Annotated in this window: 111 protein-coding genes and 1 tRNA gene (2 of these 112 cut by a window edge); 56 read left to right on the top strand and 56 right to left on the bottom strand. The window is 56.8% G+C overall.

Translation table 11 applies throughout. The features are described from left to right. The 3 genes from AC2FJF_RS01730 to dctP all read right to left on the bottom strand — a co-directional run. Positions 1–967: the 5' portion of a TRAP transporter large permease gene (locus AC2FJF_RS01730; RefSeq protein ID WP_058273820.1), read on the bottom strand. 437 nt of this gene lie to the left of the window's left edge; only the first 967 of its 1,404 coding nucleotides appear in the window; the start codon lies at positions 965–967; its stop codon lies beyond the left edge, outside the window. A 3-nt stretch (positions 968–970) separates the two neighbouring features. After that, complete coding sequence (locus tag AC2FJF_RS01725) at positions 971–1,600, bottom strand: TRAP transporter small permease (protein WP_058273821.1); 630 nt, start codon at positions 1,598–1,600, stop codon at positions 971–973. Between the two features lie 63 nt (positions 1,601–1,663). Beyond that, positions 1,664–2,680, bottom strand: a complete 1,017-nt coding sequence (dctP, locus tag AC2FJF_RS01720) for a TRAP transporter substrate-binding protein DctP (protein ID WP_058273822.1) — start codon at positions 2,678–2,680, stop codon at positions 1,664–1,666. Between the two features lie 427 nt (positions 2,681–3,107). On the opposite strand from dctP, the gene acs reads away from it, so the two are divergent. From acs to AC2FJF_RS01680, 8 genes are all read left to right on the top strand, one after another. Continuing rightward, positions 3,108–5,072, top strand: coding sequence for an acetate--CoA ligase (gene acs / locus AC2FJF_RS01715; RefSeq protein WP_496722379.1), 1,965 nt, complete (start codon positions 3,108–3,110; stop codon positions 5,070–5,072). 7 nt (positions 5,073–5,079) lie between these two features. Continuing rightward, the gene (locus AC2FJF_RS01710) at positions 5,080–5,763 is read left to right on the top strand and encodes an adenylate kinase (protein ID WP_496722377.1); all 684 of its coding nucleotides are present in this window, start codon (positions 5,080–5,082) and stop codon (positions 5,761–5,763) included. A 185-nt stretch (positions 5,764–5,948) separates the two neighbouring features. Further along, positions 5,949–6,233: a DUF4212 domain-containing protein gene (locus AC2FJF_RS01705; RefSeq protein WP_496722375.1), complete on the top strand. Its 285-nt coding sequence runs from the start codon at positions 5,949–5,951 to the stop codon at positions 6,231–6,233. A 5-nt stretch (positions 6,234–6,238) separates the two neighbouring features. Continuing rightward, positions 6,239–8,023: a sodium:solute symporter family protein gene (locus tag AC2FJF_RS01700; RefSeq protein WP_058273825.1), complete on the top strand. Its 1,785-nt coding sequence runs from the start codon at positions 6,239–6,241 to the stop codon at positions 8,021–8,023. Between the two features lie 109 nt (positions 8,024–8,132). After that, positions 8,133–9,956 carry a DUF294 nucleotidyltransferase-like domain-containing protein gene (locus tag AC2FJF_RS01695; protein WP_496722373.1) on the top strand — a complete coding sequence of 608 codons (1,824 nt, stop codon included), beginning with the start codon at positions 8,133–8,135 and terminating at the stop codon, positions 9,954–9,956. A 46-nt stretch (positions 9,957–10,002) separates the two neighbouring features. Next, positions 10,003–10,521: a hypothetical protein gene (locus tag AC2FJF_RS01690; RefSeq protein ID WP_496722370.1), complete on the top strand. Its 519-nt coding sequence runs from the start codon at positions 10,003–10,005 to the stop codon at positions 10,519–10,521. A 1-nt stretch (position 10,522) separates the two neighbouring features. Then, complete coding sequence (locus AC2FJF_RS01685) at positions 10,523–11,935, top strand: 3'-5' exonuclease (protein WP_496722368.1); 1,413 nt, start codon at positions 10,523–10,525, stop codon at positions 11,933–11,935. Positions 11,936–12,024: 89 nt separating this feature from the next. Continuing rightward, the gene (locus AC2FJF_RS01680) at positions 12,025–12,525 is read left to right on the top strand and encodes a flavin reductase family protein (protein WP_496722365.1); all 501 of its coding nucleotides are present in this window, start codon (positions 12,025–12,027) and stop codon (positions 12,523–12,525) included. Positions 12,526–12,528: 3 nt separating this feature from the next. Here the strand turns inward: AC2FJF_RS01680 and AC2FJF_RS01675 are convergent, their stop codons facing one another. From AC2FJF_RS01675 to AC2FJF_RS01665, 3 genes are read right to left on the bottom strand one after another with little or no spacing between them, the layout of a single operon-like run. Then, a complete protein-coding gene (locus AC2FJF_RS01675; RefSeq protein WP_496722363.1) occupies positions 12,529–13,008 on the bottom strand; it encodes a DUF6505 family protein in 480 nt (159 codons plus the stop codon). Beyond that, entirely contained in the window at positions 13,008–13,703 is a 696-nt protein-coding gene (locus AC2FJF_RS01670; protein WP_496722361.1) for a biotin/lipoate--protein ligase family protein, read from the bottom strand. The genes AC2FJF_RS01675 and AC2FJF_RS01670 overlap by 1 nt, the downstream gene beginning before the upstream one ends. Continuing rightward, a complete protein-coding gene (locus tag AC2FJF_RS01665; protein WP_496722359.1) occupies positions 13,700–14,761 on the bottom strand; it encodes an Mrp/NBP35 family ATP-binding protein in 1,062 nt (353 codons plus the stop codon). The genes AC2FJF_RS01670 and AC2FJF_RS01665 overlap by 4 nt, the downstream gene beginning before the upstream one ends. Before the next feature lie 132 nt (positions 14,762–14,893). Here AC2FJF_RS01665 and AC2FJF_RS01660 point away from each other — a divergent pair, with 132 nt between their 5' ends. Beyond that, positions 14,894–15,622 carry a c-type cytochrome gene (locus AC2FJF_RS01660; protein WP_058273830.1) on the top strand — a complete coding sequence of 243 codons (729 nt, stop codon included), beginning with the start codon at positions 14,894–14,896 and terminating at the stop codon, positions 15,620–15,622. Here the strand turns inward: AC2FJF_RS01660 and AC2FJF_RS01655 are convergent. Then, on the bottom strand, positions 15,616–17,568 hold the full coding sequence (locus AC2FJF_RS01655; protein ID WP_496722356.1) for a 4Fe-4S binding protein: 1,953 nt from the start codon (positions 17,566–17,568) through the stop codon (positions 15,616–15,618). The genes AC2FJF_RS01660 and AC2FJF_RS01655 overlap by 7 nt on opposite strands. A gap of 263 nt (positions 17,569–17,831) precedes the next feature. Here AC2FJF_RS01655 and AC2FJF_RS01650 point away from each other — a divergent pair, with 263 nt between their 5' ends. The 11 genes from AC2FJF_RS01650 (at position 17,832) to AC2FJF_RS01600 (ending at position 27,426) form a co-directional block, all read left to right on the top strand. Continuing rightward, on the top strand, positions 17,832–18,386 hold the full coding sequence (locus tag AC2FJF_RS01650; RefSeq protein ID WP_496722354.1) for a DUF3305 domain-containing protein: 555 nt from the start codon (positions 17,832–17,834) through the stop codon (positions 18,384–18,386). Further along, entirely contained in the window at positions 18,383–18,967 is a 585-nt protein-coding gene (locus AC2FJF_RS01645) for a DUF3306 domain-containing protein (RefSeq protein WP_496722352.1), read from the top strand. The genes AC2FJF_RS01650 and AC2FJF_RS01645 overlap by 4 nt, the downstream gene beginning before the upstream one ends. Before the next feature lie 4 nt (positions 18,968–18,971). After that, positions 18,972–19,583, top strand: a complete 612-nt coding sequence (locus AC2FJF_RS01640; RefSeq protein WP_496722350.1) for a TorD/DmsD family molecular chaperone — start codon at positions 18,972–18,974, stop codon at positions 19,581–19,583. Between the two features lie 61 nt (positions 19,584–19,644). Continuing rightward, on the top strand, positions 19,645–19,833 hold the full coding sequence (locus AC2FJF_RS01635) for a ubiquinol-cytochrome c reductase iron-sulfur subunit N-terminal domain-containing protein (RefSeq protein WP_496722348.1): 189 nt from the start codon (positions 19,645–19,647) through the stop codon (positions 19,831–19,833). 128 nt (positions 19,834–19,961) lie between these two features. Next, positions 19,962–22,856 carry a formate dehydrogenase subunit alpha gene (locus AC2FJF_RS01630; RefSeq protein WP_496722346.1) on the top strand — a complete coding sequence of 965 codons (2,895 nt, stop codon included), beginning with the start codon at positions 19,962–19,964 and terminating at the stop codon, positions 22,854–22,856. An 11-nt stretch (positions 22,857–22,867) separates the two neighbouring features. After that, a complete protein-coding gene (gene fdh3B, locus AC2FJF_RS01625) occupies positions 22,868–23,461 on the top strand; it encodes a formate dehydrogenase FDH3 subunit beta (protein ID WP_058273836.1) in 594 nt (197 codons plus the stop codon). A gap of 111 nt (positions 23,462–23,572) precedes the next feature. Then, positions 23,573–23,923 carry a putative quinol monooxygenase gene (locus AC2FJF_RS01620; RefSeq protein WP_496720032.1) on the top strand — a complete coding sequence of 117 codons (351 nt, stop codon included), beginning with the start codon at positions 23,573–23,575 and terminating at the stop codon, positions 23,921–23,923. A 27-nt stretch (positions 23,924–23,950) separates the two neighbouring features. Next, on the top strand, positions 23,951–25,150 hold the full coding sequence (locus tag AC2FJF_RS01615) for a formate dehydrogenase subunit gamma (protein ID WP_496722344.1): 1,200 nt from the start codon (positions 23,951–23,953) through the stop codon (positions 25,148–25,150). Continuing rightward, complete coding sequence (locus AC2FJF_RS01610) at positions 25,151–26,413, top strand: c-type cytochrome (RefSeq protein ID WP_496722342.1); 1,263 nt, start codon at positions 25,151–25,153, stop codon at positions 26,411–26,413. It abuts the gene before it with no gap. A gap of 14 nt (positions 26,414–26,427) precedes the next feature. After that, positions 26,428–26,553 (top strand): hypothetical protein, encoded by a 126-nt coding sequence (locus AC2FJF_RS01605; protein ID WP_496722340.1) that lies wholly within the window; start codon positions 26,428–26,430, stop codon positions 26,551–26,553. Then, entirely contained in the window at positions 26,554–27,426 is an 873-nt protein-coding gene (locus AC2FJF_RS01600; RefSeq protein WP_496722338.1) for a substrate-binding domain-containing protein, read from the top strand. A gap of 4 nt (positions 27,427–27,430) precedes the next feature. Here AC2FJF_RS01600 and AC2FJF_RS01595 read toward each other — a convergent pair whose 3' ends face one another. From AC2FJF_RS01595 to AC2FJF_RS01555, 9 genes are all read right to left on the bottom strand, one after another. Next, positions 27,431–28,246: an ABC transporter substrate-binding protein gene (locus AC2FJF_RS01595; protein ID WP_496722336.1), complete on the bottom strand. Its 816-nt coding sequence runs from the start codon at positions 28,244–28,246 to the stop codon at positions 27,431–27,433. A 20-nt stretch (positions 28,247–28,266) separates the two neighbouring features. Beyond that, positions 28,267–29,001: an ATP-binding cassette domain-containing protein gene (locus AC2FJF_RS01590; protein WP_496722334.1), complete on the bottom strand. Its 735-nt coding sequence runs from the start codon at positions 28,999–29,001 to the stop codon at positions 28,267–28,269. Further along, the gene (locus AC2FJF_RS01585; RefSeq protein ID WP_496722332.1) at positions 28,994–29,707 is read right to left on the bottom strand and encodes an ABC transporter permease; all 714 of its coding nucleotides are present in this window, start codon (positions 29,705–29,707) and stop codon (positions 28,994–28,996) included. Before AC2FJF_RS01585 ends, AC2FJF_RS01590 begins: the two co-directional genes overlap by 8 nt. A 153-nt stretch (positions 29,708–29,860) precedes the next feature. Then, positions 29,861–30,850 (bottom strand): ABC transporter substrate-binding protein, encoded by a 990-nt coding sequence (locus tag AC2FJF_RS01580; RefSeq protein WP_496722330.1) that lies wholly within the window; start codon positions 30,848–30,850, stop codon positions 29,861–29,863. A 56-nt stretch (positions 30,851–30,906) separates the two neighbouring features. Continuing rightward, positions 30,907–31,752: an ABC transporter permease gene (locus tag AC2FJF_RS01575; RefSeq protein ID WP_109312097.1), complete on the bottom strand. Its 846-nt coding sequence runs from the start codon at positions 31,750–31,752 to the stop codon at positions 30,907–30,909. Beyond that, the gene (locus tag AC2FJF_RS01570; RefSeq protein ID WP_058277687.1) at positions 31,749–32,678 is read right to left on the bottom strand and encodes an ABC transporter permease; all 930 of its coding nucleotides are present in this window, start codon (positions 32,676–32,678) and stop codon (positions 31,749–31,751) included. Before AC2FJF_RS01570 ends, AC2FJF_RS01575 begins: the two co-directional genes overlap by 4 nt. Further along, complete coding sequence (locus AC2FJF_RS01565) at positions 32,671–33,468, bottom strand: ABC transporter ATP-binding protein (protein WP_496722327.1); 798 nt, start codon at positions 33,466–33,468, stop codon at positions 32,671–32,673. Before AC2FJF_RS01565 ends, AC2FJF_RS01570 begins: the two co-directional genes overlap by 8 nt. Before the next feature lie 55 nt (positions 33,469–33,523). Then, positions 33,524–34,978: a dihydropyrimidinase gene (gene hydA / locus AC2FJF_RS01560; RefSeq protein ID WP_496722325.1), complete on the bottom strand. Its 1,455-nt coding sequence runs from the start codon at positions 34,976–34,978 to the stop codon at positions 33,524–33,526. A 73-nt stretch (positions 34,979–35,051) separates the two neighbouring features. Beyond that, positions 35,052–36,302, bottom strand: a complete 1,251-nt coding sequence (locus AC2FJF_RS01555) for a Zn-dependent hydrolase (protein ID WP_496722323.1) — start codon at positions 36,300–36,302, stop codon at positions 35,052–35,054. Positions 36,303–36,473: 171 nt separating this feature from the next. On the opposite strand from AC2FJF_RS01555, the gene AC2FJF_RS01550 reads away from it, so the two are divergent. Further along, the gene (locus tag AC2FJF_RS01550; protein WP_496722321.1) at positions 36,474–37,082 is read left to right on the top strand and encodes a TetR family transcriptional regulator C-terminal domain-containing protein; all 609 of its coding nucleotides are present in this window, start codon (positions 36,474–36,476) and stop codon (positions 37,080–37,082) included. A gap of 30 nt (positions 37,083–37,112) precedes the next feature. On the opposite strand, the gene AC2FJF_RS01545 is transcribed toward AC2FJF_RS01550, so the two are convergent. The 3 genes from AC2FJF_RS01545 to AC2FJF_RS01535 all read right to left on the bottom strand — a co-directional run bounded on the left by AC2FJF_RS01545 (position 37,113) and on the right by AC2FJF_RS01535 (position 40,367). Beyond that, entirely contained in the window at positions 37,113–38,543 is a 1,431-nt protein-coding gene (locus tag AC2FJF_RS01545) for an NAD-dependent succinate-semialdehyde dehydrogenase (RefSeq protein WP_496722319.1), read from the bottom strand. A gap of 103 nt (positions 38,544–38,646) precedes the next feature. Continuing rightward, the gene (locus tag AC2FJF_RS01540) at positions 38,647–39,591 is read right to left on the bottom strand and encodes a LysR substrate-binding domain-containing protein (protein ID WP_496722317.1); all 945 of its coding nucleotides are present in this window, start codon (positions 39,589–39,591) and stop codon (positions 38,647–38,649) included. Between the two features lie 2 nt (positions 39,592–39,593). Next, positions 39,594–40,367, bottom strand: a complete 774-nt coding sequence (locus AC2FJF_RS01535) for an aspartate dehydrogenase (protein ID WP_496722315.1) — start codon at positions 40,365–40,367, stop codon at positions 39,594–39,596. 145 nt (positions 40,368–40,512) lie between these two features. Here AC2FJF_RS01535 and AC2FJF_RS01530 point away from each other — a divergent pair, with 145 nt between their 5' ends. From AC2FJF_RS01530 to AC2FJF_RS01510, 5 genes are all read left to right on the top strand, one after another. Then, positions 40,513–41,466 (top strand): dihydrodipicolinate synthase family protein, encoded by a 954-nt coding sequence (locus AC2FJF_RS01530; RefSeq protein WP_496722313.1) that lies wholly within the window; start codon positions 40,513–40,515, stop codon positions 41,464–41,466. Positions 41,467–41,561: 95 nt separating this feature from the next. Continuing rightward, positions 41,562–42,104 (top strand): 3-hydroxyanthranilate 3,4-dioxygenase, encoded by a 543-nt coding sequence (locus tag AC2FJF_RS01525; RefSeq protein ID WP_496722311.1) that lies wholly within the window; start codon positions 41,562–41,564, stop codon positions 42,102–42,104. 24 nt (positions 42,105–42,128) lie between these two features. Next, the gene (locus tag AC2FJF_RS01520; protein WP_496722309.1) at positions 42,129–43,103 is read left to right on the top strand and encodes a TRAP transporter substrate-binding protein; all 975 of its coding nucleotides are present in this window, start codon (positions 42,129–42,131) and stop codon (positions 43,101–43,103) included. A 63-nt stretch (positions 43,104–43,166) separates the two neighbouring features. After that, positions 43,167–43,700 carry a TRAP transporter small permease gene (locus AC2FJF_RS01515; RefSeq protein WP_496722307.1) on the top strand — a complete coding sequence of 178 codons (534 nt, stop codon included), beginning with the start codon at positions 43,167–43,169 and terminating at the stop codon, positions 43,698–43,700. Continuing rightward, entirely contained in the window at positions 43,697–44,956 is a 1,260-nt protein-coding gene (locus AC2FJF_RS01510) for a TRAP transporter large permease (protein ID WP_170557840.1), read from the top strand. Before AC2FJF_RS01515 ends, AC2FJF_RS01510 begins: the two co-directional genes overlap by 4 nt. A 131-nt stretch (positions 44,957–45,087) precedes the next feature. Here AC2FJF_RS01510 and preA read toward each other — a convergent pair whose 3' ends face one another. The 4 genes from preA to AC2FJF_RS01490 all read right to left on the bottom strand — a co-directional run bounded on the left by preA (position 45,088) and on the right by AC2FJF_RS01490 (position 49,420). Beyond that, entirely contained in the window at positions 45,088–46,392 is a 1,305-nt protein-coding gene (gene preA, locus AC2FJF_RS01505; protein ID WP_496722305.1) for an NAD-dependent dihydropyrimidine dehydrogenase subunit PreA, read from the bottom strand. 18 nt (positions 46,393–46,410) lie between these two features. Further along, positions 46,411–47,247 (bottom strand): methyltransferase domain-containing protein, encoded by an 837-nt coding sequence (locus AC2FJF_RS01500; protein ID WP_496722303.1) that lies wholly within the window; start codon positions 47,245–47,247, stop codon positions 46,411–46,413. A gap of 46 nt (positions 47,248–47,293) precedes the next feature. Continuing rightward, positions 47,294–48,628 carry an NAD(P)-dependent oxidoreductase gene (locus AC2FJF_RS01495; RefSeq protein ID WP_496722301.1) on the bottom strand — a complete coding sequence of 445 codons (1,335 nt, stop codon included), beginning with the start codon at positions 48,626–48,628 and terminating at the stop codon, positions 47,294–47,296. 159 nt (positions 48,629–48,787) lie between these two features. Next, entirely contained in the window at positions 48,788–49,420 is a 633-nt protein-coding gene (locus AC2FJF_RS01490) for a cupin domain-containing protein (RefSeq protein ID WP_496722299.1), read from the bottom strand. Positions 49,421–49,587: 167 nt separating this feature from the next. Here AC2FJF_RS01490 and AC2FJF_RS01485 point away from each other — a divergent pair, with 167 nt between their 5' ends. The 3 genes from AC2FJF_RS01485 (at position 49,588) to AC2FJF_RS01475 (ending at position 52,662) form a co-directional block, all read left to right on the top strand. Continuing rightward, complete coding sequence (locus tag AC2FJF_RS01485) at positions 49,588–50,583, top strand: GT-B fold glycosyltransferase domain-containing protein (protein ID WP_496722297.1); 996 nt, start codon at positions 49,588–49,590, stop codon at positions 50,581–50,583. A gap of 72 nt (positions 50,584–50,655) precedes the next feature. Beyond that, complete coding sequence (locus tag AC2FJF_RS01480) at positions 50,656–51,948, top strand: O-acetylhomoserine aminocarboxypropyltransferase/cysteine synthase family protein (RefSeq protein WP_282150981.1); 1,293 nt, start codon at positions 50,656–50,658, stop codon at positions 51,946–51,948. A 3-nt stretch (positions 51,949–51,951) separates the two neighbouring features. After that, positions 51,952–52,662 carry a GNAT family N-acetyltransferase gene (locus AC2FJF_RS01475; RefSeq protein WP_496722296.1) on the top strand — a complete coding sequence of 237 codons (711 nt, stop codon included), beginning with the start codon at positions 51,952–51,954 and terminating at the stop codon, positions 52,660–52,662. Positions 52,663–52,664: 2 nt separating this feature from the next. On the opposite strand, the gene AC2FJF_RS01470 is transcribed toward AC2FJF_RS01475, so the two are convergent. Continuing rightward, complete coding sequence (locus AC2FJF_RS01470) at positions 52,665–53,360, bottom strand: SIMPL domain-containing protein (RefSeq protein ID WP_496719988.1); 696 nt, start codon at positions 53,358–53,360, stop codon at positions 52,665–52,667. Between the two features lie 164 nt (positions 53,361–53,524). Here AC2FJF_RS01470 and AC2FJF_RS01465 point away from each other — a divergent pair, with 164 nt between their 5' ends. Then, positions 53,525–55,681 carry a hypothetical protein gene (locus tag AC2FJF_RS01465; protein ID WP_496722294.1) on the top strand — a complete coding sequence of 719 codons (2,157 nt, stop codon included), beginning with the start codon at positions 53,525–53,527 and terminating at the stop codon, positions 55,679–55,681. 59 nt (positions 55,682–55,740) lie between these two features. Here the strand turns inward: AC2FJF_RS01465 and hppD are convergent, their stop codons facing one another. Next, the gene (hppD, locus tag AC2FJF_RS01460) at positions 55,741–56,838 is read right to left on the bottom strand and encodes a 4-hydroxyphenylpyruvate dioxygenase (protein WP_496722292.1); all 1,098 of its coding nucleotides are present in this window, start codon (positions 56,836–56,838) and stop codon (positions 55,741–55,743) included. Between the two features lie 146 nt (positions 56,839–56,984). Between hppD and AC2FJF_RS01455 the strand changes: the two genes are divergently transcribed. Then, positions 56,985–57,440, top strand: coding sequence for an Lrp/AsnC family transcriptional regulator (locus AC2FJF_RS01455; protein ID WP_496722290.1), 456 nt, complete (start codon positions 56,985–56,987; stop codon positions 57,438–57,440). Between the two features lie 19 nt (positions 57,441–57,459). Continuing rightward, the gene (locus AC2FJF_RS01450) at positions 57,460–59,340 is read left to right on the top strand and encodes a monovalent cation:proton antiporter-2 (CPA2) family protein (RefSeq protein WP_496722288.1); all 1,881 of its coding nucleotides are present in this window, start codon (positions 57,460–57,462) and stop codon (positions 59,338–59,340) included. A 28-nt stretch (positions 59,341–59,368) separates the two neighbouring features. Here the strand turns inward: AC2FJF_RS01450 and cobT are convergent, their stop codons facing one another. Beyond that, entirely contained in the window at positions 59,369–60,382 is a 1,014-nt protein-coding gene (gene cobT / locus AC2FJF_RS01445; RefSeq protein WP_496722286.1) for a nicotinate-nucleotide--dimethylbenzimidazole phosphoribosyltransferase, read from the bottom strand. Between the two features lie 79 nt (positions 60,383–60,461). Between cobT and cobS the strand changes: the two genes are divergently transcribed. After that, on the top strand, positions 60,462–61,226 hold the full coding sequence (gene cobS, locus AC2FJF_RS01440) for an adenosylcobinamide-GDP ribazoletransferase (protein WP_496722284.1): 765 nt from the start codon (positions 60,462–60,464) through the stop codon (positions 61,224–61,226). On the opposite strand, the gene AC2FJF_RS01435 is transcribed toward cobS, so the two are convergent. The 6 genes from AC2FJF_RS01435 to AC2FJF_RS01410 all read right to left on the bottom strand — a co-directional run bounded on the left by AC2FJF_RS01435 (position 61,223) and on the right by AC2FJF_RS01410 (position 67,111). Beyond that, positions 61,223–61,990 carry a potassium channel family protein gene (locus AC2FJF_RS01435; protein WP_496722282.1) on the bottom strand — a complete coding sequence of 256 codons (768 nt, stop codon included), beginning with the start codon at positions 61,988–61,990 and terminating at the stop codon, positions 61,223–61,225. The genes cobS and AC2FJF_RS01435 overlap by 4 nt on opposite strands. Positions 61,991–62,106: 116 nt before the next feature. Then, positions 62,107–62,625 carry a CarD family transcriptional regulator gene (locus AC2FJF_RS01430; protein ID WP_496722279.1) on the bottom strand — a complete coding sequence of 173 codons (519 nt, stop codon included), beginning with the start codon at positions 62,623–62,625 and terminating at the stop codon, positions 62,107–62,109. 285 nt (positions 62,626–62,910) lie between these two features. After that, on the bottom strand, positions 62,911–63,249 hold the full coding sequence (gene fdxA / locus AC2FJF_RS01425; protein WP_058273871.1) for a ferredoxin FdxA: 339 nt from the start codon (positions 63,247–63,249) through the stop codon (positions 62,911–62,913). A gap of 66 nt (positions 63,250–63,315) precedes the next feature. Then, a complete protein-coding gene (locus tag AC2FJF_RS01420; protein ID WP_496722277.1) occupies positions 63,316–63,681 on the bottom strand; it encodes an RNA-binding S4 domain-containing protein in 366 nt (121 codons plus the stop codon). A gap of 6 nt (positions 63,682–63,687) precedes the next feature. Further along, positions 63,688–66,519: a helicase-related protein gene (locus tag AC2FJF_RS01415; protein WP_496722275.1), complete on the bottom strand. Its 2,832-nt coding sequence runs from the start codon at positions 66,517–66,519 to the stop codon at positions 63,688–63,690. 22 nt (positions 66,520–66,541) lie between these two features. After that, positions 66,542–67,111 carry a tetratricopeptide repeat protein gene (locus AC2FJF_RS01410; protein ID WP_233494683.1) on the bottom strand — a complete coding sequence of 190 codons (570 nt, stop codon included), beginning with the start codon at positions 67,109–67,111 and terminating at the stop codon, positions 66,542–66,544. A 69-nt stretch (positions 67,112–67,180) separates the two neighbouring features. Between AC2FJF_RS01410 and AC2FJF_RS01405 the strand changes: the two genes are divergently transcribed. From AC2FJF_RS01405 to AC2FJF_RS01395, 3 genes are all read left to right on the top strand, one after another. Beyond that, positions 67,181–67,471, top strand: coding sequence for an SCP2 sterol-binding domain-containing protein (locus AC2FJF_RS01405; RefSeq protein ID WP_058273875.1), 291 nt, complete (start codon positions 67,181–67,183; stop codon positions 67,469–67,471). After that, positions 67,471–68,448 carry an alpha/beta fold hydrolase gene (locus AC2FJF_RS01400; RefSeq protein ID WP_496722273.1) on the top strand — a complete coding sequence of 326 codons (978 nt, stop codon included), beginning with the start codon at positions 67,471–67,473 and terminating at the stop codon, positions 68,446–68,448. Before AC2FJF_RS01405 ends, AC2FJF_RS01400 begins: the two co-directional genes overlap by 1 nt. A 74-nt stretch (positions 68,449–68,522) precedes the next feature. Further along, entirely contained in the window at positions 68,523–70,343 is a 1,821-nt protein-coding gene (locus tag AC2FJF_RS01395) for a M3 family oligoendopeptidase (protein WP_496722271.1), read from the top strand. Here AC2FJF_RS01395 and AC2FJF_RS01390 read toward each other — a convergent pair whose 3' ends face one another. From AC2FJF_RS01390 to AC2FJF_RS01380, 3 genes are read right to left on the bottom strand one after another with little or no spacing between them, the layout of a single operon-like run. Beyond that, entirely contained in the window at positions 70,344–71,231 is an 888-nt protein-coding gene (locus AC2FJF_RS01390; protein WP_496722269.1) for a DMT family transporter, read from the bottom strand. A gap of 13 nt (positions 71,232–71,244) precedes the next feature. Next, a complete protein-coding gene (locus AC2FJF_RS01385) occupies positions 71,245–71,514 on the bottom strand; it encodes a DksA/TraR family C4-type zinc finger protein (RefSeq protein ID WP_472723549.1) in 270 nt (89 codons plus the stop codon). A gap of 58 nt (positions 71,515–71,572) precedes the next feature. Continuing rightward, a complete protein-coding gene (locus AC2FJF_RS01380; protein WP_496722267.1) occupies positions 71,573–72,547 on the bottom strand; it encodes a Gfo/Idh/MocA family protein in 975 nt (324 codons plus the stop codon). A gap of 224 nt (positions 72,548–72,771) precedes the next feature. On the opposite strand from AC2FJF_RS01380, the gene AC2FJF_RS01375 reads away from it, so the two are divergent. Continuing rightward, positions 72,772–73,842, top strand: coding sequence for a fasciclin domain-containing protein (locus AC2FJF_RS01375; protein ID WP_496722265.1), 1,071 nt, complete (start codon positions 72,772–72,774; stop codon positions 73,840–73,842). 41 nt (positions 73,843–73,883) lie between these two features. Here the strand turns inward: AC2FJF_RS01375 and rpoH are convergent, their stop codons facing one another. Both rpoH and AC2FJF_RS01365 read right to left on the bottom strand, forming a co-directional pair. Continuing rightward, on the bottom strand, positions 73,884–74,780 hold the full coding sequence (gene rpoH / locus AC2FJF_RS01370; RefSeq protein WP_496722263.1) for an RNA polymerase sigma factor RpoH: 897 nt from the start codon (positions 74,778–74,780) through the stop codon (positions 73,884–73,886). Positions 74,781–74,926: 146 nt separating this feature from the next. Continuing rightward, positions 74,927–75,961 carry an RluA family pseudouridine synthase gene (locus tag AC2FJF_RS01365; RefSeq protein ID WP_496722260.1) on the bottom strand — a complete coding sequence of 345 codons (1,035 nt, stop codon included), beginning with the start codon at positions 75,959–75,961 and terminating at the stop codon, positions 74,927–74,929. Between AC2FJF_RS01365 and AC2FJF_RS01360 the strand changes: the two genes are divergently transcribed. Beyond that, positions 75,960–76,265 carry a DUF6476 family protein gene (locus AC2FJF_RS01360; protein WP_496722258.1) on the top strand — a complete coding sequence of 102 codons (306 nt, stop codon included), beginning with the start codon at positions 75,960–75,962 and terminating at the stop codon, positions 76,263–76,265. The two genes, AC2FJF_RS01365 and AC2FJF_RS01360, sit on opposite strands and share 2 nt — an antisense overlap. 3 nt (positions 76,266–76,268) lie before the next feature. Here AC2FJF_RS01360 and AC2FJF_RS01355 read toward each other — a convergent pair whose 3' ends face one another. The 7 genes from AC2FJF_RS01355 to AC2FJF_RS01325 all read right to left on the bottom strand — a co-directional run bounded on the left by AC2FJF_RS01355 (position 76,269) and on the right by AC2FJF_RS01325 (position 84,598). After that, positions 76,269–77,252, bottom strand: a complete 984-nt coding sequence (locus tag AC2FJF_RS01355; protein ID WP_496722255.1) for a hypothetical protein — start codon at positions 77,250–77,252, stop codon at positions 76,269–76,271. 31 nt (positions 77,253–77,283) lie between these two features. After that, on the bottom strand, positions 77,284–78,282 hold the full coding sequence (locus tag AC2FJF_RS01350; protein WP_496722253.1) for a glycosyltransferase family 2 protein: 999 nt from the start codon (positions 78,280–78,282) through the stop codon (positions 77,284–77,286). Between the two features lie 109 nt (positions 78,283–78,391). After that, positions 78,392–80,407: a hypothetical protein gene (locus AC2FJF_RS01345; RefSeq protein ID WP_496722251.1), complete on the bottom strand. Its 2,016-nt coding sequence runs from the start codon at positions 80,405–80,407 to the stop codon at positions 78,392–78,394. Beyond that, the gene (locus AC2FJF_RS01340; RefSeq protein ID WP_496722249.1) at positions 80,404–81,348 is read right to left on the bottom strand and encodes a hypothetical protein; all 945 of its coding nucleotides are present in this window, start codon (positions 81,346–81,348) and stop codon (positions 80,404–80,406) included. Before AC2FJF_RS01340 ends, AC2FJF_RS01345 begins: the two co-directional genes overlap by 4 nt. 5 nt (positions 81,349–81,353) lie before the next feature. Further along, entirely contained in the window at positions 81,354–82,337 is a 984-nt protein-coding gene (locus AC2FJF_RS01335; protein WP_496722247.1) for a glycosyltransferase family 2 protein, read from the bottom strand. A 392-nt stretch (positions 82,338–82,729) separates the two neighbouring features. Further along, positions 82,730–83,152: a hypothetical protein gene (locus tag AC2FJF_RS01330; RefSeq protein WP_496722245.1), complete on the bottom strand. Its 423-nt coding sequence runs from the start codon at positions 83,150–83,152 to the stop codon at positions 82,730–82,732. A 504-nt stretch (positions 83,153–83,656) separates the two neighbouring features. Further along, positions 83,657–84,598, bottom strand: coding sequence for a response regulator (locus tag AC2FJF_RS01325; RefSeq protein ID WP_496722243.1), 942 nt, complete (start codon positions 84,596–84,598; stop codon positions 83,657–83,659). A 558-nt stretch (positions 84,599–85,156) separates the two neighbouring features. Between AC2FJF_RS01325 and AC2FJF_RS01320 the strand changes: the two genes are divergently transcribed. Continuing rightward, complete coding sequence (locus tag AC2FJF_RS01320) at positions 85,157–85,897, top strand: acyl-homoserine-lactone synthase (protein WP_496722241.1); 741 nt, start codon at positions 85,157–85,159, stop codon at positions 85,895–85,897. A gap of 401 nt (positions 85,898–86,298) precedes the next feature. After that, positions 86,299–87,432 (top strand): response regulator, encoded by a 1,134-nt coding sequence (locus AC2FJF_RS01315; protein WP_496722239.1) that lies wholly within the window; start codon positions 86,299–86,301, stop codon positions 87,430–87,432. 66 nt (positions 87,433–87,498) lie between these two features. Here AC2FJF_RS01315 and AC2FJF_RS01310 read toward each other — a convergent pair whose 3' ends face one another. Next, positions 87,499–88,749 (bottom strand): cytochrome P450, encoded by a 1,251-nt coding sequence (locus AC2FJF_RS01310; protein ID WP_496722237.1) that lies wholly within the window; start codon positions 88,747–88,749, stop codon positions 87,499–87,501. 382 nt (positions 88,750–89,131) lie between these two features. Between AC2FJF_RS01310 and AC2FJF_RS01305 the strand changes: the two genes are divergently transcribed. Continuing rightward, entirely contained in the window at positions 89,132–90,565 is a 1,434-nt protein-coding gene (locus tag AC2FJF_RS01305) for a sensor histidine kinase (RefSeq protein WP_496722235.1), read from the top strand. Between the two features lie 485 nt (positions 90,566–91,050). Here the strand turns inward: AC2FJF_RS01305 and AC2FJF_RS01300 are convergent, their stop codons facing one another. After that, complete coding sequence (locus AC2FJF_RS01300; protein ID WP_496722233.1) at positions 91,051–91,212, bottom strand: hypothetical protein; 162 nt, start codon at positions 91,210–91,212, stop codon at positions 91,051–91,053. A 221-nt stretch (positions 91,213–91,433) separates the two neighbouring features. After that, positions 91,434–91,520 (bottom strand) — tRNA-Leu (locus AC2FJF_RS01295). A gap of 144 nt (positions 91,521–91,664) precedes the next feature. Between AC2FJF_RS01295 and AC2FJF_RS01290 the strand changes: the two genes are divergently transcribed. Further along, the gene (locus tag AC2FJF_RS01290) at positions 91,665–92,324 is read left to right on the top strand and encodes a DsbA family oxidoreductase (RefSeq protein ID WP_496722231.1); all 660 of its coding nucleotides are present in this window, start codon (positions 91,665–91,667) and stop codon (positions 92,322–92,324) included. A gap of 39 nt (positions 92,325–92,363) precedes the next feature. Beyond that, positions 92,364–93,020 (top strand): lipoyl(octanoyl) transferase LipB, encoded by a 657-nt coding sequence (gene lipB / locus AC2FJF_RS01285; RefSeq protein ID WP_496722229.1) that lies wholly within the window; start codon positions 92,364–92,366, stop codon positions 93,018–93,020. A 298-nt stretch (positions 93,021–93,318) separates the two neighbouring features. Here lipB and AC2FJF_RS01280 read toward each other — a convergent pair whose 3' ends face one another. Next, positions 93,319–94,266, bottom strand: a complete 948-nt coding sequence (locus AC2FJF_RS01280) for a cation diffusion facilitator family transporter (protein ID WP_496722227.1) — start codon at positions 94,264–94,266, stop codon at positions 93,319–93,321. A gap of 84 nt (positions 94,267–94,350) precedes the next feature. Here AC2FJF_RS01280 and AC2FJF_RS01275 point away from each other — a divergent pair, with 84 nt between their 5' ends. Beyond that, positions 94,351–94,776 carry a MerR family transcriptional regulator gene (locus tag AC2FJF_RS01275; RefSeq protein WP_496722225.1) on the top strand — a complete coding sequence of 142 codons (426 nt, stop codon included), beginning with the start codon at positions 94,351–94,353 and terminating at the stop codon, positions 94,774–94,776. Positions 94,777–94,787: 11 nt separating this feature from the next. On the opposite strand, the gene AC2FJF_RS01270 is transcribed toward AC2FJF_RS01275, so the two are convergent. Continuing rightward, entirely contained in the window at positions 94,788–95,207 is a 420-nt protein-coding gene (locus tag AC2FJF_RS01270; protein ID WP_282118720.1) for an HIT family protein, read from the bottom strand. Between the two features lie 289 nt (positions 95,208–95,496). Between AC2FJF_RS01270 and ctaD the strand changes: the two genes are divergently transcribed. The 4 genes from ctaD (at position 95,497) to AC2FJF_RS01250 (ending at position 99,591) form a co-directional block, all read left to right on the top strand. Then, positions 95,497–97,170 carry a cytochrome c oxidase subunit I gene (ctaD, locus tag AC2FJF_RS01265; protein ID WP_496722223.1) on the top strand — a complete coding sequence of 558 codons (1,674 nt, stop codon included), beginning with the start codon at positions 95,497–95,499 and terminating at the stop codon, positions 97,168–97,170. 148 nt (positions 97,171–97,318) lie between these two features. Beyond that, positions 97,319–98,347 (top strand): bestrophin family protein, encoded by a 1,029-nt coding sequence (locus tag AC2FJF_RS01260; RefSeq protein ID WP_496722221.1) that lies wholly within the window; start codon positions 97,319–97,321, stop codon positions 98,345–98,347. 105 nt (positions 98,348–98,452) lie between these two features. Further along, positions 98,453–99,052, top strand: a complete 600-nt coding sequence (locus tag AC2FJF_RS01255; RefSeq protein WP_058273903.1) for a 2-hydroxychromene-2-carboxylate isomerase — start codon at positions 98,453–98,455, stop codon at positions 99,050–99,052. A 44-nt stretch (positions 99,053–99,096) separates the two neighbouring features. Beyond that, on the top strand, positions 99,097–99,591 hold the full coding sequence (locus tag AC2FJF_RS01250) for a DUF2244 domain-containing protein (protein WP_496722219.1): 495 nt from the start codon (positions 99,097–99,099) through the stop codon (positions 99,589–99,591). Positions 99,592–99,612: 21 nt separating this feature from the next. Here AC2FJF_RS01250 and AC2FJF_RS01245 read toward each other — a convergent pair whose 3' ends face one another. Further along, positions 99,613–100,098 (bottom strand): GatB/YqeY domain-containing protein, encoded by a 486-nt coding sequence (locus AC2FJF_RS01245; RefSeq protein ID WP_496722217.1) that lies wholly within the window; start codon positions 100,096–100,098, stop codon positions 99,613–99,615. 183 nt (positions 100,099–100,281) lie between these two features. On the opposite strand from AC2FJF_RS01245, the gene carA reads away from it, so the two are divergent. Both carA and AC2FJF_RS01235 read left to right on the top strand, forming a co-directional pair. Continuing rightward, positions 100,282–101,448 (top strand): glutamine-hydrolyzing carbamoyl-phosphate synthase small subunit, encoded by a 1,167-nt coding sequence (gene carA, locus AC2FJF_RS01240; RefSeq protein ID WP_113789064.1) that lies wholly within the window; start codon positions 100,282–100,284, stop codon positions 101,446–101,448. An 80-nt stretch (positions 101,449–101,528) separates the two neighbouring features. Beyond that, positions 101,529–103,397, top strand: a complete 1,869-nt coding sequence (locus AC2FJF_RS01235; RefSeq protein WP_496722215.1) for a glycosyltransferase — start codon at positions 101,529–101,531, stop codon at positions 103,395–103,397. Positions 103,398–103,400: 3 nt separating this feature from the next. On the opposite strand, the gene AC2FJF_RS01230 is transcribed toward AC2FJF_RS01235, so the two are convergent. After that, a complete protein-coding gene (locus AC2FJF_RS01230) occupies positions 103,401–104,048 on the bottom strand; it encodes a GntR family transcriptional regulator (protein WP_058273905.1) in 648 nt (215 codons plus the stop codon). A gap of 100 nt (positions 104,049–104,148) precedes the next feature. Here AC2FJF_RS01230 and AC2FJF_RS01225 point away from each other — a divergent pair, with 100 nt between their 5' ends. The 3 genes from AC2FJF_RS01225 (at position 104,149) to AC2FJF_RS01215 (ending at position 106,401) form a co-directional block, all read left to right on the top strand. Then, positions 104,149–104,793, top strand: coding sequence for a pyrimidine 5'-nucleotidase (locus tag AC2FJF_RS01225; protein WP_496722213.1), 645 nt, complete (start codon positions 104,149–104,151; stop codon positions 104,791–104,793). 86 nt (positions 104,794–104,879) lie between these two features. Further along, positions 104,880–105,128, top strand: coding sequence for a hypothetical protein (locus AC2FJF_RS01220; RefSeq protein WP_496722211.1), 249 nt, complete (start codon positions 104,880–104,882; stop codon positions 105,126–105,128). A 76-nt stretch (positions 105,129–105,204) separates the two neighbouring features. Further along, entirely contained in the window at positions 105,205–106,401 is a 1,197-nt protein-coding gene (locus tag AC2FJF_RS01215; RefSeq protein ID WP_496722209.1) for a UbiH/UbiF family hydroxylase, read from the top strand. A 13-nt stretch (positions 106,402–106,414) separates the two neighbouring features. Here the strand turns inward: AC2FJF_RS01215 and AC2FJF_RS01210 are convergent, their stop codons facing one another. Beyond that, positions 106,415–107,542 (bottom strand): aminotransferase class V-fold PLP-dependent enzyme, encoded by a 1,128-nt coding sequence (locus tag AC2FJF_RS01210; protein ID WP_496722207.1) that lies wholly within the window; start codon positions 107,540–107,542, stop codon positions 106,415–106,417. Between the two features lie 230 nt (positions 107,543–107,772). Between AC2FJF_RS01210 and hutC the strand changes: the two genes are divergently transcribed. Further along, entirely contained in the window at positions 107,773–108,474 is a 702-nt protein-coding gene (gene hutC / locus AC2FJF_RS01205; protein ID WP_496722205.1) for a histidine utilization transcriptional repressor HutC, read from the top strand. 6 nt (positions 108,475–108,480) lie between these two features. On the opposite strand, the gene AC2FJF_RS01200 is transcribed toward hutC, so the two are convergent. Further along, on the bottom strand, positions 108,481–108,939 hold the full coding sequence (locus AC2FJF_RS01200; RefSeq protein WP_496722203.1) for an Lrp/AsnC family transcriptional regulator: 459 nt from the start codon (positions 108,937–108,939) through the stop codon (positions 108,481–108,483). Further along, positions 108,936–109,391, bottom strand: a complete 456-nt coding sequence (locus AC2FJF_RS01195; protein ID WP_496722201.1) for an Lrp/AsnC family transcriptional regulator — start codon at positions 109,389–109,391, stop codon at positions 108,936–108,938. Before AC2FJF_RS01195 ends, AC2FJF_RS01200 begins: the two co-directional genes overlap by 4 nt. Before the next feature lie 132 nt (positions 109,392–109,523). On the opposite strand from AC2FJF_RS01195, the gene ilvC reads away from it, so the two are divergent. Next, positions 109,524–110,546 (top strand): ketol-acid reductoisomerase, encoded by a 1,023-nt coding sequence (gene ilvC, locus AC2FJF_RS01190; protein WP_108858914.1) that lies wholly within the window; start codon positions 109,524–109,526, stop codon positions 110,544–110,546. A 73-nt stretch (positions 110,547–110,619) separates the two neighbouring features. After that, a complete protein-coding gene (locus AC2FJF_RS01185; RefSeq protein WP_496722199.1) occupies positions 110,620–111,522 on the top strand; it encodes a DMT family transporter in 903 nt (300 codons plus the stop codon). Here the strand turns inward: AC2FJF_RS01185 and glmM are convergent. Next, positions 111,519–112,862, bottom strand: coding sequence for a phosphoglucosamine mutase (gene glmM, locus AC2FJF_RS01180; RefSeq protein WP_496722197.1), 1,344 nt, complete (start codon positions 112,860–112,862; stop codon positions 111,519–111,521). The two genes, AC2FJF_RS01185 and glmM, sit on opposite strands and share 4 nt — an antisense overlap. 34 nt (positions 112,863–112,896) lie before the next feature. Beyond that, a protein-coding gene (gene folP / locus AC2FJF_RS01175; RefSeq protein ID WP_496722195.1) for a dihydropteroate synthase crosses the window boundary here: on the bottom strand, positions 112,897–113,241 show its 3' portion. It continues 654 nt past the right edge of the window; 345 of the gene's 999 nt are visible here — the last part of the coding sequence; its start codon lies beyond the right edge, outside the window; the stop codon is at positions 112,897–112,899.

The raw sequence follows: 113,241 nt of genomic DNA, 5'->3' as shown, positions 1-113,241 counted from the left end.
CTGGAAGATCCGCGAACCCCAGAAACCGTACGTAGATCAGCACCCCCCAGATGATCGTGAAGATCATCGCGGTTAGTTTGGCGGTTTCCAGCAGCGCCGACTTCAGTTCGGGCCACCGCATTCCGTGGAAAAGGGCGAAACAGAAGACGATGAAGGCACCGATTGCTCCGCCTTCGGTTGGAGTGCCCCAAGCCTTTTCTCCAAACGGGTTATAGACAAAGCAAATGATGATCAGGATTACGGCGACAATCGGAAACGCGCCCGGCAGCGACGCAAAACGCTGCTTCCAGGTGAAACCTGTTACCGGTGGACCAACGTTTTTGAATACAACCGCGATGCCGACGATAAGCAGACCGTACACAACGGCCGAAAATGCACCGGGGATAAACCCGGCAAGCAGCAGTTTGCCCACATCCTGTTCCACGATGATGGCATAGATCACAAGGATCGCGGATGGCGGGATAAGGGATGCAAGTGTACCGCCCGCTGCGACCACTCCGGCTGCGAATTGCTTGTTGTAACCGACTTTCAACATCTCGGGGATAGCAATCCGAGCGAACACGGCAGACGTTGCCACCGAAGCACCGGAAACGGCCGCGAACCCGGCTGTGGCGAACACAGTCGATACCGCGAGCCCTCCGGGCACCCACGCAACCCAACGTTTAGCAGCCTCGAACAACGCGCGCGTCAGGCCAGCATAATAGGCCAGATAACCGATCAGGATAAAGGTGGGGATCAGGCTGAGTGTATGGGCTGCAACCTTGGAATGGGGCACCTGCCCCGCCGTCTTGACCGCGACGGTTAGTGCTTTGCCGAAACGATCAGGATCGTATCCAAACTTGGCCCAGAAAATCCAAACCAACCCGACCAGCCCCGCAAGAGCCGCCGCGAAGGCCACGCGCATTCCGGTCACAACCAGAACCAGCAGGCCACCCGTGACCCACAGGCCAATCTCTATCGAGTCCATGCGTTAGTCCTGCCCTTCGAATTGTTCGGCTTCGGCAGCGGCCTGAGCAGCCGCATCCTGTATCAGTGGAACGGCTACGGGGCTTTCGGCCCCTACGATCAGCGCGCGACCATATCCCCAAACCTGAAGCAGCAGCCGTAGGCAAAGCACCGAGAACGCCACAGGTGCCAGCAGTTTGGCCGGCCAAAGCGGGATACCGATGTCGATTGAACTGTCCCGGCTCCACATCGGCGCGCCAAAGTCGAACGAGCGGTCAAAATGGGACCAACTGCCCCAGACCAAGGCCAGCATCAGCACCAGGATCAGAAGAACCGAAATAAGCTCGAACAGCCACAGCGCCCGGCCGTGCAGGCGTGAGATGACAATGTCCATCCGTATATGACCGCCATCGCGCTGAACATATGAAATGCCCAGAAATGCAATCAGCGGCATCGCCTGTTCGATCCAGTCGACATATCCTGGCAAAGGTGCGTTAATCGCATTGCGTCCGCTGACCGAGACAACCGCCAGAACCATAAGACTGAACACGGCAAGGCCGCTGATCAGAGCCAGAAACCGCTCTAACCTCAACAACTTACGGTCCAAAGAACTCAGGAGGCTGTTGTCTTCAAGCACCGTGGCCTGTCCTGCCATTGCGGTGTTCCCCTGTATTTTTATCGGTGTCCGGATGCCCCGATGGGCACCCGGATTTTGCGTTTAGTTACCGCTGCGCTGCTGTTCCAGCGTGGACTGGACCAGATCATACAGGTCCTGCGCAGGGATACCCTGAGCGGACATATCCTCAATCCACTGTGCCCGGATGGGATCGGCAGCTTTGGTGCGGAACTCTGCGATTACCGCATCATCGATCTGTACCTTTGCGACGCCCTTTTCGTCCAAAACACTGTCCCACTGGTCCAGCAGCGACCCATAATTGGCCAGATAGTGATCAATCGCTTCGTCGATCGAACTGTCCAGCGCCTCGCGATGCTCAGCCGGCAGTGCCTCATAGGCATCGATATTGACCACAACCGGGCAATTCACAGTGCCGGGGTTCAGGTTGGCCGTCCACCAATCTGCTTCGTTGATCGTGCCAAAAGACAGGTGCGCGTGCTGAGCAAAGGCAACCGTGTCAACGACACCGGACTCCATTGCGTTAAAGGCTTCGGTTGCAGGAACCGAAGTCGGCACACCACCAACCGCCTCGAATGCCTTGCCCAGACCACCTGTGGCGCGGACACGCATGCCTTCGAACTCGGCAAGTTCGTCACGCGGGTCGCCGGTTCCGACGATGTTGTACTGCGGCATGGGCGAGGTCATGATGATACGCGCATTCCACTGCGCCATCTCATCCTTAACGGCAGGGTGATCGTAGACCGCGTGGCTGACGGCAACTTCCTCATCCAGGTTGTTCACGCCTAGGAACGGCAGTTCCAGAACGGTGATCGCGCGGTTTTTGTCGCGATGATATCCGGCACAGAACTGAGCCATCTCAAACGCACCAATTTCGATTCCATCCAGGTTTTCGCGCGGCTTGGACAGGCCGCCATAGCTGACATTAATGGTGAAATCGCCGTTTGTCTTTTCGCTGACCAATTCAGACAGTTTCTCAACATGCTCGGTGAACGCACGACGTTTGCCCCAGACCGAAGCATTCCATTCAGTTGCGGCTGCCTCGGACACGAACGCAACACACAAGGCGGCCACAGCAGAGCCGCTCAAAATCTTTTTCATACTGATTTCTCCCTTTGCTGCACCCCCTTACCGAGGCGCTTGCGGTCAAAGCTAGCGCCAACATCGGAATGTGCCAACCCCCGGTCGGCATTCATGGCCAGCAAGGAATGGCACCGTTGAGCGCTAACAACCGAAAGGTGAGTCTCAGATGCAATTTAGTTGTAATCGGGTGGCTTATTTCCCCACAAATTTTCATTACAGCCAAAGCTATGTAAAAAAACCACTATTTCCAAAGATGACCTCTTTCTTTACAAATTCCCTCCAGGTTAAAAAAATAATTTACAAACTAATCGTGAGAAATCGGTAATTTATTTCCTTGTTTTCAGCTCTCCGTATTATTGCGCACAAGGAGGAAACAGATCGACATCGCCAGTTCAGCAGGCAAAATCGGTCTGATTCAATATGATCCAGAGGGAGGAGCCTCAGAATGACAACCGCTGCCCAGGCAGAAGCCAATACCTTTCCGCCGTCCGCCGAAACCGTGGCCCGCACGCATGTTAACGCTGAAAAATACACTGAGATGTATGCGGCTTCGATCAACGATCCCGTCGCGTTCTGGGACGAACAAGGCAAGCGGATCGACTGGATCAAGCCCTACACACAAGTCAAAGATGTAAACTATGATTTCGGCTCGGTCGGAATCAACTGGTACGCAGACGGAACGCTGAACGTTTCGGCCAACTGCCTGGACCGCCATCTGAAAACCCGCGGCGATCAAACTGCGATCATCTGGGAACCGGATGATCCAAAAGACGAAGCGCAGCACATCACCTATGCTGAGTTGCACCGCCGGACCTGCCGGATGGCAAACATTCTGGAATCGCTGGGCGTGCGTAAGGGCGACCGCGTCGTGATCTATATGCCGATGATCCCCGAGGCCGCCTATGCCATGCTGGCCTGCGCGCGCATTGGCGCGATCCATTCGATCGTCTTTGCGGGTTTTTCACCAGACGCTCTGGCGGCGCGCGTCAATGGCTGCGACGCAAAGGTTGTCATCACTGCCGACGAGGCCCCGCGAGGCGGCCGCAAGACTGCGCTGAAATCCAATGCGGACGCCGCCCTGTTGCACTGCAAAGACACGGTGAAATGCCTGGTGGTCAAACGCACTGGTGGTCAGACCACATGGATCGACGGCCGCGACTATGATTACAACGAATTGGCGCTTGAGGCCGATGACTACTGCGCGCCTGCTGAGATGAGCGCCGAAGACCCGCTTTTCATCCTCTACACCTCCGGCTCGACCGGACAACCCAAGGGTGTGGTACATACCACTGGCGGCTATCTGGTTTTCGCATCGCTGACCCATGAGATCACTTTCGATTACCACGAGGGCGATGTGTATTGGTGCACTGCTGACGTGGGCTGGGTCACAGGCCACAGCTATATCGTCTATGGCCCGCTGGCCAACGGCGCGACTACTCTGATGTTCGAAGGTGTCCCTACCTACCCCGACGCGGGCCGGTTCTGGGAGGTATGCGCCAAGCACAAGGTCAACCAGTTCTATACCGCACCAACCGCGATCCGCGCGTTGATGGGGCAAGGCAACGAGTGGGTCGAGAAGCATGATCTGAGCGACCTGAAACTACTGGGCACCGTGGGCGAACCGATCAACCCCGAAGCCTGGAACTGGTACAATGAGGTAGTCGGCAAAGGCAATTGCCCCATCGTGGATACATGGTGGCAGACCGAGACCGGTGGTCATCTGATGACCCCCCTGCCCGGCGCTCACGCGATGAAGCCGGGCGCTGCGATGAAACCATTCTTCGGCATTCAGCCGGTCGTGCTGGACCCGCAATCAGGCATCGAGATCAACGGCAACGGCGTCGAAGGTGTTCTGTGTATCAAGGACAGCTGGCCCGGCCAAATGCGCACCGTCTGGGGTGATCATGAACGGTTCGAAAAGACCTATTTCTCGGACTACAAAGGTTACTACTTCACCGGTGACGGCTGCCGTCGTGACGAGGATGGTGATTACTGGATCACCGGTCGCGTTGACGATGTGATCAACGTCTCGGGCCACCGTATGGGGACCGCCGAAGTTGAAAGCGCGCTTGTAGCGCATGCCGCCGTGGCCGAGGCCGCCGTGGTCGGATACCCCCATGAGATCAAAGGGCAAGGCATCTATTGCTATGTCACTCTGATGAATGACCGCGAGCCGTCGGATGAGCTGCTGAAAGAGCTGCGCACCTGGGTCCGGACCGAGATCGGCCCGATTGCGTCGCCCGACGTGATCCAGTGGGCACCCGGTCTGCCCAAGACCCGTTCCGGCAAGATCATGCGCCGTATCCTGCGCAAAATTGCCGAGAACGACTTTGGCGCATTGGGCGATACTTCGACACTTGCCGATCCATCGGTGGTCGAAGACCTGATCGAAAATCGTGCAAACAAGTGAGGATGTGATGGACGCTGCCACGATCACCACACCCGCTGTTCTGATCCTTCTCGGCCCTCCGGGTGCCGGGAAGGGAACACAGGCCCGTATGCTCGAGGACAAATTCGGGCTGGTTCAACTCAGCACCGGCGACCTGCTGCGCGCCGCAGTCGCGGCAGAAACCGATGCAGGCAAAGCCGCAAAGGCCGTGATGGAAGCTGGTGATCTGGTCAGCGACGACATCGTCATTGCCATCCTTCGTGATCGCCTAGCTGAACCGGATTGCGCCAAGGGCGTCATTCTGGACGGCTTTCCACGCACCACGGTTCAGGCCGAGGCGCTGGACGGGTTGCTGTCGGAAACTGGGCAGAAGATCAACGCCGCCATCAGCCTTGAAGTCGAAGATGGTGAAATGGTGATCCGTATCTCGGGCCGCTACACCTGCGCCGGATGTGGCGAAGGGTTCCATGACACGTTCAAGATCCCTGCCATTAAAGGCAAATGCGACAAATGCGGCAGCACGGAATTCAAGCGCCGCGCTGATGATAATGCCGAAACCGTCGCCTCACGTCTGGCGGCCTATCATGCGCAAACCGCGCCGCTGATTACCTATTACCAAGACCACGGTGTTCTGAAAGGTCTGAACGCCATGGGAAATATCGAAGACATCGCTGGCAATCTGGAAAGGATAGTCAGCGACGCCATGAACTAAGGGAAGACGGCCCGCCCTGAATAAGGGTCCAATTCCTAAAGGAAAACTTCAAAGTACCCGCCTTGGCGGATCGGAGAAGTCGTGCCTGATGCCACCCTGGCATTCGGCATTTCGAAAAGCGGCCCCGCGCGTTGGAGGTTTAGGACAACGGGTCGCCTATGGAAGAAGCGAAGGAGGAACCCGCAATGGCGGATCAATCAACACACTCCGCGCAGACTGCCGAAGCCGACAAGGGCTATTGGCAGGCGAACCTGCGTCTCATCTACATCAGCCTCGTGATCTGGGCGCTGGTGTCTTTTGGATTCGGCATTCTGCTGCGTCCGCTGCTGTCTGGCATCGCCGTTGGCGGCACCGATCTGGGCTTTTGGTTCGCTCAGCAGGGATCGATCCTGGTCTTTCTGGTGCTGATTTTCAACTACGCCTGGCGCATGAACAAGCTGGACGCCGAATACGGCGTGGATGAGGAGTAAGCGGAATGGACCAGTTTACCATTAACCTGCTCTTTGTCGGCGCGTCTTTTGCGCTGTACATCGGCATCGCGATTTGGGCCCGTGCGGGTTCCACATCGGAATTCTACGCCGCCGGTCGCGGCATTCACCCGGTCACCAACGGCATGGCAACAGCGGCAGACTGGATGTCTGCGGCCTCGTTCATTTCGATGGCGGGCCTGATCGCCTTTACCGGCTATGACAATTCGACCTTCCTGATGGGTTGGACCGGCGGTTACGTGCTGCTGGCACTGCTGCTTGCGCCCTATCTGCGTAAGTTTGGCAAATACACTGTCTCGGAATTCATCGGCGACCGTTTCTACAGCCAGACCGCGCGTATCGTTGCAGTGATCTGTCTGATCGTTGCATCGGTGACTTACGTGATTGGTCAGATGACCGGTGTGGGCGTGGCCTTTGGCCGCTTCCTCGAAGTATCGAACACCTCTGGTCTGCTGATCGGTGCTTGTGTCGTGTTTGCTTACGCAGTGTTCGGTGGGATGAAAGGCGTGACCTACACTCAGGTCGCACAGTACTGCGTACTGATCACTGCCTACACAATCCCGGCGATCTTCATCTCGCTGCAGCTGACCGGCACGCCGGTTCCGGCGCTGGGTCTGTTCAGCGATACTGCCAGTGGTGAGCCTTTGCTGACCAAGCTTGACGCGATCGTGACCGAGCTGGGCTTTAACGAATACACTGCCCACCACTCGAACACACTGAACATGGTTCTGTTCACACTGTCGCTGATGATCGGCACCGCCGGTCTGCCGCACGTGATCATGCGCTTCTTCACCGTACCGAAAGTGTCGGATGCCCGCTGGTCCGCTGGCTGGACGCTGGTCTTCATCGCTCTGCTGTATCTGACCGCCCCTGCGGTTGGCGCAATGGCGCGTCTGAACATCACCGACATGATGTGGCCCAATGGTGGCATCGAAGGTGGCGCTGTCTCGGTCGAGGATATCGACAATGATCCGCGCTATGACTGGATGCAGACGTGGCAGAAAACCGGTCTGTTGGACTGGGAAGACAAGAACGGCGACGGCAAGATCCAGTACTACAACGACAAGAACGCCGACATGCAGGCACTTGCCGAAGAAAAAGGCTGGGTCGGAAACGAGCTGACCAAGTTCAACCGCGACATTCTGGTTCTGGCCAACCCCGAGATTGCCAACCTGCCGGGTTGGGTGATCGGTCTGGTCGCTGCCGGTGGTCTTGCGGCTGCTCTGTCGACCGCTGCGGGTCTGTTGCTGGCGATCTCGTCGGCGGTATCCCACGACCTTGTCAAAGGTGCGATCAACCCGCAAATCTCTGAAAAAGGAGAACTGCTGGCTGCTCGTATCGCCATGGCCGTGGCCATCGTTGTCGCAACCTATCTGGGTCTGAACCCACCGGGCTTTGCGGCGCAAACCGTGGCCCTGGCGTTTGGTCTGGCGGCTGCCTCGATCTTCCCGGCGCTGATGATGGGGATCTTCTCGACCCGTATCAACAACACCGGTGCTGTCGCAGGTATGCTGGCTGGTCTGACCGTAACCCTGGTCTACATCTTCCTGCACAAGGGCTGGCTGTTCATTCCGGGCACCAACTCGTTCACTGATGCTGATCCGCTCCTGGGTCCGATCAAGTCGACCTCGTTCGGCGCCATCGGTGCAATGATCAACTTCGGCGTCGCTTACGTCGTCGCCGGAATGACCAAAGAGACTCCGCCGGAGATCGTTGAATTGGTCGAAAGCGTCCGCATTCCCCGTGGCGCTGGCGCAGCTCAGAACAAGTGAGCATGATGCGGCATAAGGTTAACTTTCCTGTGCCGCGTCTTTCGATCAACTTTTCCCGTCCGGCACTCCACCGGGCGGGATTTTTAAACCAGAAACCAAGGAGTGATTGATGCCTCTGTCCCATGACCAGATCACCCGGTTTCTAAAGTCCGTACATCCCTATGATGCCCTGCCCCCGGAAACGTTGGATCAGGTCGCAAAGCAGATCGAGGTATGGGAGGTCGACGAGGACTTTCCCGTATACGAATTGGGGCACACCCTGCCCGGCGTCTTTGTGATCTACGAGGGGCAAGTTGAGATTACCGATGAGAACGACGCTGTCGTGTCCCATCTTGGTCTGCGAAACTCGTTCGGAGAGCGCGGCCTGCTAAAGGACGGCAAGGCCGCGACTAAAGCGCGGGCGCATACGCCATCCGTGTTGCTGGTTTTGCCCCCCGACCTGGTGCGTCAACTTATAGATGGCCACGACGTCGTTTCGAAATTCTTCAACCGGACCCGTTCGAACCGGTCCGGCCCGCAAAGCCTGGCCACCAGCGCGATTGACGTTCTTATGGCGCATAACCCTGCAACCTGCCCACCGGACACATCAGTTCAAGAAGCCGCCCGGATCATGCGTGACAAGCACATTTCATCCTTGTGCGTCACCGAAACGGATAGCCTGCTGGGTATCGCCACCTTGCGCGATATCTCGGGCAAATACGTAGCCAATGGCATGCCTGCAGACACACCGGTTTCAGCGATCATGACAGCCAACCCAATCACCCTGTCGCCATCTGACATTGGATCGGACGTTCTGCACGTGATGATGGAACGCGGGATCGGTCATATCCCAATTAGCGAAGGTGGACGTTTGGTCGGCATCGTAACGCAAACGGACCTAACCCATTATCAGGCCGTGAATTCGGCAGAGCTTGTCCGCCGGATCGCTCAAGCGGACTCAGCGGATCAAATGGCGGTGGTAACGGCTGAAATCCCGCAACTTCTGGTGCAACTGGTGGCTGCCGGAAACCGGCACGAGATCGTGACGCGGCTGATAACGGACATTGCAGACACGGCAACCCGCCGGTTGTTGGCCTTGGCCGAGGACAAGCTGGGCCCAGCACCCGTTCCCTATCTGTGGTTGGCCTGTGGGTCGCAAGGGCGGCAAGAACAAACCGGAGTATCCGATCAGGACAACTGTCTGATGCTGGACAACAGCGTGACCGATGCCGATATGAAGTACTTCGCCGAGCTTGCCACGTACGTCTCGGATGGCCTGGACACCTGCGGATATTTCTATTGCCCGGGCGACATGATGGCGACCAACCCACGATGGTGTCAGCCTGTCCGCGTTTGGCGCGACTACTTCAACGGATGGATCGCCAAACCGAACCCCGAGGCGCAGATGCTGGCCTCAGTCATGTTCGACCTGCGCCCTATCGGCGGGGCCTTTCACCTGTTCGACGATCTGCAGGCCGAGACACTGGCAGCGGCCAACGCAAACTCGATCTTTGTGGCGCACATGATTTCAAATTCGCTAAAGCACACGCCTCCGTTGGGTCTGTTACGCGGGTTTGCGACCATCCGGTCTGGTGAACATCGCAATACGCTGGATCTCAAACATAATGGCGTGGTCCCCGTCGTTGACCTTGCGCGGATCTACAGCCTTCAAGGGCAACTGACCGAAGCCAATACCAGAGCACGCCTGAACGCTGCCGCATCAAGCGGTATCCTCAGTACCTCCGGGGCGCGGGATTTGCTGGATGCCTATGATCTGATTGCAGAAACCCGGCTTGAGCATCAGGTCAGGCTTGTGAAGAGCGATCGGAAACCCGACAATTTCCTTCCGCCCTCGGACCTGTCGGATTTTGAGCGAAGTCATCTTCGGGATGCGTTCGTTGTGGTAAAAACCATGCAATCGGCAGTAGGTCACGGCAAGGGAATGCTGGGCTAAAGCAGCGAAAACTATTGGCGACTACGCCAGACATACGGAGAGTCACATGTTTCTGGAACTGATCGGCACAATATTTGCAGGCTTTGCTTTTGCGGGCATCGTAATGGTTCTGAACAAAGTGACGGGTGGCCGCCTGCCCCGTTGGATGACGCCCGTTGCCGCTGGTCTGGGTATGATCGGCATGACGATTACCAGTGAATATTCCTGGTACGACCGCACACGCGATACCCTTCCCGAAGGCATGACCGTCATTCAAGAAGTTGAAAGTCGCGCCTTCTATCGCCCCTGGACCTATGCCGTGCCCTTCGTAGACCGCTTTGCCGCCATTGATGCCGGTTCCGTGCGCACCAATGAACAGGTTCCCGAACAACGTTTGGTGGAACTGTATCTTTTTGGTCGCTGGGCGCCGGTCTCAAAACTGCCGGTCGTGGTCAACTGCAAAGAGTACAGCCGCGCTAATCTTGCAGATGGGGCAGAATTCGCGGATGACGGCCGGTTGCTGAACGCCGACTGGATTGACGTCACCGCCAATGACCCGATCGTCGAGGCAACCTGCGGAGTGTGACATGCTGAACCGGTTAAGCCTGCGTCTGCGCATTTTCCTGTTCTTCTGCCTGATGGCCTTTGGCGCTCTGACTGTCAGTTCTCTGGCACTGTGGATCAGCTATCGACGCGTTGCTGATCCTGATCTGCTTGATTCATTCATCTTTGCCGAAATCCTGATGGGTTTTGGCTTTCTGGCTTTGACTGCGGCGGTTTGGTTATTATTCGACGACAATGTCGCCAAGCCAATCGAACGGATATCCGCCCAACTTAGGGCCCGCGCGCATGCCGGAGTTAGCACCGAATTGGACACACAGGCCGCGCGATATCTGGGTGATCTGGCACCAGCCGCGGCCGGACTGGCCGACCAATTGTCCGGTAAAACCATGGACGTCGCGCAGGCCGTGGCCGAAGAGACGGCACATCTGGCGGCAGAAAAGCAACGTCTGACGGCCTTATTGACCGAAATCCCGGTTGCAATGCTGTTGGCGAGCCCAACGCACAAGATCGTTTTGTACGATGGTCAGGCGGCCGAGGTTCTGGCACAGGTTGCGCATCCCCGGCTGAATGCCTCGTTGTTTGAATACCTGCAATCTAATCCGCTGGAGGAGGCTCATGCCAAACTGGTGAAGACCGGGCTTGAGGTCGCCTGCACGCTAACCAGCGTCGATGGTACGCAGAGTTACCGCGCGCGCATGAAGCCCCTTGGCGGCGCACCCGGATACATGCTGATCTTCGAGGACAGTGCCGTGAACATCGCACCCGAAGCCGCACGGCCTTTGGTGTATGACTTCGACTTGTTGAACACGTCGACGGATGAGACCTTCGAAAACCTTGCTCTGCAGGATTTGTGTTTCGTCGTGTTTGACACCGAAACCACCGGACTGCTGCCACACAAGGACGAAATCGTTCAGATCGGAGCTGTACGGGTTGTCAACGGCCGCATCGTGGACGGAGAGCAATTGGACACATTGGTTGATCCCGGCATTCCGATCCCGCCAGCCTCGACTAAGGTGCACAAGATCAGCGATCGCATGGTTCAGGGCGAACCGGACATTGCCGAGGCCGGGCGCGCGCTGCATCAGTTTGCCCGCGACGCAGTGATCGTAGCCCATAACGCGCCATTCGACATGGCCTTTTTGCGGCGACATGCAAAACGCATGGATGTCAATTGGGATCACCCCATTCTGGATACGGTTCTGTTGTCTGCCGTGCTGTTCGGGGCAAGTGACAAACACACGCTGGATGCTCTGTGCGAACGGTTGGAGATCACCATCCCCGAACATCTTCGCCATACCGCCCTGGGTGATGCGGTTGCTACCGCCGAAGCGCTGGTCAGAATGTTACCGATGCTTCAGGCGCGCGGCATGACAACCTTTGGCCTGGTCATTGAGGCAACGCGCCAACATGGTCGTCTGTTGGAAGACCTGAACTAGTTCGGAAAACACGCATACCGGACGCAGCTTTTCATGGACAAACCCCGCGCGTCGTGGCACCTGAGGCACGGCCACGGGATCAGCGCGCAATGACGGAAAAACAATTCACTCCAACCCCGGATCAAAGCACCGCTTTTCGCGAAGCGTTAGGGTGTTTCGGAACCGGGGTGACGGTGATCACCACGAACACCGATCAGGGCCCTCGGGCCATCACGGTCAACTCATTCGCGTCGGTATCGCTGGACCCGCCCCTCGTCTTGTGGTGCTTGGCCAAAAACTCCAACCGGTTCGACGATTTCAACGCCAGCCGACACTATTCGATCCACGTGATGGGGCAGGATCAGCAAGAACAGGCCCTGCGCTTTGCCCGCGACGGCAAGGATTTTTCGCACGCGGAATGGGCCCACGACCCTGCGCGCCGACCGCAATTATCCGGCTGTCTGGCCCGGTTCGATTGTCAGGTGCACGCCCAGCATGATGCGGGGGATCACCTGATCATTGTTGGTGAGGTTCAAAAGGTCATGTACCGCACCGGCAAAGGATTGATCTTTAAGCGCGGTCAATTTGGCGGCTTTGCGGATCTGATCTGACGGTTATTCGTCCAATGACCCATGTACGGCCAGAGCCTCTAGCTGAGTTTCTTGCGGCGTGATCACACGGAAAGCCTCACGCACTCCGGCGTCTGACAGCTCACGCGAGACGGTCAGCAGCGTGTTTGGGTTATGCTCATCACACAGCTCGGACATGTGGGCGATCTCGGCCTGTGCGACGTCCATGGCGGCCTCGACCGACGGTGCCCCGTAAAGCTGCACAAAGTGTTCAGCAAGGCTCTGCGCGATCTGATCCAGTTCGGCCTGTTCCACTTGCGTGACCGCGACGAATGTCACCCGCCCAAAGGTTTCCACACCCAACCAGCCATTCGCAAAAGCCTGACGCGCTTTGCCTTCAAGATCGCCTTCGCCCCAATTTGAGAACTCGAATCCGCCCGAAATGCACCATTCCCCGGTTCGCGCCGGGGAGTGGAACACATTCATGTCGCTTTCGTCGAAATGGATTGCGCGCGCTAGTTTCATCATCCGTTCTCCAACAATTCCGTCAGCGGGCGAAGCTGTGTATCTGAACCATGCCGGATCAGCATGCCGAACCGTTCATCCGTTCCCAGAAACACGCCCGCTTCACCGAAGGGCTCTCCCACTCCGCGCAGCAGGCCTATCCATTCTCCGTGCACAGGCGCGTTGCCGTCCTCTTGCCAGCGGTTCAGCCATGTCATCATGTGCCGCGACCAGCTTTCGACAAGCTGCGTTGCCGAGACATCCGCGCATCCTTCGTCGTAAAGTGCGGTGACATCCGGGTTTTCGCCCGGAGCCTGACTGGTTTGCAGCAGCGCCAAATCCCAACCGACGATCAGCCAATCCGGTTCTGCTTCTGGATCTGCATCCGAAGCTGCCACACGGAACATTCCGCATTTGGCCCCATTCACACAGATCAGCCCGTCCCAGCCCAGATGAACCGCGACCTCAGGCGGGGCCAGCGCGCCCAGCGCGTTCTGAAACCCAACAGCGCAAAGCGGCACCATTGCCATCGCATCGCGCAAGACAACCTCGGGGGCAAAAACGATGGCCACACGCAGACGATCGGCCTGAATGTTATAAACCACGGTACCGCCATCACAGCCCAGCGCGGCCATTGCCTGCGCGCGCTCGAACGGGTCTTCCCCACCCTGCACCGGGTGGCCCGTCAGCAAAGGGGGAAAGACCGGCTCGTTCATGCGTTGCCCTTGGCAATCATGCCGCGCGCAATTTGGCGGAACGCTTCGGCTTGCGGACTGTCGGGCTTGCTGACCACGATCGGTGCACCGCCATCAGCGGCAACGCGGATATCCAGATGCAGCGGGATTTCACCCAGCAAAGGAACGCCCAGCGCCTCGGCCTCGGACTTCACACCGCCATGGCCGAACACATGCTCTTCATGGCCGCAGTTCGAACAGATATGCGTCGACATATTCTCGATCATCCCAAGGATTGGCGTCTTGAGCTGGTTGAACATGTCGATCCCCTTGCGGGCATCGATCAGAGCCACGTCCTGAGGAGTCGAGACAACAATGGCGCCGTCCACGTTGAACTTCTGGCTAAGCGTCAGCTGCACGTCACCTGTGCCGGGCGGCAGGTCGACGATTAGAACATCCAGCGCGCCCCATTGCACCTGACCCATCATCTGTTGCAGCGCGCCCATCAGCATCGGGCCACGCCAGACAACGGCCTGACCTTCATTGGTCATCAGACCCATCGACATCATGGTGACGCCGTGGTTGCGCAATGGCAGGATCGTTTTGCCGTCAGGGCTGGCCGGGCGGCCAGAAACACCCAGCATCCGGGGCTGCGACGGGCCATAAACATCCGCATCCAGCAGACCCACGCGTCGCCCTTCGGCTGCCAATGCACAAGCGAGGTTGGCGGAAACGGTGGACTTGCCAACGCCACCCTTACCCGAAGCCACAGCAATAATTCTGTCCACACCCGGCACGGCCTGCGGTCCGGTCTGCGAAGGTTTCGGCTTGGGCTTCAGATCCGGCGGTGCTTTTTCAGAATGTGCGGTCAGCATCGCGGAAACTGTCGAAACACCATCGACCAGTTTCGCGGCCTGTTCGGCAGCGGCGCGGACGGGCTCCATACGCTCAGCCTGCTTGGGGTCGATCTCCAGCACAAAGCGCACTGTATCCCCTTCAACGTTCAGCGCGCGGACGACACCGGCGCTGACGATGTCCTGTCCAGAAACCGGATCGATGATCTTTCTCAGGTTTGCAAGAACTGCGTCACGAACACTCATGCGTCATTCTCCTTTTGGAACCCGGTGGTCAGGGCTCTGCGTATCGACAAGCTGTGGTTGCCGTTCATTGCACGTGTCTCCGTCTCATTCAGTTCATTTGACGCATTTGGTGCCGTGCCGTTAGGCTGAGGCATGCGCTTTGTCCTCTTGTGCCTGAGCCTGACGCTCTCTGCCACCCCCTCTTGGTCGCAAGAGGCGATTGGTCTTGCCGCGCCGGACGAGGTTGCTGACTCAGGTCTGCTGCAACATATCCTTCCTCGCTTTTCTCTCAAGACCGGGATCCGGGTTATTGCAGATGATGCCGGCGTTTTGGTGCTTGAAACCGCGCCTCCGGGTGATCCTGTGTTTGCGCGCGACGGCGTGATCTATCACCTTCGGATCGAAGAGGACGCCAAACATGAGCGGTTCCGCGACTGGCTGCTGTCCGATATCGGAAAACGGACGGTTGAAAGCTATGCGCCAGAGCAAGGCACGCCCTTCTCGGCCAGCTTCGACATCGCAGCCGTGGAAACCGAAACAGTGATCGACGGCGATACGCTGCGCGGCGAGGAACTGTCGATGACCCATTGCGGTCGGTGCCATGTGATCGGACCAAAAAACCGGATGAATGGTCTGGGATCGACGCCCTCTTTCGCGGTGCTGCGCGCCATGCCGGACTGGTCGGAACGGTTCGAGGCGTTCTTCGCCCTCAACCCGCACCCCTCGTTCACACAAATCGACGGGCTGACACCTCCGTTTGATCCACAGCGTCCATCGCCCATCTATCCCGTCGAGATGACGCTGGATGATCTGGAAGCCATCCTTGCCTTTGTCTCGGTCATAACTGCAGCGGACTTGGGTGCGCCCTTACAGCTTCAGTGATCCTTTCGTTTTGAGAAATAATCCTCGGTCGTAACGACACGAGGCTTCGGGTTAGACTGGAACGGGTTGTCCTCTTGCTGGAACTGTGCGTTCACGCGGCAATTGTCACACATCTGGATCATCCGCGCCTTGTCCGAGGAGGCAAACATCGGATGTGTACCCGCAAGCTTTTCCATGATCCGTTCCACGGTGGACTTAACTCCGAACAGTGCCCCACATTCTACACAAGCAAACGGCTCCTCTTCATTCAGCACCTGCTGAGACAGGGCTGCATCGCTCAGGTCAAGCTGCGGGACAAGAGCAATCGCGTCTTCCGGGCAGATGCCTTTGCACAACCCGCACTGCAGACAAGCATCCTGCTGGAAGTTCAATTGCGGCTTGTCCGGGTTATCGATCAAAGCACCCGACGGGCACAGCGACACACAGCTGAGGCACAGAGTACAGGCATCCGTGTTGACAGCGATCGCCCCATAGGGCGCGTTTTCCGGCAAGGCCAGCGGCTTTTCAGCTTTGGGGTTCAGCGCCTGCGCGGCCAAACGGGCGATCTGGCGGCGGTTGCCCAATGGCAGCACCGGGTCGGCCAAAGGCTGAGGGACATCTTGCGCATAAAGGACATCAGACAGCGCATCCGGGTCGGCCTCATCCACCAACCCCAAGGCATTCGGCCCCGCAATTGCCAGCGCCAAGGCCAGTTCACGGTCCAACGCATCGCGCTCGGTAGTTGGGGATAGCAAAACGTCCACTCGCGCGAAACCATGCACCAAAGCAGCCAGCATCTCGGCATGGCCAAAGCCTGAAATCACACTCAGCTCCAGCGGAATCACATCGGCAGGCAACCCACGTCCAAAACGGGCGGCCAGTCGGATCATCTCGGCCCCGTGGGCATTATGCACCAACAAGCGCGGCGCGGTTCCACCGGCCCGCCGATAGGTGCGCGCCAGGATGTGCATCCGCGACAGCAACGCCGAAACCGGCGGATCTTCGTAGGTGATCGCAGTTGACGGACAAACCGCCGCGCATTCACCGCATCCGGCGCAGATCATTGGATCGATTTCAACATGCTCGCCCGCAGGTGTGATCGCCCCTGTCGGACAGATATCCAGACAGTTCGTGCAAGCAACCTGTTCAGCCCGAGAATGTGCACAAAGCGTTTCTTCCATCCGCACATAAAGTGGCTTTTCGAAGGTGCCGACCAATTGGGCCGCCTCAAACGCCAGCCGTTCGACGGACAATGGATCTTTGGGATCAGCCCGCAGATAGCCTTCGCGCTTGCCCGGCGCCTGAACCAAGGGTGTGTCGCCGGTCAGGTCCAGAACGATGTCACAGCCCGATTGTGCCCTGTCACGTGCCTCTGTCCAGGCAAAGGCTCCGCGTCCGCCGGGTTCAAGCTGCTGAAATGCGTCGAGCCGCATAGTAAATCCGCCCAACGCCCCATCGAGCGATTTGATGCGCCCACGCACCACGTCGAACGCGCGCGAAAAGGGCGCGGCCTCATCTGTAACAAGCACCGTAACTGCAAGCGTAACGGCCAGTTTTTCAGCAAGTGCAAATGCAACGTCGCCGGGACCGATGATCAGGCATGTGCCTTCGCTATAGACGTCTACGCTGGGCGTCACCGGCTGCGGCAACAAGGCTTCGGCGGCCAGGGCAGCCATCTTGGGGGCCGCATCCGCGCCCTCATCAGACCACCCGGCCCTGTCACGAAGATCAACAAAGCCCGGGGCGTCCACATTCAGTTCTTCGGCCAGGGCCTGAAACACTTCCTGCTCTTGTCCGCAGGCAATGATGGTGTCCCCCTGTTGTATCTCCGCGGCCGCCGCTTCCAACTCTCGCGTGCAAAGCGCTGTGAAAACCTTGGAACATTCCATCTCGCAGGCCGAACCGATCTTGTCGGAATTCAGAGGTTGAGACCCGGCGCAATCGCATAACAGTAGTTTGGTGCCCATGATCCTCCCCCGGATACTTCTCCACCTCTTCGCATCTCAGGCTGTATCCCCGTTGCTGGAATGTAAACCCTTTGGGCCAGCGGGCCATTTGGCCACGGAAACCCCATTCTTTACAATAAACAAAGGTGTCCGCTTGCGAGGATCACTATTTTGCTACCAGCCATTACGACTAAGGTCGTACGAAGCGGGCTTGGCACCTGAGCGCTTTGTGTACCATAGTGGACCTCAGGGAAGGCATGGGAGAGCCTTCCGGGGAGGAGCCAGTGGCCAAGGCCGCAAGCCAGATTGAAATGCCAATCGGCGTCGTCGTGCGCAAAACACCCGGTGTAACCCGCTGGGCGAAATGGAATTGGCGCGCCATTGCCGTGTTGCCCGGTGCCGGACCTGCGGACTGGCACGAAATGCGACGTGAAGGCGAGGCCATTGAGTACCACGCAGCGACCCTGCCCCTGACGCTTTGGGCGGACGAAACCGAGGCCTATATGGTGAACCTGTCGGACGGCCAGCCGTCGATCTACCTTGTCCTTCGTGATGCGCTGGATGGCGAAAGGCCGATGGATGCAGTGCTGGTAACGGCGTCACCCTTCGAAGGTCAGGACTATGCCGATACCGGTGAAGAGATCGTTGAGAAAATTCCGATGACCGATGGGTTGATCGCCTGGGTGCGCGACTTCGCTCTGGAACGTCATAACGACGAAGTCTTTGTGAAACGCCGTCGGGACAAAAAACGGATCGATTTGGTCGAGGACGGCAAGGGCGACGCACGCATCCGGCAAGAGTCAGACGTGTACCGCGCCCCGCGGAGGATCGTGCAGTGACCCAAGCCCGCGATTTCTGGTCCCGCCGCAAAGCGGCAGTACAGGCGGAAGCCGAGGCCGAGGTCATCGCGATTGAAGAACAGGCCATTGCCGCCCAACACGCCGAACTGGAAGAAAAATCCGATGCGGAGATTCTAAATGAACTCAACTTGCCCGACCCTGACGAATTGCAGGCGGGCGATGACGTCTCGGGCTTTATGGCCAAGGCGGTGCCTGACCGTCTGCGCCGTCGTGCCTTGCGACGGCTGTGGCGACTAAACCCGGTTCTGGCCAATGTCGATGGCCTTGTGGACTACGGCGAGGATTATACCGACGCCGCCTGCGTGATCGAAAACATTCAGACCGCATATCAGGTTGGAAAAGGTATGCTTGCACATGTCGAGGCGCTGGCGGCTGAGGCCGAAGACAGCGAAGCGGACGAGGCATTTGAATTGGATGAACCGCAGGAAGAACCCGTGGCGCCCTCAGAACCCGCGCCAGAGCCCGTTGTGATAGTTAAGGCTGAAAATACACCGGACGCGTCGGAGGATGCAGAAATCACCCCTGCCCCACGCCGCATGAAATTTGAATTCGAAGGATAACCTGATGACCGCAAGTGAAGCGCAACAGATGAATGTCTCGACAGAGGATCGTATGCGCGCGGATTTCTACAACTTTCTGGGGCTGCTTCTGTCTGCGCCGCCTGATCAGATGCTGCTGGATCAAGTTTCCGGTCTGACTGGCGATGAAACCGATCTTGGACAGGCCATTCAGGCCATGGCCCGCGTCGCCAAAGTGACCAAGCCCGCCGCTGCGGAACGCGAATTCAACGCGCTGTTCATCGGGTTGGGACGCGGCGAGCTGCTACCTTACGCCAGTTTCTACCTCACTGGATTCCTGAATGAGAAACCTCTGGCGCAACTGCGCAACGACATGGCGATGCGCGGCATTACCCGAGCCCGGAATGTTTTTGAACCGGAAGACAACATCGCTTCATTGATGGAGATGATGGCGGGCATGATCGTTGGTCGCTTCGGCGCAGCTGCATCTTTGGAGGACCAGAGGGCATTCTGGAACAAACATATCGGCCCTTGGGCCATGCATTTTTATTCGGATTTGGAAGGCGCCGAAAACTCGGTTCTCTATGCCTCGATCGGCACAGCCGGTCGGGTCTTCATGGAGATCGAGCGCGAAGCCTTCCGAATGACGGCAGCGTGAACCGCTGTCACTCGCCGGCGCCCCAAGGGGTGCTAACTCGCAAATGGGAGAGGAGAAACCCATGAGCAAGACCAAGGAAGAAGGCGCAACGCGCCGCGACTTCCTCAAATTGGCTGGAACCGCAGCACCCGCTGCCGTTGCTGCCGCCAGCCTGAGCGGAAAAGCCGAGGCAGCCGAGCTGCCTACGGACGAGAACCACATTCAGGACACCGCGCACACGCGCGCATACTTGAAAAGCGCACGCTTCTAGCGCGACGACAGCGCCCGGTTCTAACCCGGACGAGGTCACACCCGACTGACGGTTGCGATTGGCCCTGACGTCGGCACCAGCAGTACCAAGCCAGCCGTGGCTCACACGGCGCGCAAGGGAGGAAAGAAATGCTTAGGAAAAAGACCAACGGGGTTGCGAGACGCCCCCAGCGGACAAGTATCCTGTCCCAGGTCGGCGAGAAAACCGTCGATCGCCGCGCATTCCTGCGTGGCTCGGGCCTGACGATCGGCGGCCTTGCCGCGATCAGCGCCACGGGTGGAACCGTGACGCCAGCCAGTGCCCAGACAGCGGCCAATCAGGCCGTGGAAAACATCAAGTCCATATGCACCCACTGCTCGGTCGGCTGTACCGTCGTTGCCGAAGTGCAGAATGGCGTCTGGATCGGGCAAGAGCCCGGTTGGGATAGCCCGTTCAATCTGGGTGGACATTGCGCCAAGGGGGCCGCAGTTCGCGAGCACGCCCATGGCGAACGTCGCCTCAAATATCCGATGAAAAAGGAAGGCGGCGAGTGGAAGCGCATCAGCTGGGAAGAGGCGATCAACGAGATCGGCGACGGCATGATGAGTATCCGCGAGGAATCTGGGCCGGACAGCGTCTATTGGCTGGGGTCTGCGAAACATAACAACGAACAGGCCTACCTGTTCCGCAAGTTCGCCGCCTATTGGGGCACGAACAACGTGGACCATCAGGCCCGTATCTGCCACTCAACCACGGTTGCGGGTGTTGCGAATACATGGGGCTACGGCGCCATGACCAATTCGTACAACGACATCCATAACTCTCGGGCCATCTTCATCATCGGCGGCAACCCGGCCGAGGCGCACCCTGTCTCGCTGTTGCATGTTCTGCGCGCGAAAGAGCAGAACAACGCGCCGCTGATCGTCTGCGACCCGCGCTTTACCCGCACCGCGGCGCATGCGGATGAATATGTCCGCTTCCGCCCCGGTACAGACGTTGCTTTGGTCTGGGGTATTCTGTGGCACATCTTCGACAACGGATGGGAGGACAAAGAGTTCATCCGCACCCGTGTCTGGGGCATGGACCAGATCCGTGAAGAGGTTGCCAAGTGGAACCCAGATGAGGTCGAACGCGTCACCGGCACCCCCGGTTCGCAGCTGAAACGCGTTGCACGCACCATGGCCAACAACCGCCCTGGTACGGTGATCTGGTGTATGGGTGGTACGCAGCACACCAACGGCAACAACAACACCCGCGCCTACTGCGTGCTGCAGCTTGCGCTTGGCAACATGGGCACCTCGGGTGGTGGCACCAACATCTTCCGCGGCCATGACAATGTTCAGGGCGCAACGGACCTTGGTGTTCTGTCCCACACCCTGCCCGGCTATTATGGCCTGTCAAAAGGTGCATGGGGTCACTGGGCACGTGTCTGGGGTGAAGAGCCCGAATGGCTGGCGGGCCAGTTCGCCACGATCAAGGACAAGGAAGGCAAGGACAAACCGCTTCAGAACGAACGCGGCATCCCTGTTTCCCGCTGGATCGACGGTGTTCTGGAAGACCCGGCAAACATGGATCAGGACAACAATGTCCGCGCCATGGTGCTGTGGGGCCACGCGCCCAACTCGCAGACCCGGATGACGGAAATGAAGACGGCGATGGAAAAGCTGGACATGCTGGTCGTGATCGACCCGTATCCCACCGTCTCGGCCGTTCTGCACGACCGCACCGATGGCGTCTACTTGTTGCCCGCCTGTACGCAGTTCGAAACCCGTGGATCGGTCACGGCATCGAACCGGTCGTTGCAGTGGCGTGACAAGGTGGTTGAACCGCTGTTCGAAAGCCTACCGGACGAGGTCATCATGGCCAAGTTCGCCAACAAGTTCGGATGGGCGGATCGATTCTTCCGCAATATCGAGATGGACGACCCGGAAACGCCGAATGTTGAAAGCATCACGCGTGAGTTCAACTCGGGTCTCTGGACCATCGGGTATACCGGTCAATCACCGGAACGTCTGAAAAGCCACATGGCCAACCAGCACACGTTCGACAGAACCACGCTGCAGGCAATCGGTGGCCCGAACGACGGCGAGTACTATGGTCTACCCTGGCCCTGCTGGGGAACGGCTGAGATGGGTCATACGGGGACACCAAACCTCTATGACATGTCCAAACCGGTGGCCGAAGGCGGCCTGACCTTCCGCGCCCGTTTCGGCGTGGAACGCGACGGTGACAACCTGCTGGCCGAAGGGGTCTATAGTGTCGGGTCGGAAATTCAGGATGGCTATCCTGAATTCACGATGCAGATGCTGATGGACCTTGGCTGGGATGGCGATCTGACGGCCGAGGAACGCGCGGCCATCGACGCCGTTGCAGGACCAGAGACCAACTGGAAGACCGACCTTTCCGGCGGCATCCAGCGGGTCGCGATCGAGCATGGCTGTGCGCCCTTCGGGAACGCCAAGGCCCGCGCGGTTGTCTGGACCTTCCCGGATCCGATCCCGATCCATCGCGAGCCGCTATATACGCCGCGTCGCGATCTGGTAGAGGACTATCCGACCTACGAGGACCGTCAGGCCTATCGCCTGCCGACGCTTTATGCTTCGATCCAAAAGAACGACTTTTCAAAGGATTATCCGATAATCCTGACGTCCGGTCGTCTGGTCGAGTATGAGGGCGGCGGTGATGAGTCACGGTCAAACCCGTGGCTGGCCGAGCTGCAACAGGACATGTTCGTCGAGATCAATCCGCGCGATGCCAACAATCTGGGCATTCGTGACGGGGCACAGGTCTGGGTCGAAGGTCCCGAGGGCGGCAAGGTCAAGGTGATGGCGATGCTGACCAACAGGGTCGGTGCCGGCGTGGCCTTCATGCCGTTCCACTTTGGCGGCCATTTTCAGGGCGAAGACCAGCGGAGTAAATACCCCGCCGGTGCAGACCCCTATGTCTTGGGTGAAAGTTCCAACACCGCCCAGACTTATGGCTATGATTCAGTGACCCAGATGCAAGAGACCAAGTGTACTCTCTGCAAGATCTCGGCAGCGTAAGGAGGACGAAAATGGCTAGAGCAAAGTTTCTCTGCGACGCTGAACGCTGCATCGAGTGCAACGCCTGCGTAACCGCGTGTAAGAACGAGCACGAAGTGCCGTGGGGCATCAACCGCCGCAGGGTGGTGACGATCAATGATGGCAACCCGGGCGAACGCTCGATCTCGGTGGCCTGTATGCATTGCTCGGATGCGCCTTGCATGGCGGTGTGCCCGGTCGACTGCTTCTATCAGAACGAAGAAGGCGTCGTCCTGCACTCCAAGGACCTGTGCATTGGCTGCGGTTATTGCTTCTATGCGTGCCCCTTCGGCGCGCCGCAATATCCGCAGGCGGGCAACTTCGGATCGCGCGGCAAGATGGACAAATGTACCTTCTGCGCCGGTGGTCCCGAAGAAAACAACTCGACCGCAGAGTTCGCAAAATATGGTCGCAACCGGATCGCTGAGGGCAAACTGCCCATCTGCGCCGAGATGTGTTCCACCAAGGCCCTGCTCGCCGGTGACGGCGATGTGGTCTCGGCCATCTACCGTGAGCGCGTCGTGGCGCGCGGGTTTGGCTCGGGCGCATGGGGTTGGGGCACAGCCTACGACCAGAAAGACGGCTAAATCCGTCTGACAAGAAAAGACGGTCCCGTGTTTATCCTCGGGACCGTCCCAGCGCGACCAAAAGGAGTTGGTCGAGCTTAGGTTGCATGTCCAATCTGCGCGGAGCATTTCATGACCGAAGATATTTACTGGCTGCTGAAACTTGAGCTGCAGGCCGATCAGGATGCTGCATTTGATGCGCTGATGGCGGAAATGGTGGATGCGACACTGACAGAAAGTGGTGCGAAGTCTTATGAGTGGCATCGTACAGGGTCCACCGTTCACATCTATGAACGCTACGCCAGTTCAGATGACGCAATGATCCATATGCAGAACTTCGGAGCGAATTTCGCCGACCGTTTTCTGGCAATTCTCACCCCCACCACGTTAGAGGTTTACGGACCAGCAAAAGATGACCTGCGCGATACCCTGACACCCGTAGGAGCAGTCTTTCACGAACAAGTCGGCGGCTTTGACCGATAACCCCGTACGACACAGGAGATTCGATAGATGCGCCTGATCCAAATGCTGCTGATACCACTTTTCCTTGCCAGTTTTGCCTGGGCACAGGAAAACACGGAAGTTCCTGCAGAATCTGACCGCAGCGCCACAGGCGGTGCAACCACTCTGCAAGATATCATGGCCCGTCAGCGTGGTGAAAAGGTCGACAACAGCTATCGGTCCGAAAACACCGGCCAAGGCAATGCCGAAGGCTTGCTTGGTCAGCTTGGGACGCGCGGTGTGACCTCGGACAGCGATGTCTATCGCGCACTTCGCTACGGTTCGGCGGATGTGACCGTGTCATCTCATGGACCGGCCGCAACGGTACTGATCCAGGACGGCGGCATGTGGTGGCTAAATTTTCGCACCGGTCCTTTGCGTGAATACGGATCTTACATCATCGGCGGTATGCTTGTTCTGTTGCTGCTGTTTTTCCTGGTCCGCGGAAAGATCAGGATCGACGGTGAAAAGACCGGATGGAAGATTTTGCGCTTCAACGGGATCGAGCGGTTTGGGCACTGGTTGTTTGCCGGATCCTTCCTGATACTAGGCGTCACCGGCCTGTTGACCTTGTATGGCCGTGATTTCCTGATCCCCGTTTTTGGCAAAGAGGGGTTTGCGACGATCGCTCAGGGCTGCAAATGGCTGCACAACAACCTGGCTTGGGCCTTTATGCTTGGGCTGATCATCGTGACCGTGAATTGGATTTCTCACAACATCCCGAACCGCACCGACCTGAAATGGCTGGCTGCTGGGGGCGGATTGTTCACCAAAGGCAGCCACCCACCCGCCAAGAAATTCAACGCCGGGCAAAAGATCATATTCTGGCTTTGCATTCTGCTGGGTGTCTCGATCAGCCTGTCCGGTCTGTCGTTGCTGTTCCCATTCGAAATGCCACTGTTTGCCAAGACCTTTTCGATCGCGAATTCGACCGGTATTCCACAGATGCTTGGGCTGAACCTGCCCGTGCAGATGTCCCCGCAGGAAGAGATGCAATACGCCCAGATCTGGCACGTCATGGTCGCCTATGCATTCATCGCGATCATTCTGGCCCACATCTATCTGGGCTCGGTCGGCATGGAAGGTGCCTTTGACGCCATGGGAACCGGAGAGGTTGAAGAGCAATGGGCGCGCGAGCATCACTCGCTGTGGCTGGAAGAGGTGCAGGCAAAAGAGGCCAGCGAAGGGGCGGTCTCGCCCGCCGAATAAATGCGCAAGCTGGTTCTGGCTCTGGCACTGATGCCCCTGCCCGCAATGGCCGAGTTCTTTACGCTCAAGGGCCATGGCGGACCCATCATGGGGATCGCCACAGCGCCAGACGGTCGGATCGCAACAGCAAGTTTTGACAACTCGGTCGGTGTTTGGACGGATCAATCCCCAAAATGGTTGGATGGCCACGAAGCGGCTGTCAATTCAGTTGTTTTCAACGGCACCGCGATCTATTCGGCAGGAGATGACTTTACATTGCGCCGGTGGCCCGAAGGTCAGGTTGTGGGTCAGCACAAAGGCAAGATCGTGGGCGTGGCCGCATCCAAAACCCATGTGGCAACGGCCAGTTGGGACGGCACAATCGGCCTATGGCCAGTTGACGGTTCGGCGCCGTCGATCCTCGGCCCTACTGGCAGTGGTATAAACGCTGTCGAATTCTCGAACGATGGTTCACAGCTCTATTCCGCGGGCATCGACGGGTCATTGCGTATATGGGACGTCGCCACCGGGCAGGAAACCAACCGGTTTGTTGAACACGGCTTTGGTATCAACGAGCTGGTGCTGAACGAGCGGGATAACTGGATTGCCTACGGTGCGGTTGATGGCGTCACTCGCGTCCTCGACCTGACAACCGGTGACGAGCGTGATTTCACGCTGGAACGCCGCCCGATTCTGGCGCTGGCCCTCAGCCCTGATCGTAGCATGCTGGCTGTAGGAGACGGCGAGGGATACATCATGGTGATCGACACAGCCGAATGGCGTATTGCGCAGGACTTCAGGGCCACCCTACGCGGCCCGGTCTGGGCGTTGGCCTTCTCGCCCGATGGTCAAAACCTGCACGCGGGCGGCATTGACGAGGCCATGTATAGCTGGCCAGTCGCTGCGCTGGGAGATCAGGAACAGATGGCTGCGGCTGAGCCCAGCTTTCTGAAAGATCCCGAGGAAATGGAAAACGGTGAACGTCAGTTCGCCCGCAAATGTTCGATCTGCCATAGCCTGACCCCGGATGGCCAACGCCGCGCAGGTCCGACGCTCCACGGTGTGTTCGGGCGCAAAGCGGGTACCCTACGGGGATATTTTTACTCGGACACGCTGCAAGACTCTGATATCATTTGGAATGAAGAAACGATAAACGCTCTGTTTGACGAAGGGCCGGACCATTACATTCCGGGGTCGAAGATGCCGATGCAACGGATCACCGAACCCAGGGACAGGGACGACCTTATCGCCTTTCTACGCCGCGCCACGGCAACAGAAAACTGAACCGGAGGAGAACTATGAAAGCCTTTCTAGCTGCTGTCGCCGTAATGGCGGTGATTACTGTCGCCGCGCCTTATACGCTGCAACAGATCGGTTTCAGTGCTGCGGATGCCGGCACCAGCTCGGCTGTGCGTCTCGACTGAATGTCCGAATATCTGACCACCAAGGAACTGGCCGATCTGCTGCGCATTGGCGAGCGGAAGGCCTATGACCTGGCCTCATCGGGTGAGGTGCCTTGCGTGCGTGCCATGGGCAAACTGCTGTTCCCGCGGGCCGAGGTGATTGCATGGCTGAACGCCTCGCGATCCGGCCCGGAAGTGGCCGAACCGCCCCTGCCCCCGATTGTCGCTGGCAGTCACGATCCGCTGCTGGACTGGGCGCTGCGCGAAAGTGGTTCGGGGCTGGCGACCTATTATGATGGCTCGTTCGACGGGCTGACCCGTCTAAAAGACCGCAACGCGCAGGCGGCAGCGCTGCACATTCATGAGGATGGCGGGTTCAACACCCAAACCCTGAAAGACGCTTTGGGTGAGGCCCCGGTCGTTCTGTTCGAAATCGCGCAGCGGCAGCGTGGGTTGCTGCTGGCACCGGGCACGTCGGATATTCAGGGTTTTGCGCAGCTAAAAGGCCGACGTGTCATCCTGCGTCAGGACAGCGCGGCCAGCCAACGGTTGTTCGACGCACAGCTTGAGGCCCACGAAATAACCCGCAACGATCTGGAAACCCTGCCCACTTGCGCCCGCACAGAAGAAGAGTTGGCCATTGCCCTGCATGACAACAAGGCCGAGGTCGGGTTCGGACTAGGCGCATTGGCTGGGCTGTACGATCTGGGATTTGTTCCCACGCATACCGAACGGCTGGACCTGGCGATTTGGCGTCGGGCCTATTTCGATGACCCGATGCTGAAATTGCTCTGCTTTGTGCAGTCCGACCGGTTCCTGACCCGCGCCGATGAGTTTGGTGGGTATGACCTGTCCGGTCTGGGAACGATCCACCACAATGGCGCCAGCGGGTGATCCCCTATTTCGCGTTCGGAAAGAACAGCTGCTGACCATTCAACTCAAAGGCCTCGATGGCTGCCTGCCCGTCCGGGCCGATTAGCCAATCAACAAACCGCTGCCCTGCCGCCGCCCTTACACCCGCGTGTTTTTCGGGGTTCACCAGAATAACGCCGTACTGGTTGAACAAGCGCGGGTCACCTTCGACCAACACTTCAAGGTTTCCACGGTTGCCGAAGGACTCCCACGTCGCACGATCCGTCAGGGTATAAGCATCCATGCCACTGGCCACGTTCAACGTCGCGCCCATGCCTGAACCGGTTTCCCTGTACCACGTACCCGATTCCGCAGCCGGATCTACTCCGGCGTCGTTCCAGTGGCGCATTTCGGCCTTATGCGTTCCGCTGTCGTCCCCGCGTGATGCAAAGGGAACTTCGGCCTCAGATACCGCGGTCAAAGCGGCCACGATATCCGATCCGCTCTTCACCTTGGCCGGGTCTGATTTCGGACCGACAAGAACGAAGTCATTATACATCACGTCAAATCGTTCAACGCCCCAGCCGTCTTCGACAAACTGCTCTTCGTCCGCCTTTGCATGGACCAACAGAACGTCACCATCCCCATTGATTGCGTTACGGATCGCCTGCCCGGTGCCCACAGCAACAACGCGCACGTCGATCCCGGTTTCCGCCTCGAACCAAGGAAGGATGTAATCCAACAGTCCCGAATTTTGGGTCGAGGTCGTTGATTGCACCACGATAAATGGTTCTTCGGCTAAGGCCGGACCTGTAAACAAGCCAAGTGAAACCAATGCTGCCCGAATGAAATTCCGGATCATTCTAAACTCCAGATTTTTTGTTATGTCACCAATCCGCCGGCAAGATACCTGCGCGAGGCATCACTTTTGGGATCGTCCAATACCTGACGCGCATCGCCATGTTCAACCACATGACCGCCCTGCATCATGACGACATCCGATGCCAGCCGGCGCGCCTGACCGATGTCATGGGTCACCATGACAATGCGCACCCCCCCTTCTGATGCGCGCAGGATCATCCGCTCAATCACCTGAGTGGCGCCGGGGTCCAGCGCGCTGGTCGGTTCGTCCAGAAACAAGGTATCCGGGTCCAACGCCAGCGCGCGCAGGATAGCAAGCCGCTGCGCCTCACCACCCGACAGCGATCTGGCCGATTGCCGGGCTTTGCCTTCCAGCCCGCCTTGGGCCAGCAATTCAGCAATACGCGTCTTGCGAGCAACGCGCTGCAGGCCCTGCCGTTTCAGGACAAAATCCAGATTGGCTGCAACGGACCGGCGCAGCAGGACGGGCTGCTGAAATACCATCGCCTGACGGGCCTTGTGATCAGCATTCAAAGGAACTCCGTCTTGTTCCACGTGCCCCCTGTCCGGGGCAATCAGCCCGTGCAGACACCGCAGCAACAGGCTTTTGCCCGCGCCGTTCGGTCCAAGGATCAAGGTCGGCCCCGGCCCGCTCAATGTCAGGTGCGGAACGTCCAGCAATGCGGTGCCATTACGCGCAATCTTCAATCCTTTCACAGTGATGCGCCGCGCCATTTCCGAGACCAGATCACGCATGACGCAACCCCTCTCTCTCAGCCCGCAGGCTGAGCGTGCTGACCATGGCGTTCACCGCTATGGCAATACCGATCAGGATCGCGCCGAGCGCCAGGGCCAGCGCAAGATTTCCCTTGGACGTTTCCAACGCGATGGTCGTCGTCATCACCCGTGTCACGTGGTTGATGTTGCCGCCAACGATTATGACCGCCCCAACTTCGGCAATAGCGCGACCAAATCCGGCCAGCAACGCCGTGACCAGCGCCAACCGCGCATCCCACAGAAGTACTGGCACAGACGCCAGCCGCGACACGCCCAAGGATCGGAGCTGTTCCGAATATTCTTCAGCCAGCATCTCGACCACCTGCCGGGTCAATGCAGCGATGATGGGTGTCACCAATACCACTTGCGCGATGATCATCGCGGTTGGTGTGTAGAGCAGTTCAAGCACGCCTAAAGGCCCGGATCGCGACAACATCAGATAGACCAGCAGGCCTACGACCACCGGCGGAAACCCCATCAGCGCGTTCATAAGAATGATCAAAACCCGCCGCCCCGGAAAGCGTGCAACAGCCAGCGCAGCGCCAACAGGCATGCCAATCAGTGCAGAAATCAGTACGGCAAAAACGGAAACTTTCAGGGAAAGCAGCACAATCGCCCAAAGCTCTGAATCCCCATTCAGGATCAGAGTGAACGCCGTATTGAATTCTGCTGCAAATCCCTGCATTTTATTCGGAATATCGCCAGTTTCGTACGAAATGCGTTGATATTCATAGAATTCTACGCCATTTCGATCTCAAGTACAGACACATTTCCGACATAAGAAACAGGAAACGCGGCCCCGATTGGGACCGCGCCTTTTCAGTCAGTGCGAAGCGGATCAGTTCAGAGCCGCATCCGTGATCTGGTGCGTCCAAGCGCCGTCTGGCTGCTTGGTGATCACAGGATCGGAACCACCCGCCAGCAGGGTGGCAACGGTGCGCTCAAAATCGGCAGGGTCCAGCGAACCGTTCGAACCTGAGGTCAGCTTCGCGATCTCGCCCATCATGCGTTTCTGGTGCTCTTCGGTCTGGGCGCCGGTCTCATCGTTTTCCAGCACGATATCGGCCGCCTCATCCGGATTTTCTTCGGCGTATTTCCAACCCTTCATTGAGGCGCGAACGAAGCGCTCCATCTTGTCGACAAACGCAGCATCCCCAAGGTTCTCTTCCAGAACATACAGGCCGTCCTCCAACGTCGCGACGCCCTGATCTTCGTATTTGAAGGTCACCAGTTCATCCGGGTTGACGCCGGAATCGATGACTTGCCAGTATTCGTTATAGGTCATGGTGCTGATGCAATCGGCCTGACGCTGCAGCAGCGGGTCCACGTTGAAGCCTTGCTTCAGAACCTCCACACCGCTTTCGCTTTTGCCACCCGTGTCGATGCCCAGTTGGCTCATCCAGCTCATGAACGGGAATTCGTTGCCAAAGAACCAGACGCCCAGCGTGCGATTCTTAAGGTCTTCTGGCGCGGCAATCCCGGCATCCTTCCAACAGGTCAGCATCATACCCGAGCTTTTGAACGGCTGCGCGATATTAACCAGAGGCAGACCCTTTTCGCGTGCAGCCAGCGCGGCGGGCATCCATTCGACGGTCACGTCAGCGCCGCCACCTGCGATCACCTGCGTCGGTGCAATGTCTGGTCCGCCGGGCAGAATAGTGACGTCCAGCCCCTCTTCCTCGTAGAACCCCTTGTCCTTGGCAACATAGTAGCCCGCGAACTGAGCCTGCGTGACCCACTTCAGTTGCAATGTCACCTCATCCGCAGCGAAAGCCGAACTGGCGGCCAGACTAAAGGCGGCTATCGCCCCGCTGAGTAGCTTATTCATCTTCATATCTCCTAGTTGCTGTTGGTGCCCCTTTTGGGGTCTGTTGAATTATTGTTTTATCCACGTTGCGACGGGTGCCAGAAGGTCACCGCCTTTTCGATCATTGCGACAAGACCATAAAATGCGGTTCCGGCCAAAGCGGCCACCACAATCTCGGCCCAGACCATGTCCAGCGACAATTGCCCCACGCTGGTGGATATCCGAAAGCCCATGCCTAGCGTGGGCGAGCCAAAGAACTCTGCCACGATAGCGCCGATCAACGCTAGGGTGGTAGAAATCTTTAAGCCGTTGAAGATAAAGGGCATCGCAGCGGGCAATCGCAGCTTCAGGAAGCTCTGCCAATAGGTGGCCGCATAGGTCTCCATCAGGTCGCGCTGCATGGCCGTGGCCTCACGCAGACCAGCCACGGTGTTGACCAGCATTGGGAAGAACACCATCACCACGACAACGGCAGCTTTGGAGTGCCAGTCGAACCCAAACCACATCACCAGGATGGGTGCGGTCCCGACGATTGGCAGCGCTGCGACAAAGTTCCCAACGGGCAGCAACCCAAGTCGGAGGAAATCCCAGCGATCCACCGCAATTGCCATCAGGAATGCGGCGAAGCACCCAATTATGTACCCGCTGAACGCGCCTTTGATGATGGTCTGAACGAAGTCCTCCCACAGGATCGGCAGGCTATTGGCAAAGCGCACCGCAATTACAGATGGCGCCGGCAGTATGACCAAAGACACGTCTAGGCCTCTGACCAGCAGCTCCCATATGACAATGATCGTTATGCCAAAAATGAACGGAGCCAGAAATCGCACCATGCGCGTGTCCGCATAAGGCCCGCTGGCCAGACGGCTATTCAGCCACCAACCCAGGACCCAAACGACGATTGCAAACAGCACTAGTATCATTGCGCCATCCCCATTCTTTTCAGGACCTTCCGTTCTACAAGCCCCAGCAACCCGACCAGGCAGGCCGCCAGAATGGCCGCTGCAAACAAGGCCGACCAGATTTGCACGGTTTGCCCATAGTAGCTGCCTGCCAGCAGACGCGCACCCAAACCGGCCACCGCCCCTGTTGGCAATTCACCAACGATGGCGCCGACCAGCGAAGCCGCAATGCCGATCTTCAGGGACGTAAACAGATATGGCATCGATGCAGGCAAGCGCAGCTTCCAGAACCCCTGCGACCGGCTGGCGCTGTAAGTGCGCAGCAGGTCCAGTTGCATTGCATCCGGGCTGCGAAGCCCTTTGACCATACCGACAACCACAGGGAAGAAACTCAAATAGGCCGAGATTACCGCCTTGGGGATGATCCCCTGAATGCCCACCGAGTACAGCACCACGATAATCATTGGCGCCAAAGCGATGATGGGAATCGTCTGGCTGACGATGGCCCATGGCATCACCGACAGGTCCATGACGCGGCTGTGCACGATCCCGACAGCCAGCAGAATGCCCAATCCAGTACCGATCACAAAGCCCAGCATCGTTGCGCTCAGCGTGACCCAGCCATGATAGATAAGTGACCGCTTCGAGGTGATTTTTTTCTGTACAGTGGTCTCCCACATCTCGACGGCGACCTGATGCGGCGCCGGCAGGCGAGGCCGGTCCTGCTCCCACGTGGCGGGAATGGCAAAGCTGTTATTCAACACCAGTCCGAATTCGGACATATCCCGACGATCTTTAGCCGAAGGTGGCTGAACTTCGGCCCCTGCACGCTCCTGTTCCGTCAAAACACCTTTGATGTTCATTGGAATGCAGGCCGCATACCAAAAGACGACGATCACCGCGAGAACGGTCAGAACTGCCCAGAAAGCTTTGAACCCATCATTCATCGTCCGCATGCCCCGCCCGTAGACCCTCGCGCACACGATGAGCCACTTCGATGAACTCAGGCGTGTCGCGGATATCCAATGGACGTTCCTTCGGCAGCGGGCTGTCGATCACATCCGTTATCCGCCCCGGTCGCGGGCTCATCACCACGATTTTGGTGCTCAGATACACTGCCTCGGGGATCGAGTGCGTGACGAATCCGATGGTTTTTTCTGTGCGCGCCCATAGCGCCAAAAGCTGTTCGTTCAGGTGATCGCGCACGATCTCGTCCAGCGCCCCAAAAGGTTCGTCCATTAGCAGGATATCAGCGTCAAATGCCAGCGCACGCGCAATGCTGGCGCGTTGCTGCATACCGCCGGACAGTTGCCACGGAAATTTGCCGCCAAACCCTTCAAGATCAACAAGTTCCAGAACGTCACTCACCCGCTCGTCCTGTTCTGCAGACGAATATCCCATGATCTCAAGCGGCAGCTTGATGTTCTTGGCGATGGTGCGCCAAGGATACAGCCCCGCCGCCTGAAACACATAGCCATAGGCCCGGTTCCGCCGCGCCTCATCCGGGGTCATGCCATTGACCGTCAGGGTTCCTCCGGTCGGTGTTTCGAGCGCAGCGATACAGCGCAAAAAGGTGGTTTTCCCGCAGCCTGAGGGACCAATGAAACTGACAAATTCACCCTTGTCGACCGTCAGGTTCACGTCTTTCAACGCGTGGATTGGTCCGTCATTGGTTTGGAAGGTCAGATCCAGCTGCCTTGCCTCGATAACGGGCTGGGTAGTGCTTTCAGTATTCATTCCATAGCCTTGAAAAGATTTGATTTTGGGCCGCATGAATTACGGCCCGCACGCATCATACGCCCGTCGCCGGGATGCCCGTCCGTTCAACCGGCCGAGGCGCGGTCAGCTCTTTCCAGGTGCTTAGCGCTTTGTTCACAGTGGTATTGGCCTCACGTGCAACGAAATCGCCGTGGCCTTCCTGCGTGCGGATTTCCCCATCATGCACAGCCACGTGCCCGCGAGTAAGGGTAAAGCGCGGAAGGCCTTTGACCTCTTTGCCCTCGAACACGTTGTAGTCGATCGAAGATTGCTGCGAGTCCGCACTGATCGTCTTGGACTTTTCAGGATCCCAAACCACCAGATCCGCATCAGCGCCAACCAAAACAGCGCCTTTTTTCGGATAACAATTCAATATCTTGGCGATATTCGTTGAAGTCACCGCGACGAACTCGTTCGGCGTCAAACGCCCGGTGTTTACCCCATGAGTCCACAGCATCGGCATCCGATCTTCAAGCCCGCCGGTGCCATTGGGGATCTTGGTAAAGTCGCCCACACCATAGCGCTTTTGTTCGGTGGTAAAGGCACAATGGTCCGTGGCCACAACGCTCAACGATCCCGATTGCAGGCCATTCCACAAACTGTCCTGATGCTGCTTGTTCCGGAACGGAGGGCTCATGACCCGACGTGCCGCATGATCCCAATCTTGGTTGAAATACTCGCTCTCATCCAACGTCAGGTGTTGGATAAGGGGTTCGCCCCAGACCCGCTTGCCCTGCAATTTGGCCCGCCGGATCGCCTCATGCGCATCCTCGCAGGACGTATGCACCACATAAAGCGGCACGCCCGCCATATCAGCAATCATAATGGCGCGGTTGGTCGCCTCGCCTTCAACCTGCGGCGGGCGGGAATAGGCGTGCGCCTCGGGGCCGTTGTTCCCCTCGGCCAGCAGTTTGGCACTAAGTTCCGCCACCACATCGCCGTTCTCGGCGTGAACCATCGCGATGCCGCCCAGTTCGGACAGACGCTTGAACGAGGCGAACAGTTCGTCATCATTCACCATCAACGCGCCCTTGTAGGCCATGAAGTGTTTAAACGTGTTGATCCCCCTCGTCTCGATCACCGTCTTGATGTCATCGAACACCTGTTCCCCCCACCATGTCACGGCCATGTGGAAGGAATAGTCACAGTTTGCACGGGTGGATTTGTTGTCCCATCGCTTCAGCGCGTCCAACAGGCTTTCGCCCGGGTTGGGCAGCGCGAAATCGACGACCATCGTGGTGCCGCCCGCCAAAGCGGCCCGCGTTCCACTTTCGAAATCGTCACTGGAATAAGTGCCCATGAAGGGCATCTCAAGATGTGTATGCGGGTCGATCCCGCCGGGCATGACGTAGCAGCCGGTGGCGTCCAGTTCCTTGTCGCCCTTCAAACCCAGACCGATTTCAGTGATAACACCGTCCTCGACTTTGACATCTGCTTTGTAGGACAGATCGGCGGTAACGACGGTTCCGTTCTTGATCACAGTAGACATGTTTTTCTCCCTGCGGGCGCTTTGCGCCTCATGTTGTTTGACGTGAGAACCCGGCGGTCAGGCCTATTCCCTTTTATTCAACGATTTCTGCGGTTTCGACGACGGCGTGAAGCAGGACATCCGCACCTGCCGCGGCCCATTCCTTGCTGATCTCTTCGGCTTCGTTGTGGCTCAATCCGTCAACGCACGGGCACATGACCATCGCAGTCGGTGCCACGCGGTTGATCCAGCAGGCATCATGCCCTGCGCCCGAGATGATATCGGTGTGCGAGTATCCCAGCCGATCTGCCGCGTCCCGTACAGCCGCGACACAGCTGTCGTCGAACTTCACCGGATCAAACCCACCAACTTTCTCGAACTCAATCTGCAGGCCCATCTCTTCCACGATATCTTCGGCCGCAACGCGCAAACGGTTTTCCATATCTGTGATGACCGCCAAATCCGGCGAGCGGAAATCGACCGTGAACACCGCCTTGCCAGGAATCACGTTCCGAGAATTCGGGAACACGTCAATATGCCCTACAGCACCAACGGCATGGGGCGCATGAGACCACGCGATCTCATCCACTTTCTCAAGGATACGCCCCATCGCCAGACCCGCGTTTTTGCGCATCGGCATCGGAGTAGATCCAGTATGTGCGTCTTTGCCTGTCACGGTGATCTGCGTCCAGCTCAGCCCCTGCCCGTGCGTCACAACGCCGATATCCTTGCCCTCGGCCTCAAGGATCGGCCCCTGTTCGATGTGCAGTTCAAAGAAGGCATGCATTTTGCGGGCACCGACCTCTTCGTCTCCCCGCCAGCCAATGCGCTTTAGCTCATCGCCGAACGTCTTGCCCTCGGCATCCTCGCGGTCATAGGCCCAGTCTTGCGTGTGCATCCCGGCGAACACCCCTGAGGAAAGCATCGCTGGTGCATAACGTGTGCCCTCTTCGTTGGTCCAGTTGGTCGCAACGATCGGGTGTTTGGTCTTGATGCCCAAATCGTTGAGCGTGCGGATAATCTCCAGCCCACCCAATACGCCCAACACGCCGTCATACTTGCCGCCGGTTGGTTGGGTGTCCAGATGCGAGCCGACATAGACCGGCAACGCTTCCGGATCAGTCCCTTCGCGACGGGCAAACATATTGCCCATCTGATCCAAACCCATGGTGCAACCGGCGTCTTCGCACCACTTTTGAAACAAAGCACGCCCTTCTGCGTCTTCATCCGTCAGGGTTTGGCGGTTGTTGCCGCCCGCAACACCGGGGCCGATCTTGGCCATCTCCATCAGGCTGTCCCAAAGTCTGTCGGCATTGATCCTGAGGTTTTGCGCCGGAGCTGCCATCTTGTTCTTCCCTGTTGCTTGCGATTTGGCTCGCTTTTGGTGTCTTGATTTGACCATCTGGTCAAACTCACGCTATCACGGGTTCGACATCAGTCAAGAAATTGCATGGTGCCGCCGGAAAATTCGGCATATTTGGTGCCCGCTTGGCGGAAAAAGAGACAGTCAGGAAACATGCCCAAAGACCGCGCCCCGACCCGAATTCAGAAAAAGAACCGCGCCGCGATTCTCGAAGCCGCACTGAACGTGTTCTCGGCGCATGGTTTTCGTGGGGCGACCGTCGATCAAATCGCCACCGAGGCCGGGCTGAGCAAGCCGAACCTGTTGTATTATTTCCCGTCGAAAGAGGCGATCCACACAGCCCTGCTGTCAGGCCTGCTGGAGGTCTGGCTTGCCCCACTGCATGATCTGGACGCGGATGGCGATCCGATGGAAGAAATCCTCGCCTATATCCGCCGCAAGCTGGAAATGAGCCGAGATCTGCCGCGCGAAAGCCGCTTATTTGCAAACGAGCTGGTTCAAGGCGCTCCGCGCATCCACGAATCTCTGTCGCACGACCTAAAATCTCTGGTGGATGAGAAAACGGCAATACTGACGCAGTGGATGGATCAGGGCAAAATCGCGCGCCTGCACCCCTATCACCTGATATTTTCAATCTGGGCGCTGACACAGCACTACGCCGACTTCGACGTTCAGGTCCGCGCAATTCTGGGCGACGAAGACCCATTTGAAGGGGCCGAGCCGTTTATCGACACGCTCTACCGGAAACTTCTAACGCCATAGAAGAACCGCTTTTTTCGGCGGTCCCTATTCTCAGGTAATATTGGCGGAATGCCACACATTCTTGACAACCATGTAGTTGTCCAGCCCCTCGGTGCCGCCTTCGCGACCATAACCGCTGGATTTCACCCCACCAAAGGGGGTTTCGGGCATGGAAGCCTCCAGCGTGTTGATCGACAGGTTACCAACCTCAACCTCATCAATCAGCCGGTCGATATAGTCCGCACGATTTGTAAATGCATAACCGGCCAGCCCATAGGGCACCGAGTTTGCTTTGCCGATTGCGTCATCCAGTGAGGATACCGGATTGATCACAGCCACCGGACCAAAAGGTTCCTCCTGCATGATCCGGGCGTTGTCGGGCACGTTCAGCAGGACGGTGGGCTGAAAGAAGTACCCTTTGTCGCCATGTTTGGCGCCACCCGTGGCAACCGTCGCGCCCTTTTCACGGGCGTCTTCCACCAATTCGGTCAGTGCAGGCACCCGCCGGTCATTTGCCAAAGGCCCCATTTCCACATTTTGGTCCATGCCGTTTCCGACAACAATTGCTGCAGCGCGTTCAACGAAAGTTGTGGCATAATCTTCAAAGATGCTCTCATGCGCAAAGAACCTTGTGGGCGATGTGCACACCTGCCCGGCATTGCGCATTTTTCGAACGGCGCTGAAAATCCCAGCGGTTTGAACGTCAGTATCTTCGCATACAATAACGGGCGCGTGGCCGCCCAGTTCCATGAGAACCGATGTCATATGTTGCGATGCCAAAGTGGTCAAATGCCGCCCCACAGCCGTTGAGCCGGTGAAAGCCACGAGCCTGACTGGATCCTGCGGAATGAGATGGCCGGAAATTTCCGCCGGTTCTCCGAACACCAGATTCAGCACACCCGGAGGCAGACCCGCATCTTCGAAGGCCTTTGCGATGTGTATGGCCCCCGCAGGCGTTTCCTCGGCCGCCTTCAGGATGATTGAGCAGCCCGAAGCCAGCGCGCCAGCGATTTTGCGTGCTGGTTGGCTCATCGGGAAATTCCAGGGTGAAAAGGCTGCGACGACACCGATAGGCTGGTGATGAACGGAAAACTTGTGACCCGGAGCCGCAGGGATGACCCGCCCATAGGTCCGCATCGCCTCGCCCGCGTCCCATTCAAAGAACTCTGCCCCTCGGATAACCTCAAGCCTGGCCTGCTTCAGCGGCTTGCCGTGTTCCATGGTGATGGCATGGGCAATCTCTTCCTGACGTTCCCGCATCAGCGCAGCAGCGCGCAAAATTGTGTCGGAACGTTCGCGCGGTGAGGTGCGACTCCATACGCGAAAGCCACGGGCTGCGGCCTCCAGAGCGTCATCCAGATCCTGCTTCGACGCGCAGGGAAGACGCCCGATTTCGCCCTCGGTCGCTGGATTTACGACCGGTATGTCCCGGTTGGCTGTGCGCCACTTGCCCGCGATGAACAGCTTAAGCTCAGGATACATGAAACCGGTGCCTCCGACTTTGACTATTTCAGATCACGCAATGGCTGGCATTACTTCAAGTGAATTGGGTGAATACTGATATCAATTTGACGAATACCTGACCTCATTTCTGTTTCACCGCCTGATGCAGCGCCGATTTAAAGGCACGACCAGCGGGGGAAAGATCATCATCCGCCCGGAATGAGACACCAATCGGCCCCTGCCCAAATGGGACATCCCAATCCAATGGCGACAGGTAGCCGTGGGCGATGTCCTGCGAAACGACCTCGGCCGGCATTAGCCCGATCAGATCCCGCGACTGTAACAGGGCCCGGTTGGTCAGGTAGGACACGGATTCGATCATCACAGGCGGGACGTACTGCTGCTGACCAACGAAGAAATGATCAAGCTGACGCCGCAGCGTGGTTTCAAGTGGTGGCACAATCCAGCCAAAAGGTTTGGTCTGCGCGAACGAGATGTTTTGACGTTCGGACAAGGGATGCTGATTGCCGACAATCGCCAGAATACGGTCTTCAAACAGCTTTTCCTGCCTGATCTTGTCGCGATGTCGATGGGATGGAAGGCGCCCGACCACCATATCGATCTCGCCCGAAAGCAACCGTGGCATCAAGACTTCGTTCGTGCCTTCGTTAATCTTGATGGCCACGTTCGGACGGTCAGCAAGCAGGATTTCAATAGCCGTTGGCAGAAGGCTGGTCGACGCTGCCAGCAAAGTGCCTACCACAACGCGGCCCGCATTTCCTTCGTTCAAGTCATCCAGTTCCTGCGCGGCGTTCGAGACCTGTGCAAAGATCAGTTTGCCATGACGGATCAGGGTTTCTCCAAACACAGTCGGGATCACGCCCCGATTTGTTCGGCTGAACAGCTTGACCTCAAAATCCAGTTCAAGATCCTGAATCATCTTGGTTGCTGCGGGTTGAGAAATACCCAGCTCGCGTGCTGCGTTCTGGATGTTGCCATGCGCACCCACAGCAACCAGCAGGCGCAGTTGGCGCAGTTTCAGCCGGGTCAGGGCGCGATCGACGATGCGTGAGTGACGTCCCACCATGGTCAGATCACAATTGGGTCCAGAAGCTGCTCGAGCTTTGCCACCACACTCATCGCGGCCAAGGCCGAGCTGCGTGGATTGTCCGGCAGGGACTTGCCGCTGATCTGGAAATGAAACCGCCCGAATTCGCCTTGGGCCTCGATCTCGTGAGTGTTGCCGTTGGCTGAAGGGTCCGCAATCAGTTGAACCTGCGTGTCGTCGAACCCTAGCCCAGCCAAAGCGACTGCCGCCGCCACGTTTGCGTTTTTGGGATAGTTCAGCGCGGCCTCGCGAGCGGTGCCATTGAAATGCGTTTCGGCCTTGGTGAGATTTGCGAGGTCTAACTTGTCCTCAGCCATTGAACCTTTCCAGCCCCGCGGTGGCTTGCGCCCGACATAGATAACCTCGTCCAACTTGCCGGTCGCAGCCGCACCAAGACAATCCAGCGCACCGATGGCGCCACTGGCCAGGTGCAGCTTGGCCCCCCCGCCGCGAGCAGAGGACTCCAGTGCATCCGCGACCTGCCGGTCTGCCAATGCGCCGATGGATACGGTGACCATATCAATTCCACGGGACAAAACCTGAGGACCGTACTCCGCCAACGCGTGATGGCCCGCGCAGTCGATCACCAGATCTGCTCTGGAAGTGAGATCTTTTACAGAGCTCACAAATAAATCCGGATCCTGCGAAACGCTGCTTGCGCGAACCAGAACCGCATGAACCTGATGCCCTCGCGCCTGAATCGCATCCAAGACATGCTGCGCGATCGCGCCTTTTCCAATCAATCCAATTTTCATGCGGCAAACTTAACCCAGCGCCAAAGATTCCTAAATTGATATTCTTTGGACATTCTAATTTCTGATACCCAATTCCCAGCTTTCGCATTGGATCAGACGAGATGATCGGGCTTTCATAGCAGCATAACCAGAAGGTCCGCCTGATATGAATTACTCTAAATACGATGCAAAAGCCTATGCGCGCGCGCACATGACCGGTATCTGGGCGGCGGCCCTGAACCCGTTCAACGATGATTTGTCACTGAATGAGGCAGGCCTGAGGTCAAACATTCGTCACTGGATCGACGATCTGGATATTCAGGGCCTGTTCGTGGCGGGGAAACAGGGCGAGTTTTTTTCGATGAGCCTTGATGAGCGCAAGCGCAACTTTGAAATTGCGGTCGATGAATGCGCGGGCACGGCCGGAGTGATCGTCTCGGTCTCGGATCAGAACATGGACACGGCGCTGGAACTGGCCCGCCATGCGCAGGATTGCGGAGCTGATTACATAGTTCTGCACGCGCCTGTCCTGAGTTTTGTTCAGGATCGTGGTGAAGTTCTTTACCAGTACTACAAACGGTTCTGCGATGAACTGGACATCGGGATCGCCATGTGGAGCCACCCTGACAGCGGCTACCTGATGCAGCCCGAGGAGTGCGCGCGAATTGCAGAGCTGCCCAATATCGTGGCGATCAAATACTCAGTCCCGCGTGAGATGTATGTGAAATTGACTCATATGGTTGGTGACAAAATCCATGTCTCAACCTCGGCCGAACATGAATGGTTGGACAATATTCTGGAGCTTGATTGGAAGTTGTACCTTTGCTCGTCCCCGCCCTATCAAATCCAGTCCAAGAACGATCAGCGCATGAATGAATACACGCGGCTGGCCTTTGCGGGAAAAGCAGACGAGGCGCGTAGGGTTTTTGACAGCCTGAACCCGGTTCGTGATGCGATGAAACGAACCAAACCTGCGGACAAACCCACAGCTTTCGGCAAGTACTGGCAAGAGCTGCTGGGGCAGACCGGAGGGCGCGTGCGGCCCCCGATGCTTGAACTGACGGATGCGGAAAAAGAGATCATCCGCAAAGGGTTCGAGGAATGCGGCTTAAAGCCCTAACCGCATCGATATAAGCAAATCAGATATCTAGATGCGGATAATTTCTTTGCGGTTATGAAAAAACCGGCCAAACTTCTGCAAACAGGGAGTGGGACATGTCGAAGTTAAAAGCTTTCAACTTTCAGAAATGGATTGATGAGCACCGTCACCTGCTGAAACCACCTGTCGGCAATCAACAGGTCTGGGAGGATGCGGATCTTATGGTCACGGTCGTCGGCGGGCCGAACAAACGGACAGATTACCACGACGACCCTGTCGAAGAGTTCTTCTATCAGCTGGAAGGCGACATGGTGCTGAAGCTGTATGACGGAGAGGAATTCTATGACGTTCCGATCCGCGAAGGTGAGATCTTCTTGCTGCCGCCGCATGTGCGCCATTCACCACAGCGACCGCAAGAAGGCTCAATCGGATTGGTCATCGAACCCAAACGGCAAACAGGCGAGCTGGACGCGATTGAATGGTATTGCTTTGAATGTGGCACCCGCGTTCACCGGGCCGAGATGCAATTGCAGTCCATCGTCAAGGACTTGCCGCCGGTCTACGAAAAATTCTATTCATCAGAAGAAGACCGAACATGCCCGAACTGCCAGACCGTGCACCCGGGAAAAGAGCCGCCAGAGGGCTGGGTCACACTCTGAGATGAACAAACAACAGGGAAGAACATGAAACATTTTGCTAAGATCGCCGCTTCGGCTGCAGCGCTTGCTGTGACATCGCTGGCCGCCCATGCAGATGAATTCCGTCTGGGCCTGATCACGCCACCTCCGCATATCTGGACCAAAGCTGCCGAGTCCTTTGGGGCCGAGCTGAACGAAGCCAGCGGTGGTGCGCATACCGTGTCCGTTTTCCCCGCCCGTCAGCTGGGAAATGAGGCGGAAATGCTGCAGCAATTGCAGACTGGTGCGCTGGACATGGCCTTCATGACCGTGGCCGAAGTATCAAACCGCGCACCTGAGCTGGGTGCGTTTTATGCGCCGTATCTCGCGGATGATATCGGCCACGCGGGGCGCATCCTGCGTTCGGATACCGCAAAATCGATGCTGGAACCCCTGCCTGGTCAGGTTGGCGTTGTAGGCTTAGGTTACGGTATGGCCGGGCTGCGCCAGATCGTCAGCCGGGGCGATGTGTCTTCGGCAGAGGACCTGTCTGGTCTGAAACTGCGGATCACGCCGTTCACGCCGATTTTGGATTTCTACAACGCGGTCGGAGCTGCACCAACACCGATGCCACTGCCAGCAGTCTATGACGCGCTGGCCAATGGGCAGGTCGATGCCATTGATATGGATGCAGAACTGATCTGGGTGCTGAAATACTATGATCACGCCGACACGATCGTTCAATCCGACCACATGATGTTTCCGATGGTCGGGCTGGTCTCGGCCAAAGTCTGGGCGGGACTGTCCGAAGAAGACCGCGCGATGATCGGTGAACTGATGGCCAAGCATGTCGACAGCACCATCGACGCCTATGTTGCAAACGAAGCGGAGTGGCTGGAACAGATCGAGGGAACCGGCAAGGCCTACAAGAAAGTCGATGCCTCATTCTTTGGCGACGCTATTGAGGAGTGGAACGGCATCTGGTCCGAAAAAACCTCGTCCCTTGACGCGCTGCGGGAGACTGCGGCAGAAACCAAATAAAGTTGAACGTTTCAAGGAAAGGGCGCAGGTCAATCCTGCGCCCTTTTCCATAGGGGATCGGCGATGTTATACCGGCTGTCTGCAGCGTGGGCGTGGGTTGAGTTATGGTGTGCTGCAGCACTGGCCGTTTGCGTCACCCTATTGATCTTGTTGAATGTCGTGACACGCACTGCGGGTAACGCCTTGTTCTGGGTGGATGAACTGGCAATCTATGCCATGGTGTGGATGACATTCCTTGGCGCATCCGCGGCGTTACATCACCGCAATTCGGTCTCGATCACAATCCTTGTGGATCTGGTTCCGCCTCAGGTCCGGGCAATCATCCAAAAAGCAGTCGATATCGTTGTCTTCATTTTTGCAATCGCGATGCTGTGGGTCTGCTGGCGCTGGTTTCTGCCTTTGGACATCGCCCGCACTGGGTTCGACGCAATGGCTTTTCAGGGCAACACGTTCAACTTCATCTATGCTGAGCCGACCTCGACACTCGGGCTGCCAAAATTCCTGTTTTGGTTCGTGATGTGGCTATTTGCCTTGGGGGCCACGCTGCATTCAACAATGCATCTTGTAGCGCGACCTGAACGAGGGTTGCAGGCATGAGTCCTATTGTCTTTCTGGCGACGCTGCTTTTGTCGGTCCCTGTCGCCATCGTGCTGGCGATCACCGCGATCTGGTACATCTGGGAAAGCGGGAACACGGTTCTTTATGACAGTTTCGCTCAGAAGATGTTTGGCGGGTTGGAAAACTACGGCCTGCTGGCTATCCCGCTCTTCATGCTGACCGGAGAATTGATGAACGAAGGTGGCATGACCCGTCGATTGGTCGCCTTGGCGCGCGTTTTCGTGGGCGGGTTTCGGGGTGGGCTCGCCTATATCAATCTGCTGGCCAATATGTTCATGGCCGCCATCATCGGTTCGGCGACCGCACAGATCGCTGTGATGTCCCGCGCCATGGTTCCCGCGATGGAGGAAGAGGGCTACAGCAAGGGCTTCGCCGCCGCAACAACAGCCGCCGGGGGCCTGTTGGCGCCGGTCATCCCGCCGTCGATGATGTTTGTTATCTTCGGTGTTCTGGCGCAGATCCCTATCGGCGACATGTTTATAGCCGGGATCATTCCCGGATTGCTTTTGGCCGGAGCTTTTGCACTGGTAATCACGTTAATTGGTTGGGTTCAGCAATTCCCAAAGGGAGTCTGGATGTCCCGCAAAGATGCCGTACAAGCCCTGATCGCCGCCCTGCCCGCCATGCTGATCCCGGTTTCGATCATTGGCGGCATTCTGTTCGGAATTGCAACGCCAACGGAATCCGCCGCCATCGCTTCGCTAATCGCATTTCTGGTCGGATGGCTGATTTACGGAGATCTGAAGCCGCAGAATCTGGGCGAGATGTTCAAGCGAACAGCCGCAAATGCGTCGATGATCCTGTTCATGATCGCCGCGGCCAGCGTATTTGGCTGGGTCATCATCTACGAGGAAATACCGCAGCAGCTCGCCGGGTTGATCACATCCATCACATCCAACCCGTTCATGTTTCTGCTGATCGTAAATGCCGCCCTGCTGTTGGTAGGGATGGTGATCGACGGGATCGCCGCCATCATCCTGATCACCCCTATTTTGTTACCGATTGCCACTGGATCCTACGACATCAGCCCTTATCAATTCGGAGTTGTTGTATGCCTGAACCTTGTTCTTGGCCTGCTGACTCCGCCCGTCGGGATCGGCCTCTATATCGCCTCATCCATGAGCGGCACGACCCCCGGAGCAATTCTGAAATCGCTTTGGCCGTTCCTGATTGCAGTGGCTGCTGTGTTAATACTGCTCAGCTATGCTCCGATCTTGTCGACCTACCTGATCTAGCGAAACGAGATGAAGCTGCGGGTCTTTGGAGACACTGTTCAGTTGGGGCAATAACCGCCATTCACGTGGTCAACAGCACAATTAGTAAGGGGCCCACGCTTTGGGGCCCCTTCTTGTTTTTAGCAACCAAATTACTCGGCAGCTTTGGCCATCGGGTTGTTTGGATGGGTCGTCCAATTCGCATATTCCGGCTGAACTTCCTGCCCTGTACGCGGATCAACCTCGCCCGCGGCCATTGGCACCATTGAGATACATCCATCCACTGGGCACACGTCTACGCACAAGTTACAGGCGACGCATTCGTCATCCATGACCTCGAATACCCGATCATCGGACATGGAAATCGCCTGGTGGCTGGTGTCTTCGCACGCGGCATAGCAGCGACCGCATTTGATGCACTGGTCCTGATCGATCTTGGCCTTGGCCACGTAGTTTAGGTTCAGATACTGCCAGTCAGTCACGTTCGGAACGGCACGACCGACAATCTCGGACACGTTTGTGTACCCTTTTTCATCCATCCACTTGGACAGACCTGCGGTCAGTTCGTCAATGATCTTAAAGCCGTAGGTCATAGCAGCCGTGCACACCTGAACGTTACCACAGCCCAGCGAAATGAACTCTGCCGCATCGCGCCATGTGGTCACGCCCCCAATGCCGGAAATCGGCAGGCCATGGGTGGCTTCGGCGCGCGCGATTTCGGACACCATCGACAGGGCAATTGGCTTCACCGCCGGGCCACAATACCCGCCGTGGCTGCCCTTGCCATCAATCGACGGTTCCGGGCTGAACGTGTCCAGATCGACGCTGGTGATCGAATTGATCGTGTTGATCAGTGACACTGCATCCGCGCCGCCGTTTTTCGCCGCTTCGGCAGGCTTGCGAACATCAGTGATGTTTGGCGTCAGCTTCACGATCACGGGCCGGTCATAGTATTTCTTGCACCAGCGGGTGACCATCTCGATATATTCCGGCACCTGTCCTACGGCTGCGCCCATTCCGCGTTCGCTCATCCCGTGCGGGCAGCCAAAGTTCAGTTCGATCCCGTCTGCACCGGTCTCTTCGACGCGCGGCAGGATGGCTTTCCAGGCCTCTTCTTCGCAGGGCACCATGATCGAGGCGATCAGCGCGCGATCCGGGTAGTCGGCCTTGACTCGGGCCATTTCTTCAAGGTTCACCTCAAGCGGGCGGTCGGTGATCAGTTCGATGTTGTTGAGACCCAACAGGCGGCGATCCGCGCCATAGATCGCGCCGTAGCGCGGCCCGTTCACGTTTACGACCGGCGGCCCCTCGGACCCGAGCGTTTTCCAGACGACACCGCCCCACCCGGCCTCGAATGCGCGGCGCACATTGTACTCCTTGTCTGTCGGCGGCGCCGAGGCGAGCCAGTAAGGATTGGGGCTGGAAATGCCCAGAAAGTTTGTTGTCAGATCGGCCATGGCTTCTCCCTTCCCGGCTCAGCCGGTTTTCTTGAATATCATTTCGGTCGGACGAATGCGCCCGGCCTTGAGGTTCGTGACGTAGTTTTGAAACTTTTCAGGCGCCGTCTCGCCCATCATCAGGTGGATGCCCAAGGGGGCTGGTCCGCTTTCAGCGATGCGCGCGAAGACGTCCTCGAAAAACTTCAGTGCGAACTCTGTGCGGTCGGTCTCGGCGGCCAGTTCCAGACCGGCGGCACCCGCGGCGTCCTTGTAGACCTGCGGTGCATGTACAAACGAGGTTTCGGACACCGTTGACCAGGGCAGCGGGAAGGACAGCGGTTCGTCCACATCCCCGCCCATCACATCAAACAGGGCAAATGTTCCGCCCTTGGCCAGCGCGCGCGAAACTTCTGCGAACAGCCCGGCCTTATCTTCGATGTTCATGCCCACATGCAACATGACGGCAAGGTCAAATCCGGCATCCGGCACCGGCATGTTCAAAGCACTGCCGACGTGAAAACTGGCCTTGTCGGAATGCCCGACCAGATCGCTGAGGGCGGTAGCTGTTTCAACGAATTCCGGTGTCAGATCGACTCCGGTAACCGTCGAGTCATAGCGATCCACGATGTATCGCGACGTGCCACCTATGCCGCATCCCACGTCCAGAACGCGCGTTGCATGGGTCGGTGACAATTGCGCGAACAGGTTGTCTGTCGCCAGAACGCCGCCGGTGTGGAACTCATCCCCCGCCTTCAGATCGGCCACCGTGGCCGCGTCCGGGTCAATCCCACTGGCCTCAAGCGCCGCGCGCACGCGGTCGGTCAAGGCTCCGGTCGTATAGTGTTGCGCAACAGCTTGTTCGATCTGGGACATGAGAATACCTCAGCAGCGAATGGGATGGGGTGAATGCCCCATCCTATCACGAAACGAGCGTTGCGTGGATGTCCATCGCCGCATCCCGGCCTTCGGCGACGGCGGTCACGGTCAGGTCTTCGCCACCCGCGGCGCAATCGCCTCCGGCCCAGACGCCACCCATCGAGGTGCGCCCCGCGCCAGACACAGCGATCTTGTTGCCATCCAGCTTCAGCCCTTCCGGCGCGCCGTCTAGGTTTTGACCGATCGCTTTGAGGACTTGATCAGCGGGTATGCGGATCATCTCTCCGGTGCCCGAAAGCTGACCGTCGTGACTGGACGTATACTCCAGTTCGATCTCTGCCGCTGCCCCGTTTCCGTGTACGGCCACAGGCTGTACGTTGGTCATGATCTTGACGCCGTGCGAGGACGCGAGGTCCTGCTCATACCGGCTGGCGCCCATTGCATCTCGCCCACGGCGGTATGCGATGGTGACATGTTCGGCGCCCAACAGTTTCGATTTCACCGCAGCGTCCACAGCGGTCATGCCACCGCCGATCACCACGACGTTGCGACCCACCGGCAGATGCGACAGGTCCGAGGCCTGACGAACGTCCGAGATGAAATCGACCGCGTGGCTGACACCGTCCAGATCAGCACCCTGCGCACGCAGGGCATTCACCCCGGCAAGGCCGATAGACAGGAATACTGCATCGTAATTCTCAACCAGCCCGTCCAGCGAGACGCCCTCTCCCAAAACAGAACCGGTTTCGATAGAAATACCGCCGATTTTAAGCAGCCAGTCTACTTCGGCCTGCGCAAAATCGTTCGTCGATTTGTACGCGGCGATCCCGTATTCATTCAGTCCACCCGGCTTGGGGCGGCTTTCGTGGATCACCACGTCATGCCCAAACATCGCCAGCCGGTGCGCACAGGCCAGACCCGCAGGTCCTGCCCCGATCACGGCAACCGTTTTGCCGGTGGGTGCGGCCCGTTGGAACGGGTGTTCCCCGCCGACCATCACGCTGTCCGTCGCGTAACGCTGCAGCCTTCCGATTTCGACCGGTGAACCTTCGGCGGTTTCGCGCACGCAGACTTCTTCGCACAGCGTTTCAGTCGGGCAAACGCGGGCGCACATGCCACCCAGAATGTTCTGCGCCAAAATGGTCTCACCCGCCGCTTCGGGCTGACCAGCCTGAATCTGGCGCATGAACAGCGGAATGTCGATGTCTGTCGGACAGGCTGTGACGCATGGCGCGTCGTAACAAAAATAGCACCGATCCGCTGCCACGGCGGCCTCATGGGGGGCCAGTGGCGGATGCAAATCCGTGAAATTCGAGGTCAGCTCATCGCTGGACAGCCGCCCGGAGACAATGCCGGGGGCAATCTGGCCCTGTGCCATCACTCTACTCCCTGTAGATATGTTTGTTGTGACCTCAGCTTGCCACAAAGTAATTTTTTATCAAATGGTAAAATTTGCCAAATGGTCAAAAAATGAAAAAACCGGGCCAATCGACCCGGTATTCCTTTGTTTTTGCCTGTTTTTCTTGCAGCGAACGTATCAGACCATCTGGGCCAAATGCCCTGTTTTGGTCCAAACGCGCGCCCCAGAAGGCCCAGCCACGGCGGTTGATCGCGCGCCCGGCGGCAATCTCAGCCAATCCCAGGTCGTGAAATCCTCGTCAGATTCCCTCAGCGAACCTTCGATCACAAACAGCTCCATTCCGTGCGACGCGTCCAGATCCAACGCCTCGCCCGCCTCAAGATTGAACACGCGGACATCTTCATGCGCGTCCTTGAACAGTTGAGTGTTCCCCTGACCATTGATCGAACGGCGCACCTCAGTCCGGTCGTCTGGGTCAAACTGATGCAACTTCACCAGGATTGTCGCACCCTCTTTAGCTGAAGGCGTGTGCGACGAGGTCGGAGGGTTTCGCACATAGCTGCCGACCGGGAAATCACCGGTTTCGTCCTGAAATACGCCGTCCAGAACCAGATACTCTTCTCCCCCGTCATGGGTGTGGGCAGAAAACGCGCTGCCCGGAGCAAAACGGACGATTGTCGTTGCGCGGGCAACCTCCTCGCCGATGCGATCCAGCATCTTGCGTTCTACACCGGCAACTGGCGACGCGATCCATTCATTCTGGTCGAAATGAACTGCAACACGTTTGGTGAAATCTGCGTTGATCCTCATGGGGGCACTCCTGAACGGGGACGTGTCCCTAACATGGGATTGCGCCGACATTTTTCAAATTGCGCGCATCGCATCTGGTTTTGACGGGCGCGTCTGCATACTGTACGTCCGACAAGAAACCCGAGCAGCGCCGGACCACGGCAGCCACAAGAACTGAAAGTCCCCGGATGCAGGCCAGCGCCCCGAAATTCAACATCGTTATCATCGGGCAAAACAACCGTCTGCAATACGAAGCCCTTTTGTTTGCCGCCTCGCTACGCCACAGCAGCCCTGATTTTTCCGGTCGACTGTTCGTGGCTGTTCCGCAACCCGGTCCACGCTGGCAGCAAGACCCCAGAATTCAGGACGAGGATCTGCTGAAAGCACTCCGCCAGTTGGATGCCGAGATCCTGCCGTTCGAAAACAGTGTATTTGGCGCCAGTTACCCTTATGGCAACAAGATCGAAGCTTTGCTGGCCATGCCCGAGGGTGAGCCCTTTGTGTTTTTCGACAGTGACACACTGATCACCGGCGACCTGACCAGCGTCCCCTTCGACTTTGACCGCCCCGGCGCATCGCTAAGGGTCGAAGGAACCTGGCCCAAACCAACCTTGTATGGTCCTGGACTGGATGGGATCTGGAAGGCGCTTTACCAAAGGTTCGGACTGGATTTCGACAGCTCGCTGGATACCAGCCAACCGGTGGATTACTGGCGGCGCTATCTGTACTTCAATGCCGGGTATTTCTTTCATTCCTGCCCTCACACCTTCGGAAAGCGCTTTCTGGACTATGCCTGCACGATCCGCGACGGCGAAATCCCCGAGATGGCAGGACAGAATTTTGACCCCTGGCTGGATCAGGCTGCACTGCCGCTGGTTATCCACTCGTTCGGCGGCGGTCGCGATGCCCTGCCCGCAGGTCTTCTGGACGGATCGGTCAGCTGTCATTACCGCCTGTTCCCCCTGCTCTACGCCCGTGAAAGCGATCACGCTGTCGAGGTGCTGGAAACCGTGGTTGCGCCAAACCGGGTCAAGAAGGTCCTCAAGGGATATGACCCGATCAAGAAGCTGGTTCTGCAGCGCAAAGGTCACAAGATCAGGGACATGTTCGACCGCGAGAACCTTCCCAAACGCGAGCAGGTTATTCGCAACACGATACGCAAGAATGGTCTTTGGATGCGCTGACAGGAATGTTGTCTGCGCGCGCCCAATCGCCTAGAGATTCAGCAACGCACTTTCCAACAGGAGATTTCCAAGATGTCTGACGGCCCCACCTACGGTTTTGATACGCTTCAAATTCACGCGGGCGCCCGACCCGATCCTGCAACTGGCGCGCGTCAGACACCGATTTATCAGACGACAGCCTATGTGTTCCGCGACGCGGATCACGCGGCCGCCCTGTTCAACCTGCAAGAAGTTGGTTTCATCTATTCCCGCCTGACCAACCCCACCGTGGCCGTTCTGCAGGAACGTGTCGCCACGCTGGAAGGCGGCGTCGGCGCGGTTTGCTGCTCGTCAGGTCACGCAGCACAGATAATGGCGCTGTTCCCGCTGATGGGTCCGGGCTGCAATGTGGTCGCCTCGACGCGCCTCTATGGCGGCACGGTCACGCAGTTCAGCCAGACCATCAAACGCTTTGGCTGGTCCGCCAAGTTTGTCGACACCGACGATCTGGACGCCGTCAAAGACGCTATCGACGAAAACACCCGTGCGGTGTTCTGCGAATCCATTGCCAACCCCGGCGGCTATGTCACTGACATCCGCGCGCTGGCGGATGTGTCCGATGCGGCGGGCATTCCGCTGATCGTCGACAACACCTCGGCCACGCCTTACCTGTGCCGCCCGATCGAGCATGGCGCGACGCTGGTGGTGCACTCGACTACCAAATACCTGACCGGCAACGGCACCGTCACCGGCGGCTGCATCGTGGATTCGGGTAAGTTCGACTGGTCCGCAAATGACAAGTTCCCGTCACTCAGTGAGCCGGAACAAGCGTATCACGGCCTGAAGTTCCACGAGACGTTTGGCCCGCTGGCCTTCACCTTCCACGGCATCGCCATTGGCCTGCGTGATCTGGGCATGACCATGAACCCGCAGGCGGCGCATTACACGCTGATGGGGATCGAGACCCTGTCCCTGCGGATGGAGCGTCACGTCGAAAACGCCCAAAAGATCGCCGCATGGCTCGAGGCAGATGACCGCGTGGAATACGTCACTTATGCCGGGCTGCCGTCTTCACCCTACAGTGATAGGGTCAAAGCGCACTACAAGAAGGGCGCGGGTGCCCTGTTCACCTTCGCGGTCAAAGGCGGCTATGACGCCTGTATCAAGCTGGTCAACGCGCTTGAGATTTTCAGCCACGTGGCCAACCTGGGTGATGCACGGTCGCTAATCATTCACTCGGCTTCGACCACGCACCGCCAGCTGACCCCGGAACAGCAAGAGGCCGCAGGCGCTGGCCCCGGCGTTGTGCGGGTGTCCATTGGTATCGAAGACGCAGATGACCTGATCGCCGATCTTGATCAGGCGCTGGCCAAAGCGTCGGCCTGATCCATGAGCGGGCACAACACCAATGATCTGGGCCAACCCATCGGATTGCCGGTAACGGGCGATTTCCCTCGCCCAACACCACCTTACACGCCGATGGAAGGCCGATATTGTTCCGTTGTCCCGCTTGATGTGAATAGGCATGCGCCCGGGTTATTCCGGGCGTTTGCCAACGACACGGATGGCCACAACTGGACGTACCTTCCCTATGGGCCGTTCGACGGCGAGCGCGAGTTTGAGGATTGGACCCGTGAGACCTGCATGGATTCCGATCCGATGTTCCACACGGTACTGGACAGCAACGATACGCCGGTGGGTATGGCTTCATTCCTGCGGATTGACCCGGCGGCGGGTGCGATCGAGGTGGGACACATCCACTTCTCACCCTTGTTGCAGCGTAGCCCGCAATCGACCGAGACTATGTTCCTGATGATGCAGCGCGTGTTCGATGAGTTGGGCTATCGCCGTTACGAATGGAAGTGCGACGCGCTGAACGCGCCGTCCTGTCGCGCGGCCGAGCGTTTGGGCTTTACCTTTGAAGGTATTTTCCGACAGGCCACCCATTACAAAGGTCGCAACCGGGATACGGCGTGGTATTCCATCCTCGACAGCGAATGGCCCCGCATCCGCAGCGCCTTTGAGGATTGGCTATCGCCGGACAATTTCGACCAGACGGGCCAACAAAGGCAACCTTTGAAGGCCCGCGCAAGCGTCTGAGGTTACTCAGAGATTTCGAATTCCATGGTGACGGTGACCGAAACGGACACCTCGCCACCTGCGACCGGTACACCACCTGCATCCGCAGCGCTGAATTCCCGCATCATGGCGACGGGGCGCGCGCCACCGACCTGTTCGCTGATCTCTTGAACTGGTCCGAGTGTCACGTTAGCCGCCTGTGCCAACTGCTCGGCCTTGGCGGTCGCTTCGGCCACAGCATTGGCCCGCGCCTGCGCTTGCAGCGGTTTTGGATCCTGCACGCCAAAGCTCAGACCGCCAAAATCATTGGCTCCGTCCTGGATAACCGCGTCCATGATCGTGCCAAGCTGCGACAGATCACGCACACGCACAACGACTCGGTTCGAGGCGACAAAACCGGAAATCTCGGGTCGATCTCCGCTGGCGCTGTTCCGATTGTTCCAAACCGGTGACAAAGACACATCGCGGGTCTGCACATCACGCGTTTCGATGCCAAGTTCCTGCAACCGACTCAGGACCTGAGATACCGATTCCGAAGTGGCCTTCATCGCGTTCGAAGCCTGCGCGTCCTCATTAGTCACGCCCAGAGTTATGGTCGCCATATCAGGCGTAGCCTGTACTGTTCCCGCCGCGTCAACGGTGATGCGACGTTCTTCCGCATGGGTCATGCCCGCAACCGACATCGTCAGAACTGCGGCCAGAAAAGCGATTTTATTCAAGGTCTTCCCTCCAATTTTCTTCCCCCCAACATGGGGTGGCGAGGGTCTGCCGAACAAGGGGAAAGACTGGCTTTTTCTTTCCCTCGGCGGGATCCTGCTTTAATGTCACTCTGCGGGCGAATGATCGTTTGCACAGATGCTGACAACTATGGTTTTTCCGGATTATGAAACCCGCCTTTGCGCTGTCTTTTTCTTCGACCGGAATATCCTTGCACCACCATTCGGATGGTGACTGGTATTGCATTGGCGAAGTTGCTCTGGATGCGCCCGACCTGAATACACAAATCATCGCACTGCGGGATCAGGGCTTTGCCCTTGAAAACGACCTGAATTGTAAGCTGGTGATACCAGCGGATCAGGTGCGGTTTTTGTCCGTATCAACAGAGGGCCTAAGCGCAGAGGAAAGCGCCGAAAAAGTGCGGGCGGAACTGAACGAGGCAACTCCTTATGCGCTGGATGAGCTCGCCTTTGATACCGCAACCGTCGGTCCGACAACCCAAATTGCCGCTGTCGCCAGGCAAACCCTGGATGAGGCCCGGACATTTGCCGCCGAGCACGGGTTTGTTCCGGTGCAGTATTCAACCCCGATCGAAGGTCAGGAATTTCCGTCCGAACCTCGATTCGAGATCGATACCCACGGCACGATCGTTGAAGCGGAACCGTTCGAGGTTGAGGACTCTGCCAAAACTGATGAAGATCCTATCGCAAACACGACTACAGATTCCGAGGCCTCGACAGAGTTCCCTTCAGCCCCCGACACGGTCGGTGCAGTGGAAACGTTTGAGGTAGAGGAGACCGCAAAGGTAAATGAAGCTGCCGCCGATCGGGCAATCGCTTTTACCGAGCCCCAAACGGAGCTTCCTTCCGCGCCCAATGCGACCGCAGCGGTGGAGCCCGGTGAGGGCGAAGAACCCGCCAAAGAACATGATGGCCCTGCCATTCACGCGATCGCTGATACCGAGATCCCACCAGAGTTTCGTTCAGCGCCCAACGCGAACATTGCTGCCGAAACGAAAGCCACACACCCAATCAACCGCTACGCCGTTCCAGCTGCGGCAGCCGCTCTCGTTGCCGGTATTGCCCTGACCGTGTGGTCGTTGACCGGATCTGACGACACCGAACCCTCAGTAGCCGAGGCGGTTTCGATTGAAGAAACTGTGCCAAACCCCACACCAGACGAGCAGATCGCCGAAACACAGGAGGTTGACGACGATCCGGAGCTTGAATTCGAGCCTGAGGCGGCCGCAACCGCGCCAGAGGAAGAGCAGCAAACCGAACCTGTTGAAGAAACCGCCGCTGATCTCAGCGCGACCGATGCTGCAATCCTCGAAGCGCTGAATGTGGCACCGACCCTGGTTGAACCGGTGGGACAAGAGGCTGAGCCCATAGAAATCCCGTCGCTGGTGGGCATCAAGATCTTTGCCCCTGATCCTTTGCCCGATCCGGTCCTGGAATCGGCAGAGGACCTGTATCTGGCATCCCTGGACAACACTGAGTTGTCGCGGGACGCGGTGGCGCTGCCCCCCGTCAGCAGCTTCGAAACTGACCTGCCGTTTGAGCAAAACGCCCTGCCCGCGCAGGCCGGAGTCCAGTTTGATCTGGACGAACGCGGCCTCGTCACGCCTTCAGCCGAAGGAACCCTGAACCCCGACGGAGTGGTCGTTTTCCTTGGCCGACCCGCCAAGGTTCCCCCGGCAGTTCCGGTTCGGTTCGAACAAGAGCCGATAGAGGAAGATCCGACAGCCCGCTTGGCGCAGAAACGTCCAAATCCCCGACCTGCCAATTTGTTGGAAAGCTTCGAGCGGCAACAACTTGGTGGACGCACACGCGAAGAACTGGCGGTTCTGCGTCCGAAACTGCGGCCCAAGTCCCTGCAAAGCAGCCCCCGAATTGACGAAACGCCAACGGCATTGGCAGTCGTTCGCGTTCCGCGCCCAAAAACGCGACCAGCCGGACTTGCCCGCCCGGCCAGCACAAACACAAGCACCGCCAACCTCGGGTCGACTGCTGCGGTCAATCAAAGCTCGGACGAAGCTGGTTCATTCCAACCAAAGGCCGTGGCACCGAAAATCCCGTCGACCGCCTCGGTGGCGCGGCAGGCGACAATCGACAATGCGCTCAACTTGCGCAAACTGAACCTGATTGGGGTTTACGGTACCCCGGCCAATCGGCGCGCATTGGTCCGGTTGCCCAGTGGTCGGTACAAAAAACTGAAAGTCGGAGACAGGCTGGACGGCGGCAGTGTCATCGCCATTGGCGATAGCGAGTTGCGGTACCAAAAGCGCGGCAGAAACGTAACGCTGAAAATGCCACGGAGCTAAGTATGAAAATGGCGGCCAAGGGATAGCCCTGACCGCCTTTTTCAGCTTAACTTATATCATTAAGCAGCTGAAATTTCACCGCTTTCGATCTGTTCGCGTTCGATGGATTCGAACAGGGCCTGAAAGTTCCCTTCGCCAAATCCGTCATCGCCTTTGCGTTGAATGAACTCGAAAAAGATCGGGCCGATCACGGTTTTCGAGAAGATTTGCAGCAAGATCCGGGTCTCGCCACCGTCCAGCACACCCTCGCCGTCAATCAGGATGCCGTGCTTGATCATCCGGTCCAGTGGTTCATCATGATCCACGACACGTTCCTTGGACATGTCGTAATAGGCCTGGTTCGGACCCGGCATGAACTTCAGGCCCTTTTCCGCAATCGCATCGGTCGAGGCGTAAATATCTTCACTACCCACCGCGATATGCTGAATACCTTCACCCTTGTACTTCTTGAGGTATGATACGATCTGTCCGGTTTCGCCCCGGTCTTCGTTGATCGGAATACGGATACGACCACAAGGCGATGTCAGCGCGCGGCTAAACAGGCCAGTGAATTTACCCTGAATGTCAAAAAAGCGGATTTCGCGGAAGTTAAACAGGCTCTCGTAGAATTTGAACCACTTATCCATGTTGCCCTTGTAGACGTTGTGCGTCAGGTGATCGAGGTAATAGAACCCATCGCCGCGCGGTTTGGACTGTTTGTTCCAGGTGAATTCCTGATTGTAAGGCGATGTTTCATAATACTGATCGATGAAATAGATCAGCGAACCGCCAATACCCTTGATCGCTGGGGCCTCCATGGTCTTGTCCGCCGCGTCATAAGGTTCAGCGCCTTTTGACACCGCGTGTTCATAGGCTTTCTGCGCGTCCACGACACGCCAACCCATCGCAGGGGCACAGGGGCCGTGTTCTGCCACGAACTTAGCGGCAAAGCTCTCCGGGTCGGCATTCAGGATGTAGGTCACGTCCCCCTGCTGCCACAGCTCAACCAGAGGCTTGTCCGTGTGGTGTCCGACCAACTCGAACCCCATTTTGGCGAAAAGATCGCGCAGTTCTTGCGGCTCAGGGTGGGCGAATTCGACAAATTCAAACCCATCGGTTCCGGCTGGATTTTCAGGGCTGATGACAGATTTCGGGGCGTTATGCGGGAAAGGTCCCATGGCGCGTCTCCGTAAAAACAGGAATTTCTTTGCTGATTCCAAAATACGCCTTACCAAGCGCTGTTTCTGCGCATAGTTTTCGTGTAAACTATGGTCGCATGCGCAATTTGCGCATATTCTTTAAAGAATATGGAGAAAATCCGCATATGCTGGATTCCACCGATACGCGCCTGCTGTCTGCCTTGCAAAAGGACGCACATCTGACCGCGCATCAATTGGGTGAAATGCTGAACCTGTCACCAAGTCAGGCCGGACGTCGCCGTCAGCGGCTTGAGGCCGAAGGCTATATCACCGGGTATGCCGCGCGGCTGGATCCACTCAGGCTGGGTTTGCAGGTTCAAGGCTTCATACAGGTTCACTTGGGCACTCATGGCCCGGAACAATCCGAGAGCTTTGCTCGCATGGTCAACACCCGCCCAGAAATCACCAGCGCCTGGACGATGACGGGAGAGGCAGATTACCTGCTGCACGTCTATTGCGACGATCTTTCCGCGCTCAACCGCTTGCTTCACCAGGTGATACTGCCGCATCCTGCAGTGGCACGGGTGCACAGCCAGATCGTGATGGACCAACTTAAACGCGACGCGCCATTGCCCACCTGACCGGGCCGAGAGGACAAACATGGACGATTTCCTTTACCAGGCTTCGATCTATCTGGCTGCCGCCGTGATTGCAGTGCCCTTGTCGGCACGTCTGGGGTTGGGTTCTGTTCTGGGTTATCTGGCCGCTGGCATCGTCATCGGCCCTGTCTTCGGTCTTGTGGGGGCCGAGACCGAAAGCCTGCAGCATGTAGCGGAATTCGGTGTGGTCATGATGCTGTTCCTGATCGGGCTAGAGCTTGAGCCGCGCGCTTTGTGGGACATGCGAGACCGGCTTCTGGGTTTAGGCGGCCTGCAGGTGTTGCTTTCCACCGCAGTCATCGCTGCAGTGGCCATGTATGCAAATCACCCCTGGTCGGTCGCCCTGGCCGTCGGGTTGACCTTATCACTGTCCTCAACCGCTATTGTGCTGCAGACCCTCTCGGAAAAGGGGCTGATGCAGACCAATGGCGGGCGAGCGACGTTTTCGGTCCTGTTGACACAGGACATAGCCGTCATTCCCATTCTGGCAATGCTGCCGCTTTTGGCGCTGCCTGCCATGCCTCATATCGAAAGCGACGGATCTATCGATCGCGGCGCGGACGCACTCCATGACGCGGGCCATCACAGCTTGTCACTGGTCGAAGGTTTGCCTGGCTGGGCTGTTACGCTGGTCACCATCGGCGCGGTTGCCTTTGTCATTTTGGCCGGTATCTACCTGACGCGCCCACTGTTCCGCTTCATCCACGCAACCCGGTTGCGCGAAATGTATACGGCGCTAGCGTTGATGATCGTCGTGGGCATTTCCTTCCTGATGACACTAGTCGGGCTCTCCCCTGCTCTGGGCGCGTTTCTGGCGGGTGTTGTACTGGCCAGCTCGGAATTCCGGCACGAAATGGAAAGCGACCTTGAGCCGTTCAAAGGCCTGTTCCTGGGCCTGTTCTTCATCACGGTTGGTGCCGGGATTGATGTCGGCTACTTTTTCAACGACCCGCTTGATCTGATTGGTCTGGCACTGCTGGTCATACTGGCAAAGGGCATCATCCTGTTTCTGGTTGGCCGCGCGTTCCGGTTGCGTGGTCGGGATCACTGGTTGTTCACATTGGGTCTGGCGCAGGCAGGCGAATTCGGCTTTGTGCTGTTGGCTTTCTCAACGCAGCAAAACGTCATCCCACCGGATTTGTCGCAAAAACTGCTGATGATCATCGCCTTGACAATGCTGATCACCCCGCTGTTGTTCATCATCTATGATCTGATGTCGCGCCGTATGGGCGATGGCGCCGCGGAAGTCGAACCCGATGAAATCGACGAGAAAGGCCCTGTCATCATCGCCGGGATTGGTCGTTTTGGTCAGATCGTTAACCGGCTTGTTCGCGCCAGCGGCTTCAAAACCGTCGTTCTGGACCACGATATCGAGACAATCCAGTTGATGCGCCGGTTCGGCGTCAAAGGGTTTTTGGGTGACCCCACGCGGCCAGAACTGTTGCGTGCCGCCGGGCTTGAAAAAGCTTCTGTTCTGGTCGCTGCGATGGATGACCCCAAGCAGGTCACGCGGTTGGTTGGCTTCGCCCGGCGTCAACGCCCGGATCTGCATATTGTGGCCCGCGCACGTGATCGTACCCATGTCTACCAGTTGTATCAGGCCGGAGCGAATGACATTGTCCGCGAGATGTTCGACGGGTCACTGCGAGCCGGCCGCTATGTTTTAGAAAACGTAGGTCTGAGCGAATATGAGGCGGCGCAGGCCGAGCAGACATTCTATCACCACGACCGCGCCTCTGTGCGTGATCTGGCAGAGCTGTGGATTCCCGGAATGCCAACCGCTGACAACAAGAAGTACATCGAGCGGGCGCGGCAGCTTGAGAAAGACCTGGAAACCGAGCTGTTGGAACTGGCCGAGAAACACGCAAAGAAATCAGCCTGACGCGGTCTTGCCGGATCAGGCTGCTCGATCAACCGTCCGAAACACCTGCTTCGGCAAATGTCGCCATTCCGGAATGGCACGCGACGGCACTTTTGAGAATGTTGATGGCCAGCGCTCCGCCAGAAGCTTCGCCCAGGCGCAACCCAAGGCTCAACAGCGGCTCTTTACCCAATTTGGCCAATACGGCTGTGTGGGCACCTTCGGCGCTTTGGTGGCCTGCGACCGTGTGATCTAAGGCACCTTCGGCCACGCCTGCCAGACAGGCTGCAGCCGCCGAACAAATAAAGCCGTCAAGAATGACCGGAATGCGCAACGCCCGCGCAGCGGCGATGGCCCCGGCCATAGCCGCGATTTCGCGCCCGCCCAGACAGCGCAGGATTTCCAGCCCGTCGCGTGAACCGGCATGCAAGGCGACGCCTTCAGCCACAACACGGGTTTTGTTGGCCAGACCGGCATCATCAACACCTGTGCCGCGTCCGGTCCAATCGGCCGCCTCCCCCCCGAACAGGGCGCAGGCGATGGCAGCCGCAGGTGTGGTGTTGCCGATCCCCATCTCTCCGACAACCAGCAAGTCGGCGCTTGGATCAACGGCAGTCCAACCCATGCGCAACGCCGCGAGCAGTTCGCCCTCGGACATAGCTGGGCCCGAGGTAAAATCAGCCGTGGGTCGGTCCAAATCCAGCGCGTGCACATTCATGGTCGCACCAGCGGCTTTGGCCAATTGGTTAATCGCCGCGCCGCCATGTTCAAAATTCATGACCATTTGAACGGTTACTTCTGGCGGAAAGGCGGAAACACCTTGCGCAGTAACGCCATGATTGCCCGCAAACACGATGACTTGGGGGGCAGAGATCTGCGGTCGGGCGTCCCCGCGCCAGCCCGCATACCAAATCGCCAAATCCTCGAGCCGACCCAAAGCACCGGGCGGTTTGGTCAATTGTCCGTTGCGCTCGGCAGCACCTTGCAGCGCATTTCCATCCGGTCCCGGAGCGTTACTCAGGGCCTCGCGAAGGGTATTCAGGTCTTTTAATTCCGGCAGCATCCAAAGCCTCGTTGCATCAGAGTGGTCCTGTGTGTTTAACCGAAGCGTCCGATCCAACAAGACCCCGAAAGGCGCGGGAGTGAACAAAAACGACACCAAACTGTTTTCCGCGTGGGATTTTCCGCTGTCGCTGGTCCTGTTGACGCGTCTGCCGATGCCACGCCTACCGGAATATCTGTTTGCGCGGCAGGCCAATGCGGCCTGGGCCTTTCCCCTGGTGGGGCTGGTCGTTGGGGCGTTGGCCTGTACCGTCGGTTGGGCGGCCGGTGCATTCGGCCTGCCCGCGTTCGCCAGCGCCGTGATACTTGTGGCGGTGCTGGTGATCGCAACTGGCGCGATGCATGAAGACGGGCTTGCGGACACGGTTGACGGATTTTGGGGCGGGTTCACCACCGAACGCCGCCTGGAAATCATGAAGGACAGCCATATCGGTGCTTACGGAGTTCTGACGCTGATCTTTACCCAACTGCTGCGCGTCGCGCTGATCGCGGCGCTTCTGTCGGCCAACGCATTTGCGGGTATTCTGGCGGCGTGCATCGTCTCACGCGCAGTCATGCCCATCCTCATGGCAGCTTTACCCAACGCCAGAAACAGCGGGTTGAGCCATTCGGTCGGCGGCCCAAAGGCCGAGACTGCGACGACAGGCTTTGGCCTTGCAGTCATCTTATCGCTGCTGCTGATTGGACCAAGCACACTGATGGCAACGGTATTTTCCGCGCTGATCGTTGTAATCTTGGCACTCGTCACCAAGACCAAAATCAAAGGGCAAACGGGCGATGTTCTGGGTGCCTCGCAACAACTGGCAGAACTCGCGTTCCTTATGGCATTGGTTGCAACGCTCTAAGTCGTCCCGCCTGTTTCGATCCTCAGGGTTTCGCCGCAGTGTTTGCAGTGAACTGCGTCAGGGTCATGACGGTAGAGGCCACAGTTGGAGCATTTGTGACGCACTTTCTGCGGCATGAAAATTGCCTGTGCCAACCGGACAAACAACGCCACGCCAACGATCATGATGAAGACCGAAAACAGTTTGCCCCCCGGGGTCGCCAGCGTGATGTCTCCGAACCCGGTGGTCGTCAGGGTTGCCATGGTGAAGTAAAGCGCATCGATATAAGCGTGCGGGCTGTTTTCTGGGATGAAGAACACCAGAACAGCGGTGGACGTGGCGAACACGAACACCAACAGGTTGATCGCCGCGATCACTGCGTCCTCGTGCGTCCGGAAAAAATCGCTGTCCCGTCGCAGATCCCTTAGCAGGTGATAGGAATGGATCAGGCGCAGCGCTCGTAAGATACGCAGGAACGCCAGATTCCAAGGTAGAAACAGATCAAGAAACAGCGAGGCAATCACAACAATATCGGCCATCGTGTAGACTTGGCGCAGCAGCTTCCAGCGATCCTTTGAAATCCACATCCGCGCCGAAAAATCCAACACGATGAAGAACCCGATGATCAGGCTGGCAACGGTGAATCCCGTGCCGTGTTCGCCATTTGCCGTGGCGACAAAGAAAACGATGGTGATCGCGTCAAACAGAATCAAGCCATAGCGAAACCAGACGGAAATGGGGTCGTGGCCGATATATAGATATTTGACTGTCTGTTTTAGGTTCACTGTCTACGCGCCTCTTCTTGCTGGAAAATTAGCCGTAAACTGAGCTTTCACCAAGCCATCAACGCGAAAAAGCCGCCCCCTTTCGGGAGCGGCCAGAAATTTGACTGGAGAAGCGATCAGGCAGCCGCAGCCGCGCGCGAGGTCAGAACCTCATCAATCTGCTTGGCCGCCGACACTTCACCTGCGCTGGACACAGCCGCGACTTCGCGGGTCAGACGTTCCAGCGCGGCTTCGTAGAGCTGACGTTCAGAATAGCTCTGTTCGCGCTGGTCATCAGTGCGGTGCAGGTCGCGCACAACCTCAGCGATCGAGATCAGATCACCGGAATTGATCTTTTGTTCATATTCCTGCGCCCGGCGCGACCACATCGCACGTTTCACCTTGGCCTTACCCTTCAGGGTTCTCATCGCCTGGCTGATAACGTCAGGCGAGCTGAGGGACCGCAAGCCGGATTCGGTAACCTTGTTGGTCGGCACCCGCAGGGTCATCTTGTCTTTTTCAAAAGAAATGACGAACAGCTCGAGCGAGTATCCCGCGACTTCCTGCTCTTCGATCGAGATGATCTGGCCCACACCATGGGCGGGGTAGACAACATAATCGTTCGGGCGGAACTCAAGCTTTTTCGACTTAGACATACAGGTTCATCCTTGGTTACGAGAGAGAGGCAGAGACAACAAAAGACCCCAAACCGTGCCAACATCTGGCCCAGTCAGGCGGTAAGTTTGTCAAAAAATCAGAACTCCAAAGCGTACATACTTACGGAGTCATCCCCATCTCATTCATCATTCAGTTTCTGAGTATATCACAAAATTGCGACGCCCGAAAGTCCGGCTCCCACAATGGTGAAGAAACCCCAGACTTTTCAAAGCGATACAGCAGAAGACCGCTATTCAAACCACCCGGTTCAGTTACCGAATCGCTTAACCGCCTTCGCCGGGTGCTTCGGAGAAATACTTCTCCATTTTGCCCTCTTCGCCGTCACGCTCTTCCGCTTCAGGCAAGGGGTCTTTCTTGGTCACGATAACCGGCCACTGTTCCGAGAATTTTCGGTTGAACTCGACCCACTGTTCCATTCCAGGCTCAGTGTCGGGACGAATGGCGTCCGCAGGGCATTCAGGTTCACACACACCGCAGTCGATGCATTCGTCGGGGTGAATGACTAATGTGTTCTCACCTTCGTAAAAACAATCCACCGGACACACTTCGACGCAGTCGGTGTATTTGCAGCCAATGCAGTTTTCGGTGACGACATAGGTCATTGTGGGATTCCCATTCTCGGTTTGGGCGTCTAGCTAATTCAGTCTGGTCTTCTCTTCAAGGTAGGATCAACCATCCCGGGGGCGAGAAAGATCAAGCGCGCGCCTATCTTTCTTTGTTGGACGACCCTTTCCCTCAAATCCCGGATTCTTAGGAGGCACGTCCTTCTTTTCCGTCATATCGAAGTATAACGTTTGTGCCTCGGACGCCGGGCCACGCCGTTCCCCCAGTGCTTCGACGCGTAATACGCGCACGATACGGCCTTGGGGGAAGGTCAGAACGTCACCGGGCCCAATGGCCTGTGCCGGCTTCAGAACCCGGTTTCCGTTCAATCGGACATGACCGCCGCTGACCTGTTTGGCGGCCAGGCTGCGGGTCTTGAAGAACCGCGCCTGCCACAACCATTTGTCGATCCGCAGCTTGGCCTCGGCCATCGCGGATCAGTTGCCGTCCTTCAAACCCATAAGCGCTGCTGCAAACGGGTTATCGGGATCGATCGCCTTTTCCTTCCGGGGTGGACGGGACGAGAAGGTCTTGCCACCTTGCGGTTTGCCACCCTTCTTGCCCTGCGGTTTGCCGCGACCATCCTGCGGTTTGCCGCGCGGTTTGCCTTTGCCCGGCCCCTGCCCTTGCCGCTGTTCACGACGCGGAGCACGGTTGGCCGGACGCTGGCGACCCCAGGTGAAAGTGTAGAACACTTCAACTTCGGTCTCATCTGAGGCGGGTTCGGCTGCTGGAGCCTCGGCTACCGCCTCGGTGCTTTCGGTGGCCTCGGCTGGCGCCTCGGCGGTCGCAACGACCTCTTCGGCTTCTGCCTCGGGCGCTGGGGTTTCTTCGGCGGCGGGTTGTTCCGTCACATTGGTCGCAGGCTTTTCGGCCTCGACCGGTGCAGCTTTCACCTTTTCACGCTCACCGCGCTCGGCCTTATAGCCCAGCCCTTGCATCAGATCCGCGAACTGCTCAAGCGTCATGCCGGTGATCGACAGCATATCGGGCTTGGCCTCGAAACCACCCCGGCTGTCTTCGGCACGCAGCATGTCTGCCAGACGTTCCAGCATGTCGATACGGATCGAACGCTCGCCGGCATCGCGGTAACCGCACATGGTATCGTAGCCCTCGGGCGCACCAATGGCGACCGGAACAGTGACCAGACCCGGAGGCGGCGCGTCAGGGAATTCCTGCAATCCACCAGCCAGCGCCCAAAGAACCAGACGCAGACGCGTAGGCGCGGGTTTCAGCAGAAGCGGCATGAATATTGTAAACTGACCAAACCGGATGCCGTGCTTGCGCAGGGCACCACGGGCGTCCTGATCCAGATCTTTGACCTCTTGCGCGACACCTGCGCGGGGCAGAACGCCCAGCCCTTCAACCATGCGGAAGGCGAACCCTTTGGCCAGACCTGACAGTTCTTCGTCGCGCGACAGGTTCAGAAGCGGCTCGAACAGGGCGGCAACCTTTCGGTCGATGAAATGTTGCAGACGGCGCTGCACTTTCTGTTCGACATCCGGGCCTGCGGCCTCATCCACAAAAACCTCGACCATCGGCTTGAGAGGCTCTGCCCCGGCAACCAACTTGCCAACAGCATACTCGCCCCACATCAGGCCACCCTGATCGGTAAAATCAATTTCGGTATCGGGCGCGTTGTAGAAGCGGTCTGCACGCAGATGGAATTGCGGTGCGAGTGCTTGCAGAGAGGCCGATTTGAGAGCTTTCGCCTCGGTTCCCTGTGCGCCTTTGTCCGGGGTAAACCGGAACCCTTCCAGACGACCGACGAATTCTCCTTCGACGGTCACTTCACCCTTGTCATTTACTTCGGCCAAAAGGGCCTCCTTCTGTTTGAGCCGGCGCAACAACACTGACGTGCGCCGGTCCACAAATCTCTGAGTCAAACGATCATGCAGAGCGTCCGACAGCCTGTCTTCTACAATGCGCGTTTCCGCGCGCCAATGTGATTCGTCACGCACCCATCCGTTTCGTTGCGCAACATATGTCCAGGTGCGAATATATGCCAACCTTTTGGACAGTGCATCAATATCCCCTTCTGTTTTGTCGATGCGGCGGATTTGCCGCGCCATGAACTCGTCAGGGATAGTGCCGCGTTCATGCAGGTGCCCGTAGATCACTTCGAGCAGGCTGGCGTGCTCTGCGTGGCTGATACCGCGAAAATCGGGGATTCGACACACATCCCACAGCAATCGGACGGACGGCCCATCGCTGGCGCGGGCGATGACCTCGGCCTCCTGAGAAAGCGATTTCAGAGCGTTCAGGTCGTCTGCGGGTCGGGCTTTGATCAGATGTTCGCTGTCCGGGCTGACTTCCAACGAGTCGATAAGGGCCTCAACCGAGCCAAACCGCAAAGCGGCATTTCGCCAATTCAGCTTTTTCATCGGCGTGAACCGGCTGTCCATGATCGCCTGCGCAACGCCGTCGTCCAGCGGAGGGGCCTCACCCGTCACGCCAAATGTACCATCAGACATCCCGCGCCCTGCCCGCCCTGCGATCTGGGCAAGTTCATTGGGGGCCAGATGGCGCATCCTGCGACCGTCGAATTTGGTCAGCGACGAAAACGCCACGTGGTTCACATCAAGATTCAAACCCATCCCAATGGCGTCAGTTGCAACGAGGTAGTCCACCTCACCGTTCTGATACAGCTCGACCTGCGCATTCCGTGTGCGCGGGCTGAGCGCGCCCATAACGACGGCGGCACCGCCCTTTTGGCGGCGCAGCAGCTCGGCAATGGCGTAGACGTTATCGATCGAAAACCCGACAATGGCACTACGTGCGGGCATGCGGCTTATCTTTTTCGAGCCGGAATAAACCAACTGAGACATTCGTTCACGGCGAATGAACTGCACTTCGGGCACCAGCGCCGCAATCGGTCCGCGCAGTGTGTCAGAGCCCAAAAATAGCGTCTCTTTCGTTCCGCGCGACCGCAGCAGACGGTCGGTGAAAACATGACCACGCTCGGGATCTGCACACAGCTGGATTTCGTCGATGGCTACGAAATCTGCGCCCATGCCTTCAGGCATCGCCTCAACAGTACAGACCCAATACTTAGCACGCGGCGGAACGATCCGCTCTTCACCCGTTACAAGGGCAACGACCGACGGTCCGCGGATCGCGACGATCTTGTCATAGACCTCGCGCGCCAGCAGACGCAGCGGCAGGCCGATCACACCTGTCCGATGCCCCAGCATCCGCTCAATAGCGTAATGGGTTTTGCCTGTGTTGGTCGGGCCCAGTACGGCCACGATTCGGGATGACCCGCTCACCTTTGCCCCCTGCCCCAGCTTGTTAGAGGGCCGAGCCCTCGACCCGGGGCTTCAGTCGATTCACGGCATTGGTTACTTCTTCATGGTGGGGATGTATAGCTAAAGCACGCTCATAAGCGTCCAGCGCTTTGTCGGGTCGATCGACGATCTCAAAAATCAGTCCCAATCCGTAGATAGCCTCGTAGTTGTTCGGGTTCAGCGTCAGGGCGTATTCCAGATCAGCCGCAGCCATACCGAAACGTTCGATCCCGAAAAAGGCCGATGCCCGCACGTGCCAGGCTTCGGCGAATTGCGGCGCGTGATCAGTCAGCGCAGTCAGATGCTGGATCGCGGCCAGCGAGTCGCCGTCCTCCAGCGCCTCGCGCCCGCGCTCAAGCAACAGATCCGCCGAGGCCGAGCCAGACTGTGCCCACAGCGCCTTGAGCTGACGATCTATGTTCATCGCCTGCTCGGGGGTTGCCTCGGACAGTTGCAGCAATAGTTGTTCCTCATCCTTGGAATCCGCCGTTTGGGCGAAAGAAGGGATGGAAAACGTGACTAGAAGCGCTGTTGCCGCGACGATACCTTTGAGATTGGTGCTTGCAATGCTCATAACAACGTTCAGTGTAGCGCTGCGCCCGCGGATGTCCATTCCCGGCGCACAAACATAGTGAGGAGAATCATGAGCGACACTCTGGAAAAAGCGGCAGCCGCATTGAACGAAAAACTGTCGGGCGGCGATTTTACCGCGTCGGCAAAATTTGCCATAGCAGATCTGGGCTCAATCGTTCTGGACGCAAGCGGCGCGCGCGTCAGTGACGAAGAAACAGACGTCACCATGAACGCCGATGCGGACACGTTCGAACAAATACTCAGCGGTGAGTTGAACCCCACCGGCGCGTTCATGTCAGGCAAGCTGACCGTGGATGGTGACATGGGCGTTGCCATGCAACTGGCATCGGCACTGGCCTGATGGACCTGTCGCCGGCCCCTTTCTTTGCAGACATGGCCGGCGTCCCCGCCGGTGGTCAGGCTCATTGGCTGAACACAGCGGACAACACACGCATTCGGGTGGGCCACTGGCTGCCCGAAAGCGATACCTGCGGCACGGTGATGATGTTTCCCGGCCGCACCGAATATATCGAAAAATACGGCAATTGCGCGGCCGAGTTTACGGATCGCGGCTTTGCGTTTCTGGCTGTCGACTGGCGCGGTCAGGGCCTGGCCGACCGGTTACTGGATGACCCGCGCGTCGGGCATGTCGAGCAGTTCACGGACTATCAACAGGACGTTCAGGCCACGCTGGACCTGGCAACCGAACTGAACCTGCCAAAGCCTTGGTTCGTGATCGGACATTCCATGGGCGGGGCTATTGGTATGCGCGCGGCTTTGGAAAAGAACTGCTTTGCCGCCTGTGCCTTTACCGGACCGATGTGGGGCATTTTCTTTACCCCGATCATGAAACCGCTCAGCCGTCTGACCGCCTATTGGGGACCACGGATAGGATTGGGGGAAAGAACCCCACCGACGACGTCCTTGGAAAGCTATGTGGCCTCCCAACCGTTCGAGGGGAATGTACTGACCCGCGATCCGGACATGTTCCAGATGATGAAGGACCAACTGGCTGCACAGCCCGAACTGGCGCTTGGTGCGCCTTCGACCATCTGGCTGCGCGAAGCCTTGGATGAATGCGCCTGGTTGATGGACCAGGCCGCTCCGGATACGCCATGCCTGACCTTTCTGGGCAGCCATGAACAGATTGTCGACCGCAAGGCTATCCGCGCCCGCATGGCGAACTGGCCCAGTGGTACTCTGGTCGAAATCCCAGATGGCGAACACGAAGTTCTGATGGAGGCGCCCGATGTGCGCGGGCCGGTCTTTGACCAATTGGCCGCTCATTTCAAAGCCACGCAAACTGACGCGGTGCCGGAACCGGTTCTGTCTTCCTAAGTCCGATCACGCACCGCTTGTGATCCCTGCTTCGCGCGCCTAGATGTTGGCGAAAGCTATTATCGAGGTGATCCATGCGCGACCTTCCCTTTCCTGTCCGAGACGCAAATGCTGCCGGAGGTGCCGGCAATCTGGGCAACCTGCCGGAATGGGATCTGACCGATCTCTACACCTCAGAGGACGCGCCCGAACTGTCCCGCGATCTGGACTGGTTGGAAAAGGAATGCGCCTCGTTTGCCGAAGACTACGAGGGTAAGCTGGCTGATCTGGATGCTGCGGGTCTGCTGACCTGCGTCGAGCGCAATGAGAAGATCAATTCAATCGCCGGGCGCATCATGTCGTTTGCCGGCCTGCGCTACTATCAGCTGACCACAGATGCCGAGCGTGCCAAGTTCCTGTCCGACATGCAGGAAAAGATCACCATCTTCACCACCCCGCTGGTGTTCTTCACGCTTGAGATCAACCGCATCGACGATGATGTCCTGAAGGCGAATTTCGATGTGAATGCCGATCTGGCGCGGTACGAGCCGGTCTTCCGCCGAATCCGCGCGATGAAACCCTACCAACTATCTGACGAGCTTGAGAAATTCCTGCACGACCTCGGCGTTGTTGGCGACGCGTGGGAGCGGTTGTTCGACGAGACCATTGCTGGCCTGACCTTCACAGTTGATGGCGAAGAGCTGAATATCGAAGGCACCCTGAACCTGCTGACGGAACAGGATCGCGCCAAACGCGAAGCCGCCTCGCGCGAGTTGGCCAATGTGTTTCAGGACAACATCAAGACCTTTGCCCGCGTCCACAACACGCAGGCCAAGGAAAAGGAAATTGTCGACCGCTGGCGCAACATGCCGACCGCTCAGACCGGTCGTCACCTGTCTAATGACGTGGAACCCGAAGTGGTCGAAGCCCTGCGCGAGGCGGTCGTGGCCGCCTACCCTAAGCTCAGCCATCGCTATTATGAGCTGAAACGCAAATGGCTGGGTCTGGATGTCATGCAGGTCTGGGATCGTAACGCTCCGCTGCCGATGGAAGACACCCGCATCGTTGATTGGGATGAAGCGGAAAAGACGGTGATGGATGCCTACAATGCCTTTGATCCTCGCATGGGTGAGATTGCAGCGCCCTTCTTCTCGAAAGGCTGGATCGACGCGGCCGTGAAGCCCGGTAAAGCTCCGGGCGCGTTTGCGCATCCGACCGTCACCGAGGTTCATCCATATGTGATGCTCAACTATCTGGGCAAACCGCGCGACGTGATGACACTGGCGCATGAGTTGGGGCACGGCGTCCACCAGGTTCTGGCGGCCGATCAGGGCGAGATGCTGTCTTCTACCCCACTGACGCTGGCTGAAACGGCGTCGGTCTTTGGTGAAATGCTGACTTTCCGCAAGATGTTGGACAAGGCCGAAACTCCGGAACAGCGCAAGGTGCTGCTGGCCGGCAAGGTCGAGGATATGATTAACACGGTCGTACGTCAGATCGCCTTTTACGACTTTGAATGCAAGCTGCATGCGGCCCGCCGCGAGGGTGAGCTGACCCCGGATGACATCAACGCTTTGTGGATGAGCGTACAGGCCGAAAGCCTTGGGCCCGCATTTGAATTCATGGATGGGTACGAGACCTTCTGGGCCTATATCCCGCACTTCGTCCATTCACCGTTCTACGTCTACGCTTATGCGTTCGGTGACGGTTTGGTGAACGCGCTATACTCGGTCTACGAAAGCGGTGCGGACGGGTTCGAAGACAAGTATTTCGAAATGTTGCGCGCTGGTGGGTCCAAACACCACAAGGAACTGCTGGCACCGTTCGGATTGGATGCAAGCGATCCCAAATTCTGGGACAAGGGTCTGTCGATGATTTCCGGCTTTATCGACGAGCTGGAAGCGATGGAAAACTAGTCACTTCTGGCTTTTGGTCGTCAGGAAAATGGCGACCACAATCAACACAGCCCCTAGGGCCGCGACCGGCGTGATTGCGGCCCCCAGAAACAGGGCTGAGTTGATGAACGTAAACACCACGGATGCGGCGAACATCAAGGTCGCAGTCAACGTCGAGACCCGCGCGGCGGCCTCGTACCAGAGGTAGTAGGCCAAAGCGGTCGGCAGCACCCCCAACAAAATCAGGAACACGGCATCGTTGGCTGTTGGTATTTGCAGTGAAAATGCGGCCAGCGGGACCAATAGCACACCCGAGCACAAGAATATCCCAAATAGGAAGTTCAGACGTTCTCCGGTCGTTTCAGAATTTCGCATCGCCCGGCTGCTTGAGATTAGGAAAACCGCCCAGCTTAGCCCTGCGCCAATTTCAAGCAAGTCCCCGAACAGGGGCTCTCCACCGCCTTGGAAATCCTGATAAACCGTTAGGAAGACGCCGAAAATCGCCAACCCCGTGGCAAGTATGTCTGTGCGCGTAACGGGCGTGTCCGCAAAGAAATACAAGAAGATCAGCACAAAGAATGGCGCCGTGTTCTCAAGAACCATGGCATTGGCTGCACCGGTATGTTCAAGCCCGATATGGAACAGGATGTAGTTGACCACGGTGGACAGAACGGCCAGCCGAAAATTCCAGTCATTCAACCGGATCGAAACAGCGACCCGCATCACGCGCAGCATGCAATAAATAGCGATAGCTGCGATGAACAGGCGCGTTACCGCAATTTGCAGCCCTCCCAGATCGCTGGTCAGGTAGCGGACTATGACGCTGTGCGTGCCCCACAGGAAAGCCGCAAGAAACCCAAGAACCAGCCCGTTTTGCAAGAGTGGCTGCTTCTCTTTGGTGTCGGGCATCCTTGTGCCCCGCCTACTTCAACTGACTGTCTTTAGAACCGCGCCGATTGATTCCGCCACGCGCCTGGAATGAGCTGTCCCGATCCTGTTGGCAATCCAGGCAAAGTTTAACACCGGGAATGGCGATCCGTCGCTTTTCTGGAATCGGCTCTTCACATTCGGCGCAATGGGTCAGGCTTTCCCCGACAGGCCGCTTTTGCGCCTGCATCCGGGCCAGTTCGTCCGTAATGGACGCTTCAATCTGTTCGCTCACCGCGCCATCACGCGCCCAACCGCCTGCCATGGTCTCCCTCCTGATCAGGTGACAGCCAGATTAGTCCAGCCGAGCGCTGCGTGGCAAGTCAGAGGGCGACCGCGCCCTCAAACACCCTGTCAATCATTGCCTGCGTTCCGCGCGAGAATTCCAACGGGCATGGGTAATCAGCCCCGTCGCGGACTGACTGGCAAAATGCCTCGACCTGAAGCTTGTAGTGATCGTCGCCGGGGAAGCGCGTGACCTGAACCTCCAATCCTGGGCGGTGCAGTTCCACCCGCGCCTCTCCAAAGACCCGCGCGTTGAACGGCGCGGTCAGGCGGATCACACCACCCTCGCCATGAAACACCATCTCTTGATGCGGGTGCATCCGGATCGAGACATAGCTGGAATAGGTGAAATCGGGGAATTGCGCGCGTATTTCGGTGAAGGCATCAATGCCGTCTTCCCAGCGGATTGCCGATTGCACCGATACCGGTTCCTGTCCGGTGGCGAAGCGGGCGCTGCCAATCACGTAGACACCGATATCGCGCAGCCCACCGCCGCCGGTTTCGGCCCGGTTTCGGATGTTGCCGGTGTCCGCCCGATTATCAAAGCTGAACGCCCCGGTCACATGCACAAGCTTTCCGATCGCCCCATCCGCGATCAGTTGTCGTACGAATTGCCACTGCGGGTGGTGCACGATCATGTACGCTTCGGCCGCCAGCAAACCGGTCTGATCCCTCTTTTCGATCAGCGCATCAAACTCGGGCGCGGACATGGCCATGGGCTTTTCACACAGAACATGCTTACCGGCGTCCAACGCCTTGAGGCTCCATTCGACATGCAGGTGGTTGGGCAGCGGGATATAGACCGCGTCGATCTTGGGATCGGCCAAAAGGGCATCATAGCTGCCATAAACCGTCAGATCAGGGCAGTACTGCTGGAACGGCTCAGCCTTGGCTGCGTCCGACGTGGCAAGACCTGCCAACCGGGCCCCGTCCGCCGCGTGAATTGCCGGCGCCATGAACTGTCGTGCGAATTTCGCGGCGCCAAGAACGCCCCATTGAACAGGTTGCTGCATACCCCCGCCTCATCCTTTGTTAGCTTGTGCCGTCTCTATCAGGGAATCGCTTTAAAGTCAGGGGTTTCGTGGTGTTTTCCGCCCATTAACGCACGCAAACATGAGAATTTCTTGATCCGCTTCATTGTCTGCGCCGTAGCAACTATGTCACCGGGTAGTCGGCATTGTCCGCTCACAGCACCCGGGATTGATGTTGTGACCAACTGGGTGGGAGATTGCCAGACATGCCAACACCGACAGAGACAATTACCGGAACCGTGTTGATGAGCGGAGCCGTCGGCTCGTTCGATGACAACAACGGAGATTTTGACATCCTGCGCGAGGCCGTTGTTGCCGCTGGCCTTGCTGGTGCACTGGATGACCCCGAGGCCAGCCTTACGGTATTCGCCCCAACCGACGCCGCCTTTATCGGACTTGCCCAGGCTCTGGGCTATGCGGGTTCGGACGAAGCAGGCGCGTTGGGGCACATCGTCAAGGCGCTGACCCTGTTGGGCGGAGGGGATCCCATCCCCCTGCTGACAGAGGTGCTGAAATACCACGTGGTCAACGGGGAATTCGACCTGGCTGCGGTCGCCGGCTTGGGCGACGGCGCACAGATCGAAACGTTGCAGGGTTCGTCGGTTGAATTGAACCTTCAAAGCGCCCCACCAAGTCTGGGCGATGCGGATGACGGCATCGCCGATCCGGGTATCATCCAAACCGATATTGATGCCACAAACGGGATAATTCACGCCCTAAACGGTGTCCTTCTGCCCGTATCGGTGACGGACATTCTGGGTCAGAAAAACACCGATTTCATCCTCGGAGACGACTCGGACGACTTCTACTTTACCGGGCGTGGTCAGGACTTTGTTCATGGTGGTGGCGGGAACGATGTCATCAATACCGGCAGAGGAAACGACGTCGCGTTGGGCGGCGCTGGAAACGATGTGATCATTGGCGGTCGCGGCAAAGACATTCTGCGTGGTGACGAAGGCGAAGATACGATATTCGGCGGCAGAGGGGCCGATGTGATCGATGGTGGAGCCGACGATGACATCCTGTTCGGTGGGCGTGGAAAAGACATGTTTGTCATTGAAAACGGAGACGGCGATGACTGGATCGTCGACTTCCGGGTCGGAAAGGACAAAATTGACTTGTCCGGCTACGAAGGCATCGCCGGGTTCGAGGATATCGAGGATGATATCTCGGGTGGTTTCTTCCAGACCACGATCGATCTAGGTGACGGGGACAGTATTGTCCTGGCGGGCGTTGGGGCCGGACATCTGACCGAAGACAGCTTTATCTTCGTCTAAAGAAAATCAGCCCGCCGTTATGGCGGGCTGAACCAATTGGGTCAGACAGTACCCAGCATGCCCTTTTCACGGGCCAGTTCGCGCATCTTTTTCTGCAGCTTCTCGAAGGCACGAACCTCGATCTGACGAATGCGCTCGCGGCTGACATTGTACTGCGTGCTGAGCTCTTCCAGCGTGACGGGCTGATCCATCAGACGGCGCTGAGTCAGGATGTCCTTTTCCCGGTCATTCAGGACATCCAGCGCAGCCGCCAGAAGCTCGCGGCGGGCATCAAGCTCGTCGCGGGCTTCATAGTCGCCCGCCTGGTCGGCATCTTCGTCCTCAAGCCAGTCCTGCCATTGCATGGTGCCTTCGCCCTCGGACCCAACGGTCGCGTTCAGCGAGGCATCACCACCAGACATCCGGCGGTTCATGCTGATGACTTCAGCTTCGGTCACGCCCAGATCTTCGGCGATCTTTTTGACGTTCTCAGGACGCAGGTCGCCTTCTTCCAGCGCACCAATACGGGCTTTGGCCTTGCGCAGGTTAAAGAACAGCTTTTTCTGTGCCGACGTGGTGCCCAGCTTGACCATCGACCACGACCGAAGAACGTATTCCTGGATCGAGGCACGAATCCACCACATCGCATAGGTCGCCAGACGGAAACCTTTTTCCGGATCAAACTTTTTGACCGCCTGCATCAGGCCCACATTGGCCTCGGAAATCACTTCGGCCTGTGGCAGGCCATAGCCGCGATAACCCATAGCGATCTTGGCCGCCAATCGCAGGTGTGACGTGACCATTTTATGTGCAGCTTCAGTGTCTTGCTCTTCGACCCAACGCTTGGCGAGCATGTACTCTTCTTCCGGCTCAAGCAGCGGAAATTTGCGAATTTCCTGCATATAGCGGTTCAGGCCGCCCTCGGGCGTCGGCGCGGGGAGATTTGCGTAATTTGCCATGATTCATGTCCCTCCGACAAATGTTTACTTCGTTAACATGGGATATGGGAATAAGCCCCAATCCATTCAAGAGGTACCGTTAACAGTTTGAAATTAACGATTGATAAAGGAAAGCTAAGAACGCGTTACTCACGTATGTTTGCGTATTATGTCAGCGGCGCGCGCAATTGTTCAATCAGAATTTCCATATCTTTTGGCAAATCGGCCTCAAACCGAAGGTTTTCGCCTGTCACAGGGTGCTCAAAGCCTAAAACTGCGGCATGTAGCGCCTGTCGCGCAAAACTGCGCACAGCCTCGGCAGCGGCCGGATTGAAGGCTTTCGCCGCAAGCTTGCGTTTACCCCCATACACTGGATCGCCAACCAGCCCATGCCCGGCATGGGCCATATGGACACGGATCTGGTGCGTCCGGCCGGTTTCCAACCAACATTCAATCAGCGCGATGCCTGCCGGGTTGCCAAATGTCTCGACCAACCGCGCCCGAGTGACCGCATGCCGACCACCGTGGAAAAGAACCGCTTGTTTCTGCCTGTCGTTTTTGTGCCGCGCCAATTGCGTGGTCAGCCGCATGATATTACCCGGTTCAAAGCTGACACCCTTGATGCCGCGCAAACGTGGGTCATTCGCATCCGGCACGCCGTAGCAAATCGCGCGGTAATAGCGTTCGACGCTATGCGCCTCGAACTGCGCCGCCAGCCCGTGATGGGCCGCGTCTGACTTGGCGACCACCAGCAAGCCGCTGGTCTCTTTATCGATGCGATGCACGATGCCGGGGCGTTTGACGCCCCCAACGCCCGACAGATCCTTACCGCAATGATGCAGCAAGGCATTGACCAGTGTTCCGTTGGGCGAGCCCGGCGCAGGGTGAACGACCATGCCTGCCGGTTTGTTGATGACGACCAGGTCCGTGTCCTCATAGACGACGTTCAGTGGGATATCTTCGGGACCTATGTGGCTTTCTTCGGCTTCGGCGATGGAGATCGACACCGAGGCGCCTTCGGTCACCTTGGCCTTTGGGTCCCGGATTTCGACACCGTCGATTGTCACCTCACCGTTCTCGATCAGACGGGTCAAACGGGTACGCGACAGGTTTTCATCCGCTGGTACATCCCGTGAAAGCGCCTTATCAAGACGTGGCGGCGGATCGGCCGCGATCTGAAACTCAATCTGGCGGGTGCCCATGACTGTCCCTTCCGAACCCCAAGAACCGCAGGAAACACCACAGCTTCGCTTGCTGCGGCGCATGGTCATGCTGCTGACCGCGGTGATGATTGGCGGGGTTCTAGTGACATTCGCACTGATTGTCATCCGACTATCGGACAGAACCCCTACCCTGCCCGATCAAATTGAACTGCCGGATGGTGCCAAAGCACAGGCCGTAACGATCGGCAGCAACTGGTACGCGGTCGTGACCGATGACAACCGCATCCTGATTTTTGACAAGACGACCGGAAAACAGCGCCAGGAAATCGTCGTGCAGGAATAGCGATCAGCTGTCCAAGGCCATCCGGAACACGATCTCAGAAGCTTTACGCAAAGCTTCATACTCTTCGGGCGTATCCCGACGGAACGTCTTGTCCTCATCGCTTAGCTTTGTCGGGGTGAACAGTTCGGGCCGGTCGGGAAAGAACTCTTGCTGAAAGGCGGTATCCTGCTTGGCCAGGAATTCGTCCAGCCAAGCGCGCTCATCGGGTTCCAGAACATCATTCCGGCGCACCATGACAGGATCATCGACAAAAATTCGGCGTAACTGGCGACTTTTCTTACGCCCCATTGCACGGGAGATGACACCAAAAGCTTCGCTCGCCGCGCGGGATTGCGACGGGTTAGACACGGCTCCTGCTGAAACCTCCTCGGCCAATGGCGTACCGATCCGCGACAGGAAATCATCAACGACGTTGCCCCGCACCATGCCCGAGCGTTCATACAAAAGCGGAGCAACGGTGACGCCGGGAAAGGCGGTCCGGATTTCGGCGATTTTGGCAGAAAAGCTCAACCGTTCCGGGTGGTTGCGGATAAGATCAAGTTGCTGGCGGATGTATTCAGTGCCGCCGTTGGACAACCGCCCTGCCTTGGCCCGCTGTTTGTAATCCGCCTCGAAGAAATCGGAATACCGGCGGCAATAGTAGGTGATCGTCAATGCACGCGAGGGGATATCAGCAAAAACCTCGGCCAGCCGGTTCAGATTGCAGGAATAGAACATCTCGGACGAAACAACACAGGTCTGATCCGCATGCACATCGTACTCAGTGGTCATAGCAGACCGAAACGGATCCATCGGATCAGCGCTCTGGTTGATGTGAAAGGCGACGATGTTGTGACTTATCGCCAGACGTGTGCCGCCATCCAGCCGGCGCCGGCCGGTTTCCATATAATGCAGGCCGATCTCGTTCATGACCAAATGTTTCCGGCGCAGAAATCCCTGCAAGGCGGTCGTGCCAGTTTTGGGCATTCCCATGTGCAGCCAAAGCATTACCTAGCTCCTGTCCCCGAACTGTGCTGCGTCATGCCTGCTGGCTGGCCGTGAAACCTGCGGTCATCTGCTGCATGAGGTCCTGCATCTCTGGCAGGTCGCGCAATTGTCCGATCTGCTGGCGGTGCAGATCGCAGGACGCATGGTGCAAGCGCGCAACCTCTGGGTCAGAGAGCATTTCGTAATAAAAACCACGCTTGCGATCCAAAACCACATCGATCGAGGTATTCGTCTCGGCGTTCTGGTTCATCATGTTCCAGTATTCCAGGCCAAGGCTTTCCCCCAGATGGTGGGCACGACCGCGCATCTTTTTGACCAGATAGCTTTCGCAGGATTTCAGCGCATAGTGATTAACCTGCACGAACTCATAGCCGACCGAGTCACGGGCGGATCGCCAGCTTCTGTCATAGTATCGTTCAGGCATCAACTGACCCGACCCGTTGTACCAATGGCACTCTTCAATGGTTTCGACTGTCGGCTTTTTAGGACGATGAACGCCCAAGCCATCCCAGATCTCACGCTTGAAAATTGTTTTGAAACCCCATGCCTGCGGTGGCCGATATATCTTTTCCGGAGCGGCCTGCCGGAACTGGTCTGACAAAAAGCGGTCTTCGTACCGTACGACACCTGCATTCCCAAACAATCGCCAGGTCATTGAGATCGTTTTGGCATCCGGGATGGCATCGGTCAAAGCCCGCAGCGTATTATCCCCGGTTTTGACGTTGATATGTTCATCTGCGTCGATCACCACGACCCAATCCTGTGGTCGCGCGATCTCCATCTTAAGAAACGTATTATAGGCGCGCTTTTGTGGGCTGGTCTTGCGGCGCGAGTTGTTGTCCGCATGGATCAGAACACCCATGTCATGCAACCGTTGCAGCAGGGCATCGGTACCGTCGGTGCAGTCATTGGTCATCACGACCATCTGGTCGATCCCGATTGCACGATTATGGGCCACCCACTCCAACACAAACGGTCCTTCGTTCTTCATCGGAGTGATACTGATATATCGAGGGTCCTGATCGGCCATGTGAGACTGCCTTATTCGTTGTTTTTGCCCGGAACTCATCGGGATCATTCGAAATTTGTCCGCAAATTACGTTGGATTGGCAGAACTACCAAGGGGAAATCCGCGCAATTTACCCGCCCGCCCGTTTTAGTTGGTTTGAAAACCGCTTGAGCTTGGGGCAAAGTTCATGTGCCCGGGACAGGTATTTCCGCGCCTTGGCTTTTTCTCCACGTTTTAGCAGCAACTGACCGGCTGCGCCCTGAATTGCGGCAGTATTGTCATCTAATTCGGCAGCCTGAACAATCTGGTTTTGTCCCTGTTCAACCGCGTCTGTCCTTTCAAGGAATTGACCCATGGCAAAAATCAGAAACGGATTATCCGGGTCGCATGCAAGAGCATCCGCCATAGCCAAACGACCCTGCACATAATCTCCGTCCGCCTCGTAGAGGTCAGCAAGACGCTTGTGAAACAAAGGTTGTTCAGGCACGAGTTTAACGACTCGTCGGGCAATATCCACCACGTCATGCGTGGGTTTTTCACTCAGAAGCCACTGGAGCATAGACTGCGTGCTTTGAAAACCCGGTGAGTTTGTCGACAGCCTGACATCTTCGGGCAAAAGCGTCGCATTGTGTAGACCATCCATCAACATCGAAATACGGGTGGCATTTGTCGCAAAGCGTTTGGCCTTTTGGTCCAGCGACAACACACTCCAATCCAGCAGGAGCAAATCAAAATTGCAGGGCAGCCGAACCAACACTTTCCGCTGCGCGATATGCGAATTGTAATTAAACCAGGGGCGCCGAACGCTTTTCAGCGTTACCCAATCCAGCGGTGGCATCGCCCGGTGAGATATCTGGTCACGGTAGACCAATCTGGAACCAAACACGATGACATCCGGCCGCATCGGTTTCGCCCAAAACGCCCGACCGAAGGTTTGCGCCGCCATCCAGCGTTTTCGTAGCCCACCCAAAATGGATGCCCGCAATGCAGTTGCGACAGCATGATCTTCCGGCCACAAATGGGGGCTGGACAAGGCTTGGTCTGCAAGTTCGAGCGCTGCCGGCCACTGCTTGAGATAGAAGTAGTTGATGGCCTGAAGCAAAGGTAAAAAGGCGTTGTCAGCACCAGCTTTAATCAAAGGTGCCGCCAGCTCTTTTGCTTCTTCGGCACGATCCCCTGAACCCAATCCATGAAGGACAAAGGACGCCTTCCCAAAAATGTGGGCGGCTTCAGACAGATTCAGAAACTCTTCCGGCCCGTCGCGAAGCCGTTCAATCATTTTCTCATTTGAGGCCGCCAGCTCCTCCTCGGTCAAAACCTCACGGAAAACTTTGCGTTGTTGTCCTGATATCCGTGCGGCGGCCATCGAGAACGCTGAAATAAACGGTGCGATTACCTGCTCCGCGCGCGACATCGTGTAGAGTTCCAGAAAATCCCGTTTTGCGCGTGTCATTCCTGACATATCTGCAACGTCAGACATTTGCATCAACTTTGGGAACTTTGACTGAAACCGGGCAATTAGTTCCGGCTGATCTGAGAACATGATGGCCGTTTTGTCGGCGTTCTTCTCCAGATGCGCTTCATACAATTCTTCGGGTTCAATCTTTGCAGGCCATGTCGTGTGCTTCCACGGCAACCCGTTCAGGATATCGCCGCGGCGGATGTGATAGGCCGATACACCCTGACCTGACAGCTTGGCATCCGCACAATCCATGACTTCGCGTATTTCTTCGGTGAACCCGACCCGGTGAATGAAGTCACGATATCGCGGGCGGATGGCCTCGACGTCTTCCCAAGGAAAGGCCAGCACCTCGAAACCTTCCTCTACCAGCACCGACCGTCCGGCGTTGAGATGCGCAATCAGGCGGTCGGGCGAGGTGTCGCTTTGGAAGGACCAGATCGGCAAGGCATTCTGCGAAAGAGCTCCGAACTCCTTAGGAGTAAGGAAATGTTCATCCATCCAGTCCTGCGCGAACAACTCTTGTGGGTGGTCAAGCTCGGGCGCGTCCGCGCCCTGCGGGAACCAATTCACCCGGTAGGTCGTGCCGAAATCTTCGGCCAGCCGGATGCAAGTCAGCATCATCAGCAACCGCGCGCCCATGCGGTCCTTGCGCTGACCGACAAACACACCTTTGGCGGCGCTCACGAGGCGTCCCTTTCCTTCTCGGCCATGGCCTGCCGGCGCAGTCGGCGGAACCGCTGCCGGGCTTTTGCCGCCAAGTCAGGGTGCCGCTCGGCGCCGATGGCCTCAATCCCCCGAATATACATAGGCAGGCGACGTCGGGCGCGCATCATCTTGTAATACCCGACCGTGTCCAGTGAGCCGTCCATCGCCCCCAGCATCACGGGCTTGAGGATATCAAGCTTGCGCAACATGGGCGCCGCAAAATGGTTTGAAAACCAGGTCTTGAGCAACATCACGTTGTCGCCCCGCAGACGCTGAACTTGCTGCCGGTCCAGATCAAAGAAAGGGTCGTAAAAGACGTAAGCCTTACCAGCCGACTGAACAGTTTGGGCCGCATCGCTCATCGGCAGGTCCCAGTCCTGCACGCGGCCGAACCGATAGCGGGTTTCCCAAGGCACCAGCCGTTCATCCAGCGTTGTCTGAGGGTTGAACGCGATCACATGCGCACCGGGCACATGCGCTGAAAAGGTCAAAGCCCCAAAGCCGCCCATAGACGCGCCTGCGAAAACCACCTGATCGAACCGGTCAAAGAACCCCTCGGCGACCTTGTTTTCAAAATAGGAAATGATCTCGGGGTCGCGATACCATGCCTTGGTGCGCGCGAAGACGCCCATGTGGGACCACCCTTCGTCCCGAAAGAATTTCCAGCCCCACGGCTCGCGCGCGAAGGACAGGTCATTGGCGTTGGCGATATTGTCGAAGCTGACTACCAGACGCTTTGGGTAGCGCTGATGGAACAGGATCGAGTGGCGTTCCAGCTTTTGAAAGAAGCCAGTGCCGTCGCCGCCGGGGTACAGCTCGACAAACCAAGGCGGAGCGGGATCTGTCAGGATACGCTCATACCCTGTCTTGCGATCAGGGTGTTCCGGTTTCAGCTGCTCTTTCGATAGGTCTTCGGCCATAATGATCAGATCAGGTTATCGGCGAGCCAGACGCGAAACTCAACCCATTCCGGGCGCATCTTGATTTCGGACACTTTAGCGCGGTGCCAGTCGCAAGCCTGCGCGTGCAATTCATTCAACTCTTCATCCGCCTTCAGTTCGGCCAGCAGAGGTGCGGCGCGGCGTGCGGCGGGCAAGATGGATTGGTCGGACTCTTTGTTGGCATTCATGTCCTGCCAATAAGCTTGCCCCTGATCTACTTTGATGTGGTTTGTTCGACCCCGGTCGCGCTTGACAAGAAACCCATCCATGGACCGCACTGAATAGTGGTGGATACGTCCCAGGGAATGGTCGAACCCACGCCAGGCCCGCCAACCGACCTTATCGGCTGGAAACAGCTTTCCGCCAGCATCAGACCATGCGATGTCGGGCGCTACCTCCTCGTCAAAGCCCTTTGGGCGATGCGGACCAAATCGGGTGAACTTGCCATTATTTCGGAACAGCGTCTTCAGCCCAAAAGCGCGGCTTGAATGATAGGGGAACTCTTGATCCCCCATCGAGAATACCTCTGTCACCGGTCTGTCTTCGAAGCTGATGTTTCCAGAACTTCCGAACAACTTCCACGCAAGAGATATCGCATCGACCGGTTGACCTGCCTTTTGTTCGACCTCGGAAATCAGGTCATGAAATCCGTTGTCGCCGCAGCGGATATTCCAGAATTCATCTACATCCAGACATAACAGCCAATCGGCCTCCTTGACCTTGGGCTGACGGCGCGCGCGGCGCAGCATCTGGTGCTGGGGATTGCCCCCTTCTTTCACTTCATTGCTGACATGAGTGGCCAAGCCAAGCTCTTGCAATCTTGCAGCAATCTTGTCCGTTCCGTCATCACAGTCGTTGGTGAAAATCACAAAATGATCAATGCCGAGTGTTTTGTGGAACGCGACCCATTCCAGCATATACGGGCCTTCGTTCTTCATCGTTGTGAACACGGTGATGGACTGAGACATATTACCCTTCCCAAATAGTCTTGCCCCACTCATACACATCCCGATCCACGTGGGCGAGATAGGAAATTGCGGTGCGGGCATTCCGACGCGAACTGGTGCATCTCTAAACGGCAGATGCACTGATAAATCGCTAATTTCAGCTGGATAATGGTGCGGTCGAGAAGCATCTGGCGATTTCGAACTAGCTTCTCAGACCCAATATTTTTATGAGCAAAACGCCCTTCTTTAGCCATCAGGTTTCCCCAAATGTGTGCTGTGTAAGGAGGTATTGTGTGTTGTGGAGGCTGTCAATCGGCTCCGGTTTTTTCGTCCAGATAGTTATGGCACACGCTTTGCGCATGCAGAGGGTTTTCTGCTTCACACCGTGCCGCTGCCTCCGCATGGCGAAGTTCCTACTCTTTATCAATTCGAACTAATTCGGCAGTATACCGTTCCGGACCGATATCCGCCATTTCGGAAATCCAGAGTTCTTGGTCCTTGTCTTTTAGCGAGGGAAGGTATGCCTCTGGGTTGTCTTGTTTAAGTAACGCTGGTTCAACTTCCTCTTGTTTGTTTACCATGCTAAGTGACCTGAACGTGGCTGGCATCCCCTCGAAGGACAATACAGCGAAGCTAAAACCTCTATGGCCCAGCTTGAGCTTAGGCAGCGGCTTGATCAGCGCAAACCCCGGCACAAGCAACAGAAATAAGCCCGTGACGAAACCTAACTCAGGCGATACGACAGCCAAAAATACTGACCCGATTAACAGGGCAATTACTATACCAATGCCGCTTACTAATTCCATATTTTTCAATACCTTAACTGCTGCACTCAAAACTGAACCCTCATACAAAACTGTGCCAAGAAGTTGGAGAGTTCGAAAATTCCGCAGAACTCTTGGGATTATTTGAGAACCTGTGGGGGCCCCAAATATTGGTAATGGTCACGCGGCAAACCGAAGGACCAAATTGGAGGAATTGCCGTCAGCGGCCTAACCCACTTCGCTTGGGTTTACAGAGCAAGGCGCAGAAACAAATGAGCGCATCTTGGGTGTGAAGCCATAGAAAGATAAGAGTTTACTATTCAGGGAATGAAAGAAAGGCGGGGATACCAGATCTCGCATCAAGTCGGACCCCGAGAAAAGGCTGACGGGTTCTTTCTCCGAATTGTTGCCGCCGGATGGGCGCTAGGATCGAACAAAGTAGGGCAAATGCACACAGTTTGACCGCCCTATGAATGAGCGCGTAGCTTTACTTCCCCCCCCAAAAAAACTTAGGGCGTTTTAACGTGCTCTTTCCACCAGTATCTGGTCATAATCACCATCCATGTGTGCAGTTTTTCAACCGATATTCGCCGCTCGACCTTCCGACATTTCAGCCATTTCGACGGCCTTGTCTATCAAGAACAACGCCTCCATCTTGGTTTTGGCTTTTAGCATAACTTCTTCGCTCACCTGGAAGCCAATTGGCCGGCCTGAAGTGGCATCACCGGAAATATCTTTCAATGCTTCCGGAAGCGGAGCACCCAACTGGTCCACTCTCAAGTCAATTTGATTGTCGTAGATCACCAAGAACACGCCATTCCCCCAATAGGTCGCCACTTTACGCCCTTCCTGATTAGCTGACAGAACTGCTGTGCCAGCTAAAGTCATGGCACTACGGAATTCACTGACCGTGCTCGTCTTATAGATTTGTTCAGCGCCTGTGCATTTAACCGCCACAAGTTTTGCAGCCATGGAGTGCATCGTTGAAAGCTGAATTACGTAGTTCTCAAATTCAGCTAACCCAATGAATCCGGGCAATTCTCCGAAACATTGCGGATCACTTAAGCGAACGTCCGGACTATTGTCAAAACACAACTCAAAATCCGCTTCAGCTTCGAGCACCTCGATTGCGGCTCTGCGTTCCGCTGCCATCCTATACGCGTCGGACAACCTCTGCTTCAGATCAGAGAACTCAAAAGGCTTTGTAACGTAGTCTGTGGCCCCAACTCCGAATGCCTCGTCGATGTACTCTTTTTGTACCATGGCGGTCACCATGATAATGGGCGTGTACGTGTGTTCTGGTAGTTTTCGCACTTCTTCGCAAAGAGTAATGCCGTTCATTTGCGGCATCTGCACATCCAGTAGCAAGCAGTCAAACGCTTCGTTAGGTCTCGACAGTATTTCAATGGCCTCCCGCCCACTTCTGGCGGTGACGACATCTTTATAACCGAACGCGTCCAGAACTCTATCTAGCAACTCCAGGATACTCGGATCGTCATCTACAGCAAGTATACGCATAACTTTTCACCAACCTTTTGCACCTCACCAAACGTTAGGCATTGCAGACTTAAGGCAACGTTTGGCCGGCGCATAAAACACTCAGGGTTTCTTCATCCTCTCTTACGAAGGCGGCAAAACGGTGACATAAGGCGGGCTTCCTTATGTCTGTGCATTTTTTTTAATTTGCACAATATTTTCCGCGCAAGTGCGCATATTGAAAAAGTAAATCCCTCAAATTCTTGATGCCATTTTGATTTTACTCCTATCAGCCGTCACGGCTGCCTCGAAACATTATCGGAGAGCGAGACGGCGCCTGATCCATCGTGGATTCGAAAGGAATACGCAAAAGAAGCTGTCTTTTTTCAAAATGTTGCCAGGCGCGAGGAAATAAATGAAGCCTGCGGGAGAAAATAACAGCCAAGAACTATCTAAAGTTTTTGGTCAGTCAGTAAACTCAACCAAAGGGAGGGAGGAGATTTAGACACACCTATCCATCTATTCGGACAACTACCGCATAGGGTTGTGGACTTGCTGAACTGAATCTTGCCATAAGTGTGTCAAAAATATGAGTAAAATATGGACAGACCACTCAGGTATAAGCAGACATACCCGCTCTCGGAGGGGTTTCCGAAACTAACACCTGCTAACGGGACTTCAGGCGCACCAAGTGCTTTGGCGCGACTAGAAATTTTTGCTGTCAAAAGCAGTCCGCCAACGTCACGTGGTGACATTGGAAATATTCGCGCGACTACACTTAGTTTTCGCAATATTTACGAGTATGGCACCCTGCTGGCAAAATACCTTGAAACCAGAAAGTCAATTTTCATTGACCAGTTAAAGTGGCAAGTTGGTGAAGCTGACGGGATGGAATTCGACCAATACGACACGCCAGCCTGTCGATGGATTGTGTTGCATGAATTCGGTGAAGTTTTAGGCGGTGTGCGACTTCTACCCACGACCGCAGAATGCGGCGTATATAGTTATATGCTGCGCGACGCGCAAAGAGGTATCCTTAAAGGAATACCATCTGACGTTTTATTTATGGACGCCCCGGTAAAGCACTCTGTTTGGGAAGCATCCCGTTTCTTCGTGGCAAAGGATGTTGCATCGTCACGCAGGCTGCTGGTTCAACAGGAGTTGTTTCACCAGATGACTACTGTCGCGATGGAAGGTGGTGCGACCAGCATACTGGGCATCGTCCCCTCAGTCTGGGCACGGTGGTCACGGCGACTGGGCATCAATGCCTCGCCTGTCGGCGCAAAGTTTTCCATCGATGGCACCGTCAGTCAGTCAGTTTTGTTCAACATCCATAAGTAAATGGAACCACTCAGCCACTAGAGCGTCTTTTGTACTCTTGGACGCTCGGCGCAGATTTCTTAGCAACTATGATTGATTTTCAGACTATTGGGAAACCGCGGCTGTTTTGCATGTTAGTGGGGTTTCCAGAATTGATGTTTGGACTTCCAACCGTTGTTCAATTCCGTCGTTTTGCGGTCTTAGACTGCTCTTAGGCACGAACACATTGCCAAAAAAAATGTTAAGAGAATGCGACGGTAGTTCACAACAATAACTGGCAACTCGTCGTTGAAGCCGCTGGCGCCAAATAAAGGTCAAGAAAAAACCCCTTTCTACGACGATTTTCTCCATTTTTGCCGCTGTTTCGACCCACTCGCCTCATAAGTTTAACCCGTTATGAGGATATCGGTGGTTCACCAGTTATGAGACATTCCACATTCGTAAGTGATCGGTTCCAAAAAAAGTTGGAGCTTCGAGCACAAAGAAAGACCGCGCTTGCTGTTCTGGCGGTTGATGATGATCCTGACATTCTGAAATTGCTCCAATCAGCACTTCCTGAACTCGAAAACTGCAAAGTGGTTGCCGCCAGTTCAGCTGATGAAGCGCTTCGGCAGATAGAAGCAGCGGAATCCCCATTCGACTGTCTGCTTGTTGACATTCAGATGCCCGGAACCTCTGGGATAGAGTTGCTTTCGCAAATCCGAAACTTGCCGGACAATCTGGAAACACCTGTTATAATGTTAACTGCTCTAGATGACAGGCAGAGCATCGAGAGGGCATTTTTAGAAGGCGCATTTGATTACATAACTAAGCCCTTCGACTTCTTCGAATTGCGCAGCCGTATGAACGCCGCCCATCTTCTAATGATGGAGAGAAAGAAAACACAATCCTCTTCAGCGTCGATAGAAAGTCTTCGTAGTGAACTGGATTTTAATCAGAAATTCAGTTTTGAAGACCCCCTGTCTATCGACGAGCAGGAACAATGCTTGGGGTATGTCGAGTTCGACAACTATGTGGAGCAGCTTTCACGGGGGCGCCGATTTGACTCCTGGGTTACAGCAATCAAATTTCGCGATGCGGGGTACCACTTTGATCTGAGGGAATTTGGAGATTTTCGGCGCGCTGTTTCCGACATTGGATTTTGCATTCAAAAGACAACACAGGCCGCCGGAGGAATCTATTCCTATCGAGGGAGTGGCGTTTTTCTCGTTATTACACATGGACGGGAACGCACCCTGAATATTCCAACCGAAGCTTTTCTAAACCAGGAACTAAGGACCGTTCTCAGTAACCGATGCGCCTCTGTCCATCTTAAGGTGGTGAAGAGTACACCGGTGTCGCTTCGTTCAATTACAAAGGTTGGAGCATTCGCATCTTTGGACACCGCTGTTAAAATGGTGAATCTTCGTGAGACCAATCTCAGAAAGGGCCTTGTTGCGACCTGCCCCTCGATTTCAAAGCACACGCCGCATCGCAAAGAAATGGCCAACAATAGATTGTTTGATACCGTCCTGCGTGAAATGTACGGCGATGACACTTACCTCACTCGCCGGTAGCAAGCTTTGTCTTTGGCAAAGGCCGACCTCGAACAGAAGTCGAGCACTAGGGTTTAGATATTAACTTTAGTCGCGAACCCGTTCGGCATTGAGGATGAGTGGGCCACTGGTACGCATGGTGAACGTCAAAACTGGTTCCGGTATTTCTGACTCAGTAGTCGAAAAATTTATTCTACGGAGCACCGAAGCCATAAGCACCATGATCTCAGTTTCAGCGTACTGAGCGCCAATGCAGATTCTGGGACCATCTCCGAACGGAATGTACTGACCTCGAGGCAGTGTAGATCCCAGGAACCGTTCCGGCCGATAGTCGTTGGGAGCATCCCATAATTTTTCATTTCTGTGCAAAGAGTAAACTGGGAAAAACAACGCATCGCCATTTTCAATCTTTACCCCTTTAATTTCAAGATCCGCAGCTGCGTCTCTGGCAAAAAACGCGGCGGAGGGATAAAGCCGCAGCGTCTCTTTAACATGCGCGCGCAAGAGTGGCATTGCCTCCAGGTCCGAGAATTCCAATAGGCCTTCTGGGCGAACAGATCGAATTTCTTGTCTAACCCTTGCTTGCATATCTTGGCGCAAGGCCAGCAGATAGTATCCCCAGGCCAATGCGTTAGCGGAAGTTTCATGACCAGCGACGACAAAGGTCAAAAGGTTGTCAACAGTTGTCGCTTCATCTTCGAAATCGGTTTTCAAGGCCTCAATCATGAAATCGAGGAAGTCCAATGGCTCGCTACGGCCTTCGGCCCGACGCTGATCTATGACCCGTCTGGCGAGGTCTCGCATATTAGTAACCGGGGCCAAGCTGCGTAGCCAATTTTTCCGCGGCAACCACTTTGGCAAACCCATTAAATCGAAAAGGGACAGATCAGAAATGTACTCGAAATACTTGATCAGCCCCACTCGTACCTGCTCTGAACTGACTTCCTTATTACCTGAAAAAATCACTCTAGAAATATTCGTCAATGTTGATGCAGGCGCAATTTGTGCAATATCTACAGGGCCTTCGTGTTCCGCCAATGAGTCTGCAATCTCGACACCAGTCTCTGCAAAATGCCGAGCCAGAACCGGGAGGTTTCTGGCGGCGAACAATGGAGAATACCTTCGCCTCTGCTGACGCCATTTTTCCCCTTCTGAGAGTATTAAACCGTTGCCTACAGCCGATCCAATAATGTCTTTGGTGAACTTGGCTTTGGGAAACGAACGGCCCTGTCCGACGAGTAATTCGGTTACCATTTCAGGATCGCAGATATAGTGTATGTTCAAAGGTCCACGAACATAAGTTTCACGCAGAGTTTCTGCCGGGATGACTTCAAACATGTTGCGGCCAGCTGACCTTGCAAACTGAAGCAGTGTCACCGGCTTGGTCGCAAGCCTAGCGGTAACAGGAGCGACAGTACCCTGCCTCAACTTCGCAATTTCAACTGCAGTCAAACCCCAACCCTTTTAGAATTATTCCTTCTTTCGGACACATTAAGGTGAAAAAATTCCCACTTAGCAACGAGATCCTCGATTTTGGGTACCCTGCTCTGCAATTGTGCAAAAATTTGCGGTCTCCTATACCAAAAACTTGCGTGAATCGCCCAACAATCGCGATAGGCGTCAAAGGATTGGTGCCAAACTGTGAACCCAATTTGGACCAACTAAGTCCTCATTATGCCGGTATTGGTACTTTCCAAGCGCGAAAAACGAAGACATTTGGATGACAGCCATCGACGCCAATCTGCCGGACCGGGATTCCGGTGAAACGGAAAACCGGCTTCTGCAAAACATCATAGATTATACTGCCATGAGCTTTGCGCTTCTGTGGCAGCGGCAGGCTATTTATCTGGCCACGACCATTTTGACTGCGTTCTTCTTCGATCCCTTTAACGCCATGCTGTTCTATGGGACGATCCTCATTTGTGAAGTGCAAGATTTATTGCTGGCCAAACGCGTACCGCGCTTAAAGCCAGACCAGCACAAAGCAATAGGTATGATGGTTGTTTGGATTCTGTTGAACACGGTCCTGAGCTCAGCCGCAATCTGCCTGTACGCAGTTTCAGTTGCTTTCGCACAGCCCGCCGGTGGTCACTTTACGCCAATGTTCTTCTTGTTTGCTGCGGCGTTGTTTGCAGCAATGAACAACCATCAGTTTCTGTGGGCGATGATTGTCCGTTTGGCCATGTACGGCGTTTCGTTCATGTTGATTGTCGTCAAGGATATCTGGATCGAACGCCCCGAGCTTTCATCTGAACTCTGGCTGCACTTCTTCACCGTTATCTTTGTAATGTATTTTCTGATCGACTGTTCGATGGTGTTTCTGAAGCTCTACCGCAGGAATTTGGAACAACTCGAAAAGCTCAAAGCAGAGCACGAAAGAACAAAAGCGGCCTACATTGCAAAGACTCAGTTCATATCGACAGTCAGCCATGAGCTGCGTACGCCTCTTACATCGATCAAGGGGTCACTTGACCTAATCAACACAGGCGCATTGGGTGAAGTTCCAGATTCAATGCAAAGCCTCATACACTTAGCGTGCAAAAACAGCGAACGGCTAGCATCACTTATCAATGATGTGCTGGACATCCAAAAAATGGAGGCCGGTGAAATGAACTACCGTGAAGGAACTATTGATGTACATACGCTGGTTCAGGAAGCGATTTCCGTTAACACCGGTTACACCAGTGCTCACAACGTAGAAATTGTGGAGGACATAAGGGGAAACAAAGATCTGTTCGTTAAAGGTGATGCGTCCCGCCTTCTTCAAGTGTTGGCCAACATGATCTCCAACGCAGCCAAATTTTCCCTTGATGGAGGCGAGATAACGGTCGGATGCGAAAAAGTCCGTGGGAAGATTCGCCTCTTCGTCAAAGACCACGGCATAGGGATACCCGAGGGGTGCCAGGACAAAGTCTTCGATCGTTTTTCACAGATTGACTCTTCCGATGAACGTCACGCAGGCGGTACAGGGCTCGGGATGCACATTTCAAAAGAAATTGTGGAGCATTTTGGAGGAGAAATAGACTACAGAAGCAAACTTGGTGAAGGCACAGAGTTTTTTATTATGCTTCCCGCCATAAGCGGGCATGAAGTAGGTACCGCCGGAGACGAGCAGACCTCACTACCCTGCGCCATGCAATCCAAGCAACATTAGCGGAATCCTACTGAGCAATTTCGATGGCACATCACCGTACTACTTCGAAGCAATCCCATGGTTCCCGAGCGGATTTTCCATGGTAGAGTTAACCCTAAAATCACAAGACCTCGTGGCACACTCGAAACCGCCTGTGGTGAAAAGAGGGATTCTGCGTAATGCCAATGCAACTCCAAAAAGAAAATGCTGTTCCGATCATGCGATCGGAACAGCAAACTCGTTACTAAGTACATTTCCTAAGATGCGGTAGGTTCACAACTTTCGGCAAAAAGGCCTCCTACTTGCAGGCCGCGATATCACAAGATTTATATTAAGGTATGAACTATCCAAGCACTGAGAATTTCTCGTGTTTTGTTCGTTTCCGCTGTTCCAAATGATAGAAACTGGAAACAAAGAAGCCAATGGCCACCAAACTGTTAACGTTTTTCAGCTTACCCATCGATTCGGCACTCTCTATTTGAACTAATTCACTCGTTGTCCTGCGCTTAAATATCCAGCATGTCGAACAACATCGGCTTCGGGGGTTCCCGATTAAGGTTCAGGATAGCGGCTACAACTTCGCGGGCCTCTCCACGGGCTTCTAGGCTTTCCCCCACTAGCCGACGGGTCCAGCTATCGTCGGGGTCCAACCCTTGAACACCCGCCATTTAATGCTTTGCAAGTTGCTGGGCGTCGATGAACTTCTGAGTGGCAGATCTAGTGGCAACCTCAGGTTGCCGCCTGTACGTAAGCAAACGATGCCGTTCAATTTATGCGTAATCGATGCGAAAATATTGCGTAAAGGTCTACGAAACAGTTGAAATTACAGTGATTTTTTTGAGCTTCACTCCGAAAGGTATTGTTTTTATTTTCAATAACTTACAAGATATGGTGCGGTCGAGAAGACTCGAACTTCCACGGGTGTTACCCCACAGCGACCTCAACGCTGCGCGTCTACCAATTCCGCCACGACCGCACTGCCAATGACTTGGTAGAGGGGCATATAGACGGTGGTGAGCAGGTTGTGAAGAGGCAAAAAACACGCCGATTTGAATTCCGCGGTGCCATCCATATCTGTACTGCAGACAGCGTATATTTCCCCCTTCCCCGGAGCCCGCCCATGACCGCGCAAGATCCCCGCCCAATTGTCCAGATTGATATCGTCTCAGACGTCGTGTGCCCCTGGTGCATCGTGGGGATTCGCCAGCTTGACCTGGCTTTGAAAGAACAAAACGTGCTCGCCAATCTCAGATGGCATCCTTTTGAGCTGAACCCCAATATGCCGCCGGAGGGCCAGAATCTGCGCGAACATATTATGGAGAAGTATGGTTCGACGGTCGAGCAGAGCCAGCAGGCCCGCGATCGGTTAACCCAGATCGGCGCCGAACTTGGCTTTACGTTCAATTTCAATGACGACAGCCGGATGGTAAATACGTTTGCCGCACATCAGCTGCTGGACTGGGCCGAAACGCAAGGCCGCCAGCATCCGTTGAAGACGGCCCTGTTCGAGGCTTATTTTACCAATCAACAGGACGTATCCCAATCCCAGGTCCTTCTTGATGCGGCCCAAGCGGCGGGTCTGGATCGGGACGCCGCCAAAGCGGCTCTGACTTCGGGCGATCACATTGCGTCGGTTCGCGAAAAGCAACAGTTCTGGACCAGTCGTGGTGTTTCAAGTGTTCCGTCGATGGTGTTTGCTGGCAAGTACCTGGTGACCGGTGCGCAAGGGGCTGAAACCTATTCTGACCTGTTGCAGCGGTGCCTGACCGAGGCTGCGTGACCTCTTTTCTTCGCCCTGCCCCGGCGGTAAGGAGCACTTATGGAATGGAAGATCACTGACGGGCTGACCGATTACAATGACGCCGTCGCCTTCATGGAGGCGCGCGTGGCTGCAATTGCGGCCGGAGAAGCGGATGAGTGTGTGTGGCTGCTGGAGCATCCGCCGCTATACACCGCCGGCACCTCAGCCCGGATCGAAGACCTGACCGACCCGGATCGCTTTCCGGTCTTTGAGGCCAAGCGCGGCGGTGAATACACCTATCACGGCCCCGGCCAGCGCGTGGCCTATGTGATGCTGGATCTGAACAAACGCGGCAAGGATGTGCGTCGTTTCGTCAAGCAACTGGAAGAATGGGTGATCGCAGCGCTGGCCGAGTTCAACGTGCATGGTGAAATCCGTGACGGTCGCGTCGGTGTTTGGGTGCGGCGCAACGACAAACCACTGACCGCTTCGGGCCAACCTGCCGAGGATAAGGTAGCGGCGATCGGATTGCGCCTGCGCAAATGGGTCAGCTTCCACGGCATCTCGATCAATGTCGAACCTGACCTCGAGCATTTTTCAGGTATTGTCCCCTGCGGCATCACCGAACATGGGGTTACGTCGCTTGTCGATCTGGGGTTGCCGGTCACCCTGGTGGACGTGGACACGGCCCTGCGGAATACTTTTTCAGAGGTTTTTGACCTCGATAGGGCCTGAATTGATACCCGCGAATCGTTCAGAGTCCATGTGCTGTTAACAATATCGCGATTTTTGGCAGCTCTGTTTCCACATTGGACCGAAATTTCCCAATATTTGCAGTGCAAAATGAGCAAATTAGCCAAAAGCTCACTCAAATAGATACATCCCGCGTATTTGGGAGTAGTATAGACTTACCGTTCTTAGAGTGAGTGGTGTGTTAACCGGTGATCTTGGGTCATCCCGAGTAATCGGAAAGGTATTAGTTAACGAGTCTGCCGTTCCGACCCCAAATCGGAGCGGCAATTCACATTCAACTCTATGGATTCTCTTCTGTATGCCCGAAACGTGACGACCCGACACACGCGCGGTCGATCTGCTCAAGCTCAAGCGTGGTGTGACCAATGGCAAATCGGTCGCGGAGCGAATGTCTGACGCTGGCTCTCACCCCTTCCGCATCAGCCCAGGCCGCCGCGTCCACGACCAGATGGGCCGTTAATGCAGGCTCTCTCTCCTGCATGCTCCACAAGTGGATATGGTGAACCTCGGACACTCCGGGTATGTCCTCGATGGCCGAGGCAACTTCTTCCGGGTCCAGTTCGGGGGGCGCTGCCATCATCAGAACGCGGATCGTTTCGCCAATTTCACTTTTGACATGCCACAGTATGTAGACCGAAATCAGGATCGTGACGGCGGGGTCTACCCATGTCCAGTTGAACAGGATCACCGCGGTACCGGCAATGATCACAGCCACCGATCCCAAGGCGTCCGCCACGTTGTGCAGAAACGCCGCCCGGATGTTCATACTGTCCTTAGCCATCGAGTAAGTCAGCGCAGCCGTGACAAGGTCCACAATCAAAGCCAGCGCCGCAATCCAGACGACCATCCAGCCGTTAACCGGCTCAGGCTCAAAAAACCGCATCACACCCTCGTAGAACAAGTACACCGACAGCACGACCAGAGTGGTGTAGTTGACAAGCGCGGCCACGACCTCGGCCCTGCCATAGCCAAAGCTCATCCGTGGGTCGGCAGGTCGGCGGGCTATTTTGCGGGCAAAAAAGGCGATGACCAACGCGATGGCGTCAGAGAAATTATGCAGGGCGTCAGCGATCAACGCCAGCGACCCTGAAAAAATGCCCCCAATGACCTGTGCCAGCGTCAGGAACATGTTGACGGCAATGGCCCAAGCAACGCGCGCGTCTCCTGCCTCCGGGTCTATGTGATGGTGCGCGTGGCTGTGCCCCTTATGAGAGTGATCATGTGCCATCTGAAATGTTTGTCCCTTGTTACGGCTGCACATTGCATGTAATTCCTCTAGTAACTAGAGGTTCAAGAGCCCTGAGGAAGAAAGATGTATTCAATTGGGTTTCTGTCGCGTCATACGGGTATCAAGGTTCCGACCATCCGGTTTTATGAAGACAAGGGGCTGTTGCCGCGGCCGGACCGAACAGCGGGTAATCAGCGCCGGTACGACGACACTGCATTGAAACGGCTGCATTTTATTCGCCATTGCCGCGATCTGGGTTTACCGCTGACCGATGTCGTAGGTTTGCTGTCTCTGGAAGGCACGTCTGGCCGCGACCTTAACCAAGCGCATGAAATTGCCGAAAGACAGCTGGCCGACCTGCGGGACCGTATTTCCCGCCTGCGCAGTCTTGAGGCCGAACTGACCCGAATTTCCAAAGCCTGCGATGGCAAGCACGACCATGTCTGCGCCGTGCTTCACGCATTTGGAGATCACAGTGAGTGCGCGGGGCCACAAACGCACACGAAGTAACTACCTCCCAGTTAGCTCAGCGCAGCTTTGATCTTTTCGGCATGCTGCGCGATCAGGTCGAAATCGCCCATCGTTCCGGGTGCCCGCACGGCAACACCATCATGGCGTGGCAGGATATGGAAATGCAGGTGGAACACCTCCTGCCCTCCGGCAGCCTCGTTGAATTGCTGGATCGTGACCCCGTCCGCATCAAACGCTGCGACGACGGCCTTGGCCATTTTCTGGACCGTTGCGGTCACAGCAGCCAGTTGTGCAGGCGTTGCATCCAGAATGTTGCGGCAGGGGGTTTTGGGGATCACCAGCAGATGCCCGTCCGCGCGCGGCATGATATCCATGAAAGCCACCGTATCGTCATCTTCGTATACTCGGCTCGAAGGGATTTCTGCGCGCAAAATCTTGGCAAAAATATTCTCGGGATCATAAGCGGTCATTTCAATTCTCCGATTAACGCGTTGCCGACAGTTCTGCGGCGCACCCTGGCCCGGGTCAAGCGGGGAACGCAATTCCCAGCCGCCCCCTTGAATTCGAGGCGCTGATACCCAGATGAATGCGGAATTTGGTGAAAATTTCGCGGGTCGCCCTCCTGCCCGCGACAATTAATCTTGATCCAGATCAAACTCGACCATTGAAGGTCGTCCCCCCGCAATCTAAAACCAGCAGGAATCCCGCGCGTTGGAGAGGTCCAACTGCGCGGTGCAGTTGCAACAGGAGGCACCTATAATGGCAGACGCAGCCATTCATGGTCACGACCATGAAGACCAGCGCACATTTTTCCAGCGCTGGTTCATGTCGACCAACCACAAGGACATCGGGATTCTATACCTGGTCGTCTCGGCACTTGCCGGTCTGATTTCAGTTCTGATGACTGTTGTCATGCGGATCGAATTGATGGAACCCGGGGTGCAGCATATGTGCCTGGAAGGCTTCCGACTGTTCGGCAGCGGAGCCGAGCTCTGCACCCCTAACGGACACCTGTGGAACGTTATGATCACCTACCACGGTGTTCTGATGATGTTCTTCGTGGTCATCCCCGCGCTTTTCGGCGGATTTGGCAACTATTTCATGCCGTTGCAGATCGGTGCACCGGACATGGCCTTCCCGCGGATGAACAACCTGTCTTTCTGGCTTTATGTCGCTGGTACGTCGCTGGGTGTGGCCTCGTTGCTGAGCCCCGGTGGTAACGATCAGCTCGGTTCGGGCGTAGGCTGGGTTCTGTACCCGCCGCTGTCGACAACCGAAGGCGGCATGTCCATGGACCTTGCGATCTTTGCCGTGCACGTATCGGGCGCCTCCTCGATCCTCGGCGCGATCAACATGATCACCACCTTCCTGAACATGCGTGCCCCGGGCATGACCCTGTTCAAGGTGCCGCTGTTCAGCTGGTCGATCTTTGTCACCTCGTGGCTGATTCTGTTGTCCCTGCCGGTTCTGGCGGGCGCAATCACCATGTTGCTGATGGATCGCAACTTTGGCTTCACCTTCTTTGATCCCGCCGGTGGCGGCGATCCGATCCTGTATCAGCACATCCTGTGGTTCTTTGGCCACCCGGAAGTGTACATCGTGATCCTGCCTGGGTTCGGCATCATCAGCCACGTCATCGCAACCTTCTCGCGCAAGCCGGTCTTCGGTTACCTGCCGATGGTTTGGGCGATCATCGCGATTGGTGTGCTGGGCTTTGTCGTGTGGGCGCACCACATGTACACCGTTGGCCTGTCACTGCGTCAGCAGGCGTACTTCATGCTGGCCACGATGGTCATTGCGGTGCCGACCGGGGTTAAGGTCTTCTCGTGGATCGCGACCATGTGGGGCGGTTCGATCGAGTTCAAGACACCGATGCTGTTCGCCTTCGGCTTCCTGTTCCTGTTCACCGTTGGCGGTGTGACCGGTGTGGTTCTGTCGCAGGCCGGTGTGGACCGTGCGTATCACGACACCTATTACGTGGTTGCGCACTTCCACTACGTGATGAGCTTGGGTGCCGTGTTTGCGATCTTCGCGGGCGTGTACTTCTACTTCTCGAAAATGACAGGTCGTCAGTACTCGGAATTCTGGGGCAAAGTTCACTTCTGGCTGTTCTTCATCGGCGCCAACCTGACCTTCTTCCCGCAGCACTTCCTGGGCCGTCAGGGCATGCCGCGTCGTTACATCGACTACCCTGAGGCATTCGCCCAGTGGAACTTTGTATCGTCGATTGGTGCGTTCATCTCGTTCGCTTCGTTCCTGCTGTTCTTCGGCATCGTGATCTACGCCCTGCTGCGCGGCGCGAAAGAAACACGTCCGAACCCGTGGAACGAATACGCGGACACGCTGGAATGGACCCTGCCTACCCCGCCGCCCGAACACACGTTCGAACAGCTGCCAAAGCAGGAAGACTGGGATAAAGGCCACGCCCACTAATCCCGGCAATATAGACTGACAAAGCCCCGCAGATGCGGGGCTTTTCATTTTTCACGCCTCAAGAATTAAACAACGCTGGCATAGACTTGCCCGAGAATAAGCCGCTAGACTTATCTGCAATAGCCAATTGCGCAGGACCCGGTCGGTCATGATCCTTCACGACGGAATTACTGTACGACAGATGGTCAAGGGCTCCTTTGGCTTTATCTGCATCGTGCTGACATGGACGCTGCTGGTTGTTCTGGCGGACGGGCTCACGACAATCGAGCTGATCTCGAACCCCAGCCCGCCCGTCACCATGCTCGGGCTGGCAGTGGCATTCTTTCTGGGCTTCAAAAACACATCGGCCTTTGCGCGATGGTCCGAGGCGCGCAGCATCTGGGGCGAGATCGTCAATGCCAGCCGGGACTGGGGCAACACTATTAGCAATCTGGTGCTGCCCGACGGCACACCGATTGATCCCGCGCTGCGCGACGAACTGATCGAACGTCACATCGCGTGGCTCAATATGCTTGCCTTTCAGCTGCGCCAGCCCTCGCCGACAGGACGCAGCCGACGCCCATGGATGTTTGGGCACAAACCTATTTCTGACCGAACCGAGTTGCATCAAATGCCCGAATGCTGGCGCGAACGCCAGTTGCCAATCGACTTGGCAAGGCTTGAGGGCAAGAGCAATCGCGCCGCCTATCTGTTGTTTCTTCAGGGCGAAAAGCTAGCAGAATTGGCACGCAGCCGCGGCATTGACCCCTATTGGCACGTCGCCCTGATGGACCGCCTCGCCCGGTTTACGACGACACAGGGGCAATGTGAGCGCATCAAGAACACACCGTTCCCCAGACAGGTTGCCGAGGTCGGTCGCGTCTTCAGTTGGATCTTCATCTTCATGCTGCCGCTGGCGTTCAACGACGAGCGATCAATCATCCCCGGGGCAGATATCTCTGTATGGCAGCTTGTTATTTTCGACTGGCTGACATTCGCGCCGGTTGGGGCGCTGGTTTGCTGGATCTTCTTTGTCACCGAACGCGTCAGCGCCTCGATGGAGGATCCGTTCGAAGGGGATGTGACCGATGTTCCGATCTCGGCCCTGTGTCGCAGCATCGAGATTGACTTACGGCAGATGACCGACTGCGGGGTTGCGCCTCAACCCGCACAACCCATCGAAAAAGTTCTGTTTTAGAGCGACCCGATTTGGCGTGTCCGCAACGCCATTTCAGGGTGCGTTCGATAATCTGCCCAATTTAGGGTATCATGCATCCAGAAACCCTGGGATCGGAGCCGTCAGATGCCCGAAATAGATTTTTGGTTTTCCATCGGTAGCACATACAGCTTCCTGACGATTATGCGCCTGGATGATTGGTGTGATGAGCATGACGCGACCGTCAATTGGCGACCGTTCAATGTGCGAACCGTGATGTCCGAACAGCAGAATATTCCCTTTGCAGGCAAACCGGCCAAATCCGCATATATGTGGCGTGATATCGAGCGGCGCGCCGCAAAGTACCACCTGCACGCCACGCTTCCAGCACCCTACCCGATCTCGGATCTTGCGCTGGCCAATCAGGTCGCTGTGCTGGGTATGTCGGATGGCTGGGGCAAATCCTTTACTCAAAACCTGTACCGCATCTGGTTCGAGGAAGGGATCGAGGCGGGCAGCGAAACCGCGTTATCAGAAGCGCTGCATCGGTGTCAGCAGGACCCGCGCCTGACGCTTGCCCGCGCACGCAGCCCGGACACGATCTCGGCCCTTGAAACCGAAACCGAACAGGCCACAAAGCTGGGCGTTTTTGGCGCCCCCAGCCTGGTCGTTCGCGGCGAGGTTTTCTGGGGCGATGACCGGCTGGACGACGCGTTATCCTGGGCCAGAGTTGGGCACGTCATCTGATCTTTCCTGTTAGACACCGGCAGGTGTTGCGCTATTTTTGCACCATGCCGTATCGATGGAATCAAACCTCAAGTTCCGAGCAAGAGTTGCGCCTGTGGCCGCATAACTCTCTGCCCCCACGCTGGGCGGTGCGTGTGGTGTTGGCGGTCTTTTTGTTTGGCTTGATTCCCCTGATGGCTGTACTTGGTTCGGTTTTGCTGTGGGGTTTGCTGCCATTCATGCTGTTGACCGTTCTGGGACTGTGGTTCGCGATCCAGTCCAATTACCGTGCACGCAGCGTTTTCGAGGTGTTGACCTTGACCAGATCGCAGGCCCGTCTGGTGCAGCATCACCCCCAACGGGGGCAGCAGGCGTGGTCGTGCAACCGCTATTGGGCGCGCCCCGAAATGCACGAGCGCGGCGGCCCGGTCCCGAATTATGTCACACTGACCGGTGACGGTCGCGAAGTTGAAATCGGCGCGTTTCTGTCTGAGGAAGAGCGGATTTCGCTGTTTGATGAGCTCACAAAAAAACTGCGCGAACCTGTCGCGCAGTCTTAGCATCTGGCAAAAGAAAAGGGCTTAGCAGCCGCCGCTTGCCCCAGCGCAAAGCTGGTCTTTGACCATCGGGCCAACCTTGCCGAAATCCATCTGGCCGGTGTAGCGAGTTTTCAGCTCACCCATCACTTTGCCCATGTCGCGGATCGACCCGGCACCGGTGGCCGTGATTGCGATCTGAATGGCTTTGCTCACCTCGTCATCGTCCAATTGCTTGGGCAGAAATTCCTCAATGACCTCGACCTCGCGTAGTTCCCGTTCGGCCAGATCCAAACGGCTGCCCTCTTCATAGGCACGGGCGCTCTCTTTGCGCTGCTTCGTCATTTTACCAAGAATTTCAAGCACCTCTGCGTCGCCGCAGCCTTTGGCTTCTTCGTTGTCAGACGCGCGCGAAGCGATGTCACGGTCCTTGATCGCAGCATTAATCAGGCGCAGCGTCGACAGACGCTCGGCATCCTTGTCTTTCATTGCTTGCTTCAGGGCAGTGTTCACCCGTGATCGCATATCCATATGTTCTGTCCATCCCCATGGCAAAGGAACCCCGACCATATCGAAACAAAAAGCGCGATACAACAGGGGACGCATGCATCTAACTTATTGATTTTAAACAATAGCCTAAAAATTGAATAGACTTGACCCGAGCGGACAACCCCCTTAGGTATGCGCCGGTTTACCTTGCAGGAGAGTCGCGCCATGGCCCAGAACGCCCCGTCCAAGCCCACCGCATGTCTGGCATTGGCCGACGGTACATTGTTCTACGGTATGGGCTTCGGTGCCACCGGCCAAACCGTGGCTGAACTGTGCTTTAACACCGCCATGACCGGATACCAGGAAATCATGACCGACCCCTCTTATGCGGGACAGATCGTGACCTTCACCTTCCCTCATATCGGCAATGTCGGCGTTAACCCCGAGGATGACGAGACCGGCGATCCGGTTGCCGCCGGGATGGTGGTCAAATGGGACCCGACCGAGCCATCGAACTGGCGCTCGGCCGAAGAGTTGAAAACCTGGCTGGCCCGCCGTGGCCGCATCGCCATCGGTGGCGTGGACACCCGCCGCCTGACCCGTGCCATCCGTCAGCAAGGCGCACCTCATGTCGCGTTGGCGCATGACCCCGACGGTAACTTTGATATAGAGGCACTGGTCGCCGCCGCGCGTGGCTTTGCCGGTCTGGAAGGCATGGATCTGGCCAAAGAGGTCACCTGCGCCCAAAGCTATCGCTGGGACGAAATGCGGTGGGCCTGGCCGGACGGGTATAAACGTCAGGAAGCTCCGGTGCATAAAGTAGTCGCCGTCGACTTTGGCGCAAAGCGCAATATCCTGCGCTGCCTCGCCTCGGCTGGTTGCGACGTCACGGTTTTGCCTGCAACGGCGACGGCTGCCGAGGTGCTGGCCCATAATCCCGATGGCGTGTTCCTGTCGAACGGCCCCGGAGACCCGGCAGCCACTGGTGAATACGCCGTACCGATGATCAAAGAGGTTCTAGACGCCACCGATCTGCCCGTCTTTGGCATCTGTCTGGGCCACCAGATGCTGGCGCTGGCTTTGGGCGGCCATACCGTCAAGATGAACCACGGCCACCACGGGGCCAACCATCCGGTCAAAGACCTGGATACCGGCAAGGTCGAGATCACCTCGATGAACCACGGCTTTGCGGTGGACGCCCAGTCCCTGCCCGACGGCGTTGTGGAAACCCACCGCTCGTTGTTTGATGGGTCCAACTGCGGCATCCGCATGACCGATCGCCCTGTCTATTCAGTGCAGCACCACCCCGAAGCCTCGCCCGGCCCACAGGACAGCTACTATCTGTTCGAACGCTTTGCCGAAGCAATGGCAGACAAGAAAGCACAGGCTTAACCACTCCATCGTTTAGTGTTAACGCGCTGTTAACCTTGATTGAGCCACCCTGACGCGGGTCACCGTGTCAGGGTATTTTTATGGTTGAACATAACCTGCAGCAATTCGCGCGCGCCGCGCCGATTTCCAATCGACCGCGGAAACCCCTAGGCACCTGTTTGGTCGAACGTGGATGCATCACCACCGCGCAACTGGAAATGGCGCTGCATCTGCAGTCCAGACAACAGGCCCCGCTGGGCGAGATCCTTGTCGGAGAGGGCTGGATCAGCCGTCAGGAAGTCATGGAAGCTTTATCTGAGCAGACCAACCTGCAAATTGCCGATCTGAAAAACACGCCCCCCTCCCCGACCTTATGTGACATCAAACCGGTCGAGTTCTGGCTGAAGCATAATGTGATCCCGTGGCAACGCATCGGCCCGATCCTGCTGATCGCGACCGCTGATCCGAACCGCTTTGCCGCGGTACGCGCCGCCCTGTCCCACACCGAACACACGATTGCACCGGTACTTGCATCGACCAGTCAGATTGATCACGCGATTGCCAGCGCATTTTCCGACACTTTGGCAAAAGGCGCGGAAACCCGGGTCGACAAGGATCAGAGCTGTCGATCATGGACGCCGACAAAGCGCGCGGGTCCCATCGCGGCCCTTGCGGGGCTTCTTTGCTTTTTTTCAGCCTTTCCTCTGGTTGGTCTGACTGTTCTTTTGACCACGGCCACGGTTTCGCTGCTTATGTTCATGATTTTGCGCATGGCAGGCTTGGTCTCATATCTTATGAGATACCGCCTAGTGTGCCCAACGCCCGAACCTGTCCCGCTGCGATTGCCACGCGTGTCGATGATGGTACCCCTTTACAAAGAACGAGAAATAGCAAGCGCTTTAATAAAGCGGCTACAACGCCTGACCTACCCAAAGGCGTTGTTGGATGTCATTCTGGTGCTGGAGGCCTCAGATGAGGTCACGCGCACCACATTAAGCCGAGTGGATCTACCCAGCTGGATCAGAACATTGGAAGTCCCGGAACTGAATGGACTGACGACAAAGCCCCGCGCGATGAACTACGCGCTGGATTATTGCCGTGGCGACATTCTGGGTGTGTGGGATGCCGAGGACGCCCCGCAATCGGATCAGATCGAACGGGTGGTCCGGCATTTTGCGCGGGCTGACGAAGACGTCGTCTGCCTGCAAGGTGTTCTGGATTATTACAACCCGCGCACAAATTGGCGGTCACGCTGTTTTACCATCGAATACAACAGCTGGTTTCGGATCATCCTGCAAGGCATTGCGAATCTGGGTCTGGTCGTCCCGCTTGGGGGCACAACATTCTTTTTCCGCAGGGACAAGCTGCTGGAGCTTGGCGGCTGGGATGCCCACAATGTAACGGAAGATGCCGATCTGGGCGTGCGCCTCAGCCGCGCGGGCTATCGAACCGAGATGGTTGATACCACCACCTATGAAGAGGCAAACTTTCGCGCCTGGCCCTGGGTCAAGCAGCGCTCGCGCTGGCTGAAGGGGTTCATGGTGACCTATCTGGTGCACATGCGTGCGCCGCGGCGCCTGCTTGGCGACATCGGGTTCAAGCGATTTCTTGGCGTTCAGGCGTTCTTCTTGGGCACTATTGGGCAGTTTCTACTGGCACCGGTCCTATGGCTATTTTGGTTGGCAACACTGGGCTTGCCTGGCCCGTTCGATCCGCTTTTGTCTGATTGGGCCTTCTACACACTCATCAGCCTGTTTCTGGTGGCCGAGATCACCAATCTGATCGTTGGAATGCTAGCCGTTGCAGCACAGGAAAGACGGTTCCTGATGCCGTGGGTTCCAACAATGCCATTGTATTTTCCGCTAGGCGTATTAGCCGCCTACAAAGCCCTGTGGGAGCTGGCCAGCAACCCGTTCTTCTGGGACAAAACTCAGCATGGGCAGGCCCGCGAAGAAGTACAGCCGCACTGACGGTCATTTCTCGCGCAACACCGCATCCTGTTTCAGCCGGGTCATGAACGCCACCGAGATATGTTCTTTCAGCGCGCGCTCTGCCGCCTCTTCATCACGGGCGGTGATCGCCTCGACAATGCCCTTATGCTCACTTTGCGCAATCTCGCCACGGCCCTGAACGGCAAGCGAGGTCGTAGCCATCAGAGCCATTGTGCGGTGCACAAGATTCAGCTGCTGCACCAGATACCGGTTGTGCGAAGCCAGATGGATCTGTTCATGAAACCGCCGGTTGGCCCGCGACAGTGCCGTCGGATCATTCACCAAAGCATCGTCAGCGGCGACCATGTCCTGCAGCACTTTTATCTCTTCCTCGGTGGCGTGTTTCGCGGCCAGCTTTGCGGCCAACCCTTCCAACTCGCGCCGGACCACATAAAGTTCGGCCATTTGGTTGTGATCCAATGAGGCCACGATCAGTGATCGTCCGTCACGCTCTAGCAGGGATTGCGTCTCAAGGCGCTGCAACGCTTCGCGGATCGGCGTGCGGGACACGCCAAATCGTTCTGCCAGCTCACTTTCGACCAATCGGTCGCCGGGCTTGTAAACGCCCACATCAATCGCTTCGAGAATAAGGCTATAGGCGTCTTTGTTGGGCTGACGGGATTGCGGCATGGGGTGTTATTTCTCCTCGTTCGGACATGTCTATCCGCCTCGGGCCAGTGCAATCAAGTGTAGCATTGAAAACCTGTGCATGGCGGCCTAAACCCAACCCATGGTCAAACCTTCCTTTTCGCACGTCACCCAATGGGTGTTCGACCTCGACAACACACTGTACCCGCCTCATATGCAACTATTCGACCAGATCGAGGTGCTGATGACGGACTATGTGGTGCAGGCCATTGGCGTCGACCGAGCCGAGGCGGATCGTCTGCGCTCGCACTATTGGCGGGAATACGGCACCACGCTGGCTGGCTTGATGGCTGAGCACGACCTGGACCCCGAACCCTATCTGTACGCCGTGCATCAGGTGGACATGAGCCATATGGACCCCGACGCCGAGTTGGCCGACCACATCCGATGCCTGCCTGGCCGTCGCATCGTTTACACCAACGGCAGCGCGCCTTATGCCGAACGTGTGCTAAAAGCACGCGGCCTAAGCGGTTTGTTCGATGCGGTTTATGGCGTAGAACACGCGGGCTATCGTCCAAAACCCGAACAGGCCGCGTTCGAGGCGATCTTTGCACAGGATGGCATCGACGCCGACAGGGCGGCCATGTTTGAAGATGATCCGCGCAATCTGGCTGCTCCGCACGCGATGGGAATGCGCACTGTTCACGTCGCGCCCGAGCAGCATAAGGCTGAGCATATCCACCATCATACCGACGATTTGACCGCGTTTCTGGCCCGCCTGCGATAGGCTGTCACACTGCGACGATCTGCACATTCTGCAGGTGCATCATCGACCCTATATGCGCCTCAGCGACGAACAGAATCGGAGACCCCATGAGCGCGATCGAGATGCCCGGACGCCTGCCCATCTGGCAGCGCCTGTTGTTTGCAGTTCCCCTGTTTGGCTGGCTGGCCAAGGATGCCGCTCATGCAAAGGGCGCAGATTGGGGTTATACAGCGGCCGCGATTTTCAGCATGTGGGGCTGTTCTGCCCTGTTGTTCGGTCTGCCGGGCCTGTACATGCCAGCCGTGATGATGGTGCCGGTGATGTTCCTGATCCTCATCCTGATTTCACGCGGCTGACACGCGGGACAGGATGTCACTTGGCACCCGATGCAGAACCGAACTAGGTTCTGCCCAACACTCGGAGGCCAAGGTCATGAAAGACAGCTGTGACATCCTGATTTCAGGCGGCGGAATCGCCGGTCTGACCGCTGCGGCAGCCTTTGGAACCGCCGGGTTCGACGTTATTTGTGTCGACCCGACGCTCCCGATAACCGAGCGCGACGTGGACGGCTCTGATTTGCGGACCACCGCCTTTTTGCAACCGGCGCACGGCTTGTTAGAGCAATGTGGGTTGTGGCAACGGCTGGACGCACACGCGGCCCCCTTGCAGATCATGCGGATTGTGGACGCAGGTGGAGATGTTCCTGAACCCCGCGTGGTACGCGATTTCAACGCCGCAGATATTTCGGATCTGCCCTTCGGCTGGAACCTGCCCAACTGGCTGTTGCGGCGCGAGATGGTGGCACGACTGGCCGAACTGCCCAACGTCGATTTCCGCCCCGGTACTGGCACTGTCAGTCTGTTCACCCGCACTGCCGAAGCGCGTGTCGGCCTGAGTGACGGCAGCCGCATTCGTTGCAAACTGGTGGTCGCCGCTGACGGGCGCAACTCTCCCATGCGCGAGGCGGCTGGGATCAACGTCCATACCACGCGCTATGGCCAGAAAGCATTGGCCTTTGCAGTCACACATCCCATCCCGCACGACAATGTTTCGACCGAAATTCACCGCTCGGGCGGGCCGTTCACCCTGGTCCCCCTGCCCGATTGGCAGGGGCAACCGTCTTCGGCGATTGTGTGGATGGAGCGCGGACCCCGCGCGGTTGAGTTGCTCAACACCGAGCCCGAGGCGTTTGAAGCGTTGATGACCGAACGGTCCTGTGGGTTGTTCGGACCGTTAAAACTGGCTTCGCGCCGGACCATCTGGCCGATCATCAGCCAGTCAGCAGAACGTCTGGCTGGCGAGCGAGTCGCGCTGATGGCAGAGGCCGCCCATGTGGTGCCGCCAATTGGTGCACAGGGATTGAACATGTCGCTGGGCGATCTGAGCAGTCTGCTGGAACTGGCGCAGGCCCGTCCTGAAGGTCTGGGCGATGCGCAGATGCTCGAGGCCTATCACAAGGCTCGCCACACCGAAATCGAGATGCGGGTCAAAGGCATCGACCTGTTGAACCGCGCCTCGATGATCGAGGCGCGGCCGTTAAGGGACGTCCGGGCAATGGGGCTAAATGCGCTCTATTCTCTACCGGCTGTTCGCAAGACCTTGATGCAAATGGGCCTCGGCGTACGCTAAGGCCCGAATGGTTTCACAGAACCTGATCCAGCACGCGCTTGAGCCGTCCGATGGTGCCGTCGACGTCGTACAGTTTGTCCAGACCAAACAGACCAAGGCGGAAGGTGCTGAACCCTTCAGGCTCATCACATTGCAGCGGCACACCTGCTGCGATCTGCATGCCCAACGTCGCAAACTTCTTACCATTCTGAACATCCGGGTCCGAGGTATAGCTGACCACGACACCCGGCGCGCCAAATCCGTCCGCTGCTACCGAGACGATGCCCTTGTCCCGCAGCATCGCCCGCAGTCCATCGCCCAACGCCCATTGGGCGTCCCGCAGCTTGTCGAACCCATAATCGCGGGTCTCGACCATCGTATCGCGGAACGCCTTCAACGCATCCGTTGGCATGGTCGCGTGATACGCATGCCCACCATTTTCATAGGCTTGCATGATCTGCCGCCATTTTTTCAGATCAACGGCAAAGCTGTCGGACGTCGTCTCCTCCAACCGCGCTTCGGCACGCTCAGATAGCATGACAAGGCCCGCGCAGGGCGATGCGCTCCACCCTTTCTGGGGGGCCGAGATCAGGACATCCACACCAGTGGCCTTCATATCGACCCAGGCACAACCCGACGCGATGCAGTCCAGCACCATTAACGCCCCAACCTCATGCGCCGCCGCGGCCATGGCGGTCACGTAAACGTCGGGCAGAATGACCCCGGCCGAGGTCTCTACATGTGGGGCAAATACAACATCCGGACGCTGTTCACGGATTGTTGAAACAACCTCGTCAATCGGTGCGGGGGCAAAGGGCGACGGGCTGGAATTGCCGGTTTCACGGGCTTTGAGAACCGTCGCTGACGCCGTCAGATCACCGGATTCGATAATCTGGCTCCAGCGGTAGGAAAACCACCCATTCCGAACGACAAGTACATTGGCGTTGCGTGCAAATTGCCGGGCGACGGCCTCCATCCCATAGGTGCCACCACCAGGGATAATCGCCACACCATCCGCATTATATACATCCTTCAACAAGCCCGATATGTCCCGCATCACCTGTTGAAACTGCACTGACATGTGGTTCAGAGACCGATCCGTAAACACGACCGAGAACTCTTCGAGCCCAGAGGGATCGACGGTGTCCAATAGCGCTGGCATGGTTTGTCCTTTCAAATTGTCGTCAGCGGCCTCGCGACCCGGGTTAATTTGCCGAGACCCGTACTGAACCCGAATATCTGGCCTAAGGGAACTAAAAACAAAACACTCAAATGATATTTTGTTGGTCGAATCTGGCAAGAAATGACGCCAATTAGTGTCAGCCGCCCTTTACACTCTGACGTGTTTCTGACCAGATGCACTCACTTTGCAGAAGAAAGGTATTTCGACAGGTGAATGCGCATAAGCGGATCAGTTTTCAAGTTGTACGGGACGAAGTCAAACGGCGGATCGAAAGCCGCATTTGGCCGCAGGGATCGCTTCTGCCAACCGAAACACAGCTTGCCGAGGAATTCAATTGCGCACGCGCGACAGTGAACCGTGCCCTGCGCGAGCTTTCTGATCAGGGCTTTGTCGAGCGCAAACGCAAAAGCGGGACCCGGGTCAAAAAGGAACCCAGCAAGCACGCCAAGCTAGAATTTTCGTTGGCTCGTCAAACGGTTGAAAGCCAAAATGCAACCTATCGGTACTCGCTGGTTGAACGCAACGTGGTCGCAAGCCCCGGTTGGCTGGCTTCACAGATCGGTGTTTCCGCGGACATTCGCGTCCTGCAAGTCATCTGCATGCATTATGCCGACAACCGTCCCTTCCAGTTGGAAGAACGCTGGATCAACATAGATGCGGTACCCGAAATCGAACATGCTGATCTGAGCACCCAGGGCCCCCATGAATGGCTATTGAACGCCTCTCCGTTTACCGAGGCTGAAGTCTCCTTTTGCGCGATCTCCGCGGACGGACGATTGGCGGAATTCATGGGAACTACCCCCGGAACGTCGATGATCCAGCTAGAGCGCACGACCTGGAAGAACGGAAATCCGATGGCATTTGCCCGGATGACACACCATCCCGGATATTGCATCCGCACGCGGTACTGAACGGGCTTATCCGATCGGTCCCGGCAAACGTTCCTCACTTAGCAGGACGTTGGCTTCGACATCTCCTGCGCCGGGCAAGGTCATTATCCGACGGCGCAGGACACGCTCAAAATCCGACAGGTCGCGGGCAACAACCCGCAGGCGATAATCGTACAGACCCAGCACATGCTCAACTGTCTGAACTTCGGGAATTGCACTAACCGCGCGCTCAAAATCCTCCAAACTGATCTGTCCCTTGCGTGCCAGTTTTACGCCTAGGAACACGGTCACGCCGAATCCCAACGCCTCGGCATTCAAGCGCAGCCGGCGACCTTTGATAATGCCCGAGGTTTCCAGCCGTCGAATTCGCCGCCATGTCGCGGGTTGTGACAATCCCAGCTTACGTCCCAACGCCCCCGCGCTTAGCGAAGCATCCTGCGCCAGCGCGCGCAGTATCTTTCGGTCAAGTTCATCCAGATCGGTCATACCGGCAGCACCTCTTCGCTTTTCACCCTCGCGATATGCATCAGGGCCTCGATATCCGCGATATGCGGCAGGGTCAGAATGCGGTCGCGGTAGAGTTGTTGATAATGCGCCATGTCCCTGGCTATCACCGACAGGCGCACATCCACCCTGCCCAGAAATGTTTGCAATTCGATCACCTCGGGCACTTGCCGGGCGGCGGCAGTAAATTCGTCAAACGCGCGCGATTGGGTCTTGTCCAGTGTGACCCGCAGCGAAACCTCGACCGCGTACCCAAGTGCCGCCCAGTCGATCACGGCCTCCTGCCCTTGGATGATGCCTGCGGCCTGCATCTTTTCGACCCGGCGCCAGCAGACACCCTGGCTGATACGGCAACGCTCGGCCAGTTCCGCAGCAGTCAGGCTGGGATCGGCCTGAAAGTGGCGCAGGATTCGGCGGTCTATGTCATCAAGCATGAATTCTTCGCATTTACGGTATTTCGAGAATTATTCTTCATCTTTTTCACAAATACTCAAGTACAACCCTATCGCCAATACAACATTCGGCAGGTAAAACCCTCGGCAATCTAACCAGAAAGGACCGGCGACATGCGCGTCTATTACGATCGCGATTGCGACATCAACCTGATCAAAGACAAGAAAGTGGCAATCCTGGGCTACGGCAGCCAAGGCCACGCCCACGCACTGAACCTGCGCGACTCAGGCGCGAAGAACCTTGTCGTCGCTCTGCGCGAAGGCTCGGCATCCGCCAAAAAAGCCGAAGCCGAAGGTCTGGAAGTCATGGGCATCGCCGAAGCGGCAGCCTGGTGCGACGTCATCATGTTCACCATGCCCGACGAACTGCAAGCCGAGACCTACAAGAAATACGTACATGACAACATCAAGCCCGGCTCGGCCATTGCCTTTGCCCATGGCTTGAACGTCCACTTCGGATTGATCGAGCCGAAAGAAGGCATCGACGTCATCATGATGGCCCCCAAAGGCCCCGGCCACACCGTGCGCGGCGAATACGTCAAAGGCGGCGGCGTGCCTTGCCTGGTTGCCGTGAACAACGACGCTACCGGCAAAGCGCTGGAAATCGGCCTGTCCTATTGCTCGGCCATCGGTGGCGGCCGCTCGGGCATCATCGAAACCAACTTCCGCGAAGAGTGCGAAACCGACCTGTTCGGCGAGCAGGCCGTTCTGTGCGGCGGTATCGTCGAACTGATCCGTTGTGGTTTCGAAACTCTGGTTGAGGCAGGTTATGCGCCCGAAATGGCCTATTTCGAGTGTCTGCACGAAACCAAGCTGATCGTTGACCTGATCTATGAAGGCGGTATCGCGAACATGGATTACTCGATCTCAAACACTGCCGAATACGGCCAGTACGTCACCGGCCCACGGATCCTGCCCTATGAGCAGACCAAGAAAGCGATGAAAGAGACGCTGTCGGACATCCAAACAGGGAAGTTCGTGCGTGACTTCATGCTGGAAAACGCCGTCGGTCAGCCGACCATCAAAGCGGCTCGCCGCCACAATGATGAGCATCAGATCGAGCAGGTTGGTAAGAAACTGCGCGACATGATGCCGTGGATCTCTGCTGGCAAGCTGGTCGATCAGGAAAAGAACTGATTCCACCAAGCGAATGCGAAAGGGCGGCCCATCAGGCCGCCCTTTTTTGTCCTTACCCCAAGCCGAGACGCAGATGGTTCAGCACCCCACATCCCGCGATTGGAGCGGCGTTATCACCCTTGGCCTGATCTGGGGCGGTACGTTCATGGTCGTCACCATGGCGCTGGAAGGGTATGGACCTATCACAGTCGCCACCGCGCGGACGACGCTGGGCGCAGTAATGTTGCTGGGGCTGATGGCCGCTACAAACCGCAAGCTACCATCGGGGTCGACCGCCCTGTGGGCTTCGGTCATCGTGATCGGTATCTTGTCCTCGGCCCTGCCCTTTGTTCTGCTAAGCTGGGGGCAGCAATACGTACCGTCCGCCTTCGCGGGTCTGTCCATGGCCGCAATCCCTCTGATGGTACTGCCGCTAGCGCATTTCTTTTCAGACGAGCCCCTGAACCTGAGAAAATTGGTGGGCGTGACCCTTGGATTCTGCGGTGCGTTGGTGCTGATCGGCCCCGGCTTGGCGCAACTCGGCCACGGGTCGGAACCTTTGGCGCAACTGGCCTGCATCGGGGCCGCTTTATGCTATTCCTGCGCGTCGATCTTCACCCGTCAATGTCCGCCCATTGATCCGGTGGTTCTGGCCGCCCTGACCCTGCTGGTCGGCGCAGTAATCCTGCTGCCGATCATGTTCGTGACCGAAGGCGTCCCGACATGGGAAGGTACCCGCCCAAGCATTGCCATCATCGTTTTGGGGCTGGTGCCTACGGCATTTGCCACATTGCTGCGGGTTTCCGTCATTCGCAGCGCAGGATCGGTGTTCATGACACTCGTTAACTACCAAGTGCCAATCTGGTCGATGGTGTTCGGCGCATGGGTCCTGTCCGAAGCGCTGCCGCTGCGGTTTTTTGTGGCGCTGGCCATGATTCTGACCGGGCTGGCCATCAGCCAGTGGTTCAGCCTGCGCAAAATATTAATCGGGCGCTAGCCTGTGACGGCCTCGACTTCGGCAACGATGCCGTCGACAACCTGGGTCAGCAGCGCATCATCTTCACATTCCGCCATGACGCGGATCAGAGGTTCCGTACCTGACTTGCGGATCAGCAACCGCCCCTGCCCGATCAGCCGCGCCTCGGCGTCAGAAATTGCAGCCTGCACACTGGCGGCCTCAAGCGGCGCTTGTCCTTCGCCATAACGCACATTCTTCAGCATTTGCGGTACGGTTTCGAACTGCACAGATAATTCCGATGCTTTGCGACCGGTATGAACCATCTCCGCCAGGAAATGGAGGCCTGCCATAAGGCCGTCGCCTGTGGTCGCATAGTCGCTCATGACGATGTGGCCTGATTGTTCGCCACCCAGGTTGAACCCGCCTTCGCGCATACGTTCAACGACATAGCGATCCCCGACGCCGGTGCGTTCCAGACGCAGGCCATGGCTTTCTAGATGACGTTCCAGGCCAAGGTTCGACATCACCGTTGCAACCAGCGCGCCGCCATTCAGGCGGTCTGCCTCGGCCCAACTGGTCGCCAAAAGCGCCATCAACTGATCGCCATCCGCGACTTGCCCATTCTCGTCGATCATGACGACGCGATCGGCATCACCGTCCAGACAAATCCCGACATCTGCACCATGGGCCACCACGGTTTCGGCAGCCAACTGCGGTTTGGTTGAGCCACAGTTGAGGTTGATATTCTTACCATTCGGCGTGATGCCGACCGGGATCACCTCGGCACCCAATTCCCACAAAACCTCGGGCGCCGTGCGGTGCGCGGCCCCATTGGCGCAATCGACTACAACTTTTAGCCCATCCAAACGCAAGTCACGCGACAGCGAAGATTTTACGCGTTCACCATATCGGAACCGCGCATCATCCACCCGTCTGGCACGGCCGATATTCCGTGCCTGCGCAGGTTTGACACCTTCTTCGATCAGCTTTTCAATCTCGAGTTCCGCCTGATCAGACAGCTTGTATCCGTCAGGACCAAAGAACTTGATTCCGTTGTCCTCGGCCGGGTTATGGCTGGCCGAGATCATCACCCCAAGATCCGCGCGCATCGACCGTGTCATCAGACCAACAGCGGGCGTCGGCACCGGTCCAAGCAGCAACACGTTCATCCCGGTCGAAGTCAATCCGGCAGTTAGGGCGTTTTCCACCATATAGCCGGACAGGCGCGTATCCTTACCGATCACAACACGGTGGACGTCGGATTGATCGCGGCGGAAGTAACGGCCAGCGGCGGCCCCGATGCGCAATGCCATTTCAGCCGTGATTGGATGGGTATTGGCTGTACCCCGCACCCCATCGGTTCCGAACAGCTTGCGCATAATGTCACTCCGTCATTTCTTGCCTGCCTCCGCCTTACCGGACGGCGGCCCAAAGGCGCAAGGCCTGAGCGGTTTCTGCAACATCGTGCACGCGCAGAATTTGAACGCCTTGTGACAATCCAGCCAGCCCGACGGCGATTGATCCCGGCGCGCGGGCGCCCTTGCGCGGCTCTTTGCCAATCTGCCCAATAATACCTTTTCGGGACACACCCAGCAGGATCGGGCAACCTAGACCATGAAACAGGCTGATCCCTTGCAGCAAGGCCAGGTTATGTGCCTCGGTCTTGCCAAACCCTATGCCTGGATCAACGATAATCTGATCCCGGTCCAACCCGAGTTTTTCGAGACGATCCACCTGCCCTTCAAGGAAATCGTAGAC

The sequence above is a fragment of the Ruegeria sp. CDSB013 genome (genome assembly GCF_059611165.1).
Note: the sequence above shows the minus strand (reverse complement) of the source record. Positions and strands in the feature narration are given on the sequence as shown.

What these genes read in the sequence shown, in the direction of transcription:
- AC2FJF_RS01410 (WP_233494683.1), bottom strand. Translation starts at nt 67,111, where the DNA reads ATGAGCATTGCAAGCACCAATCTCAAAGGTATCGTCGCGGCAACAGCG.
- AC2FJF_RS01210 (WP_496722207.1), bottom strand. Translation starts at nt 107,542, where the DNA reads ATGCCAGCGCTATTGGACACCGTCGATCCCTCTGGGCTCGAAGAGTTC.
- AC2FJF_RS01360 (WP_496722258.1), top strand. Translation starts at nt 75,960, where the DNA reads ATGACTGTCCCTTCCGAACCCCAAGAACCGCAGGAAACACCACAGCTT.
- AC2FJF_RS01355 (WP_496722255.1), bottom strand. Translation starts at nt 77,252, where the DNA reads ATGCTTTGGCTGCACATGGGAATGCCCAAAACTGGCACGACCGCCTTG.
- AC2FJF_RS01610 (WP_496722342.1), top strand. Translation starts at nt 25,151, where the DNA reads ATGCGCAAGCTGGTTCTGGCTCTGGCACTGATGCCCCTGCCCGCAATG.
- AC2FJF_RS01535 (WP_496722315.1), bottom strand. Translation starts at nt 40,367, where the DNA reads ATGAAAATTGGATTGATTGGAAAAGGCGCGATCGCGCAGCATGTCTTG.
- AC2FJF_RS01350 (WP_496722253.1), bottom strand. Translation starts at nt 78,282, where the DNA reads ATGGCCGATCAGGACCCTCGATATATCAGTATCACTCCGATGAAGAAC.
- AC2FJF_RS01380 (WP_496722267.1), bottom strand. Translation starts at nt 72,547, where the DNA reads ATGCAGCAACCTGTTCAATGGGGCGTTCTTGGCGCCGCGAAATTCGCA.
- AC2FJF_RS01620 (WP_496720032.1), top strand. Translation starts at nt 23,573, where the DNA reads ATGACCGAAGATATTTACTGGCTGCTGAAACTTGAGCTGCAGGCCGAT.
- AC2FJF_RS01400 (WP_496722273.1), top strand. Translation starts at nt 67,471, where the DNA reads ATGGACCTGTCGCCGGCCCCTTTCTTTGCAGACATGGCCGGCGTCCCC.
- AC2FJF_RS01530 (WP_496722313.1), top strand. Translation starts at nt 40,513, where the DNA reads ATGAATTACTCTAAATACGATGCAAAAGCCTATGCGCGCGCGCACATG.
- AC2FJF_RS01290 (WP_496722231.1), top strand. Translation starts at nt 91,665, where the DNA reads ATGACCGCGCAAGATCCCCGCCCAATTGTCCAGATTGATATCGTCTCA.
- fdh3B (WP_058273836.1), top strand. Translation starts at nt 22,868, where the DNA reads ATGGCTAGAGCAAAGTTTCTCTGCGACGCTGAACGCTGCATCGAGTGC.
- hydA (WP_496722325.1), bottom strand. Translation starts at nt 34,978, where the DNA reads ATGTCTACTGTGATCAAGAACGGAACCGTCGTTACCGCCGATCTGTCC.
- AC2FJF_RS01200 (WP_496722203.1), bottom strand. Translation starts at nt 108,939, where the DNA reads ATGACCGATCTGGATGAACTTGACCGAAAGATACTGCGCGCGCTGGCG.
- AC2FJF_RS01655 (WP_496722356.1), bottom strand. Translation starts at nt 17,568, where the DNA reads ATGGGCACCAAACTACTGTTATGCGATTGCGCCGGGTCTCAACCTCTG.
- AC2FJF_RS01695 (WP_496722373.1), top strand. Translation starts at nt 8,133, where the DNA reads ATGCCTCTGTCCCATGACCAGATCACCCGGTTTCTAAAGTCCGTACAT.
- AC2FJF_RS01270 (WP_282118720.1), bottom strand. Translation starts at nt 95,207, where the DNA reads ATGACCGCTTATGATCCCGAGAATATTTTTGCCAAGATTTTGCGCGCA.
- AC2FJF_RS01545 (WP_496722319.1), bottom strand. Translation starts at nt 38,543, where the DNA reads ATGTATCCTGAGCTTAAGCTGTTCATCGCGGGCAAGTGGCGCACAGCC.
- AC2FJF_RS01390 (WP_496722269.1), bottom strand. Translation starts at nt 71,231, where the DNA reads ATGCCCGACACCAAAGAGAAGCAGCCACTCTTGCAAAACGGGCTGGTT.
- AC2FJF_RS01335 (WP_496722247.1), bottom strand. Translation starts at nt 82,337, where the DNA reads ATGTCTCAGTCCATCACCGTGTTCACAACGATGAAGAACGAAGGCCCG.
- AC2FJF_RS01570 (WP_058277687.1), bottom strand. Translation starts at nt 32,678, where the DNA reads ATGAATGATGGGTTCAAAGCTTTCTGGGCAGTTCTGACCGTTCTCGCG.
- AC2FJF_RS01385 (WP_472723549.1), bottom strand. Translation starts at nt 71,514, where the DNA reads ATGGCAGGCGGTTGGGCGCGTGATGGCGCGGTGAGCGAACAGATTGAA.
- AC2FJF_RS01685 (WP_496722368.1), top strand. Translation starts at nt 10,523, where the DNA reads ATGCTGAACCGGTTAAGCCTGCGTCTGCGCATTTTCCTGTTCTTCTGC.
- AC2FJF_RS01405 (WP_058273875.1), top strand. Translation starts at nt 67,181, where the DNA reads ATGAGCGACACTCTGGAAAAAGCGGCAGCCGCATTGAACGAAAAACTG.
- hppD (WP_496722292.1), bottom strand. Translation starts at nt 56,838, where the DNA reads ATGGGACCTTTCCCGCATAACGCCCCGAAATCTGTCATCAGCCCTGAA.
- fdxA (WP_058273871.1), bottom strand. Translation starts at nt 63,249, where the DNA reads ATGACCTATGTCGTCACCGAAAACTGCATTGGCTGCAAATACACCGAC.
- AC2FJF_RS01395 (WP_496722271.1), top strand. Translation starts at nt 68,523, where the DNA reads ATGCGCGACCTTCCCTTTCCTGTCCGAGACGCAAATGCTGCCGGAGGT.
- AC2FJF_RS01280 (WP_496722227.1), bottom strand. Translation starts at nt 94,266, where the DNA reads ATGGCACATGATCACTCTCATAAGGGGCACAGCCACGCGCACCATCAC.
- AC2FJF_RS01515 (WP_496722307.1), top strand. Translation starts at nt 43,167, where the DNA reads ATGTTATACCGGCTGTCTGCAGCGTGGGCGTGGGTTGAGTTATGGTGT.
- AC2FJF_RS01585 (WP_496722332.1), bottom strand. Translation starts at nt 29,707, where the DNA reads ATGCAGGGATTTGCAGCAGAATTCAATACGGCGTTCACTCTGATCCTG.
- AC2FJF_RS01595 (WP_496722336.1), bottom strand. Translation starts at nt 28,246, where the DNA reads ATGATCCGGAATTTCATTCGGGCAGCATTGGTTTCACTTGGCTTGTTT.
- AC2FJF_RS01325 (WP_496722243.1), bottom strand. Translation starts at nt 84,598, where the DNA reads ATGCGTATACTTGCTGTAGATGACGATCCGAGTATCCTGGAGTTGCTA.
- AC2FJF_RS01590 (WP_496722334.1), bottom strand. Translation starts at nt 29,001, where the DNA reads ATGCGTGATCTGGTCTCGGAAATGGCGCGGCGCATCACTGTGAAAGGA.
- AC2FJF_RS01485 (WP_496722297.1), top strand. Translation starts at nt 49,588, where the DNA reads ATGCAGGCCAGCGCCCCGAAATTCAACATCGTTATCATCGGGCAAAAC.
- glmM (WP_496722197.1), bottom strand. Translation starts at nt 112,862, where the DNA reads ATGCGCAAGCTGTTCGGAACCGATGGGGTGCGGGGTACAGCCAATACC.
- AC2FJF_RS01705 (WP_496722375.1), top strand. Translation starts at nt 5,949, where the DNA reads ATGGCGGATCAATCAACACACTCCGCGCAGACTGCCGAAGCCGACAAG.
- AC2FJF_RS01565 (WP_496722327.1), bottom strand. Translation starts at nt 33,468, where the DNA reads ATGAATACTGAAAGCACTACCCAGCCCGTTATCGAGGCAAGGCAGCTG.
- dctP (WP_058273822.1), bottom strand. Translation starts at nt 2,680, where the DNA reads ATGAAAAAGATTTTGAGCGGCTCTGCTGTGGCCGCCTTGTGTGTTGCG.
- AC2FJF_RS01310 (WP_496722237.1), bottom strand. Translation starts at nt 88,749, where the DNA reads ATGTTTGAAGTCATCCCGGCAGAAACTCTGCGTGAAACTTATGTTCGT.
- AC2FJF_RS01635 (WP_496722348.1), top strand. Translation starts at nt 19,645, where the DNA reads ATGAGCAAGACCAAGGAAGAAGGCGCAACGCGCCGCGACTTCCTCAAA.
- AC2FJF_RS01665 (WP_496722359.1), bottom strand. Translation starts at nt 14,761, where the DNA reads ATGAGTGTTCGTGACGCAGTTCTTGCAAACCTGAGAAAGATCATCGAT.
- AC2FJF_RS01220 (WP_496722211.1), top strand. Translation starts at nt 104,880, where the DNA reads ATGAGCGCGATCGAGATGCCCGGACGCCTGCCCATCTGGCAGCGCCTG.
- AC2FJF_RS01710 (WP_496722377.1), top strand. Translation starts at nt 5,080, where the DNA reads ATGGACGCTGCCACGATCACCACACCCGCTGTTCTGATCCTTCTCGGC.
- ctaD (WP_496722223.1), top strand. Translation starts at nt 95,497, where the DNA reads ATGGCAGACGCAGCCATTCATGGTCACGACCATGAAGACCAGCGCACA.
- AC2FJF_RS01320 (WP_496722241.1), top strand. Translation starts at nt 85,157, where the DNA reads ATGGACAGACCACTCAGGTATAAGCAGACATACCCGCTCTCGGAGGGG.
- AC2FJF_RS01630 (WP_496722346.1), top strand. Translation starts at nt 19,962, where the DNA reads ATGCTTAGGAAAAAGACCAACGGGGTTGCGAGACGCCCCCAGCGGACA.
- AC2FJF_RS01225 (WP_496722213.1), top strand. Translation starts at nt 104,149, where the DNA reads ATGGTCAAACCTTCCTTTTCGCACGTCACCCAATGGGTGTTCGACCTC.
- lipB (WP_496722229.1), top strand. Translation starts at nt 92,364, where the DNA reads ATGGAATGGAAGATCACTGACGGGCTGACCGATTACAATGACGCCGTC.
- AC2FJF_RS01490 (WP_496722299.1), bottom strand. Translation starts at nt 49,420, where the DNA reads ATGAGGATCAACGCAGATTTCACCAAACGTGTTGCAGTTCATTTCGAC.
- AC2FJF_RS01680 (WP_496722365.1), top strand. Translation starts at nt 12,025, where the DNA reads ATGACGGAAAAACAATTCACTCCAACCCCGGATCAAAGCACCGCTTTT.
- rpoH (WP_496722263.1), bottom strand. Translation starts at nt 74,780, where the DNA reads ATGGCAAATTACGCAAATCTCCCCGCGCCGACGCCCGAGGGCGGCCTG.
- AC2FJF_RS01315 (WP_496722239.1), top strand. Translation starts at nt 86,299, where the DNA reads ATGAGACATTCCACATTCGTAAGTGATCGGTTCCAAAAAAAGTTGGAG.
- AC2FJF_RS01690 (WP_496722370.1), top strand. Translation starts at nt 10,003, where the DNA reads ATGTTTCTGGAACTGATCGGCACAATATTTGCAGGCTTTGCTTTTGCG.
- AC2FJF_RS01670 (WP_496722361.1), bottom strand. Translation starts at nt 13,703, where the DNA reads ATGAACGAGCCGGTCTTTCCCCCTTTGCTGACGGGCCACCCGGTGCAG.
- AC2FJF_RS01230 (WP_058273905.1), bottom strand. Translation starts at nt 104,048, where the DNA reads ATGCCGCAATCCCGTCAGCCCAACAAAGACGCCTATAGCCTTATTCTC.
- AC2FJF_RS01430 (WP_496722279.1), bottom strand. Translation starts at nt 62,625, where the DNA reads ATGTCTAAGTCGAAAAAGCTTGAGTTCCGCCCGAACGATTATGTTGTC.
- AC2FJF_RS01575 (WP_109312097.1), bottom strand. Translation starts at nt 31,752, where the DNA reads ATGATACTAGTGCTGTTTGCAATCGTCGTTTGGGTCCTGGGTTGGTGG.
- AC2FJF_RS01455 (WP_496722290.1), top strand. Translation starts at nt 56,985, where the DNA reads ATGCTGGATTCCACCGATACGCGCCTGCTGTCTGCCTTGCAAAAGGAC.
- AC2FJF_RS01305 (WP_496722235.1), top strand. Translation starts at nt 89,132, where the DNA reads ATGACAGCCATCGACGCCAATCTGCCGGACCGGGATTCCGGTGAAACG.
- AC2FJF_RS01725 (WP_058273821.1), bottom strand. Translation starts at nt 1,600, where the DNA reads ATGGCAGGACAGGCCACGGTGCTTGAAGACAACAGCCTCCTGAGTTCT.
- AC2FJF_RS01555 (WP_496722323.1), bottom strand. Translation starts at nt 36,302, where the DNA reads ATGGCAGCTCCGGCGCAAAACCTCAGGATCAATGCCGACAGACTTTGG.
- AC2FJF_RS01500 (WP_496722303.1), bottom strand. Translation starts at nt 47,247, where the DNA reads ATGTCCCAGATCGAACAAGCTGTTGCGCAACACTATACGACCGGAGCC.
- AC2FJF_RS01520 (WP_496722309.1), top strand. Translation starts at nt 42,129, where the DNA reads ATGAAACATTTTGCTAAGATCGCCGCTTCGGCTGCAGCGCTTGCTGTG.
- AC2FJF_RS01420 (WP_496722277.1), bottom strand. Translation starts at nt 63,681, where the DNA reads ATGGCCGAGGCCAAGCTGCGGATCGACAAATGGTTGTGGCAGGCGCGG.
- AC2FJF_RS01475 (WP_496722296.1), top strand. Translation starts at nt 51,952, where the DNA reads ATGAGCGGGCACAACACCAATGATCTGGGCCAACCCATCGGATTGCCG.
- AC2FJF_RS01605 (WP_496722340.1), top strand. Translation starts at nt 26,428, where the DNA reads ATGAAAGCCTTTCTAGCTGCTGTCGCCGTAATGGCGGTGATTACTGTC.
- cobT (WP_496722286.1), bottom strand. Translation starts at nt 60,382, where the DNA reads ATGCTGCCGGAATTAAAAGACCTGAATACCCTTCGCGAGGCCCTGAGT.
- AC2FJF_RS01300 (WP_496722233.1), bottom strand. Translation starts at nt 91,212, where the DNA reads ATGGCGGGTGTTCAAGGGTTGGACCCCGACGATAGCTGGACCCGTCGG.
- AC2FJF_RS01700 (WP_058273825.1), top strand. Translation starts at nt 6,239, where the DNA reads ATGGACCAGTTTACCATTAACCTGCTCTTTGTCGGCGCGTCTTTTGCG.
- AC2FJF_RS01580 (WP_496722330.1), bottom strand. Translation starts at nt 30,850, where the DNA reads ATGAATAAGCTACTCAGCGGGGCGATAGCCGCCTTTAGTCTGGCCGCC.
- preA (WP_496722305.1), bottom strand. Translation starts at nt 46,392, where the DNA reads ATGGCCGATCTGACAACAAACTTTCTGGGCATTTCCAGCCCCAATCCT.
- AC2FJF_RS01245 (WP_496722217.1), bottom strand. Translation starts at nt 100,098, where the DNA reads ATGGATATGCGATCACGGGTGAACACTGCCCTGAAGCAAGCAATGAAA.
- AC2FJF_RS01640 (WP_496722350.1), top strand. Translation starts at nt 18,972, where the DNA reads ATGACCGCAAGTGAAGCGCAACAGATGAATGTCTCGACAGAGGATCGT.
- AC2FJF_RS01525 (WP_496722311.1), top strand. Translation starts at nt 41,562, where the DNA reads ATGTCGAAGTTAAAAGCTTTCAACTTTCAGAAATGGATTGATGAGCAC.
- AC2FJF_RS01495 (WP_496722301.1), bottom strand. Translation starts at nt 48,628, where the DNA reads ATGGCACAGGGCCAGATTGCCCCCGGCATTGTCTCCGGGCGGCTGTCC.
- AC2FJF_RS01340 (WP_496722249.1), bottom strand. Translation starts at nt 81,348, where the DNA reads ATGGCCGAAGACCTATCGAAAGAGCAGCTGAAACCGGAACACCCTGAT.
- acs (WP_496722379.1), top strand. Translation starts at nt 3,108, where the DNA reads ATGACAACCGCTGCCCAGGCAGAAGCCAATACCTTTCCGCCGTCCGCC.
- AC2FJF_RS01260 (WP_496722221.1), top strand. Translation starts at nt 97,319, where the DNA reads ATGATCCTTCACGACGGAATTACTGTACGACAGATGGTCAAGGGCTCC.
- AC2FJF_RS01550 (WP_496722321.1), top strand. Translation starts at nt 36,474, where the DNA reads ATGCCCAAAGACCGCGCCCCGACCCGAATTCAGAAAAAGAACCGCGCC.
- AC2FJF_RS01375 (WP_496722265.1), top strand. Translation starts at nt 72,772, where the DNA reads ATGCCAACACCGACAGAGACAATTACCGGAACCGTGTTGATGAGCGGA.
- AC2FJF_RS01365 (WP_496722260.1), bottom strand. Translation starts at nt 75,961, where the DNA reads ATGGGCACCCGCCAGATTGAGTTTCAGATCGCGGCCGATCCGCCGCCA.
- AC2FJF_RS01660 (WP_058273830.1), top strand. Translation starts at nt 14,894, where the DNA reads ATGCGCTTTGTCCTCTTGTGCCTGAGCCTGACGCTCTCTGCCACCCCC.
- ilvC (WP_108858914.1), top strand. Translation starts at nt 109,524, where the DNA reads ATGCGCGTCTATTACGATCGCGATTGCGACATCAACCTGATCAAAGAC.
- AC2FJF_RS01215 (WP_496722209.1), top strand. Translation starts at nt 105,205, where the DNA reads ATGAAAGACAGCTGTGACATCCTGATTTCAGGCGGCGGAATCGCCGGT.
- AC2FJF_RS01195 (WP_496722201.1), bottom strand. Translation starts at nt 109,391, where the DNA reads ATGCTTGATGACATAGACCGCCGAATCCTGCGCCACTTTCAGGCCGAT.
- AC2FJF_RS01480 (WP_282150981.1), top strand. Translation starts at nt 50,656, where the DNA reads ATGTCTGACGGCCCCACCTACGGTTTTGATACGCTTCAAATTCACGCG.
- AC2FJF_RS01540 (WP_496722317.1), bottom strand. Translation starts at nt 39,591, where the DNA reads ATGGTGGGACGTCACTCACGCATCGTCGATCGCGCCCTGACCCGGCTG.
- AC2FJF_RS01615 (WP_496722344.1), top strand. Translation starts at nt 23,951, where the DNA reads ATGCGCCTGATCCAAATGCTGCTGATACCACTTTTCCTTGCCAGTTTT.
- AC2FJF_RS01675 (WP_496722363.1), bottom strand. Translation starts at nt 13,008, where the DNA reads ATGAAACTAGCGCGCGCAATCCATTTCGACGAAAGCGACATGAATGTG.
- carA (WP_113789064.1), top strand. Translation starts at nt 100,282, where the DNA reads ATGGCCCAGAACGCCCCGTCCAAGCCCACCGCATGTCTGGCATTGGCC.
- AC2FJF_RS01255 (WP_058273903.1), top strand. Translation starts at nt 98,453, where the DNA reads ATGCCCGAAATAGATTTTTGGTTTTCCATCGGTAGCACATACAGCTTC.
- AC2FJF_RS01275 (WP_496722225.1), top strand. Translation starts at nt 94,351, where the DNA reads ATGTATTCAATTGGGTTTCTGTCGCGTCATACGGGTATCAAGGTTCCG.
- AC2FJF_RS01510 (WP_170557840.1), top strand. Translation starts at nt 43,697, where the DNA reads ATGAGTCCTATTGTCTTTCTGGCGACGCTGCTTTTGTCGGTCCCTGTC.
- AC2FJF_RS01600 (WP_496722338.1), top strand. Translation starts at nt 26,554, where the DNA reads ATGTCCGAATATCTGACCACCAAGGAACTGGCCGATCTGCTGCGCATT.
- AC2FJF_RS01235 (WP_496722215.1), top strand. Translation starts at nt 101,529, where the DNA reads ATGGTTGAACATAACCTGCAGCAATTCGCGCGCGCCGCGCCGATTTCC.
- AC2FJF_RS01465 (WP_496722294.1), top strand. Translation starts at nt 53,525, where the DNA reads ATGAAACCCGCCTTTGCGCTGTCTTTTTCTTCGACCGGAATATCCTTG.
- AC2FJF_RS01450 (WP_496722288.1), top strand. Translation starts at nt 57,460, where the DNA reads ATGGACGATTTCCTTTACCAGGCTTCGATCTATCTGGCTGCCGCCGTG.
- AC2FJF_RS01185 (WP_496722199.1), top strand. Translation starts at nt 110,620, where the DNA reads ATGGTTCAGCACCCCACATCCCGCGATTGGAGCGGCGTTATCACCCTT.
- AC2FJF_RS01250 (WP_496722219.1), top strand. Translation starts at nt 99,097, where the DNA reads ATGCCGTATCGATGGAATCAAACCTCAAGTTCCGAGCAAGAGTTGCGC.